The organism is Sporolactobacillus caesalpiniae (assembly GCF_040513385.1).
GTDB lineage: Bacteria > Bacillota > Bacilli > Bacillales > Sporolactobacillaceae > Sporolactobacillus.
The window spans coordinates 288358-403700 of record NZ_JBEVCB010000001.1 but is presented as its reverse complement, the minus strand read 5'-3'; the positions used below and the strand labels follow the sequence as shown (position 1 = coordinate 403700).

Below are 115343 nucleotides of genomic sequence, written 5' to 3'. Positions count from 1 at the left end.
CTTTTGAATGACTTGTCTGTACCTTTATAGCTTGCTTTGTTAATTATGATATCTCTTTATTGTCATTCTTCTGCACCAAAAATAAATGAGTGTAAGTATGATCATGGTTGAAACAATAGCAACTCGCATCCAATGCATGAATCGATTATTAACAAGGAAGCTGTCCACATGCATTGGTGATTTAACCTGATTTACATTGGGAATCTTATATGGAACTCCATCGCTTGCTTTCCTATGGGCAGTCCATGACTCATATAAATGAATCGCCTTTGATGATCGCGATCCATCAGGTGACAAAGCCAGAATTCGTATTGTTTGTGGTTTTATTGGTTTACTGATGCTTAGCGTGCCCCGTTTACTTATACTAACACCACTTAAATCGCTAGCCATTTTAAATACTGGCTTTGATTGTCCTTTATACGCAGAACGAATTGTATACTCTGCTATTGAACTTTGAGCAACCGGGATCTGCACAAAATCATCACCAATAATTAATTGATCAAGAATCTTATTTGCTTTAAGAGAAAATCTTTTATTCACTAAAGAAAAATTTCCAAAAATAACGCGTCGTTGTTGATTTGCATTAAGAGTAAAGCTGACTCCCCAAGATTTAATATTTGATAAATTTAACTTGTTTTTTTCTTTATTCAAACTCGAAAATGGAATATAGATTTGTCCGTCAAATCCCTTTGGTATTGAAATCGCACCATACTCAGCCTGAGAAGATTCCCAATATTTATCTTTTTTTTCTTTAAAAGCTACAAATTGTCGATTTCCCACTTTCCAAATCTTTTTACTCCCGTCATTTAATGAAAAATTAAATCGGATTGTACTTTTATTTGGGTTCGAAAAGTTTAAAATCATCCCTCCGAATGAAGTCATATTTCTAGTACGATTCTCATAAAACGATGCCGTATAATACTTTTTTTTATTTTTTTGTTCAGTAGTACCTAGATTAGCAACATAGTGCGTTGGCCCCCACTCTTTTTGATTAACATCCACTCCATTTGTGTAGACCTTTAATATTGTTGGAGAAAAAGCAGTTGATTTTATTGATAGAGCGTAAGTTGCATTAACAATCGCAAAAGAAACTATAGTAACTGCAACTAGTGAAATGACCACTTTCAAAAACGAATGAGAGCTGTTCATGATAAATAATTCCTTTCATAGAACTCATCAGCATGTTGCGTATCTTTTGATTGGCGTTTTTCTTCACGAATTTGTTCCATTTTTTTAGCTCTCGCTTCTTGAATCCAAGCCATCATTTCTTCTTTAAATTCCTTGCTACCAACAATATCCTCAACATTAGTGACTAGGAATAGATAAACAAATGGATTTCTTCGTCTTGATTTGCTCTTATCTTTCGTACGTTTAATAATATATTGTCTTTTTAATACAGCTTTTATTTTACAATTGTCAGATACATGTAATGTAAGCGTCTGATGATTATTGAGCTGATGCCTAGATGATACAAGCATGTATTCATAGTTAAAATCATTAATTATAACCGGACCTGACTGTTCGGAATTCAATGTTTTATCAAGAGGCACCCGGGCTAACTTACGATTATAACCCATCGGCTGCTTCATACGTCTAAAAAGGTTGATGGTTAGATCATCAAAAAAACTTATGCTGTTTCCAAGCTTAGTTGGTAACGATGGTTGTCGATCATAAACAAGACTGTAAAGATTGTCTTTTTCAGAATCATCAATTCTTGTAATAGCAAACGCATATTTCCAATTATCACCAAATTGCATAACATTAACAAGTTCACCGACACAAGTACACTGGTATAATTCAGAACATAATATGATATGAATCCCTGGGCGATCCGGAATATAATCAGGATAGTCTAATAGTAAAGAAAGACCATTTTCCGATATATCAAATGTTTTATAATTCACAACCTTTTCATCCCAAGACAGTGAGCAATCAATGTTTGCCCTAAACCGTTCAGCTTTTCTTACCATAGGTCGACCCATCATAAAAAAGATCGCCATTAGCAAGGCATAGAGATTCGTTACTAGCCAAAATAATAGGACTATAAAAGTAAATGATCCCGAAGAAAGTGACTTTTCGACACTGAAAATGATGCCTACAATACTCAAAATCGCCAGAACAACATGGGGAATTGCATGTAAGAATCCATAAAGTCGACCATTTTGTGTTCCATCTTTTCTCGTAACTGCAAAACTTTTTTTATTAACTCCTATAGCTTCAAAAATAACATGTAAAAATAAGCTTGGAAAAAGAATAGTGTCATAAACACTTGTCCATCGTGTATTGCGAATGCCTTTTGATAAAAAGCGAAGAGTAGCATTTTGAAACAAATACATAGGGAGCCAAAATAGCAAAACTTCTATTAAGGTACATCGCACAACAATAATACCGAATACTGTAAATAAAATTGGTGACATAATATAAACAAATCTCTTAATTGGATTAAACCAATAAAGTATTGAAGATAAATAGCTAAATCTTTGCTTTAAACTCAAACCATCAAGAAATAAAAAATTAAGCTTTCTACCAGTCTGTATACAGCCGCGCGCCCAACGGATACGTTGTTTAATCAAGCTTTTTAGATCGTATGGTGCTTGTCCAATTGCATGTGGATCATCAATAGCATAGCAAATAAATCCTTCATTTTGAATTAGCATACCAGTTGCAAAGTCCTCAGTAATGACTTCAGTGCAAAATCCACCAACACTGAACAATGCCTCACGTGAAATAACTGCATTTGTACCACCAAAAATTACAGAGTTTGTCTTGTTTCTAGAAATCTGCACGTCACGATAAAAATAATCTTGTTCGTCTGGAATACGATCTTCCGAAAATAAATTATGTTGAAAAAGATCGGGATTATAAAAAGCTTGTGGTGTCTGAATGAAACCAACTCTTCTCCAATCATTATTCTCATGATCGTTACACTCTTTGTCGTCATCTCGATAATAGAAAAATGGAACAGAAGACATCAAAAAATCATGCATTGGAATCATATCCGCATCGAAAGTAGCGATCAGTGGTGAAAAGGTTTTTTCCAAAGCATTGTTTAAGTTTCCAGCTTTTGCTCCTTCATGTTCTTCTCTCGTTAAATAACCAACACCCATTTTGCCAGCAAGAACTTTCATCGCTTGGCGATTGCCGTCATCACATATGTAAATATGCACTTTTGATTTATCTGGATAATCCATGCGGCAGCAACCATTTACCGTTTTTCGAAGCAATTCAATGGGTTCATTATATGTCGGTATAAAAACATCTACATCCGGGTACCATTTTTTAGGTGGTGTTGGTTTTTTTGGATGAACAATATTTGACATGCTATAAAAATGCTCGGCAGCTTCTAGCATTCCTGCCATCTCTACAATCAGTAAGATAATGCCGCTACATAAAGCGGTATAACCGTATCCAAATGGTACTGTAAAAAAGATTCTCCATACCATATAGACAATGGTACTGATAAACGTTCCAAGAAAGAGCGCTTTATTTCTTAGTGAGTTTAATCCCGTCCTAATGATCGTTTCCCCACTAGTTGATCTATTTGTTACTTGTATTTTTTCTAAATCCGTATTAAGTTGGGGCATTAGAACTCCCTACCTTTTTATTAAAAGGGATAAAAAACTAATTTTGTCATCTTATTAGAAAATAGATAAAAATATTTGCAAAATCATTCACCAAATAATAGGAACAAAAGAATAAGTAAATGATACTATAGTTAAAAAGATCAAACAACTAGAAAGAATCTCTACCAGAAAATATCACTTGAGAAGAATTTCCTTTTTAAAATTACTATTCAATCATTACAAATTGAAAAGCAGTGAGATATAACCTTATCTCACTGCTGATTATTATTAATTCATAAAAAAAATCCCAAACGTGCCGTTGCAAAGCCGCAGTTTTGAAACCCGCTCTTATAGGCAGGTGGGTGCCCCGTTCCACAGTTTGCGAGTCCCTAAACAGGGCATGCGCTCCGAGTGAAAACATCGGACTCCCGATCAAAATATGTTCGGTCAAAACATAACGACATTCGACTAACACTTCAGGATTTCTTCTTTAACTTATGTGTTTATCTTAACATATCTGAAAGCGCTTATCAAGGTCAGATCGCCTGGATAGTGCTGGAAGCTTACTTGAGTATAGTCGCTACATCAAGATGTAGCTCACTCAGTTGAGCAAGGCCGACTTCGCTCGGCGCCTTGGTGAGCAGGTCGGAAGCGCTCGCCGTCTTAGGGAAAGCGATCGTGTCACGCAGGCTGGAACGACCAGCGAGCAACATAACAATACGGTCGATACCAAGCGCCATGCCGCCATGCGGCGGAACGCCGTAATCGAATGCGTCGAGCAGGAAGCCGAACTGTTTTTCAGCGCGTTCCTTTGTGAAGCCGAGCACCTTAAACATCTTTTCCTGCAGATCGTGATTCGAGATACGTTCGGAACCACTGCCAAGTTCAAATCCATTAAGTACCATATCAAACGACTGAGCGCGTACGCTGCCCGGATCGCTTTCAATCCGTTCAAGATCCTCAAGCACAGGCATCGTGAATGGATGATGTTCCGCGACAAAGCGATGCTCTTCTTCGCTGTAGGACAGTAATGGGAAGTGTGTCACCCACAGGAAATTGAATGCTGATTTATCAATCAGACCAAGCAGCTTGCCGAGATGCAGACGCAGTGCGCCGAGGCTGTCGGCAACGACCTTCTTCTTGTCCGCGACAAAGAGCAGCAAGTCCCCGGGTTCGGCGTTTGTGCGTTCAATGATTCGCGCATTGAGCGCATCGTCAAAGAACTTGGCGATCGGTCCCTTCATGCCGCCTTCTTCAACTTTCAGCCATGCTAGGCCCTTCGCTCCATAAGGAGAGACGACCGCGCGTAAGTCTTCGTCAACCTGCTTACGTGAAAATTGGGACGCAACACCTTTTGCGTTGATCGCTTTAACCAATCCGCCTTTTTCTTGAACTTCTTTAAATACCTTCAGAGTGCTGTCGGCCGCGATGTCGGTCAGGTCGATCAATCTCATATCGAAACGTGTGTCCGGCTTGTCGCTGCCATAAAAATCAATGGCTTCTGCGTATGTAAGACGCTTGAACGGACGCGGAATATCAATACCTTTAACATCCTTCATGACGCGAACAATCATCTCTTCAACCATCGCTTGGAATTTGTCGACTTCAAAAAAGGACATTTCCATGTCGACCTGTGTGAATTCCGGCTGGCGGTCAGCGCGCAAATCTTCATCACGGAAGCAGCGAGCGATCTGATAATATTTTTCAATGCCGGAAGCCATCAGCAGTTGCTTGAACAGCTGAGGCGACTGAGGCAGCGCATAGAATTCACCAGGATGAACGCGGCTTGGCACAAGATAGTCACGTGCGCCTTCAGGCGTGCTCTTGGTAAGGATGGGTGTTTCAATATCCATAAAGTCCTTTTCGTCAAGAAAATCGCGTAACGTATGTGTAATTTTATTGCGCAGTTTAAACGTTTCCAGCATTTCCGGACGTCTGAGATCTAAGTAGCGGTATTTCAGACGAATATCTTCGGAAGCTTCAATGCCGTCTTCAATAGGAAACGGCGGCGTCTTTGATTTGTTCAGCAATGTGATTTCGCTGATCATGACTTCGATCGTTCCGGTTTTGATTTTTTCATTAACCGCTTCAGGATCGCGCTTAACAACTTCACCCGTGACCGTGACGCAATATTCGCTGCGCAGTTTATCGCCCTTTTTCCAGGCTTCTTGGTCTACCTGAGGATTGAACACAATCTGGACAAAGCCGGACCTGTCGCGCAGGTCAATAAAAATAACACCGCCGAGGTCTCTTCTTTTTTGCACCCAACCGGCTAATGTGACTTTCTTTCCGGCAGATGCTTCGGTTAATTCACCGCAATTTGCGTTGCGATACATTTCATTCACCCCATCAATATGAATCATATTTTTTCCTTAATGTAGTCAGTCAGCAGTGTAAAGGCTACTTCTTCCTGCACGCCGTCCGCCATGTTCTTGACAACGGCTTTCTGCGCGTCCAGTTCTTCATCGCCGATCACGACAACAAATTTGGCTTTGTCGCGGTCTGCTTGTTTGAACTGACCCTTGACCTTACGCTCCATGTAATCTTTATCTGCATGCAGCCCGGCGAGGCGCAATTGATTCAGCAATACCGGTGCTTTCTGTTCCGCCTTTTCTCCAATTGCGACTACGAAACAATCAAGCGAACGATCAGAATTCAGCGACAAGCCTTCAACTTCGAGAGCCAGAAGCAAACGCTCGATGCTCAAGGCGAAACCGATACCCGGCGTTTCCGGACCGCCAAGCTCGCTCACAAGCCCATTGTAACGGCCGCCGCCCATGAGTGTTGTGATCGCGCCTTGGCTCGCGCCCATAATTTCAAAGGTTGTGTGGTTATAATAATCGAGTCCGCGCACAAGCGTCGGATCGAGCTCATACTCAATGCCCATCTCATCCAGAATGGTCTTAACTCTGGCGAAGTAGTCGCGTGAGGCATCATTCAGATAATCAATGATTGACGGCGCGGTCGCCATCAGTGGATGATTGTGGTCGGCCTTGCAGTCAAGTATCCGCAATGGGTTCTTTTCCAACCGTTTCTGGCAATCCGCGCAAAATTCTCCGATCGACGGATTGAAATGAGCGATCAACGCTTCACGGTGCGCGGCGCGGCTCTCCGGATCACCTAGGCTGTTTAAGACGAGTTTCAGTTTTTTCAGGCCAAGCTTGCGATAGAACGTCATTGCAAGCGCGATTACTTCAGCATCTATGGACGGATCTGCCGAACCAAGCGCCTCCGCACCAAACTGAGTAAATTGGCGGTTTCGTCCTGCTTGAGGGCGTTCATAACGGAACATCGGCCCGATATAATACAGCTTCTGCGGCTGGCTCGGTAAACCGAACAGCTTGTGTTCCACATAGGCGCGCACAAACGATGCGGTTCCTTCCGGCCTCAGCGTTAAATCACGATCACCGCGATCTTTGAATGTGTACATTTCCTTCTGCACAATATCGGTTGTATCACCAACACCGCGCTGGAATAAATCGGTGGATTCAAAGATTGGGGTTCGCATTTCTTTGTAGTTGAACAGCGCGCACACTTCTCGTGCCGTTTCTTCGATTTTCTGCCATTTAAAAGCATCTTCCGGCAAAACATCATAAGTCCCGCGGGGGATCTGAATCGTCACAGTACGTTCCTCCTTCATTAATATCAAGATGATTACGGCTACTCAAATGGCGCATAGCAGCCGCAACATCCGTTTCATCCTTAGTTTCTCTCGCTCATCGTTGACTCAAATGAGTTAGGAATAGAAAAATAATAATATAAAAATAAAAGCCCTTGTCCATCGGCGAGCCGACAGACAAGGGACGAATAAACTTCGTGGTGCCACCCTCATTTAAAGCATCGATGCAGATGCTTCCTCGTGAAAACCGGTTAACGCCCGGTACGTCTTTTCCTACTGACCATATAGTTAGGCCGTTTAGAAAAGCGCCTCCGGAGTGTCGCTTTTCAGTAATCCATGCCGGCGCGCTTTCAGCCTAAGGCGCACCTTCTCTTTCGGCAGATCATCTGAAAACCTCTCCATCACAGGCTTTGTTCGTTCTTCTATACTACGTATCTTCAGTTAAATTGTCAAGGTTTGGCGAAAATTTACACCTTCGATACCAGCGTTAATCGTTCAGCCCATTAATTAATGATTTTTGCTCTCGATAATTAATGTCACCGGCCCGTCATTAACAAGAGAGACAGCCATATCAGCCCCGAAAACACCGGTTTCAACATGAAGGCCATGTGCTCTCAGCTTATCATTGAACGCCTCATAATACGGTTCTGCGATTTCCGGTCGCGCCGCTTCAATAAAGCTCGGGCGCCTGCCTTTGGAGGCATCTCCATACAGCGTGAACTGGGAAACAGATAGAATCGCTCCTTCAACGTCACGGACCGATCGATTCATTTTGCCGCCATCGTCTTCAAAAATACGCAAGCCGGATAATTTATCAGCGACATACTGAAGGTCTTCTTCCATGTCGCCGGTTTTGATGCCCACGAGCAAAAGAAGTCCATGTCCAATTTGTCCAACCGTTTTTCCATCAATCTCAACCTTTGCGTGCTTCACGCGCTGCAAGACTACTCTCATCCTAAATCCATCCTTTACTACGCCATCACTCGGCGAACCGAATAGATGTCTGGAATCCGTTTGATTTTCTCAACCACCCGGTAGAGATGATCGATGTTGGTGATCAAGATGGTCATATGAATTGTCGCTACTTTGTTTTTATCGGCGCGGCCGGAGATGCCGTTAATAGCCGTATGCGAGTCAGAGACGCATTGAAGCACTTCGTTGAGCAGGCCGTTCCGGTCATACGCCGTGATCTCAATATCCACATTGTATTCTTTGGCTTTGAATTCGTTATTTTCCCATGCGACATCCATCAACCGCTGATCCTCTTCATTTTTGATATTCGGGCAGTCCACGCGATGAATGGTGACACCTCTCCCACGTGTGATGTATCCGACAATGGCGTCACCGGGTACCGGGTTGCAACATCGTGCGAGACGAACAAGCAGATTGTCGACGCCCTTCACGCTTATGCCAAGCGAAGTTTTCCGATGCTGATTTGGTTTCGGCTCGGAAAGCTGTTTCATCCGTTCCTCTGCCTCAGTCGTCTCAGGAGCTTTGCGGTCATCCTCGACAAGGCGCGTAACCACCTGCTTTGCGGTTATCCCGCTATAGCCAATCGCAGCAAACAGTTCATTTTCATGAGAGAAGTTGAACTTCCTTGCTACTTCATTGATCTTTTCCTCACTTAGATTGTCCTTCAGACTTAAATTCTGACTGCGGCATTCCTTTTCAAGCATTTCACGGCCTTTCGCCACATTTTCCTGGCGCTGTTGGCGTTTGAACCACTGCTTGATTTTATTCTTTACCGCAGAGCTTTGCGCGATTTTCAGCCAGTCGCGGCTTGGCCCGTACGAGTGATTCGATGTTTTCACATCGACAATATCGCCGGTTTTGAGCTTATAATCGAGCGGCACCATTTTTCCGTTCACCTTTGCGCCGACTGTTTTATTGCCGATTTCCGTATGAATACGATAAGCGAAATCAATCGGAACAGATCCGACAGGGAGCTCAATCACGTCACCTTTTGGCGTAAACACAAACACAGTATCCGAGAAAAAGTCCATCTTGAGCGACTCCATGAATTGCTTGGCGTCGTCCGTTTCATTCTGATACTCAAGAATTTCACGGAACCAAGTGAGCTTGTCCTCAAACTTGTTGTTAATGTTCTTAACTTTACCCTCTTTATACGCCCAATGCGCCGCAATCCCGTATTCAGCGACGTCATGCATTTCCTCGGTGCGAATCTGAACTTCGAGCGGGTCGCCTTTAGGTCCAATGACCGTAGTATGGAGCGACTGATACATGTTGGGCTTCGGCATCGCGATGTAATCTTTAAATCGCCCAGGCATCGGCTTCCAATGCGTATGAATTATCCCAAGAATTGCGTAACAGTCCTTAATACTCTGTACGATGATCCGGACCGCAAACAGATCATAGATTTCATTAAATTGCTTATGTTGATTGACCATCTTGCGGTAGATGCTGTAAATATGCTTCGGCCGCCCAGACACCTCGGCTTCAATATGTACGGATTTAACATATTCTCTCAGATCTTCGACGACTTGGGCGATGTAAGCCTCGCGTTCGTCGCGCTTCTGCTTCATCAAATTGACAATCTTGTAGTATTGCTGCGGTTTAAGATAGCGGAGTGAAATATCTTCGAGTTCCCATTTGATCGCAGAAATACCCAAGCGGTTGGCTAAAGGTGCAAAGATTTCCAATGTTTCATTTGCTTTTTGAATTTGTTTCTCGTGGCTCATGTATTTCAATGTGCGCATGTTATGCAATCGATCCGCAAGCTTCACAATAACGCATCTTAAATCTCGCGCCATCGCCACAAACATTTTGCGGTGATTTTCTGCTTGCTGATCTTCCTTCGATGTGTACTCAAAATGTCTGAGTTTTGTCACACCGTCGACAAGTTCAGTGACACTGTCTCCGAATTCCTTGCGAATATCTTCAAGTGTGATCGGCGTGTCTTCCACAACATCATGGAGAAATCCGCTCACAATTGTAATGACATCCATATTCAATTGCACAAGAATTCCAGCAACTTCAATCGGGTGCATGATATAAGGCTCGCCGGATTTACGGACTTGTCCCTTATGCGCCTTATCCGCGAAACGATACGCTTTGCGAATTAATTCGATATCTGTTTCATCTAAGTAGGTTGATGCCTGCTGAATAAGTTCTTCCATCGTCATAGTATCATCACCTGTGTGTGGCCTCATTTCCAGATTCTGTGAACGAAAACGTTGAAACATTATAGTAAGTAATTTCAGACGAATAAGTCAATAAGCAAGTACAGTGACAGAAGGCGGGCGACCATCGTCCCCGACATTGATTACCTTTAACGAATATTATCGAAGAAGTGCGTGATAAAGTAAAGTAATTACTGTCCATTGTACCCATAGCGCGTTTTGACAAAACGGTGATGTGAAAAAGAGAGTGCCTGATTCCAGGCACTCCGGATCATCCAATCAATATTTAATTAAAGATAAGACGTCATAATCTTTGAGCAGCCTGGCACCGTCGAGATCGGTCAATTCAATCAGAAAAGCGACACCGGCGATAACACCGCCTAGTTGTTTCACCAAATTAATCGTAGCTTCAATCGTGCCGCCTGTCGCCAGCAAATCATCGGTAACAAGTACCCGCTGGCCAGGTTTGATTGAATCTTTATGCATGCATAAAGTATCCACACCATATTCCTTTTCGTAGGAAACAGTGGCGATCTCGCGCGGAAGTTTCCCCGGTTTGCGAACCGGAACAAAACCAATAGACAACGAATAAGCAAGCGGTCCGCCGATAACGAATCCACGTGCCTCAGGTCCAACAATAATTTCTGCCTGCTTGCTTTTAGCAAATTCTGCTAGTTCATCAATGGCGGAATGATAGACCGGGCCTTCCTCAAGGAGTGATGTAATGTCCCTAAAATTAATGCCTTTCGTTGGAAAATCCATGATTGACTTAATGTATTTTTTATAATCCATGCTTTGTTCCCTCTCCGTTTCCATAAATGATTCCATTCTCTATGTGCATCTTGTCAGCTATGTGTGTGACTCATTCGGTGACATGATTTTTCCCTTGCTTCATTTGCTTGATGAGCCATTGTTTCAGCTCGCCGATTGGCGAATAACATAGGCGCGCTTCCAGCTCACGCTGCGTCTTCTCCCTGTGGTAAGTCTCAGAGGAAGTCAGCGGCGCCTTAATCGGTGAAGGAGCCGCAGTCAAGACGCCCTTCTCTATTTTAACAAACCCAAGTTCAAAAAACACCTGTGTCATCAGAGAAATCGAGTGTTCACTCCAACCCTTATAGCCGGCAATTTGCCGAGTCATGGCGCGTAATTCAAAAGAATGTTTTTGGCGGATCAACGCATAATACCATACAAAATGGTCACGCTCGGGGAACACGGAAAAGTAATGATCACTTGTATGATAAAAGACGCAATAAAAGCGATTAAGTTGCGGGTTCTCAGCAATCAGCTGTGCCAACTGGTTTTCTTCGTCCGGAAGATCGAGAAGAGCAACCGTGTGATTCGGCAGCGTCATATCTGTCTCATAGCGACGAACGGCGTTGTTAAGCCGAAAATATGCTACTGTTTCTGGCTGAAACGCAAGCAGTGTAACTGAATCCTCAGCAAGGCGCTTCAATTTTTCGTGGATGTCACGTGCCGAGCGCCAATCATATACCTGGATTCCTTCAACGCGAAGATCCCGAATCAGGAGTTGCGCCTTTCTGAATCCATTCCATTCATTGACACTAAGCTCACCGACTGCCGCGAGACAATCGTTCGGGGCAATGCGCTCTGTCCACTCACCGAAGCCGAACCCAATGGCTTCAAGCGCCTTATCCGCGCCTTTGAATGTCACTTTAAGATGACTATTATTTCTTCCTACCGCACTGATTTTGGTCAGCGGCGCCTGTTCAATTTGGAACAGCGGGCGCGGATTATCCGTACCAAATGGCGCGAGTTTAGCCAACTCCTCAATTAGCTCTACTGAAATCTCGTCGACTGTTGACCTGCTATCGACGGTCAATTGCGGAACAAGATCCTCCGGCTGGAGTATATGTTCAGCAGCATAAGTAAAGGTTGAACGGAATGCGTCAATTTCAGCGGACGCAACCGTTAATCCGGCTGCCATCTGATGCCCGCCGAATTGGATCAGGTGGCCGGAACTTTTCTTTAATCCTTGGTAGAGGTTAAATCCCTCAATACTGCGGCCTGATCCTTTGGCGATACCCGTCTCTTCATCCACACTTAGAATAATCACCGGACGATAATATTTCGTAACAATTTTAGAAGCGGCAATTCCGATCACACCTTGATGCCAGTTTGTCCCGGCAAGAACAAGTGCTTTGTCGCCGCGGCTCACATAGGGTGCCGCCTGCTCATCCGCTTCTTTCGCGATCCGGTCAACGATCGCTCGTCGCTCCTGATTCAGTGAATCGAGTTGCTCTGCAAGCATCGCCGCCTCGTCCGAATCTTCGGTGAGGAGCAGTTCCAACGCGATTCCTGCGTCATCCATTCTGCCCGCGGCGTTCAGCCTTGGCGCCATCTGGAACCCAATCACATCACTATCGACACTGCCGGTCCCCGAAGCTTTCGTTTTCAGTGCGTCAATGCCAGGCAATGACCCCTCATTCATTTTCTTCAGGCCGCGCATTGCGATTAACCGGTTCTCATCAACGAGAGGAACAAGGTCGGCAATCGTTCCGATCGCTGCCAGCGCTACCCAATTGTCATCAAAATCTTCGGGGGAACAAATTTCCTGAGCGAGTTTTAGTGCAACCCCCGCGCCGGACAAGCCTTTGAACGGATAGGGGCAGTCACTCTGCTTCGGGTTGAGAATCATATCCGCATCCGGCAATAATTCCGGTGGTTCATGGTGATCCGTAATAATATAGTCAATGCCCATTCGTCTCGCACATTCCGCCGCGTCATTTGCGGCAATACCGGAGTCAACTGTAATAATTAATGTGACTCCGTCGCCCTTTGCCTGCTCTACTGCCTTCACATTGGGTCCATAACCATCTTTAAAACGATTGGGAATGTAGGTGGACACATGTGCTCCGATCGCTCTCAATGCCCGAACGATAATCGCCGTCGACGTAACCCCATCCGCGTCATAGTCACCGAATACGCGAATATGCTCGCCATTGGTCACGGCATTTCGAATACGTGCATCCGCTTTTTTCATGCCCTTCATTTTCATAGAATCATAGAATTGCGTGTCCTCACAATTGAGGAATTGCTGCGCGCTTGCTGCGTCATTGAACCCTCGAGCAACGAGCAGCCGCGCGGTAATCACAGAAATATGCAGCGACTCTGAGAGCCGCTGCACCTTTTCTTCATCAACTTTTTTTATTACCCAATGATTTTTTGATTCCAGCATCCGCCTTTGCGCCTCCCAAACCGGTTCCTCGCATAGGCCGGATTTTGTTATTTTCTCGAACGATGGCCGGCAGTTCGCGTTTCACGTGACGCCGCTGCTTCACCTGAACCTTCTACTTTCAACCGATCGGAATCCTCTGGGTGCAGTTCAACCATCCGGCGAAGTTCACGCTCCAACTTGTTGATTCTGTGCCGCTGCTTATAGATTGCGGAATAGGAAAATGAGCCAATCAGCATCGCGCCAATCAGCACTGAACCGACGATCACGAGAATAAGCGGCAGCCGAACCGTGCCAAACAGATAGCTGAACCCAACAGTCGCCACATTAGCGATTGAAAACAGAACAATGATTAATGTGAAAATGAGTACGAGCAGAATTCTCCACTGTTTTTTCATATCGGCACCTCTCATTTCAATACTTTTTAGGCCTGAGTCTGAACCGTTCTCTTCTTCTTTCGTTTACCGAGATAGCGAACCTTCATTACGGCCCATAGAGGGCACGCGATGCAAATGGACGAATACACACCACAAATCAGCCCGACAAAAAGTGCGATTGTGAAGGTACGGATTGATTCGCTTCCGAAGATGAGCAGCAGAACTACCGGAATTAATACCGTAAGAACTGTGTTCAATGATCGCGTCAGCGTTTCACGGATACTCAAGTTAACAATTGCACCAAATTCTTCAATTGTTGAAAGTCTCTTTCGGCTTAACTTGATGTTCTCACGCACACGGTCAAAGGTAACGATCGTATCATTAATCGAATAACCAATGATCGTCAATACCGCTGAGATGAATAGAATGTCTACCTCGATATGAAACAGGCTAAAGACGGTCACGATAAAGAACGCATCGTGAATCAGCGCGAGTACCGCTGTGAGACCCTGCAGGAATTCAAATCGAATCCATACGTAAATAATGATAAAGATCGACGCGAGAATCAGCGCATACAATCCGTTTTTCGCGAGGTCACGGCCGACTTGCGGGGATACTGTGCTGACATTCGGTTCAACACCGAACTGCGCTTTAATTTTACTCTTGATCGTCGCGATCTGATGTTGATTCAATTCTTCATTAATACGAACGGTCGCGATATTTTTATGGGTTCCTGAAACGACCGGGCGTTCAGGATCATAGTTCATTGCGCGAAACGCTTTATCAACCTTTTCAATCGAAATCGCGTCAGTGCTTTGAACATCGACACGCGTCCCGCTCGAAAAGTCAATGCCTAAATTAAGCTTAAAGACAAAGAGCGAAACGATACCGAGAATAATTAATACGGACGAAATGACAAAGAAGACGTTTCTGTGCTTCATAAAATCAAAGCGATCGTAAAATTTATTGTAATGTTTGTAATTCATTTTCTCATTTAGTTCCACGAATATCACTCCTCTTCACGCCGAACAGCCAGGGATGATCATTTAAGATGCGGCTGTGGACCAAAAGTCCGAGAAGCAGACGAGCGCCATATACAGAAGTTAAGAATGTCACAACGTTACTGATCAGCAGCATGACAGCGAAACCCTTGATGGCACTGACGCCAAGCACAAACAAAACAGCTGCGGCAATGATCGTTGTCAAGTTGGCGTCGACCACAGTCGGCAAGGCACGCTGATTTCCTGCCTTAAAGGCTGAGAGAACAGACTTTCCGCCTCTTAATTCATCTTTAATACGCTCAAGCGTGATAATATTGGCATCGACCGCCATCCCAATACCAAGGATCATCGCGGCGATACCCGGCAACGTAAGCACTGCTTGCAGACCAACAAAGACAGCCATAACAATAACCATGTAAATGACCAATGTCAGATTGGCAATCAAACCGCCTAAACGATAGAACGCCAGCATAAACAGCATAATAACCGCTACCGCAATCGCTCCCGCGTAAATGGTTTCATGCATCGAGTCTTGTCCGAATTGAGCGCCGACCGAGGTCGAATACTTTTCAACCATCCGAACCGGCAGAGATCCTGAGTTGAGCAGATCCTTCAGCGTGGTTGCTTCCTGCATCGTGAAACTGCCGGAAATCTGCACATCAGATGTGTTTAACTCTTGATCCACACCAGGATTGGAGATAAATTTATGATTATTTTTTCCGACTTCCTTCTGATAGGAGTCACCTTTCTGATAATCCATCCAGATGACCAATTGATTGTTACCTGCTGGAGCATAACTAGCAATTTTCTTTGTTACATTTGCGAATTTCTTCGGATCTTTAAGCTGCAAAGTAACCATCGGCTTGTTCATTTGGTCGAAAGCTACTTTTGCTTTGCCAGGTTTCAAATCCGAACCGTCAAGCATCAGTCTATCCTTGTAATCGCGGAATTCCAGCTTCGCTGTTGTTGACAGCAGCTGGCGCGCGCGTTTTTCGTTTTTCACTCCCGGCAGCTGAACACGAATACGATGTCCGTTCTCAATCGAGATGTTCGGTTCGCTGACACCAAGTACGTTAATACGTTTATTGATCGCCGCGACAGCGTTGCTCATCGCGTCCTTATCAATTTTTTGGCCTGCCTTTAGCGGTTCCACTTGATACAGAACTTCAAATCCGCCTTTAAGGTCAAGTCCCAAGTTCACCTTATGTATGATGGGATTTACTGCAAAACCAATGATGACTCCCAGCACAATTAAAAGCGCAAAAAAGGAAAAAATCGGTCCTTTTTTTACCATTGTCTAAGCCTGCTCCCTTCTCTTTAAACGAGCCCTCGCTGCACGCGAAAGCATCTCCCGCCCGCGAATCACATTTATCTGAATAGTGACGTGTCTATTTCATTTGAGCTGTCTTTGAATAGATCCACGCGTAACTTATTCATGTAATCATTCACCGTCAGCGCCATAACAGCCGCTACCACTTCATGGATTCGTTCGGGCTTGTCCTCTTTCTTTTTTTCCAGAGATTCTTTTACAAATTGCCAGAATTCATCCATTTTCAAGTGATTAAGACCGAGCAATTGAAACTCATTTAATTTACTTTGCAGAAACGGCTCAATGATCGTCCGCCACTTTTCCATATCATTCAATTCATCCGGCATTCTGATTCCTCCCATAGTGCCTATAATAGCATATTTGCGAGTGAATACGAAACACAAAAACAGATGCCGGGCTGCCTTTTCTTAAATATTTATGTCATTCGCTAAAAATAAACAGGGCTTGTCATGCTTGGCCCCTTTTGATGCATATACTCCACTATGGCCGCGAAATTCCCTTTCCCAAAGCGGTCTCTATTTAACCACATCATTTACTTATTTGTGAATTTGCAAACAAAGGCGGGCCAGATCATGACACGACAATCTTTTTTGAAAGGATCATTTATTTTAATGACAGCCGGCTTGATTACCCGTATTCTCGGTATGATCAACGGAATGGTTCTGGCACGGGTCATCGGCGATGAAGGTGTCGGCTTATTCATGATGGCCTTTCCGGCGATGCTTCTGGTCGTAACGCTTACCGAACTTGGTCTGCCGGTTGCCATTTCAAAGCTTGTCGCCGAGGCTCAAGCTTTTGGAAACTATCGTAAAATCAAATTGGTGCTTGTTTGGTCGCTAGCGATTGTCGGTGTGATCAGTGTGATTCTCACCACGGTCATGCTGCTTATTCTTCCAATCTTCGCAAAATACTTGTTTGCGGATACGCGCGTGATCTATCCGCTTCTCGCAATAACACCGGTTATTCCAATTGTCGCCGTCAGCTCCGTTTTGCGCGGCTATTTTCAAGGAATCCGCAACATGAAGCCTTACGCCTATTCGGGAATCGTGGAACAGGTCGTGCGTATTTCGCTTGTCGCCACGCTTGCTAACCTGTTAATGCCTTACGGAGTCGCCTTTGCCGCAGCCGGTGCGATGATCGCCGGATCTGCCGGAGAATGTGCGTCACTTCTCTATATGCTCTACGTATTCAAACACGGAGAAGGCATTAGGATCAAGCTCCCCAAGAGAAAAGCCTTGAAAGGTACGCGCGAAACGCTGCGCGATCTGCTGCGAATCGGGCTGCCGACCATGGGAAGCCGCCTAATCGCTTCGCTCGGCAACTTTTTTGAACCGATGATTGTCTCACACGCGCTCGTAATCGCCGGCTATTCAATTTCCACCTCCACTCAGCTCTACGGGCAGCTAACCGGTTACGCGATGACGCTATTGCTGCTTCCAAGCTTCATAACGCACGCGCTGCATGTCTCACTAGTCCCTGCGGTCAGCGAAGCTTACGCACGCAAATCGTTCAATTTGATTCATTATCGCTTGAATCAGGCGATGCGCATTGCCATGCTGACCGGCGGCCTTTCAGTTGTCGTCACCTATTCCTTTGCCAGACCGTTGATGGACATCATCTACGACTCACCGGAATCCGCACAATTTCTCTATATCATGACTCCGTTTTTCATGATCTTTTACTTTCAAGCGCCAATGCACGCCGTACTTCAAGCGCTTGATTTGGCAAAAGCGGCGATGTACAACACACTGATCGGGGCAGTTGTGAAAACGATTATGCTTTTTGTTCTCACATGCAGGCCAGAATTTGGCATCAAGGGAACAGCACTGGCTATCTGTACCAATGTTGTTCTCGTCACCGCATTACATGCCGCAATCATGTTCAAAGCGATTGGCTTCTCGCTTGTTATACGTGATTACATTCGAACTTTTCTGCTCATCGCTTTCTCTGCGTTCGTCGCGCGTATGCTGATCCAGCGCGCATTTATAGGCTGGACACTTCTGCCCAGAACACTTATCCTGCTGTCCATTGTTACCGTACTCTATTTAATACTTGCGTCTTTCCTTGGCTTGCTTCAAAAGGAACAGCTCAGCCAGCTTCCTATTATTGGAAAGTGGTTCAGTTAATCCTTGCGCATGTACTCATTCAAATCCATATAAAAATTGCCCAGAGTATCCATCGTCAAATAGTTCACTTGGCGAATGTTCCGATAGCCGAATTTTCTCAATTCCTGCCTAAGCCAGAGCTGCGTTTTCCCAATCTGTTTTAAATTATCGCAGCGCACCTTGCCATTTTCGATAAGCGAGAGACCGACACGAGGCGGTTCATAATTGGTATAGATTGGATTATCCGATTTCTTTTTTAGATATTGAATGAGGTGTTCATGAATGGACCAATTTGCGGTGAAGCGATAAAACCACAATCGTGACTGATAGACAAAAATAAGAATTAAGAGAGGCGCGAGTATGGGTATCAACGGTTTTTCCGGATGGATCACAGAGGCAATGGCCAATTCTGCAGCGGAAAAAACAAGCAATAGGTCAATTCCGGACTGTTCCGAGATCTTTATTGACAGCATCTTCCTAAAGCCGAAAATCACGAGCGCCGTCAGACAAAGCACGCGTATCACCGATGTTCCCATTCCGATCTGCCTCCCTGATAACTTGATCATGTACGTTTATTATGAGCAAAGCAGGCGATTTCATGAATGGGACATGTGTCATGAAACCGGATTTGTCCGAATAAAATGGACTATCAGGAACCTTGAGGTGACTTTAAAAACAAGCGCCTTCTCCGGACGCTCACATCATCGCTTGGTACATGTGTCCTTTTCATCCTGTAAATTCATTTACTTCGGAGGTGATAAAAATGTCTCGAAACTGGTTGAGTTCCATCACATACGGCATGATTGCCGCGATCATCATCGTTCTTGCTTCCGCATTTCTCCTTGCGTCACTGCTGCGTTTCACATCCTTTGCTGAAAGTAATGGATCGGTTCTTCCTATTGTGATCTCAATTGTCGCGCTCTTTGTTGGCGGTATGATCGCCGGATCGAAAAAGAAAGAAAAAGGATTGTTGATCGGAGCAATCACCGGACTCGCCTACTGCCTGTTCAGTCTCTTTTTCCAGTATCTCGGTCTTGATCAAACGCCAGGTTTGAACCAGTACCTCTTTTTCGTCGCCAACATCGCCTCATCATCCTTGGGAGGTGCCATCGGTGTCAATCTGTTCTCTTTAAAACATTAGATCTTTATGGATAGAAAAAGCGGCCAAATCGATGGCCGCTTTTTCTTAACTATTTATTTCTCAGTGCTTTTTTCTTCAATTGCTTCAGATTCAGGCGCATTCGCCTTTTTTAGGACGCCGCGAATCGCGTTGCGTTCAAAGGTCAGTTTGTTGCCGCCGCAACGAAGCACCGCCGTTTGATCGTCAATCGAATCAATCGTGCCTTGAAGACCGCCGACCGTAACCACCTTGTCGCCTCTAGAAAGCGCGGACTGCATCGCTCTTGTCTCTTTTGTCCTTTTTTGCTGCGGGCGAATCAGTAGGAAATAGAAAATCGCCACGAACACTAACAATGGTAAAAACTGCATCAGACTCAATGAAACTCTTCCCTTCTATACTCAAAAGTTTTTTGCACCCGGTTTGTTAAAACCATACGCCTCAAAGAATTCCTCTCTGAATTCGAGCAACCGGTCATCTTTAATCGCAGATCGGACACGCTCCATTAATTTTATCAGAAAATAAAGGTTATGGTAAGTGGTTAATCGAAATCCGAATGTTTCATTTGCTTTAACAAGATGACGGATATACGCGCGCGAGTAGTTTCGGCACACTTTGCAGTCACATGATTCATCGATTGGACCAAAGTCATGTGCATACTTTGCATTGCGAATCACGAGCCGGCCATGCTCCGTCATGCATGTGCCATTGCGCGCGATTCGGGTCGGCAGCACACAGTCAAACATATCGATCCCGCGAATCGCCCCGTCGATCAGCGAATCCGGCGAACCTACACCCATCAAATAACGCGGTTTATCAGATGGGAGCAGCGGCGTCGTATAGGTGAGCATCTCGTTCATCTTGTCCTTTGGCTCGCCAACCGACAAGCCACCGATTGCGTACCCGGGGAAATCGAGCGATGTGAGCGCGCGCGCCGAAAGCTCGCGCAGCTCCTTATAACCGCCTCCTTGAATGATGCCGAACAGCGCCTGGCGATCTGGATTGACATTCGCCGCAAGACAGCGCTCTGCCCAACGACTTGTCCGTTCTACAGACGCTTTCATATAATCAAAGGTTGAATCAAACGGAGGACACTCATCAAAGGCCATGATAATATCAGAGCCAAGCGCATTCTGAATCGCAATTGACTTCTCCGGGGACAAGAACAGCTTCTCACCGTTCAAATGGTTGCGAAAATGAACGCCCTCTTCTGAGATATCGCGTAATTTACTCAGGCTGAATACCTGATAGCCTCCCGAATCAGTGAGGATTCCCTGATCCCAGTTCATGAAGTGATGGAGTCCGCCGGCTTCTTGGACAATATCTTCCCCCGGTCTGAGCCAAAGATGGTAGGTATTGCTCAAGATCACACCGGCGCCCATCTCTTTCAATTCTTCCGGACTCATCGTCTTTACGGTCGCTTGCGTGCCGACCGGCATGAACATCGGTGTGTCAAACGTCCCGTGCGGCGTATGGAGTTTTCCAAGACGCGCACCTGTTTGTTTATCCGTCTTAATTAATTCATAGGTAACTGCAGCATGACTCATTAATGGTTAATTCCTTCCTCAATAAACATAGCGTCGCCAAAACTGAAGAAACGATACCTTTCCTTCACTGCCTCGCGATACGCTTTCAAGATAAAATCCTGACCTGCAAATGCGCTCACCAGCATGATCAATGTCGATTTTGGTAAATGAAAATTAGTAATCATCGCGTCAATTGCCCGGTAACGAAATCCCGGATAGATAAAAATATCCGTCCAACCTGAGGTTTCTTCAAACGTGCCGTCAAATTTCGCTGTAATGGTTTCTAAGGTACGGATGACCGTTGTGCCGCATGCAATGATACGTTTACCTTCTGCACGAGTCTTAGTCAGCTGTTTGGCAGCCTGGGCTGACATCTGATAAAACTCCGAGTGCATGGTGTGCTCCTCAATCTTGTCCACTTTAACCGGTCGGAACGTTCCCAGACCGACGTGCAAGGTAATAAAAACAAGATGCACACCCTTTTTCTCGATTTCAGCGAGCAACGCTTTGGTGAAATGCAGTCCGGCTGTCGGCGCTGCGGCTGAACCGCAATGCTTTGCGTAAACAGTCTGATACAAATCCGGGTCATCTAACTGCTCTTTAATATATGGCGGCAGCGGCATTTTCCCAAGCGCATCCAGAACTTCATAAAAAATGCCTTGATAATGGAAAGTCACGATTCGTCTGCCTTCATCAAGCTCTTTGATGCACTCGGCTTCCAACATGCCATCGCCGAAGGAAATGCGCGCGCCCTGATGCACACGTTTCGCTGGTTTTGCAAGACATTCCCAAGAATCACCTTCTGTTTGTTTTAAGAGCAGCAATTCGATTTTCGCACCTGTCTCTTCCTTATGACCGATCAGACGGGCCGGAAGCACCTTCGTGTCATTCAATACGAGGCAGTCACCAGGGTTTAGATAGTCAATAATCTCACTAAACGTATGATGGACAATCCGATCTTTGTTTGGATTGAGCACCATGAGTCGCGAAGCAGCACGGTCTTTCAGTGGTGTCTGCGCAATAAGTTCTTCGGGTAATTCATAGTCAAAATCTGATACGTCCATTTGAGCACTCTCTTTCGTTTTATGGGAACTTCAACTAATTGCAAGCGATCCTCGATTGCTAAGGATCCTGCGGGAGTATGTCCTGTGAGCAACGTTGAAGTCATCACATCCTGTGAAAGTAATGATTTATTAAATACATAATTAATGATAAGACCAAGCTGATAATAATGCATGTGACAATAGGAAAAACGAAGGTCACGTTTCCCTTTTTAAAAATAAAATCACCGGGAAGCCGCCCAATCAACGGCCAACAGAGCCCGATAAGAAAAAGCACTACGCCAACGATCATAAGCAGCTTGCCAAAATCGCCCATCAGCTCTGATCCCCTCGTTCAAGATGAAAATGGCTGTATGCGCTATCGGTGACCATACGTCCACGCGGCGTGCGCTGAATATAGCCGATCTGCAACAGGTAAGGTTCATGCACATCTTCGATCGTATGACGTTCCTCGCCAATTGCTGCGGCAAGGGTATCCAATCCGACCGGACCGCCGTGAAACTGGTTGATGATTCCCATTAATAACTGGTGATCGACGCGATCCAGACCCGCCTCATCAACATGGAGACGGCTCAAACCATTCCGTGCTGTTTCCCGATCAATGACTCCGTCGCTTTCCACCTGAGCAAAATCGCGAATGCGTTTCAGCAGACGGTTGGCGATACGCGGCGTTCCACGTGAACGACGAGCGATTTCAAAGCACGCGTCCTCTTCTATCTGCGTTTGCAGCACAGAAGCTGTCCGCTTTATAATCATAGACAATTCTTCCGGACTGTAGAACTGCAGACGGCTGATGACGCCGAAACGATCGCGAAGCGGCGGCGATAGATAACCCGCGCGCGTCGTCGCACCTACAAGTGTGAATGGCGGTAGATTGATACGCACCGAATGGGCTGTATCGTCCTTACCAATGACAATATCCATGCAAAAGTCTTCCATCGCCGGATATAGAATTTCCTCGACGTGCCGAGGCAGCCGGTGAATTTCGTCAATAAACAACACATCGCCCGGCTCTAGAGATGAGAGCACTGCCGCCAGATCGCCCGGACGTTCAAGTGCCGGACCGGACGTTGTACGGATACCGGCCCCCATTTCCGTGGCGATAATCATAGACAAGGTCGTTTTTCCCAGTCCCGGTGGTCCGTAGAGCAGAACATGGTCGAGCGGTTCATGCCGCGCTTTCGCCGCACGAATAAACACTTTTAAATTCTGTTTAATCTCTGTTTGACCAATATAATGATCTAAATCAGAAGGGCGAATGGATCGGTCCAGCCCTTGATCCTCAAGTGTCGGATCGCTTGAAAGCAAATGATCATCTTCCAATTCAGGCGCCCTCCTTTATAACTTGGATAATCGTTTCAAAGCTTCTTTAACATAATCTTCCGCGCTGAGATCTTGCTTTCTCAAGAGTGGAACAACCTTACGAACTTCCCGTTCAGAGTAACCAAGCATAAGCAGGACATCGGTTGCCTCAGCAAGTGCATTATCTAGCAGGCGATCTGCTTCGTTCACTTGATTTGCAGCTGGCCCTACGGCGAATTCCTGAAGTTTTCCTTTCAGATCCAAAACAATTTGTCCTGCTGTTTTGCGGCCGATTCCAGGGAAACGGGTCAGAAATTTCTCATCCTCCGCTTCAATTGCTTGAATAACTTCATCCGGATCGCCTGAAGCAAGAATGGCGAGCGCGTTCTTTGGTCCAATCCCTGAAACAGAGAGCAGCCGGACAAACAATTCCCGCTCCTCTCTTGTTTGAAAACCATATAAAATGTTCGCGTCCTCGCGCACATATTGGTAGAGATAAACCTTTGCTTCTTTATTCAGAAGCGGCTGATAGCTGAATGGGTTTGGGCAAATAATTCTATAGCCTAGACCTCCATGCTCGATCACAATACCGCTTCCAGAGAGATAGGTCAGAATCCCTTTAATATAATCAAACACAAAATTAACTCCTCACACGTTCGTCTCTACGTCACAAAATGGTTATCTTTGTCTATCATATCACATGGTGGGCCTTTGTCCCAAGTAAAGGAGCAGCGCACCATCTGCACGAATTTCACAGCCAATTCACTCGCAATTAAGCTTTATCGAGCGTTTTAATATTTTTATCGAGCGATTTCAAAAGTTTATCGAGCGTTTTAAGGTTTCACGATCAACCAACCATTGGTCCAAGCTCAAAGAACGCAAAAAAAGAAAAGGACATCCTCATCGAATGTCTCTTCAATCTGGTATCAAACCGAATCAATTAAGCTTATCCTTCATCAAGGTTGCTGTATATGTCCTGAACGTCGTCGTTATCTTCCAAGACTTCAATTAACGTCTCCATTTTTTCCAAATCCGTTCCGGTTAGCGCAGTTTTGGTTGTCGGGATCATCGCGACTTCTGCACGGTCAATTTCATAGCCCTTGTCTTCGCTTAACGCTTTTCGGACATCTTCAAAGGATTCCGGAGTTGTCACAATGACAAAGCGATCTTCTTCCGTCCTCATATCCTCAGCACCTGCTTCGACAGCGTCCATCATGACCGTATCCTCATCCAGACCGTCTTTTGTTTCAATTTCAATAATCCCCTGCTTATCGAATAGGAAGCCGACACTTCCGGATTCCCCTAAATTGCCGCCGCTTTTCGAAAATGCATGACGAATTTCAGATGCTGAACGGTTGCGATTATCTGTCAGCACATCGACCATAACCGCAACACCGCCGGGACCATAGCCTTCATAGGTTATTTCTTCATAGGTGACGCCGTCTAAATTGCCGGTCGCTTTTTTGATTGCCCGGGAAATATTGTCATTTGGCATATTAGCCGCTTTCGCTTTCTCAATGGCATGCCTTAACCCGGCATTCATGCTTGGATCGCCGCCCCCATGTCGCGCTTCAAGGAAGATATCCTTTGATAACCTCATAAAGATTTTCCCACGTACGGCATCAAGCGCATTCTTTTTATGCTGAATGTTATTCCATTTTGAATGTCCAGACATATTTTTTCTCCTCCCAAGAGAGTTGCGGTCAAATCAACAGTTAAAGCATCTGTTCTAAAATACATAAGCGCCAAAAAAGAGCCGGCAACATTGATGCACTGCCTACTTGCCAGACATTTCTTTATCGTTTATGTTCTTAATACTCACTCTAACGTACTCCGCAGATTTCATTCCGTACCTATTATACCTATTTTTAATACCGAAAAAAAGAGCAAAGGCATTTGCCCTTGCTCTTTTGACATAAAAGTGAATCTTTTATCGGCTGTTGTTCTCAAACGGACGTTGAACTGCATTAGAAAGATCTTTGACGATGCCGACAATGTCCGAGCGGACTTCTCGCGTTGCTTTGCCTGCATTAAAGTTTGTTTCTGTCGCAGTAATCCGTTTCACATAGCGATTATCAGTAGAAACTAATACTTCACGATCACCGGCGATAGGTAAAACTTCAAGACGAATCCTTTTTCGTAAATTTGCTCGATTTGTTTCACCTTTTTCCGGAACCGCACCAATTGCGACGGTATTTCCGGTTACAAGAACATGTGCTTCATCCACGCCTTGAACAGAGCTTGCTCGATCAGCGATTCGTTTTGCCAATCGTTTCTGATCACCGTAACTCATCTGGTTGACACGATTAGTTCCGGCACCATCATTTAAATTCGTGTAATCCGGTGCAGTCGGTGGAATCGCGTTTGAATTAGGATTGTTGTATCCCGTACGGTAGTTCACATCACGTGGCACGTTAGGACGATTATATGCCGCATTGTCCGCTTGACAGCCTGCCAAGAGGGCACTAAATGTCAGCACAGTCCCAAATTTCAATATTGCTTTTTTCAACTTTACTCCCCCTTTCGCACTTATCATGTGTGAAGGAGGAGATTTTTACGCTTAAGAATTATTTCCGTTAAATTAGCAAAAAATAGAAACAAGGTGGAAAAGCGATTAGCCTCTCTTCGCTTGCAACTTTGCTTCGTCATTTACTCTTTTTATTGTTTTGCTGTCCTGCTTTTTCATGTGACTGATATATTGGAGCTGAGACATTTGACATCGCCCAATAGGGCATCGGTTGCGGTCGTGGCGGTTGATTCCCTCCATAGTATCCGGCAACCGGCATTTGACCATACGCTGGAAATGGAGCCGGTCCCCCGCAATTACATGGCTTCCCGGTTTGCGCTTTCGTCGGCATATATGGATACGGATAGGCACCAGTTGATTCTGAACCCGCAGGTGATAGCTTGCCGATATTCGCTTTCGATGGAGCGCTTTGAATGGCTTTGGGTTTGGTTGACGCTCCCGCTACCTGTGGATTTGACCAAGGAAGCGGGCTTTTGCCTCCTGCTGATTTGCCTTTAAACGGCTGATCGAGTTGAACAGTTCCATGACTTATCGGATATTGAGGCTGCTTTCCATTCCAAGGCTGGAGTTGCGGATAATAAGGGCTCATCTGTCCCATTTGTTCTGACGGATGAAATGGGTACATTGGCTTCTTTTGTGATGATGCACCGCCAAATTTTGGATTTGGATAAAACGGTTTTATTCCCTGCCCTTCTGTAGCCGGGCTCATCACATTACCCATATTCGGGCCTTGCGCTGCAGGGCTTACCACGTTACCCATGTTCGGACCTTGCGCTGCAGGGCTTACCACGTTACCCATGTTCGGGCCTTGCGCTGCAGGGCTTACCACGTTACCCATGTTCGGACCTTGCGCTGCAGGACTTACCACGTTACCGCTGTTCGGTCCCTGCCACGCCGGACTTACCACGTTACCGCTGTTCGGTCCCTGCCATGCCGGACTTACCACGTTACCGCTGTTCGGTCCCTGCCATGCCGGGCTTACCACGTTACCGCTGTTCGGTCCCTGCCATGCCGGGCTTACCACGTTACCCATATTGCCCATTGGTGGATAGTACGGTATTGTGCCGCCTCCTTGCGTTGCAGGGCTCACCTGGGTTCCCACATTCCCCTGAGATTGCGGGAATGAAAAACTAGGGTCGATTCCTATTTCATTAGGATTCCAGCCTGCTGTTTCCGGTTGTTTCGGATACAGAATCTTTGGAAACTCAGCAGTTGATTCACCGGCCAGTTGCGTTCCCGCCGATGTATTCGGCTGTTTCTCTGTTACTGGTGCCGGAGCAGATGGAGTCGGTTGCTGCACAGGTTCAGGTGCCTGTTGAACTGGCGCTTGTTGCGTCGGTGCCTGTTGAATTGGCGCAGGTTGTGCCGGTGCCTGGTGATGCCCCTCCGAACGTTCGCTTACCGGAATCGCTCGTTTCAGCGGTTGTTTGCCGATTGCCACCTTCACTTTCATCCCCTGACTTAATGTCTCTTCAGTCAAATTTGTATTCATCTTCCTAAATTCGTCAATTGTCATACCATGTTTGCTTGCAATTTCTTCCAAAGTATCGCCTTTTTGGACAACATATAGTTTCACGGTATTCCATCCCTCCTGTGAAAGTCATTTTATATATATGGCTGCTATGGGCTTTTTGCCACTCTTTCCTCCCGAAATTTGTGAAACGGCGTTTCGATCCTAATCGAGTAAAAAAGCCAATGATGCACAGGAGCTTAATTTTGTTTTATACTAAAAAAAGAAGCTCAAGAAGATCCTGATTCATTTTGAAAATGAAAATTAAATAATGGAGTGTTCACCTATGAAGCAAATGAGAGAGAAACGACAGCCTGCGGATGGTCGCAGAAAATCCATTCTGAGTCAGCTGAAGGAAGCGGCAGACCCAATCAAAGGAAACGATCTTGCTGAAGAGATGCAGGTTAGCAGACAAATCATCGTTCAAGACATTTCATTACTTAAGGCTGAGGGGCAGCCCATTATCGCCACATCTCAAGGCTACTTACTGCTCAAGAAGGCTCAATCGCGCACAATCACCAAAATAGTTGCATGCAATCATACAGTCAGTCAAACAGCAGATGAATTAACTCGGATTGTCAACTGTGGTGTCACCGTTCTCAATGTGACTGTTGAACATCCATTATACGGAGAAATCACGCGATCATTGATGATCCGAAACCAGTCCGATGTCCGAAAATTTGTCAAGAATCTCGAAAAAACAGGTGCATCTTTATTATCATCGTTGACAGATGGCGTGCATCTGCATGAGCTAGAGGCAGATACAGCGGAGAATCTCGAACTTGCTGTGCAAGCGCTAAAACAGGCAGGTTATCTGCTGTAACCTGCCTGTTTCAATCCGAGTATTCAAATTCAAAATCCATGATCCGAACAGTGTCACCCTCGGTCACGCCTTTTTCACGCAACGCGTCATCGACACCCATACTGCGAAGCTGCAGCGCAAATCGCCGAATCGCTTCATCATGTTGAAAATTCGTCATTTTGAACAAAAGTTCAACTTTCGGGCCCGATACGTTAAAGGTTCCATCCGGGTCACGTGAGATAACAAATGGAGCTTCTTCTTTTTCAAATGTGTAGATGGCTTTTCCATCATCTTGTACCGGCTCTTCCATCGGAAATTCGGGAGTGGTCAGAATGAGCTCGTATACAGCCCCGACCATTTCCTTAATTCCGGACTTAGTCAGCGATGAAATCGGAAAGACAGGAATCTTTGAATCAATTTTCTTCCTGAATTCTTCAAGATTCTTTTCTGCGTTCGGCATATCCATCTTGGACGCGGCGATCACTTGCGGACGTTCAAGAAGGCGCAGCTGATAACTTTTCAATTCCTCATTAATTTTTGTGTAATCATCATATGGGTCTCTTCCCTCACTGCCGGACATATCCACGACATGAACGATCACGCGCGTACGCTCGATATGGCGCAGGAACTGATAACCTAGCCCAGCGCCGCTGCTCGCGCCCTCAATAAGTCCTGGAAGATCGGCCAGCACAAAGCTTCTTCCCTCATCCACCGCAACAACGCCCAAATTCGGAGCGAGTGTCGTAAAATGATAAGCGGCAATTTTGGGCTTGGCTGACGTTACAACTGAGAGGAGCGTCGATTTTCCTACACTCGGAAATCCCACTAAGCCCACATCCGCAAGCAGCTTTAACTCAAGCTGCACTTCGCGTTCAACGCCCGGCTCGCCATTTTCAGAAACATAAGGAGCGGGATTCGCTGGTGTTGAAAAGCGAGTGTTTCCGCGACCTCCTCGACCACCGGCCGCGATCACAGCTCTCTGACCATTTTCTGTTAAATCCGCGATGATTTGTTCACTGCCAACATCCCTTACTACTGTACCCGGCGGAACATGAACAACGAGCGGACTCGCACTTTTTCCATGTTGGTTCTTTGTTCGGCCGTTTTCACCTTTTTTACCCTTAAAATGACGTTTATAACGGAAATCCATTAACGTTCGCAAGCCTTCATCCACGACAAAGATCACATCTGATCCTTTTCCGCCGTCGCCGCCCGCCGGACCGCCGTCGGGCACATACTTTTCTCGCCTAAAGGCAACCATCCCGTTACCGCCGTCGCCGCCTTTGACGAACACCTTCACTTGATCGACAAACACATAATCCACCTCACATCATCATTGCTTTCGTTATTTATCAAATAGTGTTCAACCCATTGAAAAGAATGATTCATCTCTTGTTTGTTTAATTGTTCCTCTGCCGCTTTTGCATCTGTCACCACGCCATCAAAATAGATCTGAATTCGTAGTGGCGACTCCGTATTAAAGACAACCCGCACAGCGTTATCAGCAATTGGTGAGGCGTACTGCTCAATAATTCCAAACAGCTCCTGATAAACCGTTGTCAATTCTTCGTCATAAAAAGAAAGATCCCGCTCAGGTCCGACCACTTCATAACTGAGACTGAATTCATGCGACGACCATCCGTAGTCCATCAGATAGACCGCGCATTCCGGTATATGCAGCCGGGCAAGCCGGGCTTGATGATGGAGTTTCTCTGTCACACGTCCAATGATTTTTTCAGCTTTTTCCGGTTTCTTCAAAAAAAGGTAACCCTTGATCAGTTGCAAATCATTCAAATATTCGTGCCGCGCAGAGCTCAGTAACTCGATCTCTTTTTCCGTTTTGATCATGACTGCCATCCTTTCGCAATCTTCTTAGATAAAGTATAGCAGATATGGACAGGCTGATTCTGTACATTGGCTCACGGGATTGTATCCGGAACGTTAGATCTTCTGACTCGGAGCATGCCGTGATGTTTTCTAGAACGAGCAAGCATGCCGTTTTCACAGATTTTTAAAATAAAAAGAAACGGCAGATGGTATTCTTTGCTTGCGCAAAAAATCATCTGCCGCCTCAGTTCAATTAAAGAAGCATTAAGCTTCTTTCACTGCTTCTACCGGATAGACACTTACTCTTTTGCGGTTGTGTCCGAATTTTTCGAACTTAACAACGCCGTCAACTTTTGCGAACAGTGTGTCGTCACCGCCGCGGCCAACGTTCGTTCCCGGATAGATCTTTGTTCCGCGTTGACGGTACAAAATCGAGCCGCCTGACACCGTTTGCCCGTCCGCTCTCTTTGCGCCTAGACGTTTTGAGATCGAATCACGGCCGTTTTTTGTACTACCTACACCTTTTTTCGATGAGAAAAACTGAAGATCTAATTTCAGCATGCTCAGCACCTCCTTAATCGCTAACTCGGATATATTGCCCGTAGGACTTTTCAATCGTTCGCATTGAGATAAACATTGCTTCCAAGATCAATTGAGCTTTTTCCAGATTGGCGCCAACGGGACAATCGGAAATTCCACATTCAAGATAACCGCCGTTATCCTTTTGCCGCACATCCATTTTCAGTTTGGCAAGCGATTCGACAGCATTGACCGCACCAAATGCGACTGCAGATACCGCCGCACACACCAAGTCCTGCCCATGCGGAGCACTGTCCGCATGGCCGGTTAACTTAAACGCAGAAATCTTTCCATAATGGTCACGTTGAACTGTTAATACAACCACTGGAGATCACCCTTATGCATTGATCTTTTCAATCACAACTTTCGTGAATGGCTGTCTGTGTCCCTGTTTACGACGATAATTCTTTCTTTTCTTGAACTTGAAGACGATGATCTTCTTGTCGCGGCCCTGTTCAACTACCTTGGCAGTAACAGTAGCTCCTTCAACAGTCGGCGCGCCGACCTTAACGGATTCGCCGCCAACAAAAAGCACCTTGTCAAAAGTAACCGTGTCACCTGCTTCTGCAGCAAGCTTTTCAACAACGATCGACTTTCCTTCTTCTACCTTAAGCTGTTTGCCGCCGGTTTCGATAATTGCATACATTCTGATGCACCTCCTTTAGGATCATGTTCGGAAAAACAACGGTTTGTCCGAACATACTCTGTCATTCTCAGACTCGCCAGAGAGAGGCTGCCCAATAGGACATTGAAAGCCTGTTCTGAGCGGTTGGAGCGAGATGCTCCTAAGTCCTCTAACAACACAATAACAGTTGTATAGTAACACAGTAGCGATATTTATGTCAATGAAACTCCATATTTTCTTTGGCTGTTCGAACGACGCGATCACGCAATCCGCTGCGCTGCCTCTTACGGGTTAACTCGACAAGACCGAGACGTGTAAATCCGTACACGTGCACAGCATTCGGATCGGCTTTCGTATCGCATTCAAGCTGCCGCAGCAGCCGATCCTGATCCCTTTCATCTTCCATCCGCAGAAAATCGACCACAATCATGCCGCCGATTTGACGGAGCCTCAGTTGTTTGGCAATTTCCTTTGCGGCAACGGAATTAATTTGGAAAACAATTGCTTCACGATCCCCTTGAAAAGTCATTGAACCTGAATTGACATCAATCGTCGTCAGCGTTTCGGTATAGTCAATTTTTAGAGACCCGCCGGATTTAAGCGGCACAGATGACTGCAAAGCAGCCTTGTAATCGTGTTCAATGTTCTTCTTAAGAAAGAGCCGTGTACCCGGTTGGTATAAAAATTTGACACCATCAGGCAGCTGTTCTTCATTTATTGGGAAATTCGCTTCCACCACACATGAAGTTGGGAAGTGATTTTCGCTGAGCAGTGCGGAAACAAACGAAAATTGGCGGAAAATCAAAGCTGGTGAAGCTGCTTCTTTCCCACTCTTGATCACAGACTGCCATTTTTCCCTCAACTGGCAAAACTCCAAGTGAAGTTCGTCAAGATCACAATGTTCCGCTCGCGTGCGAATAATTGCGCCTTCTCCTGCAGCGCACCACTCAGAGATTTTGTTTTTTAAACGATCGCGATTTTCTTCAGGGATTCGCCTAGAGGCAGTGACAAATGAATTTAGAGGCAGGTAGATCAGCCCCTTGCCCTTCATTTGTATTTGCCCAGTAAGCTCCGCCACCTTGCCGTCCCGCTCTTCTTTATCCACCTGAACAATGACTTGCTCACCGACCTGCAGTGCACGATCCGTGCTGAATTTATGACTGGGCAAGAAACCATTTCGTCCATTTCCAAGATCGATGAACCACCCCACTTGACTCAGGCGGTTCTCAGACACCCGTCCAAAAAAGATATCACCGATCCGAACCTCACTTGAATCAGATTGAAAATAAAAAGATACCACCCGTTCATGCTCAAGAAAGGCGGCACGTATTCCGCCCGCTTCCTTCTCCAGCACCAACGTTACTTGTTCTTCAGGCATAGCATCACCCACCATCTGTGTTCCCCCAACATTATCGCAAATGCGCGCGTATGGTGCAATGCAGAGGTCGGAATCAACGCCAGTCACTAATCGTCTTACCTTCACAATGACCTTTAAAATACTCATTGGCGAGCACTTTCCCATCGATATCCGAATGATTTTCACCCACGATGCGGATCCGATGCTCGGCATTTTTATAATACATCGCAAACACATCGACGAGCGGTGTTTCTTCGGGCACCGCCAAACGCTTTAACCGCAAAAATTTCTGCTTACTGCCTGAGAATGCAAGCAAAAATCGAATAAAACGCAGGGGAAGCACACGCCATTCTTTGTAAATAGCAAGCATAATAAATGAAATAATAACCCAAAGATTTATGGAAAAAGGGTACCGCCATACCGCAAGCATACCAAAAAGAAATAAAGCACCAAGCGAGAAGCAGAGCGCTCTTTTGTATGCGTGTTTAAATGGATAAACGATTTCAAGCACCATATGGAGAAGCCGCCCGCCATCTAAAGGCCAAATCGGAAGTAAATTAAATAGGAGCAAGGCGCTGTTTTGCGCCAGAAAAATTTGATGCTGTTCAGTTCCCCAGAAGGGAAGAGCCATCATCGCATAAGAAAGCAGCGGCAGCCAAACATTTTGCAGCGGTCCGGCGATCAGCACGAGACATTCTTGGTAAAATGGATGTTCTTCTTGCTCGTCCAGTTTCGCAACACCGCCAAATGGCAATAGCTCAATCTCAATCACTTTCCATTCAAACCACCGCGCCATGACAGCATGGCCTAATTCGTGGATAAGGACAATGGTGAATGCAATAGTCGTATCCCACAAATGTCCGGTCAGTGTACCCGCTGCAATGATCAGCCAGAATACCGGGTGAATTCTTATTTTCGGGAATAATCTAGTCAAAGGACATCACCTGAATAGGGTCGATAAATTTTTCACCCTTTTTCAAAGCGAAATAGAAAGTTCCCTTTTTATCTTTTCCAGACGTAGTACCGATTTTCTGACCTTTTTTCACCTCCTGATACACTTTTACATTTGCCTGATCGAGTTTCCCATACCACGACTCATCGCTGTCTTTATGCTGAATAACAACGGTCTCGCCAATATTTTTTTTCTTGCCCACAAAGACGACAAGACCATCTTTCACCGACTTGACTTCTGAATGAGAAGTAGTCTCCACAGTCACACCTTTTGTCGCACGGCTATACGGCGATTTCACTTCTCCGACAACGGGTTCAGCAAAGGATGAAGACGGTGTCTCTTTTTTGGGGTCTACACTTCCCCCATCAGCTGTTTGGTGGGAATTATTGGTGAAACTTGGAAGAAAACTGATCGGATCACCTAGGTTTTTCTCATACCAGCTCGACACGGCGGTAAATTGAAACTCTTGAGTCATGGCTGTCTCAATCGAGTTCTTTGCCGCGTGAAAATGTGGATCATCATTTGTATTTACCCAATAAACGGCGCCGACAAGCAGGGTAGAAATGACACATTGAAACAAGAAGCGGCGCCCCGGATGGGCAGGTGAATGCTTTGGCTCATCCAACTCCCCCCAGTACGGCGTAGTATCCCGCCGAGAGCTTGCACTCTTGTAATTTGGATAAGCCTTTGGCTCTGCCTGCAGCATCATCATGTTTCTTCTCTTCCGTTGTTGATGTCTTTTTTTATAATCCATAAAATCTTTCATTGCCTGCTTCCTTTCCGCGCTTGTCCGTTTTATGTTGTTTCATTTATTGCATCGGATTGAACAACCACAAAGTAGTGAGCGAATCGCTGATCTTGTCCTATTGAAACAAGCCTCTACAACACTTTATGCGCACAAGCTGAGAAATATGAGCATACAAAAAGCGACTGTACGCGAGTCACCATTCACGCACAGTCGCTATATTTGAGTATTTTATCTCATACCTAACAATGATTTAAATCGACGAAAAAATCCGTTCTTTTCTTCCAGAACCATAAGCGGAACCGTTTCGCCAAGAATTCTCCTGCCAATATTCCGATAAGCTAACGACGCTTTTGATGATGGATTCAGTGCAATCGGCTCGCCTTTGTTTGAAGACGAGATTACGCCGTCGTCATCCAATACGATACCAAGCAGGTCAATCGCCAAGATGTTCATGATCTCATCAATCTCCAACATTTCACCGCTTTTCAATAAATGCTGGCGAATGCGATTAATAATCAAACGAGGCGGTGTAATCTGCTTCTCCTGCTCAAGCAAGCCAATAATTCGGTCGGCGTCACGTACTGATGAAATTTCAGGGGTCGTCACGACGATCGCATGATCAGCACCTGCAACCGCGTTCCGAAACCCGCGCTCGATTCCGGCCGGGCAATCAATGATGATGTAGTCAAAATCAGCTTTAAGCGCATCAACCATCTGCTTCATCTCATCCGGCTTAACAGCTGTCTTATCGGTTGTCTGCGCTGCCGGAAGCATGCTGAGGCATTCAAAACGCTTATCTTTCACTAATGCCTGGTTCAATTTGCATCGACCATGAGCCACGTCAACGAGGTCATAAATAATTCGGTTTTCGAGTCCCATGACAACATCTAAGTTGCGCAGCCCGATGTCCGTGTCTACAAGACAGACTTTTTTCCCCTGCAGAGCAAGAACAGTACCGATATTCGCGGATGTCGTCGTTTTTCCGACACCGCCCTTGCCTGAAGTCACAACGATTGCTTCCCCCATCGTTACACCCCTTTTCTTCAAATCTTACAACTTTTCAAGTGCTGATGATCGATTCCGCTTTTTTAACGCTGTATGTACCTGATCAATTACGATTTTCCCGATCTGTTCATCCAAATAGGCACATTCAACCAAAGATTTTTCCTTCATTTCTACATCAGAACCATTTTCATTACGGCTGATCACTTGTCCGATTTTCAGTTGCGTCGGCATCATGATCGAAGCAACGACCACTGCATCCTTTCCATCGTTTGCCGTTCCCGCCGATGCAACTCCGCGCAACGCTCCCAAGATATAGATGTTTCCCGTGGCCGAAACCACGCCCCCGGGATTGACATCACCAATAAGCAGCAAATTACCTTCAACTTCGAGCACTTGTCCTGAACGGATGATTCGAGCAATCGTTACAATTTTCTCCTGCTCTTTTTTCTTCGCAATCTCCTCAAGCGTCATCACATTCGACTGAATTTCTTCGACTTTTAAATGATCGAACGCATGAATAATCTCCTTGAGCTGATTCCGTTGATCCGAGCTAATGTAGCGATTTCCCGCCTCTACTTTGACCGATATAACCGGGCCATCCTTATATAGATTGGTGTTCGCTGCTAGTTTTATTTTAAGTTCACGCACCAAATCATGATAGGCGCAAGCTTCATCCATAACGAGTACAAGGCCGTCTTTTCTGCCTTTCATCGTCACAAGTGGCTGAGTGGCTGACATCGGGATTTTCACCTCAATATGTTTGATATTCAATACATGAAGGGAAAAATCCTTCAAAAAAAGTAAACTGTTACTAAACTAATTGCTAAAAAATGATCAATTATCTTATCGTCTAATGTATCGGCTCATACAGCTTTATTTTTCAATTTCATCTGAAATACTTTCCAAAAATCTCCTGAGCGGATAATAAATAAGCAACGTAAAAATACCATTTAAGAGAACAGTGGGCAGAAGCCGGGAACGAAAGAATAAGCCGGGTTCTTGATTGGTCACTCCAATCATCATGTAGATCACATAGGCTTGAATTTGCATGATACATACGCCGACCGCCACAAGAAGGACAGTCATTGCCACGTTCATATTCACCCATTTAGAAATTCCATGAATCAAGTACACGGTGAGTGTCACAGTGAACGCATAAACACCGAGAACTGAAGAATAGATGATATCCGCAAGGAATCCGAACAATACGGCATATTTCAAACCCCAGTTTAGCGAGCCGAAGAAGGCGATCATAAGCAACGTGACAAAGGTGAATTCGGGAACGATTTGCAACTTTCCCCAAGCATAACTAATGGGAACAAGTGGCATCACCGTTCCCTGAACGAGAAAGAGCAGGAAAAGAAGGATAAATACTTTGCTCTGCTTCAATCACCGTTCCCCCCTCCAACACTCACTTGAGCTTTTCTTTCGAGGACCAGCACGTAGTTCAAATCATTCAAATCAGCCGCAGGCTTAACCTGCGCCGCCTTCGTGAGTCCATACTGGTCAGTCGTCACTCGAGTAACCGTACCGATCACAAGGCCTTTTGAATACTTTCCGCTCAATCCGGATGTTGTGACAATCTGGCCTTTTTTTACTTTCGCTTTGATTGGTATTTTTTGAAAAAGCAGAACGCCTTTGTTTTGATTATAGCCTTCAATCATCCCATAGATCGGCGCTTTGTTTTTTTCTTGAATGACTGCAGATATCTGATTGATATTCTGTTCATCTGAGATCAGTGAGACTTTGCTGGTAAAGTTGCCGGCCTTAGTGATGCTGCCGATAAGGCGCCGGCCTGATGTAATCACAGCCATACCATTCTTAATCCCGTTTACTTTCCCTTTGTCGATCGTCAGCAACTGATTCCAATCATCGTACGCGCGTCCAATCAAAGTTGCCGAATACTTTTTATAGTTAGAGAGTGCAGGATCATTCTTCATGTTCAACTGCGCTTTCAGCTCTTTGTTTTGCGCGGTCAGATCCGCATTTTCTTGTTCGACACTAGCGTAGTTCGCCAAATTTTCTTTTAAATGTTTATTTTCTTTATAGGCGCTTTCAATGTCACTGACATTCTGAAAGAAACCCGCTACATAACGAGCGGGCACATTGACAACATATTGGAACCCTCCGACAACGTCCTGGGCAAATTGTTCTGTCCAAGTCGCACTTGTTCTCTCCTTAAGAGAGTAACTGATTAGCGTGATCAGTACAATCAGACTGGTCAAGAGGATAATTAATTTTTTATTTGAAAAAAATGAAGGCATACGGACACCTGCTTAATTATTAGAATCTGTTCAAAAGGAGGACAAAAGATAGGATTACAGGCAAAAACGCAACGTCCTGTTGCATCGCCTGCACTAGCCCATCCTGGGCGTCGCGATACTATCAAGGAAGCGCAGTTTTGAGCACCAAAATGTACTTCTACAGGAAGCAGCGGATTCGACTTTACGCACAGAATGTGGTGACTCCAACATTGCTCACAGGACATAAGCATCCATAGTTGAAGATCTCTTTTACTGGCAGAAGATCCTCATTACCCTTTTCCCCCGGACTATCTGAACATCCTCTATTAACATTCATTTGAGCTGAATTATTTTTTGTTAGCCATTGAAATCGAATTTGCCTTTGAACGAATCAATGGCAAGTTTTCTAGTGAACGGCCTGTACCAATCGCAACACAATCCAATGGATTTTCCGCAACAATCACGGGCATCTTTGTCTCATCGCTGAGCACATGATCGAGGTTGTTCAAAAGCGCGCCTCCACCGGTCAGAACGATCCCGCGGTCCATGATATCCGCTGCCAATTCCGGCGGTGTTTTCTCAAGGGTCACTTTAACCGCCTCAATAATTTGATTTACGGAATCATGCAGTGCAGAAGCGATTTCTTTTCCCGACACTTCAATCGTCTTCGGCAGTCCGGTCAGCAGATCACGTCCGCGCACTTCCATTTTAGCGCGTTCCATCTCTTCAGATCCGCCTGCCGAACCAATTTCAATTTTCAGTGCTTCCGATGAGCGTTCACCAATCATCAAATTGTAGTTTTTCTTTACATATTGAATAATAGCTTCGTCCATATCATCGCCTGCGATGCGTATCGATTGGCTTGTCACAATGCCGCCTAGCGAAATAATCGCGACTTCTGTTGTTCCTCCGCCAATATCAACAACCATGCTTCCGGTTGGTTCCCAGACCGGGAGATCGGCACCGACCGCAGCTGCAAAGGGTTCTTCAATGGTATAAGCTTCACGCGCGCCGGCTTGCTTTGTTGCATCTTCTACAGCGCGTTTTTCCACTGCTGTAATTCCTGAGGGCACACAAACCATTACATTCGGCTTGCGAGAAAAAACAGAGCGCTGCTTCTGCGCTTGATTTATAAAATACTTCATCATTGTCGCTGTTGTTTCAAAATCCGCGATTACGCCGTTCTTCATTGGACGAACCGCAACAATATTTCCCGGTGTTCGGCCAATCATTTTTTTGGCCGGGGTACCGACCGCTTCAATCAGGCCGGTGTCCGTGTGCAAGGCGACGACTGATGGTTCTCTGACGACAACGCCTTTGCCTTTCAAGTACACTAACGTGTTGGCCGTCCCAAGGTCAATGCCCATATCTTTAGAAAATCCGCCAAACATCTATGTAATCTCCCTTCAAGTTGCAAAACTCATGCACTTAATTATATCTTAATTGGTCCTGAATTTATAGGGTCTGAGTAAATTGTCCGGAAAAACTCCTCACTTTGCTAAGTGACGTCCTTTCCTTCATTGTCTGCTACATTAACCCTTTTTGCTTTAAACTGACAAACTGCCGATCGCCAATCACAATGTGATCCAAGACATCTACGCCAAGCATCTTACCACAGGAGGCCAGCCGCTTGGTCACATCAATATCTTCTCTGCTCGGTGTAGGGTCCCCGCTTGGATGATTGTGAAAACAAATAATTGAGGCGGCTGACTGCCTGACCGCTTCCTTGAACACTTCACGCGGGTGGACTATGGACGCGTTCAGGCTCCCCACAAAGATCGTCCTTTTATGAAGCACCTGATTCTTCGTGTTCAGAAATAGAGTGACAAAATGCTCCTGTTTTAAATTGCGCATTTCTTCCATTACGTACTCGGCGCCGTCTTCCGGTGAACGAATCGCATAACGAGAATCATGGACCATCCTCGCCATGCGCTGGCCGATTTCAAAACCGGCGAGCAATTGAACCGCTTTTGCTGTTCCGATCCCTTTGACTTGCTTCAATTCCTCAATACTCGCTTCCTTCAGCAAGTCCAGTCCATCAAAACGACTGACGAGACGTTCGGCGAGCTGCATGACTGATTCGTTTCTCGTCCCTGAATGCAGAAGAATGGCGAGTAATTCCTGGTTGGAAAGTGAAGAAGCTCCTTCACGAATGAGACGTTCTCTCGGGCGATCTTCATGCGGTACATCCTTCATCATAATATTCTTCTCCATTTTCAATTCCTCCATTCTGCGTACATCGGCCCCTGTTAAGATACAGCATATCTTGTTTTGGAACTGGCTGCAGAATGGAAAACGTGAAAAAAGCCAAGCTTTCTCGAACAGTCGCTCATTATTTTCGTTGTAAACCACTGGTTTATGTCACAAAAGCACAAAAACAGGGTAAATTTATTTTTTCTAAATTATGGATGAATCAGAGCGTTGTACTCAGAGATTGTCTCCAAGAGATCTTGCTGAAACGTAAAAAAATGTTCTTCTGAACTGTCGGATGCTAAATTTTGAGCACTTGTTTTCGTCTGTTTTACTTGCGCAAGTACATGATCCGTTTTCGTACCATGCGCCTGTTTGGCAACGGATGAATACAGCTTGTCCACCGTTTTTAAGTATTTTGCATCTGGCGCTGCTGATCCATTCTTTGATTTCTCTGATATAGAAAGAAGCGCACTAATGATTTTCTTATAGGTAAGCGTCTCATTCGCTGTCAATTTACTTTTTTCAGCTGCTGAGTCCGATTGAATCGTCATCTGTTTTTTGAAAACCGTCATACCTATCTTTTTAAAATGTGCAAGTAATTGATCGGCGCCAACCTCCGTTTGTGAAACACCAACGAAGATCGCACTTCCTCCTGAGACCTGCATCACAGCAGCAGGGCCTTGACTTTTCAATTGCTCCGCAATCTGCTTTGCCTTACTGTTCGATCCAAAAAGGCCGGCCTGGATCATATATACCGGAAGGTTCAAATTTACTGCTTTCACTGACTCTGAAGCACCATCACTTTGAGTTTTCTTTGGGTCATCCGCCCAAGTATCCTTGACTTTGGTATTCTGATCACTGAAAATCATCAGCATTGACAAACCGATGACAAGACCGACGACTATCGCAGCGACTGCCGGGAGCCAAAAATGATGAATGGTTTGCCATGTTCCGGATGGTATGCTTAACACAGAGCGCCGTTTCTTATTATGTCTAAACAAGGAATATTTTTGTTTAGCAAATGCGTCATCATCCGTAACCGGTTGTGCATGATGCTCCGTAGTGGTGTGTTCTTCTGAAAATGCGGCATTCCAATTCAATGATTTATCTTTGTCGGCCGCAGTCTCTTGTCTTGTCCACTCTTCCAGGCTATGTTTTTTTCCATTAAATGTGATCGTCACCCGGGGCGTCTTCTTTTTTAATTCAGACACATTAGTCCCCCTCACGCATAACGAAACTCTACTTCCGAATAGCTTAGCATAGCGCGTATAAAAAAGAACGAGACATTTGTCGTCTCGTCCGCAATTTTTTTCGCTGTTTTTCTCGATTTTACACGATATGGATAATTGAGCGTTGTTTGCCGTGTAATGATTAGATATACCGAGCGACTCGATTCTTACCTTGTTGCTTTGCACCTTTATACATCGCGTGATCCGCATTGTAGATCAATTCTGAGGGTTCCGTAGCATCGGCGGGAGCTGTCGATGTTCCCAAACTGATCGTCACATAGATCTTGTCATAGCGGTTATCCGCTTCGTTAAAGATCATAAAAGGTTCTGAGGCAACAGCGAGACGTACGGTTTCCGCAATTGCGAAACACATATTGCGATCTTTTCCGGGCAAGAGAATGGTAAATTCTTCGCCGCCGTATCGTGCCGCAATCCCGTTGTAGCCGATTGTTTTTCGCAAGCGATTGGCGACACCGATCAAGACTGCATTCCCATTTTGGTGTCCAAACGTATCATTAATGGACTTAAAATTATCAATATCCATCATGATGATCGAAAAAACATCCAAAGACGGATTATTATACATGTTATTAATGGCTTTCATCATATATCGATAATTATACAGATCGGTGAGCGGACAATGCTCGCTCTCTTTCTTTCGAATCTCAAAATTCTTGGCATTTTCGAGACCGATTGCTAGAAAATCACCGACAATCTCGATCCCTATTCTACTCGTCTTCGTATAGGCTTTGACCATATGTGAAGCAATCGTCAGCACACCGATGACCTGACCGCGGTGCACCATCGGAACGGATAAATAGGACTTTGCCCTTCCATTGGAAACTGCATCGAGAAAAGGATACATGCTGCCGACATTGCCTGAACTAATAACCGCCTTACCTTGACGATATACGCTCAGGCTGATATCTGCTTCCTGCTGAAAAGGGACAAAGGATTCGCCCTGATCCTTTCTGAACATACGAACGAGTTTTGGTCGTTCCGGCTGCGTATACAAAACAACATAGAGATAATCTACCGAAAGCATTTTGGGCAATTTATCAACGAGAAGATCAAATACGTAGTTAACAGAAAGTTCCTCTGTGAGCTGCTGTCCAAAATGATTGACGCTTTGCAGAAAACTAACTAACTCTTCGCTGTTGTTAATCTGCCTTATAATAATCGAAAGCGCGACCATAGGAATCGCAATAATCATCATACCTTGCCAGCCCATGGACGCGTACATGAGATAAAAAGCGATACCAAGCGGCATCATTAACACGCTGATCATGATTTCCCAAAAGGAATCGTTATCGAATAATTTAATTTTAACCGAGGGGGAATAAAGCCATCTATGAATAATGACGAGCGCAAAGGTGTTCGTCAAATAGGCTGATAAATAAAAGCCCACGATCGGCACAATATTCAAATCTAGGACGCTCTTCGTAATGGTCTCGACTTGACCACCCAACAGGTAATATGTAGCTCCTGAAACCATTGAAATGATAAAGAACATTGTTAAATTTATCGGTATGCGGTACGCATCGGCCTTGCTGATTTTTTGAGCCATCAGATAGACAACGATACAAAATTGAGTCAGCAAAATTTCGACAAACAGACCAAAAATTAAGAAAGCCGCTAGACCGATACCTTGAAGAACAATGATATCCGTCCCCTTCACCTTAAAACTGAAAAGGGCGGTAAGAATAAAGAGTATGATTACGGTTAAAAGTGAAAAAAAAGAAATATTTCTCGGCGGATCCAACGAATAGATGAGGGGCAGCAAAAATAAGGTTGATAAAATCCAGGTGGCCGTAACAGCACGTTGCTTTATTATGGTCAATCGCACTTCCTCCTTTTTGCTAGCTGTGCGATTAAAATCTATTATCTATTATCCTATTACTATTTTCCTAATTGTAATTGTAGCAAAACAAAAAGAAGTTGAAAAGGTTTTTCAAAACCTTCTCAACTTTTCACTAATTTTTCGTTTTAATTGTTCCTACTTTGCATTCTCAATTTACAATGAACCGCGCATGGTCTGCAATTCATGACGAACAACGGAAATAAAATAGAGCGAACCGCAAACAAGCAATACCTCATTCTCTCCAGTTTCATGGATCAAGTGATGGAGCGCGTTTCTCCAATCCGGATTTTTTGTTTTCCTTGCATGCTGCGCGGCGGTATAGAGCAAGTCGCTGCTTGCAGCCCGCGGATAATCAAAGGAAGTCAGCGTTATATCATGGGCCGCGCGTTCAATCAATCGCACCATTTTTTCAAATTCTTTATCTTGAAGTGCGGCGTATAATAAGTGAATGGTTCGTCCGGAATAATATCTTTTCACCGTACGAACCAATGCCTCGGTTCCCTGCACATTATGCGCACCGTCGATGATGACAAGCGGATGGTTGAGCATACGTTCAAAGCGGCCGGGCCATGCCGCTTTCTTAAGCCCTGACCGAATCGCGTTTTCACCCACTGCGAGATCGCAGTATGTCGCCAGATAGCTGACTGCCATTAACGCTGCAGATGCGTTCTTCAGCTGATGTTCACCTTTCATATGAATCGTGACGTCCTGATAATGAATCGTTCCCGCGGTGAAGTTGAAATGTTCACCCTCTTCATCATGCCCAATCACATCAACGTCAAAGTCCTTCCCAAGCACAAATAATTTTGCCTCTTTTTCCGCCGTCTTATCACGAATCACCGCAAGCGCGTCAGGATGTTCCGCCGTGGTGACAATACCTGTACCTTCCTTGATGATTCCCGCTTTTTCGAAGGCAATGCTCTTGATTGTATTGCCAAGCTGTTTCATATGATCCATGGCAACATTGGTAATTACGGACACCAGTGGATGGATCACATTGGTAGAGTCCAGACGTCCGCCGAGACCGACTTCATAAATAACAAGATCACATGGATTAAGCAGACCAAAATAAACGAAACTGATCATTGTAACGACTTCAAATTCAGTCGGAATACCTAATTCGGTCTCCTGATTAACCGCTAAGGTTAGTGGATAAACAATATTTGCGGCTTTTGTAAGATCTTCATCGCTAATTGGGTTGCCATTCACCATCATGCGTTCATTAAAAGTGGTAATATATGGTGAAATGTAGGTGCCAACCTTAAGTCCGGATTCCTGATAAATATGCCAGAGATAGCATACGGTGGAACCCTTCCCGTTTGTTCCGCCGACGTGAATAGCCTTAATGATCCGCTCCGGATTTCCTAACTTGTCCAGCATCCACTCCATTCGCTTGGTGCCGGGTTTGATGCCGTGTGGAATTAACCCGTGAATCCATGATAGTGTTTCATCAATTGTTTCAAACATTGCCGTGCCCTCCGAATATCAGTTTTCCTCATTAGAAAACTTGGCTTCGCCAAGTCTCTCTGACGAAGGCGAAAACTTAGTTGCACTTATACTATGATCCTTAAAATTATATACTTTCTTAATAGTATAAACAAAATTGAAATTGAATTAAAAAAACGGCAGCGGGTCAACCAATGCCCGCCACCGTCACATGTCTGTGATTGTATTCTCTATTCTATCGCAATCATGCCTGCAATTCAGCAATTCTCGCCTGCAATTTATCACGTTTCTGCAGATAATCCGCCTGCTTCTCACGTTCTTGATTAACAACTTGTTCCGGCGCTTTATCAACGAATCGCGGATTGCTCAACTTTTTCTCCACTCGATCGACTTCGGCGTTCATTTTGCCTAATTCCTTAGTCAGTCGGCTGACTTCATCCTCAATGTTAATCAGTCCGGACAAAGGCAGGAAAATATCTGCGCCGGAAATAACGGCGGAAACTGATTTTTCCGGAGTTTGGAGGTCCGTTCCAATCTGCAAGCTTGCCGGATTGCAGAAGCGCTCAATATAATTTTGGTTCGCTTCGAAAATTCTTGTTCCGTAATCCGATGCTGTCTTTATCAGCATATCGACCGGCTTTTTCGGTGCGACATTCATTTCCGCACGAATGTTGCGCACGGAACGAATAACATTTTGAAGCGCAAGCATTTCTTTTTCAGCTTCTGCATCATTCCATTCAGAGTTAACCGTCGGCCATTCACTATGCATGATCGTTTCACCTTCATGCGGAATATGCTGCCAGATTTCTTCGGTCACAAACGGCATGATTGGATGGAGCAGTTTAAGAATTTTATCAAGGACATAGGTGAGTACCGATTTTGTTGTTTGTTTGGCAACGTCATCTTCTCCATAGAGCGGCAGTTTCGCCATTTCAATATACCAATCACAGAAATCATCCCAAATGAACTGATACAGATAATGACCGGCCTCGCCGAAATCATAGCTTTCATAAAGCGCCGTTACTTTTTCTATTGTCGCGTTTAGGCGAGTCAGAATCCAGCGGTCGGCAACTGATTTTTCTCCGGAGAGATCCATATCTTTGAGTGAGAATCCTTCAAGGTTCATAATCACGAATCGTGATGCGTTCCAAATCTTGTTCGCAAAGTTCCAATTGGCTTCAACTTTTGACCATTGGAAGGTTAAGTCTTGGCCAGGAGTCGTGCCGGTCGCCAAAGTATAGCGAAGCGCGTCTGCACCATACTTTGCAATGACATCCATCGGATCAATCCCGTTGCCAAGCGATTTGCTCATCTTGCGGCCCTGCTCGTCACGCACCAAACCATGAATCAGCACGTCTTTAAATGGACTTTTTTCGGTAAATTCTGTGGATTGGAACATCATACGAGCTACCCAGAAAAAGATAATGTCATATCCGGTGACCAATGCATTGGTCGGAAAATAGTGTTTATAATCCGCCGCATCTTCATCCGGCCAGCCCATTGTTGAGAACGGCCATAGTGCCGAACTGAACCAAGTGTCCAGAACATCCTCATCTTGTTTCCAATTTTCAATATCCTTCGGCGCTTCCATACCGACGTAAACTTCTCCGGTTTGTTTGTGGTACCATGCCGGAACCCGGTGACCCCACCACAGCTGCCGTGAGATACACCAGTCGCGAATGTTTTCCATCCAGTGTCGATACGTACCTTCAAACCGTTCGGGTACAAAATTGACTTTATCGTCTGTTTCTTGCATCTTCAATGAGGCGTCCGCCAAAGGCTGCATTTTTACAAACCATTGCGTAGACAAAATAGGTTCAACGACGACACCGGTTCGTTCCGAATGGCCGACGGCATGCGTATGTTCTTCAACATAAGCAAGTGCGCCGGACGCTTCAAGGTCCTTAACGATTTGCTTGCGGCATTCATCTCGATCCAATCCTTGATAGTTACCTGCATTTTCGTTCATTTTTCCCGTTTCATCAATAACAAGAATGCGCGGCAGATCGTGGCGATTACCAACTTCAAAGTCGTTCGGATCATGCGCCGGGGTGATCTTCACAGCACCGGTTCCAAACGATTGATCGACATAGCTGTCGGCAACAATCGGAATCTCACGACCGATAAGCGGCAATACCGCTTTTTTGCCAATGATGTCTTTATAGCGCTCATCATCCGGGTGAACGGCAATCGCTGTATCTCCAAGCATCGTTTCCGGACGAGTCGTCGCGATTTGAATCGAACCTGAACCATCGGCAAGCGGATAGTTGACATGCCATAGAAAACCGGGTATCTCTTTGTAAATAACTTCAATATCCGACAATGCAGTACGCGCGGCCGGATCCCAGTTGATAATATAAGCGCCTCGGTAAATCAGTCCTTTTTCATAAAGTTGCACAAATACCTTGCGCACCGCTTTCGAAAGGCCGTCGTCCAGTGTGAACCGTTCTCTTGAGTAGTCGAGCGATAAGCCGAGTTTCGCCCATTGTTTCCTGATGAATGTCGAATATTCTTTTTTCCATTCCCAAGCGACATCAAGAAATTTCTCGCGTCCGAGGTCGTAGCGTGATTTACCTTCCTCGCGCAATTTCGCATCGACTTTTGCTTGCGTTGCGATTCCCGCGTGATCCATGCCCGGCAGATAAAGTGCGTCATAGCCTTGCATCCGTTTGAAGCGAATCAGCAAATCCTGCATCGTTGTGTCCCATGCGTGGCCAAGATGAAGCTTTCCGGTCACATTAGGTGGCGGAATAACAATCGAATACGGTTTCTTTTCCGGATTGCTTTCCGCTTTGAAGTAATCCTTTTCCAGCCAAGTCTTATACCATTTCTCTTCAGTTTGGCTTGGATCATATTTCGTTGCCAATTCTTTAGCCATCATTTACCGCTCCCTTGCAGCTATTTTATTTATGGTGAATGAGTTTGTCTGAACGCAAAAAAGAGCTTTCTCCGTCACAAGGACGAAGAAAACTCCGCGGTACCACCTATATTCACGCGCACTAAGCGCGCCTCATTCATTTAATAACGGAATTCCGGACTTTCCTAGTTGATCACAACCGATCGTTCAGAAAGACTGCTCGAGGGCTACTTCCACATTTGCCGCTAAAGAAGCTTCTCAGCGTACCGGCTTCTCTCTCTTACAGAGGATGTTCAAAAACTCCGGGAAAAATTGCTGTCGAATCTCTGTGTCAGCTTGTTTCTCCGCTCCTCACGTATTATTTCATACGCTCCGGTAGCTCAAAACTGCGCTTCCTTGATCTTCTTGGCCCTTTTTGTCCTCCTTTTTGAACTACTATTCACTGTTCAAAAAGATTGAACGCCTCTTCTAGCATAAAGATGTGTACTACTCCCTGTCTCAGCATTTTTATTCTGACACAGAACTTAATGTGTTTTGTAATCATTATATATAGTTACTGTTCTGCTCGTCAATGCCAATCAAAAAATTTTTTACTCACACGGGTCAAATAACGTTCATAGTCTATAGCATAACCAATCTAGGTTTATATAATCGAAGGGAGTGATCATTGTGTTCAAGAACAATCGCTTTCAGCCCTTTTTCAAAAAGTGTCGTGAAGGATTGAGTATCGTTGTCCTTCCGCTCGCTATCTTTCAACTTATTCGCACGATTTTCCTGCCGACAACGATGGACGTGATGCTTTGCGCACTGCTCTTCTTTATCTATGTCGGGTATCTGAAGAAATGGCTATAGTGTCTGGAAAATTAGGCTTCATCTGAAGTTTTCTGATCTTCGGATTCCTCTTTCGCTTTCCGTTCGTCTTTCTTTTTCTGTTCCTGTTCCATCTCTTTTTTAATAGATGTAAACATTTCCTGGTGAACCTGGCAGAGATTCGTCCATCGTTTGACAAACCACTGTTCATTTAACTCTTTCGTATGAACATATCGGCTCAGCAATTCTGCATGCGCACTTGGAAATAAAAGAAAATGAGTCAGAAATTCCTTCTCCTCATCGTTTAATGGACAAGCAGATGAATAAGATTGGAAAAAACTGCGCCAATCCACATACTCCGAACCAAGCGTCGCACTTGCCTGTTCAAAAAGGCTGGCGCTCTCCACAATAAAAAAACCGTCCTCGCTGTTTTCAAAATTCGTCAGACAGCTTCTCTCATTTTCAATCAGCAAATGCAGCGGGCTGAGTCGTCCATGGCAGAGCGCGCGCCGCATTGTCTTATTCTTTCCCTCATTATCCTTATCTTTGGTAAAAAAATCCCGGGCGACCTGCATATTGCCGAGATAAATAAATGCTGATTTAAGGACCGCTTGTTCAAATGGGGATGGATAGACATGATGCTCCGCCTTATATAGAAAATGTTCCCAAACCGTTTGCCGTTGATTCAGTACGCGTACCATACTTTGATAGAGCGTACTGCAATCTTCATCCTTTTCAATCGTTTTCCTGTGCAGTTGACCTGCTTTGACAAAAAGATGGCGATAGCGCTCGGTCAGATTCGATGCGTCAACCGTTTCGTTTATCCAAGGCATCAAATAGTAACTGGCATCTGATCCGCGGATGACCAGATCGCCATATTTGGATGGGAGCGGGTGTGCAGCATCAATGACCATGCGGCGCGCTAGCATGTAAACTGTCTGAAGGCTGTGAATTTGCCGGTCATTTAACGCTTTCTGCTTCAAAGCGAATGTGCCGGCATAGGTATCTACTCGAATAAGGTTGCCCCAAGCGGAAAGGTTTGTGGGCGCGAGGTCATAGTGAAAGAGTATTCGATTGATTTGATTATTGTCCGTCTGCTCCAATTTCCGCACCCCCACCCGCTTCTCCGGATTGCGAAAAAACAGATTTGAATAAGTTAATCAGTTGAACTTTTCGATCCCATAGTTGTTTGAATGCGTTGAGTGTCGTCTCAGCGTCCTGTTCCTGCCCCATACGATCGCAAGATTCCACCAAACTCAGCCACTCGTCCGGCTCCAACCACTCAGCTTGCATCAGATCACTCGTTTCCCGATCAAAGAAATCTCTTACCATCAACTCTTGAAACAGCTTGCGAACCGTCTGCTCACGTTGGCCCATGCACTCGCTTAAACAGAAACGGGCCAATGATCTGCACCCGTCAGATGGCCCGGATTGACCAAGTTCGAAAAAAAGTGTGTCGAAGAGCGCCGTACATGAACCCTGGGAAAAATCATCAGGAAGAAGAAAAGCTGAATTTCGATGCTGATAGGATTCGCGTAAACGGTCAGCCTCATTTGCTCGCGCAGATGCAGATGAAAAACAAGCGGACACCATCTTCCATGTGCCGCTCTTTTCATAGCCCATCTGTTTCGCCTGTTCATACATGGTATGAACTCGGGTAGAAGCTGAGACGGTTATATCTCCAACTGGAACATCACGGCTGTATCGATGTAAATAGGCTAACAAATCTGCCCATAGCACCTCATTTCCCGCCAAGTTCGCAGAATTCGATGGAGCATCGTGGCAGGTTACAGAATAATGACCGATGCGGATTGACGGCAATCCTGAGCGCGTGACATACATTCGATCAATGAAAAATCGGTCGTTGACTAATCGCTCGCGCCATTTTAAATGAAGCTTTAATAAAGCTTCATTCTCCCAAATCCGAATTCGTTTCAAGCCCCTCTCAGTTTCTATAATGAGCGGGTCTTCTTTAGCGACACTCATTTGTCCAAAAAAATAATTGGCTTGCAAGGCAGACAATAGCCTCGCCAGCTCAGGATTCATCCTTTGCCGCCTTTGTGCTTTTCGGAATGTAAAGAAGTTCGCCGGCTTCAATTTCTCCAGACGTCAAAGCGTTTTTTCTCAAGAGAGATGTCACCGGCACATGATAGCGCTCTGAGATGCTTTCCAATGATTCTCCAGACTGGACAATGCAGATTTTGACACGTGTTTTTTGTTCTTTTTCATCACCGGAAAGTACCTTCGTCAAGTAAAGGCTAGTCATGTCAGAATCCTTCTTCCCACTGTCCGGAACTTGTTCCTGCGCACTTTCCTCAGATGATGGAGTCGCTTCTCCCTGAGGGGCTGCCACAGGAGAGGGAGCCGACTGTGAAGCCGCCGGCGTTATTGTTTCCGAACGACCGGTAGTCTGTGAACCGTCTTGAGCCATCCCTTTAAAAGCAACTAATGGCGAGCCATCTGCATTGGTCTCATCATCTGGTTTGCGGAACGCCTCGTAATGGAAATCGACATCTTCTTCATCATTCAAACGGTCCGTAGGCATCTCCTCAAACTCCCCAGAGACCGGCTGCTTCTCGCCAAGTATTCGTTTGCCTTTTGATGCAGGCTTCTGCGCTTTCTTCGCAGGCTCTTTTTTGGCAGGTTCTTCTGCCGCTTTAGACTTTGGCGCAGGTTCGGCAATTTTTTTCGCCACCGGTTTTTCCGGCTTATCTCCCTTTTGCGCCTTAACCGGTTTTTCCGGTTTATCTTCCTTTTGCGCCTTAACCGACTTTTCTGGTTTAAGCGGTTTTTCCTCTTTTTTCGCAGGTGCTTTCGCTGCGGGCTTCTGCGCAGGTGCAGTTTCTTTTGCTTTTTCCGGTTTCGCGGGCGTTGCCGCCGGTTGTTCAACAGGCGGCTTAGCCTTAAGCTTTTCCGTACGATCCGCCGGATTGTTATTGGTCAATCCCGTGATAGCGATGTCAGCTTGAAGCTGAATATGCCGATGCTCGGACAGCTCGTAATCAAACGAATCAATCACAACAAATAAATCTTCCAAGCTAGGCACACGATCTGCCGGGATTGTGATGTCAATCGGAAAATGGTGTTCCAAAGTGTCCGTGCCATTGCCCGTCTCCATAATCTCATCAATTGTACGGAAGGGAGCTGCATTATGCTCCGAGTCAACAGCCGCATCCGGAACGTCCGCCGGTTTGTACTCTCCGGTGAGTCGAAGATAGCCCTTGATTGTCACGTCGTTCCAATTCTCTTCGACAGTGATGTCCGGCTCCAGTGCCATGGATAGTATTTCTTCGGCGGGTGCGTCATTTCTGAGCCACACCGATTCATTTATTGAAAACTGCAAGCGATCATTCGAAGTTTGAGACATTCCTTCCACCCTCTCATCCGTTCTTAATACTGTTCTATGCGTGAAGTAAGGAATTATGCTCAATCGTTTCCTAATCGTAAATGCTTGCGTCATTATTAGTGGACAGTACGGTGAATCACCAGGTACGGAATAAGAAAAATCTGCGGACGAAATTCCGGAGTAATAGTGTAATCGTTTTCTTTGAGTTGCTTTTAAAAACCGCCGATCCATGTGATCTGCGGCGGCTTGAATATCGTTATTCATTGCATTTTCTCAATAAAAATGCCCTCGTCCTTCTTCCATTCGCAATAAAAAACATCCGAGTAGCTGGGAATATGGTGTGCGTGAAGGTTCTTCATCAGCCATTCTTCATTAAGACCTGCCTCTTTCAAATTTTCCCAATCCACTTCACCATCATCAATGATCGTTACCGGTAAACAAACCGGTTTTCTCCTCTGCTGCAAATCTTCCATTGTCGGTGTCTCGTATTGCGATTTTTTCAGCACACTGACAGACCCATCAGTTTCGAGAATGGCGAATTCAACTTCGCGAATGGAGAATACGCTTTTCTGCCTCAATAAATTCTGAAGCATATCGATATCAAGCTTTTCTTTCTTCATCGCATTTCGATCCAAATGGCCATGGCGAATAACAATCGTCGGTTTGCCTTCCAAAAAATCTCTCGACGCACGATATTTCTGTGTACACCATTCCACAACATAAATCATCAGGCCCCACAAAGCGACCGCGAACAGAATGGATCCGATTCCAATCTTTTTGTCATACAATGCATTACCCACTAATTCGCCAAGCACGATTGCGGAGATAAAATCAAAGGCTGTGACTTGAGCCAGTGTCGCTTTTCCCAGAATTTTTGTCATTAAGAAAAGGGCCGCAAAACCGACGATCAGTTCAACTGCGATTTGTATAAAATGCATGTCTCGACCACCTTCAGACAAATCTTTAGTACACGATTAGTCTCTCTCAATCAGTGAAAAATTATTTGACCAAACATGAAATCTGACGATTATGGAATCTTTGTTGACACTAAACTTTTCTACAATGGTCGCCGCCAATCCACCGCTTCTGCTCACATAATTGGGTAAAGAGATCTGTGATTAGTGCTGCAACGCAAATAATCCAGAATAAATCATGACTCATGACTCATTCTGGATTACTATTTTTAATCTGTGCGACAACAAAGGCTTTTTCGTTTTATATCCTTCAGATGTTTCGCTTTACCGCTTTGATTCCGCGATCACCTGAAACGCGTGCTCTGCGGCGTGAATTGTTTTCTCAATGTCTTCCATCGAATGCTTTGTTGACAAAAAGACCCCTTCAAATTGGGATGGCGGCAGCGACACGCCTTGTTCAATCATCTGGGCGAAATAAGTCTTGAAATGCTCCAAATTCGATGATTTCGAGCACTGATAGTTAATGACTTCCCGATCAGTGAAGAAAATACCCATCATCGCGCCTGCTTGATTTACAGTAAGCGGTATTTCGTATTTTTCCGCTGCCGCCTTATAGCCTTTAGCGAGCCGATCCGCTTTCTTGCGAAATTCCGAGTAGTCCTCCGGTGTAAGCTCGCTGAGCGTCATATACCCGGCTGCCATCGCAAGCGGATTTCCCGACAAGGTACCCGCCTGATAGATCGGTCCTTCCGGCGCGATCTGACTCATGATGTCCAATCGGCCGCCGTACGCGCCGACCGGCAGACCACCGCCAATGACTTTCCCAAGTGTCGTCAAATCCGGTTTGATGCCGTAATAGCCTTGCGCGCAGTTATAAGCGACACGAAAACCGGTCATGACTTCATCGAAGATTAACAATGAACCATATGCCTGAGTGATTTCTCTTAAAGCCTGTAAGAAACCGTCCACAGGAGGCACGACGCCCATATTGCCGGCAACAGGTTCGACAATCACACAGGCGATGTCATGTCCGTATTGTTTGAATACGTCAACGACACGTTCCACATTATTATATGGAACGGTCAAAGTGTCTTTGGCGAGCTGCGCGGGGACGCCTGGACTGTCGGGAAGACCAAGCGTTGCGACTCCGGACCCCGCCTTGATTAGCAGTGAATCCGCGCTTCCATGGTAACTGCCCTCAAATTTCAAAATTTTATCTCTGCCCGTGTAACCGCGCGCGAGCCTGATCGCGCTCATTGTCGCTTCAGTTCCTGAATTAACAAAACGTACTTTCTCGACTGAGGGCACGCGTCCCACAACAAGCTCTGCCAATTTCGTCTCAAGCTGTGTCGGCGAACCAAAACTCGTGCCCTTTTCTACGGTTTCTTTGATAAAATCGACGACTTTCTTATCCGCATGGCCGAGAATAAGCGGCCCCCAGCTTAGTACATAGTCAATGTATTCATTTCCATCTATGTCGTAAACCTTTGAGCCTTTCCCGTGATCCATAAAAATCGGGCTCAAATCAACGGACGGAAAAGAGCGGACAGGGCTGCTGACACCGCCCGGCATTAGCGGCTTCGCTTTCTCATACGCCGCGATCGATTTACTAAAATTCATCTTTATCTTCTCCCTCAAAGCTTTTCTCCTGTGAAAAAATATGTATCTCTAAAGATGACCTCCAGAAATCCGATCAATCGCATCGTGATTTGCTTCTTATTTTCTTCTTTGGAACATCTGATGCCTGATCAACAAGCATTTCGTTTGGTTGGACATGATCTAAATTAAATAGTTCTGTCAAAAGATGCGCAGCCTCAACCGCACGGTCATGTGCCGCCAGTTGCCTAACCTGCTTGATTGGCTCGCGCAAAAATTGATTCAACATACTGCGCACGTGCGTACTGATGATTTCGCGTTCCTGTTCCGAGATTGACGGGAGTTTATTTTCCATGCTCCTCATTGTTTGTTCATGAATCATGATTACTTTGCGGCGCAGCGCCGAAATTGCGGGAATGACGGGCAGTGTCTGAAGCCATTCTAAGAAATTGCGCAACTCATCATCAATCATCGGTTCGATCTGAGCCGCAGCACCTTTTCGTGCTTCCAAATGATCGCCAAGCACAATTTTCAAGTCATCGAGATCAAACAAACGCAGTCCATCAACCTCGTCCAAAGTCGGGTCCATACTGCGCGGCATCGCAAGGTCAACAAACATGCGCCGGCGCTTTTCTTGACAAAACAAATCATCTTTTGAAATCAGATAATGCGATGCTGATGCTGTGCTAATGACGATATCCGCTGTCGCCGCAGCTTGAGGCAAACGATCTAAGGGAATAGCGGTCGAACCGTATCCAACGGAATTTGCCAGACGCTGTCCATTCGCTAAGGTGCGATTGGCAATTGTGATATGTGACGCACCATTGCTGATCAAATGTTTCAGCGTTAAACTACCCGTCTCACCGGCACCAACAAGGACAATGGACTTTTGATCAAGGTCATGCATCTGATTTTTCATTAATTCTACTGCTGCATAGCTAACAGAGACAGAATGATCATTAATTTGTGTTTCTGTGTGTGCTCGTTTGGCCACGTTTAGCGCGTCTCTGAATAATTCATTCAGAATCCTTCCCGTACTCCCAGCTTCCTGAGCAGTAAGAAAAGCCGCACGAACTTGCCCAAGGATTTGTGTCTCACCCAAAATCATTGAGTCCAGCCCGCATGCAACATGAAACAAGTGGGCGGCAGCTTCCTTGTCTTCTAGTGTAAACAGATAATCCGACAACTCACTCGTATCCATAGTAAACCAGCGAGCGAGAAAATAAGAGGCTTGCTCAACTCCAGCCTTCACGTGATTCGTCACCAAATACAATTCTGTCCGATTGCATGTTGAGAGAATTACTGCTTCGCAAATATTTTTCTGCTTCAATTGACTCAACGCTCGATTAAGATCTCGAGATGTAAACGCTAAGCGCTCCCGAATGGCGACCGGCGCGCTGCGATGGTTCACTCCTATTGCTCGTAAATACATTAAATCCCTCCGGTACTGCAAAACCACGCGCACCGGAAACGCGGTGCACCCAGATGTCGTTCAAATTGACAACAGTCATTGGCAGCAAACATGCGAGTTGAAGGTTCATGTCTCCGTCTGTGCCTTTTGTCACATCTATTTTAGTGCAAAAAGGGATCGAGTGCACGCCATGCATCTTCTTTTCCCGTTCCGTTTAGTGATGAGAAAAGAATCAGAGCGTCATCCGCTTTCAAACCAAGATCACGGATAATGATCTGTTTGTGCTTTTGGTATTTGCTTTTCGAAATCTTGTCTGCCTTCGTCGCTACAGTGATGACCGGGTGTCCATAGTAAGTGAGAAATTCATGCATTTGAATATCTTCCTTGGACGGCGGATGGCGCAAATCCACTAAGTGGACCACGGCGCTAAGCGCATCTCGCTCAGCAAAATAGGCTTCGAGCATCTTTCCCCATGCTTCTTTATCCTTCTTAGACACTTTAGCGTATCCGTAGCCTGGCACATCAACAAAATAAAATGCTCCATTGATCATAAAATAGTTCAGTTTTTGGGTCTTTCCCGGTTTTTCAGACGTTCGAACCAGATTTTTTCTGTTCAGCATTTTATTAATAAATGATGATTTTCCAACATTTGAACGACCTGCAAGTGCTATTTCCGGCATGCCGTCCGTTGGGTACTGCGCCGGACCCACGGCACTGATCACGTAATCTGCTTGTGTAATTTTCATATCATCTCTCCTCAGATCGCGGCGGTACATTAGTTCGCGGTGATCTGCTTGTGTATACACATTCTATCTTAATTTAATCATTGCTGTCCAATTCATGGGACAATAGGTTTTTCTGTTAAAACAAAAAAACTCGGTTAGTGACTGGGGCTGTCACTGACCGAGAGTTCGTTGATTCGATCAATCATCCTTGTTTTTCAATACCGGCATCAGCCGAGCGCGCAGACAGCGCATGGTTTGCCAGCAAATCAGCAAAGGAGACGCGTGGTTCGTTTCCGCTCTGCGCTTCTTCTGGGCACAGACAGAGTTCAAGAACTTCATTTAATGATTCAACCGAAATGATTTCCGCCTTGTCATAGTGCTTCAGCGTTTCCTGCATATTCTCCGCCGGAATAATCACACGCTTTGCGCCGGCTTCCACTGCCGCAGCAATTTTCGCCATCACACCGCCAATTGGTTTGACCTGCCCATGCAGACCGAGTTCGCCCGTCATCGCGATGTCTGGATGAACCTTGCGACGTAAAATTGCCGAACTGATCGCGACCGCCATGGAAATGCCTGCTGATGGACCATCGACAAGCGATCCTCCTGGAAAATTGACATGAATATGATATCTATATGCTCCGAAACCCATCCGATTCAGAACGGTCAGCACATTTTCCACCGACGCACGAGCCATACTTTTACGCGTAATGGTCCGCGATGAGGAGCCCATTGATTCTTCTTCCGCGATTCCGGTGATGGTCAGACTCCCTTCATGCCGACTTTTCACTGCCGAAGCCTCCACCTCAAGCAATATGCCAAGCCCGGGGCCGTAGACCGCTAGACCATTGACAAGACCTATTTCAGGACTGGTGGGTACTTTTCGATTTGGTTTCGGACTCAAACGACTCGAACGGACGACCCACTCGATTTCATCCAGACCGATAACAGATTTGCCCTCTCTGGATGAGGACACACCTGCTGCAATCTGCATGATATTTACAGCTTCACGGCCACTCTTTGCATAATCGGATATTTTCTCCAAACACTCTTCTGATACGCCAAGATCCAATTTCACTGCCGCTCGTTTTGCGATCTTCCGGATATCCGAGCGACTCAGTTCTGAGAAAAAGATTTCCAGGCATCGTGATCGAATAGCAGGCGGTATTTCTTCCGGACGCCGGGTCGTCGCACCGATTAATCGAAAATCAGCCGGTAATCCATTTTTGAAAATGTCATGTATATAAGCCGGAATTTGATGATTTTCTTCATTGTAGTACGCACTATCAAGAAATACTTTGCGGTCCTCCAACACTTTTAACAGTTTGTTCAATTGAATTGGATGCAGTTCGCCGATTTCATCGATGAATAGAACGCCACCATGCGCATGGGTGACAGCTCCCTCCTTTGGTTGAGGAATTCCCGCCTGCCCCATAGCTCCCGCACCTTGATAAATCGGATCATGAACAGAACCAATTAGAGGGTCCGCGATTCCTCGCTCATCAAATCGTGCCGTTGCTCCATCCAACTCGACAAAGGGTGCCGATGGTTTAAAAGGAGAATCCATATTCTTCTTTGCTTCTTCAAGAACAAGTCGCGCGGCCGCCGTCTTGCCGATCCCAGGTGGGCCATAAATGATGACATGCTGCGGATTCTTGCCGCACAACGCAGCACGCAAGGCAACGATCCCATCATGCTGACCGACCACATCCTCAAGCGTCTTAGGACGAATCCGTTCAGAGAGCGGTTCAGAAAGTGATTGATGCCGCATCCGATTTAGCGCATCCATTTCTTTCTTAGATTCCTTGTCTATGGATATTTTCTGCACATGTTGGTTGCGGAGTAAACTCCAAAAATAAAGCCCAATAATCGCACCAAATAATATCTGCGTAAAAATCAGCAATACCATCCAACTCATAAATTTCTGCCTCCCACTTCAGCTGCGCTTTAACGCCTGCTTGCCGTATCATCATACTTATAAGGCATTATTTCCAAGGCAGAAGCGAGTTAAACCGAAGGCGATGAGAAAAAATGAAGAAATAGTGATTCGTTCCTTATAGATACAAAAAGTGATTGCGACTTTGGATGATTTCGTTACGATTCTGGGGAAGAGAGCCCCGCAGAAGTATTGCCTATAATCAGAACCAGGCAAAAAGCGCCCGGTCCTTACTTCCGTAGGATGCGGTAACTTTCGCGTTGCTTGCAGAGGACGTACTTTCACAGGATGTGATGGCTTTCGCGTTGCATACAGGACGTATGCGTACTTAGCGAAAGATCCTTACATACGAAAGCTCCTTCACTTAGCGAAAGCTCCATTTCCCTTACATTTAGCGAAAGCTCCTCTTTATAGCGAAAGATCCTTACATACGAAAGCTCCTTTGCTCCAAATGCGGTTTTGAATCATCAACCTTGTCTTGAACAGACAGTTCCTTTTCATGAATCATTTTGGTCCTTGATTAAGTAACGCGGCCGGAATAAAATAAGCGGAGATTTTCTGGTTATATGCATCCTGGCGCTTGGTTCACAGGTACATAAGGGTAATTATTCCGCTTATGCACAGAAAAACCCTCCATTTTCACGTTTTTCGGTTCGATAAGCGGAATTTCTCCGTCTATTTAAGCAATTTTTTCATTAATTTTGTAATTAAGCGGAATTTTTCCGTTTATTTCTCAGATTGGGCGCTTACCTGATCGCCCAACTGAATCTTATGACCTTATCATCGTACCGGCAAGGCAAAACGCAATACTTTCTTCACTTGTTAGAAAACTTGGCTTTGCCAAGCCGCGGGCGCACCGCGAGCCTCCTCAGACAAGTAGGAATCTGCGGGATCTCTCCTCCACCTGATCCCACAGGCGCCTGCGCACCTCCGCCTTGATTCCCAGCCAAGACACTGGTTTATTGGTTTGATACAGGGCAGAATCATATACTTTCTTACCAGTGCGAAAAAGCGTTCCCTTCAACAAAAGTAAAGGGAACGCTTTTTATTTTAATTAGTTAAATCAGGCGCTTTCTTTCGGTGTTTCAACATTGGCCTCAGTTCCATCCGTTAAAATCAAGGTTGGCTGCGCTTTGCTGTCAACTGTCTCTTTAGTGATCACACATTTATCTATGTCATCACGAGATGGCAACTCATACATTACATCGAGCATCATGCCTTCAATAATGGAACGCAATCCGCGTGCACCTGTTTTGCGCTCAATTGCCAACTTGGCGATTGATTCAAGCGCGTCCTCGGTAAATTCCAAATCAACGTCATCAAGCTCAAGCAATTTTTTATATTGCTTTACAAGTGCATTCTTTGGCTTAGTCAAAATGTCGATGAGTGCACTCTCGTCAAGCTGCTTCAGGGTACTGATTACCGGAAGACGACCGATGAATTCCGGAATCAAGCCGAATTTCAATAAATCTTCCGGCAACACATTTTTCAATGCATCATCACGATGCATGTCCTGAGCCTTTGATCCCGCACCAAAGCCGATGACTTTCTTGCCAAGACGGCGTTTAATAATTTGTTCGATGCCATCGAAAGCACCGCCGCAAATAAACAAGATATTCGTTGTATCAATTTGAATAAATTCCTGATGCGGGTGCTTGCGGCCACCTTGAGGCGGCACACTGGCAACTGTTCCTTCAAGAATTTTCAACAAGGCTTGCTGTACGCCTTCACCGGAAACATCACGCGTGATTGACGGGTTTTCGGATTTGCGAGCAATTTTATCAATTTCGTCAATGTAGATAATGCCTTTTTCAGCCTTTTCCACATCATAGTCCGCGGATTGAATTAATTTCAGCAGGATGTTTTCAACATCTTCACCTACATAGCCTGCTTCAGTCAGAGATGTCGCGTCGGCAATTGCAAAAGGGACATTCAAGATCCGCGCAAGTGTCTGTGCGAGCAGTGTCTTACCGCTACCGGTAGGCCCGATCATCATGATGTTGCTTTTGGAAAGCTCGACATCATCCGGCTTTTGCTTGCTGTTAATACGTTTGTAGTGATTATATACAGCCACAGACAAGCTCTTTTTCGCGTCATTTTGGCCGATTACATAATCTTCCAAGATGGAGCAAATTTCCTGCGGCTTCGGAATATCTTTGAATTCAACTTCTTCATCCGTGCCCAATTCTTCTTCCACAATTTCTGTGCATAATTCAATACATTCATCACAAATGTAGACACCCGGTCCGGCAACTAGCTTGCGCACCTGATCCTGGGTTTTACCACAAAAAGAGCATTTTAATTGCCCTTTTTCTTCATTAAATTTAAACATTCTTTCACCCCTATTCATGCTTTCCTTATCGAGTTTCAGACAAGAGCGAAACCTTGGCCAATTTTTACGAATCGGTCGATCTTCGTGTGATGCGAAAGCCGCATTTTAGTATCTTTCCCTTTTTCTCATAAATCGCGCTGCACCGAAAAGCATAATAAGCTGAAACAATTACCATTCGGGTCGTTATTCCTTATCTATTAAAGGATAAGCAACCGATACAGCAAAAATGATCACGATCATGGTAACTTTTCTCAAGCTGATGGAAGTGCCTAACAGCTCTGGCTTTCCTCAACCTCGCCAAGCTATCTATGTAGGCATTGTAACACAAAAAAATGCTTCCGATAAGCCATATGCCTTTTCGTATAAAATATGTATGGCAAAGAAAAATATTCCATTTTCTTTGCCTAAAATATAAAACAAATAATTGGCAGACAGTCTGTCCACCAACTATCTTTTATGTGTCAAATTATTTTTCTTCTGCTGCCTTTGGCTTACTGTTTTCAACAAGGAAATCAACTGCTTTGCGCAATTGAATGTCGCCCTTGAGCAGTTCTCCGTCACCCATTGCAGATTTGATCTGATCAACGCTGACTTTATACTGTTCAGCCATCTTCTTCAGTTCTTCTTCAACCTCTTCGTCAGAAGCTTCAATTGATTCCGCTTTGGCAATCGCTTCAAGCGTCAGATTCGCACGCACGCGTTTTTCAGCGTCATCCTTCATCTGTTCACGAAGCGCGTCTTTGTCGGTTCCGGAAAATGATGTATACATGTCCAGTGTCATGCCCTGAGCTTTAAGACGTTGTTCGAATTCCTTCAGAATATTGTCCTGCTCATTAGAAATCATTACTTCCGGAACATCAATTTCAGCATTGGCTGCCGCTTGCTGTACGGCACTGTCGCGTTTGCTGCTTGTCGCGTCCGCTTCTTTGTGTTCTTTCTGATGTTTCTTAAGTTTTTCCTTCAATTCAGCAAGCGTTTCAACGTCTTCGTCAACATCCTTCGCAAATTCATCATCGAGCTCAGGAAGCTGTTTTTGCTTGATTTCATGAATGGTTACTTTAAAAGTTGCTTCCTTGCCTTTTAATTCTTCAGCATGATAATCTTCTGGGAAAGTGACAACAACGTCTTTTTCTGCGCCTACTTTAACACCAACCAACTGATCTTCAAAGCCCGGAATAAATGAACCGGAGCCGATTTCCAGCGAATAGTTTTCTGCTTTTCCGCCTTCAAACTGCTTTCCGTCAACATAGCCGTCAAAATCGATGACTGCTGTATCGCCTTTCTCCACTTCACCGTCTTCCTTGACAACCAATTCTGCGTAACGTTCCTGCAGATGCTTGATTTCATGATCAACATCTTCATCGGTTACTTCAGTGCTTTTGTCTTCAATTTCAAGACCTTTGTAGTCGCCGAGCTTTACTTCAGGCTTTACAGTGACATCTGCCTTAAGCACCAATTTCTTCCCTTTGCCGATTTCGTCGACATCAACCTGAGGCTTGTCCACAGGTTCAATACCCGTTTGATCGATCGCTTCGGAATATGCGTTTGGAAGAACAAAATCAATTGCATCTTCATAAAGAGCTTCCACACCGAAACGTTGTTCAAAAAGAACACGCGGTACTCTGCCCTTGCGGAATCCCGGAACATTAACTTTCTTAACTACCTTTTTGAAGGCCTTGTCAAGTGCCTGATCAAAGCTAGCGGCGTCAATTTCAAAAGTCAGTGTGCCGACATTGCCTTCTTTTTTTTCCCATTTTGCTTCTACAGTCATTTATTCTTTACCTCCACCATCTATCTTCATGCTTTTTCAGCATATTGGCTTTCTGCCTGAATTGCGCACAAACATCCGCCATTTGTTATGCCGACTTGAGCGCGTCACATGTGACACCCCACAGCAAAGCAATGACAACCCAATCATTATAACATAAGAGTTTCCTGTGAAAAACTTATTTGTATCAAATTATCGACATTAGTACTCGTTTCGATACCTTTATAACCATATATCATGTTTTTCCACTTCTCGCAGCATGTTGTCGGCCAACTGATAATCCTCATCGTTGACGCCAAAGCGTTCAAGAACCTTGCTTGTTTCATGCTTCAAACTGCCGGACATCGCACGTATACAGAATAGCGCGGCCCATACTTTAGATGAGTGCGGGGCAATCGGCTTCGGATATACATTCATCGTAAACATCCGTTCCATTTCAACGGCCAAATCCGCTAAGGTCGGATTATCCGATTCAAGTTCCGACCGAATCTCTTCTTCTATCTGATCCGCAAATTTCTTATTCAGAAATTCGTCGCTTTCTATCTGAGCGTTATAAATTCGTCCGAATTTCCGCACGGCTATTTCCTTCGTGAGCTTGCCTTCCTTGATCGCACAAAGCAACATGGTCTTAATTTCCGAATGCTGACGTTCGTCCAACAGGAACCGTTTAATTTCAGGTAGATGGGACGTTCTCAGTTGATTGGCTAAATTATGTAGGAGCATCATCTGGTTTTTCGAATCCGCTTTTTCAAGTGCGAGCCAATCAACCATCTTGGAATCATCCCGCTCTTTATGTTCCCGCTGTAAAGGTTCCTCCATCAGATCATCTAAACCATCGTCACTCCATGACGGCTCATGAAGACGGATTTGGCAGAATTTCTTCATTTGTCGAAGAAAATCCTTGAGTTCGGGCGGAAGTCCCTTCTTTTTGCTCACCGTCATGATCTGATGAATCGCAGTAGTATAATCCTTACGCTCTATGAGGATGGTCAAATAAAGACGAAACACATCATAATAATAAGGAGTATCCTCTTCAAGCAACATAACGACCGCTTCCTCAGCCTCACCATATTCGCCAAGTTCAACGGAACAAACCGCCCATCCGTATAGTGCACGGATATCCCGCAAGTCTAACTCAAGCAATTTGCCGAATAGTTCACGAGCACTCCTATAATTTTTTTCTTCAACGAGCGACATCGCTTTGCTAAGCAGACGTCCTTCCAAATCAGGAATCAAGACCAGCTTATCGTTGTCGCGGATTCGTTTGTTTTTACTTTTCATCCTGCCCGTCCCGCTTCCATTACCTTTACTTTTAGAATATCAGTTTCCTCCCGGTTGCGCAATGAGCGGACAGGCAGTCAGTCACAGAATTTTAATCAAAGGAGAAAGCCCACGCTCCTTTGCGAAATACGGGAATACATTCTCCATTTTCTGTAATTCCATCAATGTCAAGTTCACCTGAACCAACCATGAAATCTTCATGAATTAAGCTGTCATTGACACCTGCCTTGTCCAGACCTGTTTCATCCAGATCATTGCCGCCTTCAATGCAAGTCGGGTATGCCTTTCCAAGCGCGAGATGACAAGAAGCATTTTCATCAAATAAAGTATTATAAAAAATGAGTCCCGATTCGGCTACAGGAGAGTGATGCGGCACGAGTGCCACTTCACCAAGGCGCCGGGACCCGGGATCTGAATCCAAAAGATGCTTCAGCGTTTCTTCGCCTTTTTCGGCTTTAAAATCCACAACTTCCCCATCCTTAAAAGTTAACGAGAAGTGATCAACAACACGACCATCTGCGTTTAGCGGCATTGTACTGGAAACCGTGCCATTTACGCCACGCTTATGAGGCAAGGTAAAGACTTCTTCGGTTGGGATATTTGCGTTAAAGGGAATCCCCGCTGTCGATGGTCCTGATCCGCCGCTCCAAATATGCCCTGCCGGCAGATCAATGGTCAGATTCGTTCCAGGCGCGCGGTAAATCAATTGTTTGAATTTCTTGCGGTTCATAAAATCGCTTGCTTTATGCATTGTCTCATTATGAACAGCCCATGCAGCGACCGGATCCTCATTTTCCTTGATTCTGCTGATACGCAGAATTTCTTTCATGAGCAGCTCCCGAGCTTTGTTTACCGGTTGATCGGGAAACACCTTGCTCGCCCATGCCTGTGTTGGGTAAGCGATGATCGACCATTGCGTCTCATCCTTCATAATACAAGCCATATATGGTTTCAATCCGTTACTCGTCGCTTTCATAAATGCGCCGACGCGCGCGCCGTCAATTTGATCGAGCAAATCCGGATTCGGTCCGTAAATATGCAGAACTGCATAATTATCTTTTACTGCTTCGTTCTGAGCGACAAATTTCCACTCCGGAATCTGCTTCAGCGCTTCGTCGGGCGCATAGAGCATACGGAGACGATCGGTTTCATCGTCTCCCCACCTCATGGTCACATCTTTTGCGCCTGCTTTGTAGGCTTCTTCAGCCACGAGATGGGCAAACGGTGCAGCTTCAATCGGACACGTGAGAAAAAGACCTTGTCCCGGTTGCAAATTAACTCCTGTTTTTATCGCTAATCGTGCAAATTTCTGTAATGATTCCTTAAATTGATCCATGTCATGACCTCCACATCTATTGTATTATTATAGCCGACTTGCCGTTCATGGAAAACATTAGGCGATCAAAAGTGCATGTTGTGTTATTTGTATTTTTCAGGAACATACATTCACATATAATTTCATTAGATTAAAAAAACTGTATCAAAAGGGAGGCTAACTTCCATGTACAAGCGCTTCGGAAATTTGCATGTGAAAATATGAAAATCTGCAAAACACATTTAGATGAGCAAACGTGTTAAGAGATAGGACGAATGATTCAGGATTCGGCGCGGACTGATGTATCCATTGATATCGTACGGTTCAGTAACTAAAAGAACCCGGCGTTTCCTCCAACCGGGTTCCGAACATGCTCATCGATTGTTGCGATCAATGTGACGCATGATTCGCAGATGCAACGGAACAATCAGCCAATAGGCAATAATAAAGATAACGAGTGAAACGATACTGTTCCATCCTTTACTCTTAAAATACCCACTCCATTGGATGCCCCAATGGATGAATAAAGAAATCGCTGTGAATAAAGTAACCATAAACCATTTGTTTCTCTCCGTTCTGAAATTCAAATAAATAGCCGCTAAAGAAGAGGGAATAAACGAAAAACCCATGAAATCGCCAAGGCCAGTGATACTCGGATTGCCGACATCATAGAAATCGAACACATTTCCGGTTATGGTGTCAAACATCCACGCGATGAATCCGAACACACCGTAAGTCAAATAGATTTCTCTCCACGTTAATTGCTTTTTTTTCATAAAAAGTGTAAACAAAAGGAGTAAAATCGATAGCGTGATTGGGAACCAAACGCCTTTAGAAGTTAAATCTAGATTTTTCACAATCGAATTCATTGTATTTTCTCCTTAAGATTGGGTCAATTTTTTTTTGCATGTTTCAGTGCTACCTATTACTATTTCCTCTGTTGGTCATTTCGATTCAATTAAAACTGATTTGTTATACTAAGAAGCAAAAATGGGGGGGATTCTATGTGCGGTCGATTTACCATCATTGCGCCATATGACTATATTGTTTACCGTTTCCGAGTTCAACACACTTCTGGAGAAGAACACTATGAGACAAGCTACAATGTTGCACCCGGTCAAAATATTCTCACCGTGATTAGAGGGGCCAATGGAAATCGTATGGGGTATCTTCGATGGGGGTTGATCCCATCTTGGGCGAAGGATGAAAAAATCGGCTATAAACTGATTAATGCTCGAGCTGAGAGCATCACGGAGAAGCCCAGCTTTCGTGATTCCTTCCGCAGGCGGCGTTGTGTAATCGTCGCTGATTCCTTCTATGAATGGAGCCACCACGTGCCGAAAGAAAAAATTCCGTATCGATTCATGATGAAATCAGGCGACCTGTTTGCGATGGCGGGTTTATGGGATTCATGGACAACGAAAGACCACCGTGTGATTTACAGCTGTACCATCATTACAACTGAAGCGAACGAGTTGATGAAACCAATTCATGATCGTATGCCGGTGATCTTGTCTAAAGAAGACGAGGCTGAATGGCTAGATCCTTTATCCGAAACACAAGCTCTTAAGCTCATGCTTCGCCCTTACGATTCAAATCAAATGCAAAGGTACGAAGTAAGCAAAGATGTCAATTCCACGCGCAACAACGCACCTTACCTGATTGAGAAACTGTAAGTTGCTATCTCTATAAATAGGCATCCGCTCAGACACGACAACCCAACTCTTCATATAATACAGTATCTCGTGATGAGGAGGTGTCTGCTCATGGGATGCGAAACTAGCGGATGGGGCAGTGGAAACGGCTTTGCGCTACTCATCGTTCTGTTCATCTTGCTTGTCATCATCGGTGCTGCATATTGCTACTGATCGTGTTCACCGTGCTTACCCCTACATGTTAGCCGCCTTTTATGGGCTTCCAATCGGACCTTTATTAAAAACGGTGAACGCCCACAAAGCAAAAAAATCCGCCACTCCCTTGAGGAGGCGGATTTTTCATCGTTGCGCTTTTTATAAAGATGCTTGGTAAATGGCAAAAGCATCCTCACGATCCAATTTTCTGAACTGACCGAACTCGCCGCGGGCCATTGCCCGATCAGCGAGAAGATTCAGCTTGCTGTCGTCAATTCCGTAGTCTGCAAGCCTGCTTGGAGCGCCAATACTCGTCCAAAATTGACGCAAGGCCTCAATACCCTCGAGCGCCACGTCACGATCGGATTTCGCTTCCGATTCAATATGAAAAACGCGTTCCGCCATTTGTTTGAAGCGATCAACATTCACATCTAGATTATACTTCATCCAATTTGGGAAGATTATTGCCAGTCCTCCACCATGTGGGATGTCATAAACCGCCGAAACGGCATGTTCCAAATTATGTGATGCCCAGTCACCATTGAATCCCATCGAGACCATGCCATTGAGCGCCATTGTGCCGCAATACAGAATAGTTTCGCGCAGATCATAATTATCAAGATCGCGGACAAGTTTCGGAGCAGCGTCGATGACGGTTTGCAAAATTGACTCGCAGAGACGATCCTGCAAAGGCGTGTGTTCTGTCGGATGAAAATAATGCTCAAAAACATGTGCCATCATGTCCACCATTCCGTAAATGGTCTGGTTTTTAGGCACGGAGAATGTGAAGGATGGGTCCAGAATGGAAAAGGCGGGATATGAATAAGGGCAGCTCCACCCATATTTTTCATGCGTCTCCCAGTTAGTAATTACGGAGTTCGGGTTCATTTCTGAGCCGGTAGCCGCAAGCGTCAGTACCGTGCCGAACGGGAGCGCATCCGAGACGGACTTCTTTCGCGTAATGAACAACCATGGATCTCCATCAAATTTTGCACCGACCGCGATTGCTTTGGTACAATCAATAACACTTCCGCCGCCAACAGCAAGCAGAAAATCAATTGCGTTGTCTTCGCAAAGAGCAATACCCTTTTTCACGGTTGACAATCGTGGATTGGGTTCCACACCCTGCAGCTCGTACACCTCTGCGTCAATCTCATTCAAGATGCGCTTCACTTGATCATAGAGACCTGAGCGTTTGATGCTTCCACCGCCATAGACGAGCAAAATACGTTTGCCGTATTTCGGAACTTCAATCTTTAATTTTTCCAGCTGGTTTTTTCCAAAAATCAGTTTCGTCGGATTATGAAAAACAAAGTTATCCATGAATCAATCGCCTCGTTTTCTAGATAAGTATACAGATTAACTCCTATTATAAACTTATCCATCACAAGATCCTATGCAGACCATCCTCCCTATTTAAATCCTCATTCATCGCGTCACATCAACTGAACCAATCATTGATTTTAAAAGTAAGCCTTTTCAAGACAATATCATCCGAAATATACTTAGTGGAAATTCATTACATTCTCATAGATACTCATCTGATTTTTGAATTTCACCTCATAATAGTGGATAATAACTTTATAGTTACGGAGTTAGTCAAAACATAAGATTAAGGATGTGTCTTTGATTGCCATTCTCTACATACCGGCTTTTCCAATTAGGGCTGGCGCTTTGTGTCGCCATTTTCACGATCTGTTTTGCAATACTCGCCACGTTAAGCTTTACACCGCTCTACTATTTTGATGTACAGCACTTGGCTATTCCCGAGCAATCAGGTATTAGCCTCTCACGCATCGTTGACAATTACAATTATACAATTCACTATTTATTGAACCCGCTTCCGCAAACGTTTGATCTTCCCTCACTCGCTTATTCAACTGCCGGACGTATTCATTTTCAGGATGTTAAGAGACTCTTCATTGCCGTTGACTTCATGTTTGTTGTGACCGGCGTCATCAGCATAATTGGAATCTGGAAACATGTGAAACTCCGCGACTTTCACTTTTTGAGAGCAGCCGCCATTGCCCTCACGTTTTTTACTGTCATTCCGCTCATCATGTTTGCCATTGATTTCAACGGCACGTTCATCTTGTTCCATGAACTGTTCTTCCGGAACAATTACTGGATTTTCGATCCGCATACGGACCCGATCATCACGATACTCCCTGAAGCATTCTTCCTGCATGCAGCCTTGTTCATTCTCGGAATCATCATCACAGGGATTATTGTAATGACTGCTATTTATCGAAAAAAATGCTGCAAAAAATAGCTTCACTTGATCCGTTCCGCAGATCAGGTGAAGCTATTTTTAGGTTCAACTATTCTTATATCGGTACTGTAGCAATTCATGCAACACCGCAATCTGTTCCAATATATTCTCGCCGATATTCGTCTCACGTACTTTTTTTCGTCTCAATTTGCGATCAACCAGCCGTCTTACCGAAAGCACATCGGTACCATTTAGAAGAACATCTTCCTTGGAAGTAAATCGTTGATGCGCAACGAGCTGCATCCCATACGAATTGTATAATAGTGTATAGCCGGCGATACCGGTTTTCGACTGATACGCCTTTGAAAATCCGCCATCGATCACAATCATCTTGCCGTTCGCTTTAATCGGATTTTCACCGTTCAATTCTTCAACAGGTGTGTGGCCGTTGATGATATGTCCATCTGTAGGATCAAGATCAAATTCTTTGAATAGTCGACAGCATGTCGACTCGTGTTCACGCAGTTTATAATAAGGATTTTTCCGTTCCACATGCGTTTCTTTTTCTTCAATGAAATAGCGTTCAAAGGTCGTCATATCCTTCTTTCCAAACAGCGATGAATTTTCTCCGGTCCATAAATACCAAACCATATCGGTAGCAAAATCATCTGTTTGTTGCGGATGCGCGCAGCTTGAGCGCAAATAGTTTTCAAAGACGTCCAATAAACATTTTCCTGAATAATCAGTTCCTTTGATCGTCATGTGCTTCATGCTTCCGTCCTCATTGAGCGGAATACACCCATGAATTAACAAGTTCCCATTATACTTCAGATAAAGGCTCCCTTTTCCAATCAGATAATTCATATGTCTGGCTAACTTTTCAGAGTGTTGAATAGAAAACATCAGTTTTTCCATCACTTGCGCTTCTTCTGCTAATAGCTCTTCCGGACGATCAGGGTTAATTGTCGCAAAACATGTATTTCTTAATCTATAGGTTTTGCCGCCTACAGAAAGGGTGAGACGTTCATAATTAATTTGATCAAGGAGCAGCCGATGTTCCATATGAAAATCTGGGCAACGTTTAATAATCGGCGCTTCCAATTTGAATTGAATCATGGAAATCGCCTGATGAATCTTCGTAATTTGCAGGCGTTCATTTTCGGAACTATGATCTTCGGCACTTATCTTCGGACGGAACGCGGGGTTATCGTCATAATATTTATCTGCAAGATTGAGAAGCGGGATCAAGTTGATACCATAAACATCCTCAATAATATCGAGGTTGTTGTAGCGTGCGCAAATACGGATAATATTCGCGAGACATACCTTTGATCCGGCATAGGCGCCAATCCAAAGCACATCGTGATTGCCCCATTGAATATCGACAGAATGATAGCTCATCAATGTATCCATAATTCGCTCCGGATGCGGCCCGCGGTCATAAATATCGCCAACAACATGAAGATGATCCACGACCAGCCTTTGAATCGTGTAGGCGAGACCGATGATAAGCTTACTCGCCTGACCAAGCGCGATGATACGATTGATAATTTTGGAGTAGTATTCTTTTTTGTTTGTAAACTCATCGGTTTTATATAAAAGCTCTTCAATAATGTAAACAAACTGTTCGGGAAGTGCCTTACGTACTTTTGACCGCGTATATTTTGATGAAGAAAACGCGGTCAGCTTAATCAAGCGACCAATCGTTGACACATACCAGCCGCTCAATTCTTTCTGGTCGAGTGATTTTTTCACTAATTGAAGCTTTTCCTCAGGATAATAAACTAAGGTAGCAAATTCATTCACATCCCGTGGTGAAAGCTCACCTTTAAACAGATCCTTTATTTTCTCTTTCACATTTCCTGATCCGTTCCGCAAGACATGCTGAAACGCGTAGTATTCCCCATGCAAATCGCTGACAAAATGTTCCGTGCCCTTTGGCAAATTCACGATTGCTTCCAAGTTAATAATTTCGGTCGCAACCTTCTCCTCACAGTCATATTTCTCAGCAAGCAAATCCAGATACTTAGTGTCCATCGGCATCCCCTTAACCCATGACTCGTTCATCACTATGGTTCTTGTAATCGATTGCATTATTAAACATTCTATTCATTAAGGAAGCGCTCATCACAGTTTCAGAAATGATAAATCAATAATTTAAGTATAGCACATATAATACGCATACATCATATATAACTCACTTTTAATTATATATGTCACACTAATTTTACTTATACTCCTTGAAACCCAAGAATATCGATTTAACCCAAAAAAGCCGAAAAAATGAACATTCATCTTTTCGGCATACACTAGTTACAATCCTCCACGAACCAAGCAAAATCAGCACTTTTTAGCCAAGATAGGTGAATACATCTTTATTTTTGTACAGCTTTACGATTTTTTCAAAAAAGAATTTGACAATCAGTCCAATTACTACGGGAATGATGATCCAGATGACTAGAGCCAGCAATGGTGCGAGTCCCCCGTCAATCGAAGCAAGCGGCCCTACCAACCCGACAAGTCCGAACCCGGCGGATGTCGGTACTCCGGAAACACTGAACAGAGCTACAGGAATTGCGGAAAGAATAGTTGTAGTTAAAATCGGAACGAGGATAATGGGATGACGGAACAGGTTTGGCATCATCATCTTCATTGCGCCTAAAGCAATAGCGATTGTCACACCGGATTTGTTCACCTTCCACGAATGAATGACGAGCACGACTGTGGTTACGGCGACGCCCATTGCCGCCGCACCTGCGGACACACCGTTCAGCTGGATTGCCATGCCGATTGCGACCGTTGAAATCGGTGAAATGATCAGGATGGCGAACGAGCAAGCAATAAGAACGCTCATAATGACCGGCTGCAGAGTAGTAAAGGAATTAATTAAATTCCCAAGCGATGTCGTAATATAGGAAACGTATGGGAGCAGAAGCAAGCCAATGATTCCGGCACCTCCACCGATGACAATTGGGGAGAGCACGATACTGACCGAACCAAATTTATTGCCAATCCAGAGAACCAATAACACTGCGATGGACGCGGTGATCATCGTATTGATGAGATCTCCTGTACCGGCACTTAAATAACCACCTACAGCATGCGTCGCAGCATTTGTAACTGTCGGAGTAAATTGCGTGACTCCTGAACCGACATACGCTGCGCCGGCGACTACAGCCATATTCATCGGATTAAAACCAAATTGCAGTGCGATCAGGGCACCGATCAGCAACGGGGTCGCTACTTGAAAGACAACGACCGCATGAGAAATAAATAGTGCACTACTGTTATCACCAAATAATTTGAGCACCGCGCAGAGAACAGCATTTGGAATCAAGCCGACAATGATTCCCAAAGCGGTTCCCGACAATACTTTATTTATAAACGCTTTAGATGTAAGTCGTTCTTCTGTTTCAGACATTGTCATTTCCCCCTTGCTTTAAATTGCATTTTATCGTCGTAAACCTACTGCGCCTTAAGAATCTGTTCCTTGGCATGCACCAATTCTGTTAAAAAAGCACAATAAGGCGTGGGCACATCGTATTTTTTTCCTTTTCGAGCAACTGCTCCATTGATGTAATCAATTTCTGTTAAGCGGTTATTCTTGATCAAATCCTGATGCATTGATGGATAATGCTTGCCGATGCCGTCCGGATCAAACGTCTCAATAACATGCTGCAAAATCTCTTCTTGATCAAGGATCACGGATTCCTTTTCTGCGACTGCCGCAAATTCACTGATAATCGATTTAAGAATTGGTACAGCAACAGTAGTGGCTCCAAATTCACTGATGTTCGCATCTAAAAGTGTGCATGTGCCATTCAATGTGCCGTTGACACAGGCCTTGCGCCAAACCGAGTACATCACGTTACCGCTGTACGTGCCATTGAGCCCCGCTTTTTTTAGAACATCAACAATCCGCCGCGCATTTTCTTCGCCATTCGGATCAATGTTTTGCAATTCGACTTCCCCATCACCAAACAGCTTCGCTTTCCCTGGTCCTTCAAGACCTGCCGTCCACATAGTAATCCCAAGCAAAATATTTTTCTTGGGCACATAGTTCTGCAACGTATCGTCATGTCCAAGTCCGTTTAGGAGACAAAGAACCATTGTATGCGGGCCAATAAGCGGTTTTATCGATTGAAGCATTCGTTTAAGCTGCATCGCTTTCGTGAACATCACGATTAAGTCCACTTGTTTATGGCTATCCGATAATTCTTTCGGATAAAAAATAGGGATTGGTTCAACTATTTCGTTACCGTTGTAATTTGCCCTCAATCCATTCTTTTTAATGGCTTCCACATGTTCGCGCCATGTGTCGATCAATACGACATCATTTCCCGCCTTGTGAAGCATAAGACCAAATCGACTCCCCATTGCCCCCGCGCCGGCTATCACTATTTTCATGACCATGCCTCCCAAAAAGCTTTTTTGTATCCGCTTACATAGTATTGATTGAACGGATATATTGTGAATAAATTCTCAATTAATGCATTTGGATTACACTATCAAGAAAGGAGCATCATAACGAGGCAGATTCGTTTGATGTCGTGAAAATATTTTTCATGTATTAGTGAGAAAATTGTGTGTCCTTGACAAACAAAATAGTTATTGAAACAATAAATAGAGAGTTATTTTTCGAAATTTAATTTTTTAACTATGTTTTCACAAATTTATGTGATTGTTTATAAGTAACACTATACCGCACTTGTCGTCGGTGATGGCTTTATCGGACAACTATTCACTGCTCTTCTGGCAACCCGTGTTAAAAAGGTCGATGTCAGCGGGCGAAATGAAAAGAAGATCCCGATATTGAAAAAAATCGGGGCGACTGATGTCTTCAATCCCGAAGTCGAAAGGCGTGATGAGAAATACGATATCGTCATCGAATGTGTCGGCCTTCAAATCACGCAGGAACGTGCCATTTCAAGTGCGCAGCGCGGCGGCCAGGTGCTCATGTTTGGCGTTTCAGGACCTGGGGATCAGATTAAGGTCAACTCCTACGACATTTTCTTTAAGGAGCTGACAATTAAAGGCGCGTTTATCAACCCGTTTGCTATGCAAGACGCCATCCAGCTCATGGCTGATGGCAGGATTGATATTGAAGCGCTAATCACACATGAATTGCGGCTTGAAGATGTACCCGATGTATTGTCAGGACGTTTCAAAGAAAAAATCACTAAAGCCGTCGTTACTATAGGATAAATAGCTGACAGAGATCATTGCCTATGACAACTGAAATTCATACAAAAAAGAAGTCATGGATCAGTTTGAACTGATGCACGGCTTCTTTTGATTGATCTCTATTTAGTTATTTACTGCTTCTTTTTCCTGATCCATTGCTTTCATCGATTGCGCAACCTTAATCATCATGGCGCATTCAATCCGCTTGCGGAAAATATCACAGCTGAACTCGAAGTTGCCGGTGAGTGAGCCGGTCGCATGCAATGAGTTGGCCGGGCAGCCGCCGCTGCAGTAGAGCTTCGCCCAACAGTCCTGGCATTCCGGTTTGGAATAGCAATTCGTTTCCTTGAACGCATCTTGTATCTCCGGAGTTTTTACCCCATCCCAGATGTTCCCCATACTGTAGGACTCATCACCTACGAATTGATGGCAAGGAAATAGTTCACCTGACGGCGTCACAGCCATATACTCAGTACCTGATCCGCAACCGGAAATCCGCTTATGAATACAAGGTCCCTCAGACAAATCAAGCATATAATGATAGAAAATGAATCCTCTTCCCTCATCTTCGCGCTTGAGCATTTCTTTGGCGAGCAGTTCATATTGATCATAGATAATCGGAAGATCTTCTTCCTTCAGCGCATAGGGTTCCTTCGGATCACAGATCACCGGCTCCATCGAAAGGCGATCGAAACCAAGATCCGCCATATGGAACAGATCATTGGTAAAATCGATATTGTTGTGTGTGAAGGTGCCGCGCACATAGTATTCCTTGTCTCCGCGCTTTTTGACGAAGTTCTGGAATTTCGGCACGATATAATCATAGCTTCCTTTACCGGTAATCGTCTTACGCAAACGGTCATGCACTTCTTTGCGTCCATCAAGGCTGAGTACAACGTTATGCATTTCCTTATTTAGAAAATCGATGACCTCATCCTTAAGCAGCAAGCCATTAGTCGTCAGCGTGAAACGGAAATGCTTCTTGTATTCCTCTTCTTTACTGCGCGCGTATGCGACAATCTGCTTCACGACTTTCCAGTTCATGAGCGGTTCGCCGCCGAAGAAGTCCACGTCCAGATTGCGGTGAAAGCCGCAATTTTCAAGTAAGAAGTCAATCGCCCGTTTACCGACTTCATAGCTCATAATCGCCCGTGCGCCGTGATATTTGCCTTGGCTCGCGAAACAATACTCACAGGTCAAGTTGCATGTATGCGCGACATTCAGACACAGTGCCTTCACATACGTTTTCCTCTTTTTTAAATTAAAGGACAGGTCCTTAAATTCATCTTCAGAGAAGAGCTGTCCACTCTGCTTCAGCTCGGTAACATCTTTAATCGTCTCACGAATGCTCTCCTCAGTTACATCCTCATGCTCGTCATATTTATTCAGCATCTGAGCAACAATTTTTTCCGGAGCATGCTCTTCATAAAGCGCAATCACATCGTATGCGAGATCGTCGACGACATGCACTGCTCCGCTATACGTGTCGAGCACAATGTTGTACCCGTTCAATTTATATTGATGAATCATGCAATCAGACTCCTTTAACCAAAAAAATTGCCGCCCAGCTGCACGGGACAGCTGGGCGGTACAGTCCTGTTTCTTATCGATTCGCCGGATCAGCACATTGTTGGTTTGCAACACCGCAAGATGTTTTGCACGCAGATTGGCAAGACGTTTGGCATTCGCCATGTCCGCCATGATTTGCTGATTCTCTCAAGTTCATCGTGTTCAACGTTACGATTCTTTTCATCATTCATGACCCCTTTTCGTTGTCTTTTAAAAAATAGTCCGGATCCATGAGTCTTAAGGTTACATCATTACCCGATCTTATTCACAATGGCACGGTTTTCACATCGTTGATTTCCACCAAGAGAACAATGAGGAAACCCTACTTTGCTCAGTATACAAAAAGAAAAGAATCTTTACTGTGATGTTTGGCATTGATATAGAAAAATAGAGAAACTTTTTCTTGTTACATGCATCTTATTTGACGAACCTTGTAATGTTGGCGATGTTCAAGCTGGTCACAGACTTCATTAATAATAACTAAGTCCCGTTCCACTCGATCCAGTCGATCATGTGCATCCTTCAGCAATTCAACAAATGAATGATACTCCTTGCTCATCATTCAACCACTCCTTCACTACGTAGTTTTTCCGTCCGCAGTCTGCACTAGGAAGTTGTTATCTCATGATCAGATCGTACCATTCACCCGACTAAATAATTTAATATGTACACTATATTCACCTATTTGGTTGTTTGTCCTGCTCCCGATTTTACGAGTGAGCACGATTTGCAGAAAACATTTATGTATCGTATTGTTTACCTTTTTTCATGTTGATGGAACTTATTGGTATAATATATCCCATAATATAGTCTCACTACGCCACGTATCTTAGGAGGATGAATAGTGATTCGTAACATGTACGTTATTAAATATGTAGATCACTCAACAGCATGGCACTTAAATCAAACGATGCAAATCGAAACAACTAATCCAAGCTATAAAAAGGGTGACGTTATTCGCGTTGATAATCAAAAATACGTTGTAATCGAGGATTATAATTGTCTGAGAGTAAAGCATCTCCTTCGAGAGATAAATCCATTAAAATCTCTAATCCTTCAAATACCAAACAAGTAAGAACCCCCCGCTATTTAAAGCTTAAACACTGCCAAATTTCTTTCTGAGTGATTATACATCCACATGAAGGCACCTCAAAACAGGTGCCTTTTTTCGTTGTAGCTAAGACTGCTTAGGTTAAATGAAATGCTTGTTGTAGACAGCTTTCGTCTTACATAAAAATTATACTTTTTATATTCACGTCAAGTTAATGTGCCGCCACAATGGACCTCTTCATTTTTCATCGGTTCAACTCCCTGATTCCAATCAAAATCATTTTGTTAGTTATTCCTATTACATCAACAGTCGGCTTTAATTTGGACGAATCTATATCTATCTTCATTTCTTTTGAGCGCACGGTAATTCCGCTGATATGGTAAAATAAGGTGTTGGATGATTGGAGGACTATTGATTTTTTTTATAAGGAGCGATTTAATGAGCAAAACTTCAAGAAACGCGCTGCTTATCTTTTTGTTCTTTATAACCGTAAAAATAGTCGCTCATTTTTTTCCACTGTTTGATGATATTGTTATCTGGTTTTGCTTTGCTATAATTGCTATTTACACAGTTGCTGCAATAATATTTGATCACTCATGGAAAAACGTTCTGTCCTATTTAATTTTCCTTATCGTAATCACAGGATTATCTTTTATTTAAATGGTGAAGGTTGCACCAATAATCCACTTTTTTGTTTCTTTTTTGAAATGCTTTTTGATGGTGCGTACTTCTAAAGGAAAGGGGCTATCTGCATGATTTATATCTTGGTCTCTATTGCCATGCTTGTCTTCTTCGTTTGGTACCTGCCTAAGTTTCTTGATATTGAGCAAAAAAGAAACGAAATACTTAAAGAAATTTCTGCCAAACTAGATAAAAAGGATGAATGACAAGGGAAAACCTGTCTTTTTTTACGTTCAAAACACTGATTCTTGATACACTAATTGCCAAAATCGTTTAATTTATAACACAAAAGGAGCTCACGTATTCGCAGGCTCCCTTTTTGAAGTCCACCCTTCCGAAGAAGAACGGCCTATTTTAATTATTCCTTACTTAGATTCTAACAACTAGCTGCTTATGCTCCACGCTGACCATCGACAACATCGTACTCAACCTTTTTGCCTTCTTCCAATGCTTTAAAACCGTCGCACTGACATGATGCTAAGCCAAATTTTCGCTCTGAAAAATAAAAATTCACATAAAATAAAGTGTCACCAAAATGCCAATGCTTGATGATTATCATCGATTGAGTACACAAATACAGGTTCTTTTTATATCAGCTGATATTTTCATATTTTTTATGGATCCCGGAATAGCTGAGTATAAATTATTTTGAATTCTTAATACGTCGATCCTCAATCTTCAGTTCAATTATTTTGAGCTGATCACGATCATTTAAAATCTCGGCTTTATTTTTCTTAACCAATTGACTAAATGTTAAAACTTTTTTCATCGTATTTATCCCTCTCTTTATTCATTTACACCAGTAATAGTATACCGTATTTAAATACGTTTTGATAGCGTTTTCAATAAATATGCATAATCTGGTCACCCGGGCGGTGATAACTCCTTTGGCTTTGGCATCGGCTACCAAGCTGTTTAAAGTCTGCTACGACTTTTGAGCAATGCAACCTAAGCCTATCCTGACTTTGTTGGCAATGTCTGCCTGTGATATGCCAAGATGTTTGTCCATTCCACTGCATCTTTAATCTTTGGCACGAATGCTGTGATCACTATTCCAACTCCGGCTACCAATATAGATAAAACTGCAGGCACTAATGCGCCGGATGAATACTGCCAAATATACAGATAGCTGGACACCGCCCCGAGAAATGCCAGCTGCAGCTTAATGGATAAATTCATATTTGTTCATTTCTTCACCTCAATATTCGAGTATTAGAAAACTTGGCTTCGCCCAACCTCTGACGAAGGCGAAGACTTAGTTGCGACGGCCATGGACGGCCTAGTGTCCGGTGAGCCGCAGGACGCGGCGTTTTTTCGGACCGCTTACTCGTTTCCTATAATTATTTATCTTTTTATACTTTCTTACCAGTGTAAAAAAGGGACCCACATAGTGGATCCGTCAAGGGGATTAAGTTCTTTGATCACTTTATTTATCGACTATTCTACAAATTTTTTAAGTAGTACAAAATACCTTATTTCTGGCATCACCTCCCTCTTTTAGGTAAAAAAAAGACCAATTTGGTCAGTTCAACATATGATTATTGATTAATTTCAGCCAAAACAAAAAAGCCTTGTTCACCAAGGCTTTTCGCTATGTCCCAGAAGGGATTCGAACCCATGACCCACGGCTTAGAAGGCCGTTGCTCTATCCAGCTGAGCTACTGGGACAAGATTTATAAAGTTTTTCATGACGACCTTTATTATTTTAGAGAATGTGACAAGATCTGTCAATGGCTGAATGGTAAATACTTTGGTCTGCAGGGTTATTTTTTCGTTCGTCAGCATGAATTATTCTAAGAAGCAGCACTTTTTACGGTTGTATTCATCACCATTCGCTGATTAATGTTGGCAAGTTTGATGAAAAGCTAGTCGTAACCGCTACCTCTGCTTTCAGTGCAATAAGTAAGCTATGTTAATGGCGATGTTTCTCAAAAAGCACTTCAAGATATTCCTGCAAGAACTTGCTAAGTAGAGGGAGTTCAACATATCATTTGCAACTATGGGTTGACTCTGTATCTATTGGTATTATAATGGGCAGTACAAAAAAGATAGAGATACAAAAAAAACAGAGAAGAAGGCGTTTTAGGATGGTGTTTACACAAGATAATTTGTCAGAAAAGTTGTACAAGTCTTTGAGTAAAGGTGAACCGCTTGCTTGGAAGGGTGTTGATCATTCCGAGCTGACGCCTGCACTCGCTTATGATGTTCAGCACACGTTTAACGCGAAGAAAGGTGAATCGGTTAAAGGTTACAAAATCAGTCTGACCAGTAAAACGACTCAGGATATGTTCCACTCAGACTCTCCTCTTTATGGGCAGATCGTTGCTTCAAGCGTTTTGAAGGACGGCGCAACTGTTGATCTGAGTACATTGAACGAACCGCTGCTCGAACTCGAATTGGAATTCACCGCTCTGGAAGATTTGTCTTCTGAAGATGATGAACAAGCCTTGCTCGATAAAACCGACGTTGCGCCAGGTATTGAGGTTCCTGATTCACGTTTCAAGGATTGGTTTCCTGTGCTGCCTCTTGAGCTTGTCATCTCAGACAGCGCCGTCTGCGGTCGCATAGTGGTCGGCAATGCTGCTCCAAAACCGTCTTTGGAAGAATTGGCTGATGTCACTTCCAAGGTCACCTTGAATGGCGAACCACTCACATCAGGTATTTCCTCAGAGGTGCTGGGTAATCCGTTGCACGCATTAAAATGGCTGGTACAGAAATTAGATCAAGAAGGCAAGAAGGTAACTAAGGGTACAACCGTTTCAACAGGCACCTTCTGCTTGCCAAAGAAATTGGAGAAAGGGACTTATGTCGCGACGTTTGACCATAACCTTGGCAGTGTCACGTTGCATGTAAAATAAATTAATTGGTTATTGTTGAAATACGGCCGGATCCCATACCTAGGGATTCGGCCGTTTTATTTTTTGCTGCGCAGTTAAGACGGAGCGCGCGGTAAAAATGCATGAGTAAAAGAGACCAATTTTGCATTGTTCGAGCAAAAATATCAGCGTTCAGGCGAAAGAATCAGCGCTCAGAGAAAAGAATCAGCGATCAGGCAAAATTATCAGCGTTCAACTTTTCCTCTCTTCGGTTGAACTTCCCACGTGTTCGGTTTAACTTTTCACTCGTTAGGTTGAACTTCTGGTCTTCGGTTGAACTTTCCAGAGGTTCGGTCTAACTTTTCGAGCGTTCGTTCTACCTCGACTCTTACGCGCTTGCTGCGCATCTCGCGTCAACTGTGAAGCAATTCACTCCAATGACTGGTGCCAGCATGATGCAGTCCATGTCGATTAGTTTTTCCCAATTATTGTTTGATGGGCTAAACCACTGACTGCTTGACTATTGCATAGTTATCTTTACGAGTTTGTATCCTGGAAAAATATAATCGAAAAGATTGTTCTTTTTTTCTGGTTCAACGGACAAATCAAAATCCCGATTATTGATTTCAGTTCCATAATAGTGCCAACCATTAGGTTCTTCGCCTTGAAAACCGGACGTACTTTTACATTTGGTGCCTTTTCTTATAGTCAAAAAAAACTTCCTTGTCGTTTCATTTGCAGCAATGGCATTGATTTCTTTTTTATTTTTGGATGCAAGGACTCGATTCACATCTTTAATAGCCGTCACGTTTTCCCAATTTTCTGAACCACCAAATCCAACAACATAATACCCCGCACCAAAAATGATCAAGATAACAATGATGCCTATGAATTTACTCTTATATTTTTTCAATTTGTTACCTGCCCCGGCATGATCAACCGTCATTTCAGAAGTTCACTCAGGAGCATGTCGCTGCCGGGCAATAATAAGACCACGGAACCGGCCACTAATAAGAGATCAAAACCAAAGAGCAGAATCACGATTTTTATCGACCTTGGGACGTCGTGCCGCAGTGCGCCAATAACGAGAAGCAACACACCGATTAAGAAAGTTAACAGATACCAGAAACCCAATAAGATCACTTCCCATGTGCTTGCTTTTTCTGAATCATTCCTTCGCTTTAGTCATTTGACAGATCCGGTGTGGTAACATCATAGGCGTTATTATGGTGCAGTTCAAAAGTTGCAAGCACTTTTTTCGCATGCAAACGTGACAAATTGAACGATTGCCATGATTGGTCCTCATTCAACTGCTTTTTGCGCTCGAACAAATAATTTTCTGTCTTAGCGCGTACCGCCTCATCTTTCGTCTGAAGCAATCCGGTGAGCTGCGGAATGGCGCCGTCAGAAAGCGAAGACAGGTAACCCACATCAATTTTTCCCGTCTGCTCATAACGTTCCATATTCCATTTAGTGATCAGTACGTCACTGTTGAAATAGTTAACCAGTACAAATGCGGTAATCGCAGTAAGTAAATAATACTTAAACAGCTTGATGCGCACATTCCAGATTCTGCATAGCGTAAAAATGAACAGGACAAAGAGTAAAATCATAAACGCGTGAGTCAGTACACGAAGATAGGTAAATCCATACATCTGCTCATATAAATACATGCGAATGAATGCAGAGCCGAGCATGATCAAGGTGCAACCGACGAGCAGTGATTCAAGCACTTGAACCGCCCGATCCATAACCTTGCCGACCTTTTTCGTCCAATAGATCAACGCGAGCAGGATGCTGAAATTAATTAATGTTACAAGCACAAGTTCAAAAAATCCGCGGCGCGCGTATTCCGCATAGGTAAATTGCTGCGGAAGGTCGAGTGAAAAACCGCCGAATAGGTACGAAAATTGAATCAGTGTAAAGAATACATAAATCGCGTTAATGATACTCAAAATTGTGGCAGCAACAACGTGATCAATACTATTTGCTAAATTTACATAATCCTCGGGTTCCCGAAACGTGGTTAGCGGCCTTCGTTTTGCAATCAGACTCCATATATAGCTGAACGAACACAATGCGATAACTGCCGCAAAAATAAATCGAGGTACAAATTCATCGAAATTAATCGCCTCAAGCAGCTCTGGAATCGCCCCTAGAAAGTGGCTGAATACCTCATCTGCAGAAGCGAGCAGAGAGACGACGATGACTACAAGTGGGACCGCAATCAGCACTCCTAGCAATACTCTGGTCAGCGTACTGCTTTTGCCCATGGACAATCCTTTACTCAACCGTTTCGCAATCAAACGGAATGGCAGGAAAAGAAAAGCAAACGGCCGATAAAAAAATCCGAGAAACACATCGCCGATGAATTTAACAGAATGCCATGCGGATTTGGAACGTCCTGCGGCAAGCGTGGTCTGCATCACGATCAATATCGGTATCGCCATAAGGTTTAATGCATAGAAAACCATGTTCGAGAAAATCAAGTAAGTTAGTGACAGCAAGCTGATCGGTATCAGTAAGAACCCGGAAAAGTCCCTGCGTACCGTTACAATGCTGCGCGTATTCCAAAGAAATACGCTGTAAAATGCAAAGACGAACAATGGAATTGAAATACCAGGCAATTGATCAAAAAAGAACCAATTGGCCAAAACACCGAGCAGTACGGTGCAAAGCAAAAGTCTGCTGCTCCTATTATGTAGAATCAGATGATCACTCTGTTCTCCTAGCATTTTTGTCGTTGAAAATTCGTCCATTCCCTAACACCTCTTTTATTTTTCATCCTCTTCATAAACCAACAGATCGCCTGGCTGACAGTCGAGTGCTTTACAGATCGCCTCAAGCGTGGAAAACCGGATCGCCTTCGCTTTGTTGTTCTTTAAAATTGAAAGATTTGCAGGTGTGATCTGTACCTTTGCTGCAAGTTCGGTCGCGCTCATTTTCTTTTTCGCCATAACGACATCAAGATTTACAACTATAGCCATCTTTCGCACCTCTATACTGTTAAGTCATTTTCTTCTTTGACAGCCACTGCCTGCTTGAAAACTTCAGCAAGAATAATGGAGAAGAATCCCGCGATAATAAAAATCATTGCAATGATAATTGTGAAAAAAGAATTAAAGCACACAACCTTTACCGCATAGCAGAATGAAATAATAAAAGAAGCAATTGCGATTCGTTTCAGGCTGTGCACGTTATCCATCATGAACGGATTATGTCTGTTCAATGTCTTAAAGATCCGTCTGACCTCGTAAACAATCTGCAAGGCAAAAACGCCTGTGACATAAAGAAAAATAAGTAAAAACCAATAGTTGCGGTTTGTTTCATAGCTCAATTGATCCATATACCAATTAACCGACCAAGGAAGGCTCAAGAGTATGCCGATACCGCCAAGAAAAATCAGATCAAGCATGCGCTTGACATACCCCGAAAGCCCTTTTTCATCAAGAATGACCATTCTTGCTCACCTCTCATTTAATTTCCAAAGTGATTATAGCATATATTTTATTGAAAAACAGCATTTATTTATCGTTTTTCGATAATTAATTTCTGTTTAAAGATAACTAAAACAATAAAAAAACGGCGCAGTCAAAACCCGCACCGATTGAACTTCATCGTTATTTTATTGACGTGAAAACATAAACCATGGCATTAAATGAGGTAGTGTCTGATGCTCCCTCAATGGTGAAACTTTGAAAAACCACCTTGATTTTTGCCTTATCGTTCTCCTTTTCGAAGGACATCTGATCAACGGCTACCGTATCACTTCCTTCAGTTTTTTTACTTCTTTCTACGTGATGAATCATTGGAGCAAGTGGTGCGGATAAAAGGACGCGTTCCCTCGAATCAGTAATCTGAATGGCTCCGTATCTCCCATCAGGGTCAAAGGACACTTGATAAACAGTTCCATCCTTCGACATTCTGCTTATCGAAAAATCGCTCTTTCCACCCGATTTGCTGATTGAGAGCCTCGCTAAATGATCATAACCGGAAATACGCACCGCATGATCCGTGCCGATGTCAAAGCTTTGGTAGTCACTTTTTGCATAAGGCGAGAATCCAAAGGTTGTCTCAAAATCCGTTGGGACCTCAAAGGACTTCGGTAAGTAGGAGAGGCGTTGAAGCGCGTCGATCCGCTCCAGATAGCTTATCGAACGAGCGATCGTCTCCTGATCTTCTCGATCGATACTTGGATTGGGTTGGACTTGATGATTGCGAATCATTTGATTGCGTTCAAGCACCGTTTGAAGCTGGGCAGTCTGACTGATCCGACTTGTCGTAAACGCATCGATCGGCGGTGTCATTGCGATCACAGAGCAAACCATTGCGAGGATGGCAATATATCCTTTGTTTTTCAGTGATGAGATGCTTAAAATGACGCCGCTTGCCGCCGCATAAAGACAGAAAAGTAAAACGAGATAATGGGTATGCGTCATTCCTTGATCTAAGACAACGAGCAAAGTTGATGCAAATTGGAACAGAGCAACAGGAATCAGTAATTTAGGTGCTAAATGGCGAAAAAGCACTGCAAACCGATTCATTAGCTGATTCGATAAACTATAGATCATCAGTACCGCGATACAGTAGGACAGGATGAGCGGCTCGAGCAAGTTCTCATTCCAATCGCTTAGTACGATCGTTTTAATCATATAGATGAGCAGGACAAGACTGTATACTGCCGCAGTTGGGATCAGGACATATGAAATCAGTACATCTACGAATTTCGGGATCTTTGCCGCACGTTCGATCTCTGCTGAGTTCGCACGGAATACAGGAATCAGGGATAGAAAGAGTGTCGGTGCCCACACTGTCCACAGGATGATTCCCGTATATGAATACGGTCGTGATCCGATTTGAATGAGCAGCGTATCCACTGCAACAAGAATCAGCATGATCCCGCCATAAATGATTGCCGAGAAGAAAAGTGAAGTAAACACCGATTTAACTATAATCATTACATTCGCATAGAAAGAATGCCCTCCTCTGAGCGAGGGAAGCCAAGCAAAGGCAATAGAAAGTCCAAAAATAGCGATACTCGTCCGCGTCATCACGATTGTGCTGTAAGCTGGATCATGGCGAATTAAAAGAAAATAAAGAATAGTAAGCAGGGATGCTCCGATCATTGGGAGTGCGCGCTTCCACCACGAAAGCGCATACCGCTCGGCGTATACCTGAGCCGCGCTGAACGCCAGCGCAGCAAAAATCAGCGTAACAACCGCGTTACCGTATTCATGACCGGTCTCAATGGCCATGCATTGCATCGCGGCAAGGATAACGAGCAGAATAACGGTTATCGGAAATCGCATAATCGTTGTATTCAGATTCGTCAATCGACTTGACAACATAGCAAGCAGTTTCATAGTGATCACCTCTTTGAGATGTTCTTATCCTAACGATCTATTTACGAAAAAAAACACTCGACGGCTTCATTTTAACCATTCTTATCAAAGATCGAAAAAAATAAGCTTCTTTTGCTTGCATCGGACAAAATTAAAGGAGTAAACTACAGTTGTGTAAGCGCTTAACATTTTAACTTGAGGAGCGTGACGGAGAGATGATTACTTTAGGTGTATTTGGATCAGTTTGCGTTATCATTCCGGTCGTTGCAGCAGTTATTTGGGATCGCTATCATACCCGGGTTCAGTAACTCCCGGATTTATCCCAAACTATAGAGACATTATCCCCTATTAAAAAGCAATCGCTCATGCCCGATAACTCAGGCATGAGCTTTTATCTGTTGACCTATACGGTTTCATTCAATTAATTGCGATAAACCTTAATCTTAATTTTTTTCCTTCCCCAATTGATCGCTTGTTTTCTTGTTTTATAGTGAACATCAATGACTTTTCCCTTAATTCGGCCGCCAACATCTCTTGCGATCGCGTATCCATAGCCCGGCACATATACTTTTGAACCAAGCGGAATGACACGCGGATCAACTGCAATCGCCTTTGCCTTCGGGTGCTTTTTATAATTAAATCCTGTTGCTGTACGTCCAAGCTCACAGTAAGAGGTCGCGCTGACTGTAATTTTCTTATACTTTGATTTCGCTGTCGCAGCATTCTCCGGCATTCCCGCAAATAGAACAGCGATGATGGCGATTAACAAAATGATCTTTTTCATTTTCAACATCCTTTGTTTTCCGTCTGTCTACAACTTACCAATTCTATATAACAGCCATGTATCATAACTGTTCTCGTTTCATTACAACGGCATAACAAGTTGATTGCACTTTGTTTAGCTGCATACATATAAAGTGCAAAATGGTGCCAATTCATCATTTTTCGCTGTCAGAAAACCAGGCGTCCGCCCATATACTAAGTTTGAATGGATTACACGGGAGGACTTCATATGTTGGATGAATTAAAGAACCTTGTTGGAAAAACGTTTAAACCCCATGAACTTGATGAGCTTTGCGCGCGAATTACCGGTGGGAAGGAAGAATTCAAACGGTTATATTGGAAGGACATTGTCGGTCTGGAGAATATGTCTTATCAGACAAAATCAGGAATTACCTATGTGATTGAATTTAATTTGTACAAAGATGATGGCGAATTCGACAGCATTATCGAGGTCAGCGATGTCGACGAACTTGATCGCACACTCCGACCAACAAATGATTATAAATTGTACATTATTCTTCTCATCATTATTATCTTCGCGATTGCTGTCTATTATCTATTTTCATTTTTCCACTAAGTTCATCATTCAGTAGTCGTATTCTACAAAATTTAGGTACATAACAGGAATAATAAGTAAAAAAAATGGCAGATTCTTGCGCACAGTCCTCACTTGGTTCATAATAATTAACGACTTATTCATTACTGGTATAATGGATCCATGATGAAACCGATAAATAATAAAAGGCAAGGTTGTTGCTTACTTGTAATGCGAATGACTGTTTGGAGGTTTTTAAAATTCAACTTGAACCAACTCGTATCGTAAAGCTTCCCATTATCACTGATTTGAAATTCGATCAACTGATCCAATCGGAGGCCGTCAACGATCACGATGACTATTACCCGTATACCATCCGTGAAGGAGAGCATATCTTTCCAAAAACCTTTGCACTCGATAGTCTTAATGTTGCGATCTGCGACTATATTGGCATCAAAAGTTATCCTATATGGGTCGTTGAGCCGCGCCAAATGTTTATTGAAGGAGACCGCGTGATCCTTCAGACTACCGATCGTCGTCTGTTTGCAGGGAAGTCAAAGCTGCTCACCAACCATTCCCTGATCCTCAGAAATAACAAGGACGTTAATTGTGAAGTCGTTGACTTCGCAGATATTCATTTTATTGGGCGCTTCGCTCGCGGCATCAGTATTACTTGAATTAAAATGAAAAAATATTTTTTCATAATTGAGCCGAATATCACTTACCAATTATACAGGTAAGCGAAAAAGCCCATATTCAGGGCTTTTTTGGCTATTTATGAAGGTATTTAATCGGCATGTTTCGTTTATTAATTTTCAAAATGAAAAGCCTGTTCCCGGATAAACGGATAAGTTCTAATCTCAGCGGCATCCAAATCTTCACGAAAGAGATTCACCACTGTAATCTGCCGATTGTCATAACCATGATAGTAAAAGTTACCCGATTCGACACACATGGCCGATGTGTAAAGGGTCACATCTTCCATGTTGTCCGGCGTCACAACCGCCCCTTTTGGAAGATCACATGTGGATAGAATATGAAATAATCCTGTAATACCGTCACGTTCTGTATCAATGCCAGTAATGTTGTTCTTCCAGTATGCCGCTCGCACAAACCGAGACGGCGGGGTAAAATCACCGGGCAATCCAACTGAACCCGAACCTTGGCTAAATGCTGACAACTCAAGATCTTCCCAGCGTGTCGCTTCAAATTGCTTCGGGCGCAAGCCGATAAACTGTCTCAGATTGGTCAAATGCCATTGAAAATCAGGACTATTGGTCATGACGCCAACAGGATTATCGACAATCTTAATATCTTTCTCCAAGGGTTCGACAACAATACTTCTCCCTGTTTTGTCCGACAAAATCCAATGCAGAGGAGGCGTGATTCCCATCGCTGCTAATGGAAAATCCACAAGGGAAACTTTTGCGAGTGCTTCCTTCACTTCCGCAATACTGCCAAATTGAGATAAGCTCCAAAACACAAAATCATGTGGAGCGACGGCTTCCTTCCCTTTACTCGGCTGATCGTTAAAATCCGCGAACCCCGGCAAATAGAGCGTCGCGCAGGCCAGACCCGCTTCATTCATACCATCAGCATACACAATAACATCCTCTGCGACCGAAGCCATTCCGATCATCCCGTACCTGGTTATAATGGATTCGCCGGAAGCGGCAGATATCCAGGAATAGTTTCGCGGCACAACCGTAACCGTCTGACCAAGGTCAGTTGCGAAATCCATCGTCCTTCCAAAAAGATGATGTCCATCTGTAGTTTCGAGTGTCACGCTTGTACACATAGCAGGTTCCTCCTCATGATGAATCAGATTTACAAAATAGTCCGATTTTTTCCAGTATAGCATACTGTCATCAAATTAAAGGAGGAAACGTTCCCTAGTCATAAAGTACATTAGCTTGCCGAGTTCACTCGTTTTAACTGATTAACGATTGGAATCAATGACTCATTTTTCTGTTCAAAATAATTATGCATTGGATTCACCCCTTGAGAAATGCGTTCGAGGACCGTCGCAATAGTAAACGATTCGATTCGTAATGATTCGTTAACCTCATGCCACAATAACGGAGCAGCGACTGTCGCTCCCTCCCTTCCTCTAGGAGAATAAGGACAAATAATTGTTTTCCCCTCTGCATGTTGTACATAGTCAATGTAAAGCCGGTTGCCTCGGTTCTTTTTTAACCGTTCAACCGTATAGAGCTCCGGTGATTGACGTATGAGGAGATCTGCGATTAGTACAGTAAACAGTCGTGTGTCTGCATAGCTCAATCCAAGATCAGCGATCGGTATATGAATCTGCAGTCCACGACTCCCTGACAATTTTGGGAAACTAACGATGGAAAGCCGCTCAAATAGAAGCCTCATCTCACTAGCTGCCTTTATTGCGAGTGGAAATGCCGACCGATCAGGCGGGTCAAGATCGAAGACAATCTCCGTCGGCCGAATGGAGTCTATTTTCTGAAAAGGGATATGATATTCAATTGCGAGTTGATTGCCGAGCCACAATAAGGTTGTTTTACTGTCGCAAACAATGTAGCGTGTTCCCTCTTTTTCATAGGTATCTACCGATTTAGGCGCGTATTCCGGGCAGTTTTTCTGAAAAAAGGATGTTCCGGGAACGCCATGAGGAAAACGAATGACGGTTAATGCTCTTCTCGATAAAAACGGAAGCATGAATGGTGCCGCCAAATCTAAATAAGCGATAAACTGTTCTTTATTAATCGGCGGTTGCTGCCATACCGGCTTTTCCGGATGAGTAACCTGCAGCCCGTTTATTAAGCGATTCGTTTCTTCGCTTTTCATTCATCCATCTCCTCGATCGTGCATCGTTTGGGATCAACCTGCACGAATGCCTGAATACTTGGCTGTCTGAGCACACGGCCGGCTGTCCACTCTTGAAAAGCCACTTTGACCGTTAACTTAGGCTCAATCCATTTCGCATTCGTGTTCCGATCCGGTTGATTAAGAAATGGTCTTTTTTCGATTTTCATTTTTTCTACACTATTGGTAATTGATAACCAATCGGCTCTTGTCAGCTTCCCTGTACCTGCATGTCCGATATAGACAAGCTGACCTCCAGACGCATAGAGACCGAGCAGCAACGCGTTTACAACAGTACCTCTGTACGTCACACCACCGACCACCGCAATCAAGTCGTGCGTTACCTTTATTTTTATCCAATGATCGCTTTTGCGATTAATAGCATAGGTACTATCCAGCCTTTTCGAAACGATTCCTTCCATATGCCGCTCTTTAATTTTTTCAAGAAGCGCTTCGCCATCTTCATAGGTCGGAACGATATGGATCCGTTCATTAGTGGGCAGCCATTGCTTCAGCAGTTCCGTACGTTCACTGAACGGACGATCATTCACCCATTGACCATTACAATAAATCAGATCGAAAACCATGTAATCGATTGGGACAGCAGCCATTAACAGATGAACACGTGCCGAATTGCGTATGCTGTCCCGCTTCATGATTTCATGAAATGACGGTCGTCCATGCGCATCAAGCGCGATCACTTCTCCATCGAGAATCAACGAACTCGCCTTCGCAGTCTGGTTGATCTTCGTCAGTTCCGGATAGTTATCGGTACGTTCATTTTGTCTTCTGTTGAACAGACGCACTTCTTGTCCATCATAATAAGTCAAAATACGCACACCATCCCACTTTACCTGATGCACCCATCCTGCGCCTGTGGGAACGGCCGTCTTGCGAATCGGTTCAAATGGCACGATCGGTTGGAGATTCATCGTTTACACCGTTTTCTTCCGGCGCGCGGCTGTCTTTCGTTTCGGCTTGGTTTCTTTTACGCTCGCTTCCAGCGCAGAAAGCAGATCAACAACATTCGGCTGCGGCGTTCTTCCCTTTTTCCGTTCTGCTGGCAGGCCAGCGACTTTGTCGTCTATCAACTTTTCCAGTTTTAACCGATAATCGTCCTTATACTGATCGGGGTTAAATTCAGTTGTAAGCTGATTTACTAATTGATTGGCAATAGTCATTTCTTTTGGAGCGTTATCCGTAGTGAGCTCTCCGAGGCCCGGTACTTCACTTACCGAGCGCACCTCATCCGGATAGTACAAGGTTTCCAGGAGCATGCCATTCTCAAAGCTGCGAATTGCGGCCAGATGCTGCTTCGATCGAATAATGATATTTGCGATTCCAATCCGATCAGAATCCTGAATCGCTTGTTTCAGCAAAGAAAAGGCACGAATACCATTTCCACTGTCCGGGCCAATAAAATAGGATTTTTCATAATAAATAGGATCAATTTCACTCAGCTTCACGAAATTTATAATTTCGATATGCTTGTCACCATTATCTTGAAGATCATTTAATTCCTGCTCGCTAATAGGCACAAACTGACCCGGTGCATACTCATAACCCTTGACGATTGATTCATTCTCAATCGCTTTTCCGCATTTCGAGCACGTACGCGTATAATTAATCGGCGCCATACACTCTTTATGGAGCATTCTTAACCGGATGTCTTTGTTTTCTGTGGCTGTATACAGTTTTATCGGAATATAAACAAGTCCGAATTGAATTGAGCCCTTCCACATTGTTCGCATCATGTTCACCTCACGGATAGTATGCGCGCGTCACATAAAGTTTAATGATCAAAGCAAAGAAAATATAATTTTCCGATAATTGCTCATTAAAAAAAGCCTCTCAAATTATTGAGAAGCGAAAGAAAAGGATGTTACTTATCAGAAACAGAAGGCGATTCCTATTATATAACTTGAATTTAAGCATACACAAGTTTTTTGTATGGTTATCAACAGTTTAAATGATTTAAGCGAAAAAAAAGACCTTTTTCAAGGTCCTAAAAAGGGGGGTTATTGCTTTACCGAGTTACAAGTTTAGCATAACAGAGAATTTATAAATATTCTACATTTTTCACAAATTTTTTATTATAATAATGTTTTTTCTTTATTATTTTTTTGTTACCTCAAATTTTTCATCATTTTCATGTAAGCCATCAGCGCGATTCGCTTCTTTGAGTGCCTCTTTTGCTTCACGAACGGCCTGTACCAAATCGACTCCTTGCTGCAATGCCGCAAACACACAGCCGCAATAGCATTGTCTGTAGACATCATACGCATTGCACAGTTCTATTGACCGCTGATAGCCGCCTCTTTTCTTAAAATCAGCAGGAAGATAAGGAAAATTATCAGTCTTCTGAACCATAAGTCCGATCCGGTTCACTACTTGACTATTTTTATGCGGACTGATTGTCAGAACTGTTGAGAAATAATCAAAACCTAATTTCTTCGCTTTCTTTGCGGCCAGATCCAGCCGCATCTCAAAGCACGCGCTGCACCGTTTGCCGCACTCCGGCTCTTTCTCCAATCCCTTTACCATTGCAAAATAGTCGAGTGGCCGATACGGCGCGGCAATAAACGCGACATGATTACCGGTGCGTTCATTAAAGTCTAGGATAAATTTCTCTTGGACATACTTTCTCCGCTCGTATTCCGCCTTGGGATGAATATTGGAGTTGGTATAATAAATCGTGATGTCGGCGCTTTGCGACAGAAATTCAAGTACGTAGGTACTGCATGGCGCGCAGCAACTATGAATCAGCAGCTTTGGCCGTGTGCCTTGCCTTTTCCATGACTCAATCATTTTCCTTAATACATCGTCATAATTAATCTTTTGATTTGGTTGTAATTTATTTAGAATTTCTTCAGCATTAATCAGCATAATCAGGCATCTTTAATTGCACATCAATTCATTCAATTGTATCAAGGTTAAATCATCCGATCAATGAGTAAATGATCACAAAAGTACGATAGCAAGGCCAATGACAACCAACCAAAACGGGATACAGAGCACCATCGCCCATAACGCACCTTTAAAAAAGTTTCCCTCCACGTCAACACCCCATGACCTCTGAATGAGCGGATTTTACGTCGCGCATCTGTCAGAATTTACTTATTGGCAGTATGTCCATCTCTCCGCAAAGTGATACTTTTTATACTTTTGGACGCAAAACAGGCTTTTCTGCTCGTTCATCTCCCCACTCAAAACACCTGAACCAACATAATATGTATTATCAGGCAAAAGGTTAACGATGTCTGATAGCCGCCATATGAGTGCCCCTCCTCATCACTCCTAAGCGTAGCGGTTTGTTCCGCAAACAAAGAGAGCCGGACTGGATATCCGGCTCTCTTTGTCGTTCTATTCGTTATTCATTCAGATTGAGTGCGAACGTTTTGGAAAACATGTCTACAGATTGTCCCGCAAAGTTGTAATAGGCAACCTGAGCTTGCTGTTTTTCTTCATCGTACTCAAAAATGACGTAGGTTCCTTCTTGATAATTACGTGGCAGACGCAGACTGCCGGGATTGATGACAATCATGCCTTCTTCTTGAAAGCAACCGGCGAAATGCGTGTGGCCATAACAGACAACATTCGCCTTCTCCTCAAGTCCGCGGTAGCAAAGACGCGCCGGTGATTGACGCGCGCCAAGCAAATGTCCATGAGCAACAAAAAAATTCAAATCACCAAACCGTTTCGTGCATTCATTTGGATACGCACCCATGTAGTCGCAATTTCCCTCAACAGCCACAAATCCGTCCATTTCCGGTCGATCCGGTTGCAGTTCCGAATCCCCGCAATGAATCATGAAATCCAGTTGGCCTGCATAACGCTGTTTCAATGTCGCCAATTCATGAGTAAAGCCATGCGTGTCGCTGACAATTAATCCCTTCATTGGTTTTCACCAACCCAGCTTGTCCAATTGTCAACTAACTGAAGCAGCGCACGTGCGCGATGGCTGATCTCGTTCTTGTCTTCTTCACCCATTTGAGCGAACGTCTGCTGCCGATCCGGAATCAGGAATAGCGGATCATAGCCGAATCCATCTTTACCGCGCCTTTCCATCGTGATTAATCCGTCACAACGTCCTTCAGCGAAATGAGTTGGCTGATTTGGTTTGCTGATCGCAAGCACGCAAACAAAGTGTGCGGTTCGCGCGTCCACAGGCACGCCGTCAAGCTTGCGCAGCAAAAGATCAATGTTATCTTCACTATTCTTATCCGGTCCCGCGTAACGCGCCGAATAAATTCCCGGTTCGCCATTTAGCGCATCCACACATAATCCGGAATCATCAGCTAGCGTGATCATTCCGGTCTCTTTTGCCAACGCTTCCGCTTTCAACGCCGCGTTCTCACGAAATGTTGTCCCGGTTTCCGGAATGTCCGTATGAATATCCATATCTTTCAATGAGAAAACCTCAGCACCAAATCCGTTAAGCAAGGTTTTAAATTCTTTAATTTTCCCTGGGTTGTTCGAAGCAATCAATACCTTGGTCACTTGTTCGTCCCCACCTTTTGTTCGATAACTAAATCGCCGAGAATCGCTTTTTCAATTTCAATGAGCTCATGGATTCCTTTTTTCGCAAGAGAAAGCAGCGTTGCCAATTCCTTCTCATTGAACGTCGCTTCCTCACCGGTTCCTTGAATCTCAATATATTCATCTTGTCCGTTCATCACAATGTTCATATCGACATTGGTCGTCGAATCCTCTTTATAGCAAAGGTCGAGGATCGGTCCGTGAACAGGATGAACCCCAACCGAGGTCGCGGCTAAATAGGACTTAATCGGAAGCTTCGCAATTTGTTTGCGTTCAAGTGCTTTTTTAAATGCGAGCGCCATTGCCACAAACGCACCGGTAATGGAAGCAGTACGTGTGCCTCCATCCGCCTGAATGACGTCACAATCAATCCATAAGGTACGCTCGCCTAATCGGTCCAGATCAACCACAGACCGAAGCGCGCGCCCGATCAAGCGTTGAATTTCCATTGTTCTTCCGGTCACTTTTCCCCGTGACGATTCTCGTATATTCCGATCAGGAGTCGCTCGCGGCAGCATCGCGTACTCCGCGGTAATCCATCCCTTTTTTTGCCCACGCAAAAAGGGCGGCACTCGATCCTCAATACTTGCGTTGCAAATCACCTTTGTTTTACCCACAGTGATCAGGACCGATCCCTCAGGATGAATAATAAAATCCGGCTGTATTTGAACAGACCTAAGTTCATCACTTGCTCTGCCATCTGGTCTCATTGTTCCGTTTAGCCCCCGTGTCTAGTAGTAATAGCCCGCTCTCATAAAAAAATAAGAGAAGCTGATTTCGCTCCTCTTACTATACCATATTTTTTACCCTATAAAATTACAAGCCCGTTGCATCAACAAAATCACGAGAAACAGGTCCCGACAATGTTTTTCCCGATTCCAGTGTCATCTTCGTTGCATTCCCGACTTGGATCGATACCTTCTGAATATTTGACTCCCCCGTAAGCGTGAGCACGAGACTGCGCAGTACCTGATCATTAATAGTCTTCGCTTTTTTATTATCATAAATCGCATTATTAAAATGAAGACTAACCGTTCCATTCTTAATTTGCGGCTTACGGGTCAGCTGCACGTCGGGATTCATCGGCGAAATGAGCACACCTGTGGCAGGCTCATTGATCAGCGCGTTGATGAGACTCGTCACACGATCTGAATCCACCACACCGCGAACGGTAACCGGTACATCGTACGTTTTACCTTTATTGGCAGCCATATAATAGACCGTAAGCGGCTCGCTTCCCGTCACATCCGCAACATCACTGACACCTTGATTAATGCCGTCTGCTCGCGTGAGCCCTCGTCCTACATCCATCTTGCTTGAAGGCCACACATCAAGCGCCTTGCCATCCACCGTGATCGTAACCGATTTAACCGCTTGAAATTGGGTCAACGTCCAGACAATGGATTGAACGGCTTGTTTCTGGCTGGTCGCAGGCGTATCCAAAAGTTCTTTAGAAAAGTCTGCGATCACATTACCTCGCTGATCGGTGGTCACATTTTTAACCTCTGTCCCTGAAGGCAGCACCGCCTGAAATCCGTTTGGGAGCAAGTTAGAAACAGGCCCATCATTAACTAAATAGCTTAATACCTGTTTCATCGCGGCACTGCTCTTAGGCAATCCAACCATCTGCGGTGCAACAAAACCATTCGCATCCGTTAAATACAACACCCTTTCCGTGAATTGTTGATGTGTCGCGGTTTTCGTCAAATCAGCTTTGCTGTCGACATACTTTACACTGCTTGGTTCTTGATCTGCCATACTTCCGCAACCGGCAAGCAGCGTCATCGAGACGACAAGCAAAGTCGTCGTAATAAGAATCGATGCTCGACGATACATAGTCGTACCCTCCCTTAATCCCTATGGGGTTGTACTACCATGTATACGGGCTATCGGGGCGAATAGACCTTTTCAATACGAACAATGTGTTTTTTATGGCATAGAGATCATCAATGAATCATTATGGCGTGAACCTCCCACGACTAAAGTCGCGGGCTTCTGATCTCTCAATCAAAAGTTCCTGCGAACAATAAGCTTGCCCAACACGACTTATCATTGGGTAGCGGCTCATTTCTTTGAGCAGGCGAACCCCGTCGTTCCGACGGTTCTTAGCTTTTATTCAGCCCCCAATTGAGGGCTTTTTTAGCCCTTCATGCAAGATGTTGAGAGCTGCATTGACATCTCGATCGTGGTGAGCCCCGCATTGCGGGCAGTCCCATTTCCGGATGTGGAGCGCTTTCGTTCCATCCTGGTGCCCGCAAGTGGCACACCTCTGGCTAGAGGGAAAGAAGCGATCTATTTTTATCAGTGTTTTGCCATACCATTGGGCTTTATACGTGAGTTGACGCACAAATTCTGCCCAACTGACCTCACTAATGGTTTTGGCTAAATGATGGTTTTTTAGTAACCCTTTGACGTTGAGGTCTTCGACCACCAACTGGTCGTGATTTTTGACCAGTTTCGTGGACCATTGATGTAAAAAATCTGTCTTACGGTTACTGATTTTTTCTTTAAGACGAGCAACCTTAATCTTTTGTTTCTGATAGTTGCGCGCATCCATTAAGGTTAGATTCTTTTGTTTTAGGATTTGCTTTTTCGCTCCCTCGTAGCGATGAGACAGCTTTCGCTGCTCACGGCGAAGCTTTTGTTCCATGGAACGCCCAAACTTGGGATTGGTGATTTTTTCTCCGGTAGACAAAGTCATGAAGTCCAGCAACCCTAAGTCAATGCCGACTGCTTTGCCGGTTTTCGGATGTTCTTTTACTTCCGTTTCCGCAACGAGCGAAATAAAATACTTGCCGCTCGGCACATGCCTGATAAAGGCAGATAAAAGGCGTCCTTTCACCTGACGAGAGCGGGCGTAACGCACCCAGCCCAGTTTAGGAAGTTTGATTGTTTGATCCGTCACCTCAATATTGTGATTGGTGAAGCAGGTCTTATACGCCTGATTCGGATTCTTTTTACTCTTAAAGCGAGGATGCTTGGCTTGTTTTTTAAAGAACCGGTCATAAGCCTTGGAAAGGTTCTTTAAGCTATTCTGTAAGGCAAACTTATCCGGCTCTTTGAGCCAAGGCAGCTCGGCTTTGAGCTGCGTCAGGGCTTTACTGCAGGTGTTATAGGTTAAGCCCTTCCCGGTTTGTTTATAGGTCTTTTCCCAACAGTCTAAAAAATGATTGTAGACAAACCGGCTGCATCCAATGGACTTATTGATTTGAACGGCTTGTTCTTCCGTAGGGAAAAGCCGAAACTTAAACGCCTTTTGGATGAGCACAGCCGTTCCTCCTCGTCTGCAAAAATAGTATCTTTATTATAGCGTGTATGTTCGCTTTTTGTAAAAAAAGAGCGTCCTTACTCATGACTGAAGTCACGAGTGTGCGGACGCAGGAAATCAATCGAGGAAACAGTAAGAAAATTTTGTTAAGTCATGGTATACTTTGCTTAACCTATTATTTCGTGTATCCGCACTATTCACTGCCTGAACGAGGAGGGATTTTCATTGATACGTTTAAAAAAGCGGTCGCCGCACCAAGCTGCCGATTTCGAAAAGACATCGAGTGACAGCACATCAATAGGGAGAATTCAGGTTGCATCCGACCAGCTCAAAGGCATTGTCGAACAGCTCAAACACGCGGCAGAGGCTTTGAGTAAGTCCTCCATTTCGAGCCAGTCAAGCGTCTCGGAATTTAAATTACATACAACACGAACCGCTGAGGATACCGCACAGGTCAATGAGCAAGTACAGGTCATTCAACAATCCGCAAAAAAAATTCTCTCAATCGTCACCAGCGTACAGAACGATAGTCAGGAGTCCTATCACGATTTGATTTCTTCGTTAGAAGCGATTCATGACTTAGAAAAGACGATGAATACGATCCTAAATGGGCACCGTCAGTTAATAAATCAGATGAATGAACTTGTCGCGCATTCGAAAAAAATTGATCAAGTTTTCCAATTCATCGGTTCAATTTCTGAGGAGACCAATATACTCTCATTAAACGCAGCCATTGAAGCTGCACGAGCAGGTGAAGCGGGCAAAGGTTTTTCCGTGGTCGCCACCGAAATCCGCAAGTTGTCGGGTGAAACGCAGCAGGCGGTTTCCGAAACGAAACAAACCACTCAATTAATCCAATCGGAAATTAAAAAATCAACAGAACGAGTGAATCTGGAAACTGCCGAAATAGACAATGGATCAGAGCGACTGAAGAATATCATTACACATCTCGATGCCTTTAAGAAAAAATTAGAAACAATCACACTTGGAAGTAAGGAATCCGCGGCTTCAGTTGGCGCGCAGACAAACAGTATATCTGCCGTCTCTGATTTGCTCAATCAAATCTCGGCAATGACACAATCGAATCAAGCACTTGCTGAAACCGTTGATCGGGACGTCGCCAACCAGTTCCAGAGCATTGATCAAATGTTAGCTTTAAACAAACGATTAATCGACACATCGAATGAATTGCAGGATTCCATACAGCAGGATCAACGCATGGCGATTCATGTTAACATGGAGCTGGTGGATCATATCAAAAGAGAAATCCATCAATTCTGTGAGAATCATCCGCTCGTTCCACTTGAGCTAATTCGGCATAAGACAATTTTAAGCGCCCTTCGTCAGAAGTATCATGAGCTTGAGGCGGTTTGGTCAAATACTCCGGATGGCGCCTTTGTCTATTCGGATCCGGAAGCGGCTTTAGCGAATGCGGGGGCTCGCCCGTGGTTCATGGAGGCTATGAAAGGAACGACTTATGTGTCCGAACCCTATTATTCTGCAATTACGAAACAACCATGCGTGACTTTATCCTTTCCGATTATTCAAGACGGATCTGTGATTGGCGTCTTCGGCGCAGACTTAACAGTCACTTAACGAATTCAAAAAATAGGCCGAGCAGATCATTACGATCTGTTCAGCCTATTTTTGTTATATTAACCGTGCTTAACACTGGAAAAGGTGCGCACCTTATTCACAGCGCCAAAACCTTTGGCCTCTTTAATGATGTACAAGGGACGATCTTTGGTTTCATCGTAGATTCGACCGATATACTCGCCCATCACGCCTAGGATGAATAGTGTAAAACCACTGAACAAGAGCTGAATCACAATCAACGACGTCCATCCGGGAACGGTGTTCGATGTGAAAAGCTTTAATGCGAGCGCGACGATCATGTACACGAACCCGGCAATCGAGAGTAATGCGCCGCCATAAGTCGCCAACTTTAACGGCTTATAGGAAAACGAGGTGAGCCCATCTACCGATAGCTTCAGCATTTTTTTCAATGGGTACTTCGTTTCTCCGGCAAGCCGTTCGTCACGTACATACTCAATTGCCGTCTGCTTAAAGCCGACCCAGCTCACGAGTCCGCGTATAAAACGGTTCTTCTCAGGAATACGTTTCATTTCATCACATACATGACGATCGATCAAACGAAAGTCACCTGTATCCAGCGGAATATCAATATCTGTGGACATGCGCAGGGTTCGATAAAAGAGAGCTGCGGTAATCTTTTTAAAAAACGTTTCTCCTTTGCGTTCCACGCGCTTCCCATAGACAACATCAAAGCCTTCTTTCCACTTCTCAATCATTTTCAAAATCAGTTCCGGCGGGTCTTGAAGATCCGCATCAATGACGACAACCGCCTGGCCGGTCGCATAGTCCATGCCCGCCGTTATCGCAATTTGATGTCCGAAATTACGAGAGAACTCGATGACTTTCACGTTCGGGTCTCCTTCAGTAATATAATTGAGTATCTCGGACGTGCGATCACGGCTGCCGTCATTGACGAAGAGTAATTCATAACGTTCGTAAGTGCGATCCATGACCGTTTTTAGTCGTTTGTACGATTCATAAATCACCTTTTCTTCATTAAATACCGGAACAACAATTGAGAATTTTACCGTCATGGCAATACCTCCTCGTATAATAAGTTTTGAAGTTAATAGTCATCCCTGTTCAGCTCGGGTACTGCGTGATATCCTCTAGTTGTTCATTGGAATGGATCCAACTGGACTAGGCTTATTCCTCCTGTAGTTCGACTACGTTTAAAGTCTGCCGCCCAGGCAACTGCCAGATATGCTGACGCACAAGATGTAGCGGCTGCGGTTCAACTCATCAGAAGCAGGATGAGGCAGCTTTGAACGCGTAGTCAGGGTCTACTGATCGCGAGGTCGCGTTCATGCAGTTGTAATTAGGGGACATCACAGAGTATCCGAGCTTATTCCAAAATTGATCAGGAAAGGAGGTCCTTCCCAATGAAATTGTTTGTTGGTATTGATGTGAGTTCACAGAAACTAGACGTTTGCTTTTTGGACAGTGATCAAAATAAGCTGATCCAAAAATCTTTAGCGAATAATCTGATCGGTGCTGGTGCCATTAAGGAACTGGTGTTAAAGTTCCACTCAGCCGCTCACTATCAACGGGTGGTGATCGGCATGGAGTCTACATCCATCTACAGCTTTCATCCGGCCGTGTTCTTTCATGAAGATGCGGACTTGAAGAAGCTGCCTCTGGATGTCGTAACCCTCAACCCAACGATGATTCATCGTTATAAAGGGCTGTTTGACGAGGACAAGACCGATACGATTGACGCCTTCCGGATTGCCGATTTTCTACGTATTGAACGCTATCAAGTGCCGGTGATCAAGGAAGAAAAATATGTTGCTCTCCAGCGTCTGACACGAACCCGTTACCAACTGATTCATCAAATGACCGAATGTAAACAGCACTTCTTAGAAAATCTATACTACACGTGCAACACCTTGACTCAGGAAATTCCGACTTCTGTGTTCAGCGCGTCCATCATGGACATCCTAAGCGATTCCCTGTCTCTTGATGAGATCTCCCAGATGAAGATGGAGGATCTTGCGGAACACCTAAACAAGGCCGGGAAAGGACGTTTCAGTGATCCGGAAAAGCTGGCCAAAGCGATTCAGAAAGCGATTCGGGATTCCTACCGCATTGGCAAAGTCCTTCAGGATTCCGTTGATGTCGTGCTTGCCACCTATGCCCGTATCATCACCGGGTTGAAGAAACAAATTCAGACACTGGACAAGAGCATTGAGTCCCTATGCGTCATCATCTCGGAGGCGCAGAGTCTCATGAGTGTTCCGGGAATCGGTCCGGTCTACACGGCCGGTCTGATTGCCGAGATTGGTCAGATTGACCGCTTTGACAATGAGGCTCAGCTCGCTAAATATGCCGGCCTCTACTGGAAAGTCTCTCAGTCTGGAACTTTTCGGGCAGAACGCACGCCACGAACACACACGGGTAATGAATACCTTCGCTACTACTTAATTGAAGCTGCCAATTCAGTAAAGCGATGTGACCCGGTTTATCGGGCCTATTACCAGAAAAAATTCAACGAAGTTCCTAAGTTTCGCCATAAACGTGCACTCGTACTAACAGCAAGAAAACTAGTTCGGCTGGTGGACGTGCTGCTTCGCGACCACCTGATTTACACGCCGAAGGGAGGTGGAATCGCCGATAATCAGTAAAGATCCGCCTCCTTATCGCCTTCAAAATTTTGGTAATTAGTGAAGGCTTAGGTTTGTGTACTCTCATTTTTGAAACATCGGTGAAGAGCACAGAAATAAATCTTATTTAGGTCTTGACTTAATACCACAAGACTTTTCAATTTCCATGCCGCATTATTTTTTATAAACATATAGTGTTCCTTGTCCATCAGGTCCGTTTTGGCTTGAGCTAGAACTTCCACTCGACCATGCACTTGAAGAGACTTTCGTGCAATTCTTTTTAATCCAATTCGTTACGCTTGAATTCTGAGCACCACCTTGACTACCGGAAATCATGAAATACTTGATTTCTCCTGCTGTAGCCATTTTTTCCAATTTGCTTACAGTTAATGCAGGATCGCTTCCTCCGAAACCGCCCATTGCCATGACCGCATAATTTGTTTTCATCATAATGGAATAAGCGGATTGTGCGCGTTCAACGGCAAGAATGTATTTTTCACCGCTGTAATGTTTCCTAAGGTAGGTGAGCAATTTTGTATTGACCTGCTCACCCATACCGCCTCGGTTGGTCATTCTCCGATTCACCGTGCCGCTTGGCATCTGTTTTGATTCATTAGCGGAGCCTTTTTGACTCGTCGGCTGGCCGGGAGCACCGGATTCACCGTTCATTGATGGCGGTGCTTGACCTTCCGAGTTGCTAGGAGCGCCCTGCCCTCCTCCGCCTGGGCCACCGAAACCATTTGTTTTTCCTGTTGACTTGCTGTTTTGGCCGCCCATTTGACCACCGCCCATGCCGCCCATACCTGATTGGGTCGCGCTTGGTCCGGCAATCGGTGTTGCACTATTGGTCTGATTGAATGTAGATGGCAGTGTCCAATACAGCGGCGCAAGCAGCATTAGGAGAAGGCTTGTTCCGGCGATCGTACCCTGAATTTTTCTTTCAGCAGTCCGCCAAACGATCCCGAATCCCATCGTTAAAACGCCGGCAATGATGAGCAGCACAATCCAAATCGTCGCAATGCTGTTTTGATTGAAGATAAGCGCTTCAAAGAATAGGGTCGTACCAAATGCGATTGGTAACAGATAACCTCGCCATGAGCTCTTCGGATCACTGAAGTCTCTCCATAGATAGGAAAAACCAAGTCCAACAAGTGCTGCGATTGGCGGTGCCAATAAACTTAAATAGTATTGATGAAAGAATCCAGCGATACTAAAGAAGACCATTGCCGGAATAAGCCATGCAATCCAGAAAATTGCGAAACTGTGCTTCTCATCCATTTTTCTACGACGAAGCCAATCAGCGACAATCGCAATAATGCTGAAGAGCACGAATGGGAGAAGCCAGCTTGCTTGCCCTGATAACGATTTAGAGAACAAACGGAGCGGCCCGGCAGTTCCCGTACCAAACATATTGCCCTGTTGTCCGCCTCCTCTTCCTGTTCTGCCGTTTGGAGGCGTGCCGCCCATTTGGTTTTCAGAGGCGTGCTGCCCTGATGTGTTTTTCATGAAAGTCGTTCTTTTCTGAGTCGTCGATTGGTTACCGGACTGTTTTCTTATGGATGTCGGCGCTTTATGTCCGCCTCCACTATTCTGCTGACCAGTAAGCCGAGAAACACCGTTATAGCCGAAAGCAAGTTCCAAAACCGAATTTGTCTGACTGCTGCCGATATATGGCCGTTTGCTTGCCGGAATCGAATCGACAACGACAGCCCAGGAAAGCGAGATGCCTGCCAAAACCACAGTCGCAGCCAAGAGATGCAGTATTTTTTTCTTCCAATTTACGTTCATGGCGATCCAGTAAAAAAGATAAATAGCAGGAAGAATCATAAATGCTTCAAGCATTTTCACATTAAAACCGATGCCGATCATCGCCGCACTAAGAATTAGCCAACGTATTTGTGTTTTTTGAACAGCTTTCATCACTGCCCATGCGGCGATAACTAAGGTCAGGATTAGAATACTGTCAACGTTATTTGTGCGGGTCACAGCAATAAAGATTGGTGTAACCGACATCGTGATCCCGGATAGAAATGCGGCAAGCCTGCCCGCTTTGTGTTTCACCATTTGATAGACAATGATCGTCGACACAATTGCAGCAAGGGCTTCGGGAAGCAATACACTAAAATTACTTAAGCCAAAAAGCTTTGCGCTGAGCGTCTGGATCCAGAGCGCGACCGGCGGCTTATCAACAGTGATAAATCCTGCGGGGTCAAATGACGCATAGAAAAAGTTATGAAAATTCTTCATCATGCTTTTTACTGCTACGGTATAATACTCATTCGTGCTCGCTTGATTAAGCAGAAAGACATTCATAAATGCGGATAAGAGAATAACCCCTATCAAATAAAAATCAATGCGTTTGTGTTTTAATAAGTTCATCTTAATTCCTCCTCGTGTAACCAAAAACGTCTTAATCAATGTCCATGCTCGTCAGTACGGGTTCCTTGTATAGCGTCATTATGCCAACTCATTCTTAAAGAATCCTTAACAGCCAACCATTGTGTTGTTTCTTTACCAAATGCTGTCCAAATCAGAACTATGAAAAGCAGTATATTCATTATCGACGTGACAACAAGAGGCCAACTATAGGGTGCCATCAAATTTCCGGATAAATAGTAAACGCAAACTATATTCATAAAGATCGTGAGACTGTAGCCGGCGGCAAGTATACCGAATCGCCGATCTTCAGTAAGCAACCATGAAAGGAGAGCTAGAGCAATGGCTGGATAAAGGTAGCGTTCATGCATCCCGGAAGCAAATGTAAACACCCCGGCGATCTGCATCAAACTTGCAATTGCTGCCGAACGAATACTACGCGCGTGCAGCATCAGCCAGAGTGAAGCGAGCGAAACAAGAGTGATCGCGATCAGTCCCCATGTGTGGTAACTGAAGAGAAAGAGCGATGCGCTGTCCGATTGATAATTGCCGCCAAGCAAGCTGTAGACATTAAACGCGTTGACCGATGCATAGGGATATTCACTGATTGTCCGCTTCATCAACTGGACAAGCCACAGCGCGCCTCCGTTTGCATAAAAGGAAAATGGCAGCGCGATGAGTGCCGTAACTAATGCGTACCAACCAAGTGCAAGGAATCCTTTACCTATCTTTCGATCCATAATAAACACATAAGCAAGCACCGGAAGAAAAATAATTCCTTGCGGTTTCATCATGACTGCTGCTGCGAACAACGCTGTAGACAGGAAATATCTCCGATCAATCAAGCATGTAAGCGCCAGGACAATAATCAATGTGAAAAATGAATCAACTTGTCCCCAAATGACCGAATCCATCCAAACTGCAGGATTAAACACATAAAAGGCAGCTGCGAGCAGACCAGGCGATTCATGACCTTTTTTCTTGGCTAACCGATAGATGAGCCATGCCGTGAGTACATCTGCAATGATTGACGGAAGTTTGAGCAACAATGTATATCCGCTGCTCAATCCAGGCAGAGTGACCGCTTTTCCAATCACATAGAGCACATAAACATACAGCGGTGGATAATCAGCAGAACTATTTTGATAAAAGTGCAAGAATCCAGAAGACGCCGACTGGGCCCAGTTTTGAAAAAGCGTTAAATCCATATGTCCTGACACCCAAGGAGCAATTGCCAATCGAGTACATAGTCCAATCACCGAAAGGGTCAGCATAAGGAGCTTCATCGTTTTTTTCCTAACTCTGATTTTTCTTTTCCGAAGAAAAAGTGTCAGTACGAGGAATCCAACGAAAAATAAGATTGAAAACCCAATAACGAGATTTTTAATTAACCCGCTTGATTGTGACCCGCTTTGCTGGCCCATCATGGGAGCGCCAGTGCCTGATACGCCTGGCCCCATTTGACTTTTTGTTCCATTTTTAGCGGAATGACCGGCTTTTGCATTTTGAATCGGCGGTGCGTGACTCGAATTTGCTCCTTTTTGCTGTTGCGACATTGGCGGAGCATTCGTTGCACGCGTTGACGTACCTTTGTTTTGATTCGTATTTGTATGATTGGACGAATCCTTTTTCTGCTGTGCGCCGATTACATGTGCTGAAGCTTGATTCGATCCAGGCACTGCTTTCTGCTGCACCACTCCCTGCCCATTTTGTGAAACCTGACTCGACGTCAAACTGCTCGCTATAGAAACTAACGCAACAGCAATCGCGATGATCATTACAAGAAAAAGACTCGCAATGAGTCTTTTGTTTAATCCTTTGATCACTCATCCCACATCCTTTCTGTTTCGATGTGATGATCGTAACCTCAATATATTAAAAAACGCTTAACCGCTCTTTATCAAGCACTGCATGACATTCTCAATACTGAGGTTTAATACTCATTCGAATCCTCAACGACGTACTTTAGCTACCCGTTTGACCATGTGGAAAGGCACCATTTTTGTATGACCAAAGTCATGTATGCGAGCAATTGCAGAAAAAAAGAGATGCAGACGAAACCCGCATCTCTTTCTTATTGATTAATCTCACAAGGAACTTATTTATACAGATCACCCACTGGCTTGGGACGAGCCTTAGTAAACGAGTTGTGACCTCTATCCATTTTGGGGGGGCAAGGTGCGCCGTTCTTAGAAGCTCGGCATTTTAATGCCGATGTAGTTCACGGAATCATCCATTGCAGTACATAGGCTTGAAGTAGCGTGATCACTCCGGTTATCGCGACGAAAAACAAACTATGCTTAATCGTAAATCGGAATAGACTGCCTTCTTTACCTACCAGCCCGGTCGCCGCTGTCGCGACAGCAATGGATTGCGGTGAGATCATTTTTGCAGCGACACCACCAGTTGAATTGGCAGCGACAAGCAAAGTCGGATCGACACCAATTTGCTGTGCAGATACCTTCTGCAGATTTGAGAACAAGGCATTCGACGAAGTATCCGACCCGGTAAGAAATACACCGATCCATCCAATGAGCGGCGCCAGAAGCGGAAAAACGGTACCCGTCGATGCGAGCCCAAGCCCCAAAGTCGCGCTCATGCCCGAATAGTTTTCGATGTAAGCAAAACCGAGAACGGATACGATCATCAACAATGGAAGAGCTAACTTTTTTAACGTAAGACCAAAGGTAAGTGCCCATGTCTTCCAACTGATGCCAATTAAAAATTTGCTTAGAATACAGGTCACTAAAATAGCCGTTCCGGTAGCCGCAATCACATCAAACTTATAAACAGCGCCATAAGCTGTCGTCTGAGCAACAATCGGTTTCACTTGTTCGATCATCCGATCCAGTCCGGGTATAGGAATCATGAACGTTGCTTTGCTGAGAAACGCCTTAATGCTTGCAGACCCGCCCCACACACAAATGACAACTACGAGCAAAACGAATGGTGACCATGCTTGCGCGATTTTGCCGAAAGAAAAGCTGTTATTATTTTGCAAATGTGCTGGAACAGGTTGCTCTTTTTCATCCTTGAATCGGAAAATAGATTTCGGCTGCCAGAACTTAAGCAGAATGATGAGACATACCATACTGACGATCGATGAGGTCACATCCGGTAATTCCGGTCCTAAGAAGTTAGACGTTACGTATTGCGTACCGGCAAAAGAAATTCCGCATACAAGAATCGCCGGAAGTACTTCGATCGTTCGTTTCCAACCCGCCATAATAAATACAAGCCAGAATGGAACAAAAAGAGAAAGAAAAGGAACCTGGCGGCCAACCATTTGACTGATTGAAAGCACATCAATGCCGGTAACTTGAGCAGAGGTTAGAATGGGAATACCGACACCGCCGAATGCGACCGGTGCCGTGTTCGCAATTAGGCAAAGCCCGGCTGCGTAAAATGGATTGAAGCCAAGTCCGGCAAGCAATCCACCGGCAATGGCAACCGGCGTGCCGTAGCCTGCCGTTCCTTCGAGAAATGCCCCGAAAGAAAAAGCAATAAGCAGCGCCTGCAGACGCCGGTCTTGAGTGATGGATGCAATCGAATCACTAATGATTTGAAACTTGCCTGAGGCGACCGTTAATTCATACAAAAACACTGCAGTGACAATGATCCACCCAATAGGCCATAAACCCTGCAATCCGCCTAATGCGGTCGCTTCAAGCGCTAAATGAATCGGCATCTTGTAGACGACAATCGCTTCGATCACAGCAATTGCAACCGTTAATAAGCCCGCCTTATACCCCTTCATCTTCTTGATTGCCAAACACCAGAAAAAAAAGACAAGCGGAATACAAGCCACAACAAATGACAAAAACATGTTATTCATTGGATCATAGTTCTGGGCCCATTGCATCGATTCATTCCCCTTCCGCACATAAAATAGATTGATCAGCAAATAAAGTAAAGCGCTTACATTGTTTGATTTTACATGTGCGGAAACAAATTTGCAATTACAGTGACATTTTTTTGAACATTTCGTGAACATCATAACAAGGAAGGGATCGCCAGTTCGTGCCAATTGTCGAATAAATAATACTTTAGTCACATATCAGTTTTTATAAAAATCAACGATAATAAGAGATGATAAAATTGCTAAAGGAATGACTATTTTGAACATTGAACACCGGTTGATATTATTTTATAAAAGACTGTCCGTTTGGAATCTCGTACTTCGGCACATGAAAAAAAATCTCGTAATCTTTATGGTACTCAACCTTGTCTCCACAATCTGCGTATCGCTAATTTTAGCTTATTTAGTCCCACTTTTTGTGCGGCTATCGTGGCTTGCTGACACTCTTTTTTGTCTCGTCACTTTTGAAATCGCTTTTTTAATTAATCTCAAGTACTTTTTATTCCCTCAAGCCGTAAAAAAAAGCAAACAGTTATACCATGTTTCTTTTTTTTTAGAGGAATGGCGCGTATTTATTTATGCAATCCTCAGAGATTTTTTGAAGAAGAACACTACTGCTATAGATATATTTTTTTTGATCAAAGGTCTCAAAGAAAAGAAAAAGGAACGAGCAAAATCGTTTAAGAAAAAAGCTTTTTATAATCTATCACTATATCCGTTTGTCCTTTTCGTTTGCATCTGGATTTCGTTCAATCTTTGGCTTTTTGATCATATTGTCGGCAATCACATTGAGGACGCTTTTCTCTACCTTATTCTTTCTTTCATCTGCCTTCTTCTCTTGGTTATTATCGCTTACTGCATTCACCATAATTTTGACCCTTTATTCCCTCATCACTTGACAGCCTTATCCAATCTCATTCGAATTCTGGAAAATATAGAACTTGCACAAAATAATGAGCGATTCGGTAGAATTATTGATGAAGCAACAGCTCGTGTTGATCCGGCGATAGTCAGACATCTCATAACTGAAAATACATGCGAGTAAAGGCTCAGGCATTGAGCAGTATATCGTTAATCTCTTTTATGGTAAAAGGGAGTTAAGATCGAAAAATTAAGGGTTTATTAATAATTAAACTTTACTATGGGGGAGGTATATACCTGTTCAAATTATGAAGGGAAGCGGTTCGTTATGAACATTCAATCCATTGGATCTTCAAGCAGTACATATCCATCCGGAAGCAGCTCCGACTCTAGTCAAAAAATTGAAACACTTGAAAAGCAAGAAGAAACATTAGAATCTCAATTAAAACAATTAGAATCACAAAAATCGGATCAAGAAGATCAGCAAAAACAAAGCCAAGTAATTCAAGCACAAATTCAACAAATTGAAGCGCAAATTGAGCAGTTAAAATCCCGATCACAAAGCGGTAATACGACCGGAACACAGGCGCAGCGCACTTCGAATCAGATTGACACCGGCATTGCTGTTTCCGAACAGTCGCAAGATGGCGATCAGCTAACGATTAGCCAAAACAGTTTAGAGCAAAGTGAATAATTTAAAATTATTGAAACAACGAGCATCTTTTACGGACGCTCGTTTATTTCTGTTTTCAAAGTCAACTAGGCACCATTGATATGCTGCTCTGTTACGTCCGCACCAGACTTAGTCACTGCATTCATTAAACATACCTCTTTTTTTAATACCACCATGGATCAAATATCTTTTCGATAACAACGGCACTCATGAACTCGGCTGAATTTGTTCTTGATCATATTCTCTTCTTCTCCTGTATAGTGTGCAAAACAGCTAAGCGGTCTCAATTTTTTTAGTGACGATTCAATAATTCCATTCAATTCATTGTCTTCCATAATGACATGCAGATAATGATTCACTTGGTGAAAACCGTTTTTCTGATACCAGCGATTCACCCATTCATCATCGCGCGTATAGGCTTCCAGCTGATCAATAGTCTGTGCTTTGAGTCTCTTTTCCGCTTCAAGAAGCAATTGCTGCCCAATCCCCTGACACTGAAAATCAGGATGGACAGCTAAGTGCCAAATCATTCCGCCGAGTGACGAGCATTCTGCGCAAACTGTCTTGATTTCTCTTTCACATTCAATATCAATCAAGCCGACAATCTTCCCACCTTCAACCGCGACAAGCTCAATCGAGGGATGATCATAAGTTTCCTTTGCCTGTAAAACATTATCATAATAGGCTGTATGTAAAAAAGAAAGAACACGGCAGCGCAGCCAGCCTTCCTCGTCATCTGTCCGGTATTCTCTGATTAACAATTGAAAAACTCCTTTTTTTGATGTTCCTTTTAAATCCGGATACAGTTAGGTCATGACCAATAGAATACCTTAATTTTAACGTATTAAGGTGCACGATTCACTTTTTTATTAAAAAAAAGTGAGCCTCAATAAGGAATCCTTCTACCATGAATGAGTGGTCTCATCATCCACTTGATTGTTAGCCGCAAAAAAGGGCGTGTTCATGCGTGATCACGCATCGTTGGGTTCGGTACCCCGCAAAAGAAATGCGTTGTAACAAGTTTCCGTTAATCATTATACTTGACCGTGTAGTGACCAAAGGAGCATCGATTAAATGTCAAAGAAGCGTCTCATCCAAACACTAGCCATGTGCTGCCTTGTGATTCTAATACTCTTTGCCTGTTACTTAATTTACCTTTACCAACATCCAATCTGGGAGGGAAAGTCTAAAAACTGGTCGGGTCGTTATTACTATACTCTGCCCATGAAACGATACACAGGAAGACTCTATTGGAGGGGTTCCAAAAAGATAACGGTCACGCAAACTACCTTTTATAAAAATAATAAAAGGGCTACCAATGCTAACGATACTATCGCTGTAAGGAAAAGTGTTGGATTTGTAGAGCAAGATGCACAACCATCACCAGACACAAGCATTTTAATCGTTTTTGTCAAATGGAAAAAAGATGGAAAAAAGTACAGTGAATTGATTAATCTGCACAGGAAAAGAATTTATAAGCCCTACTATATCTTCAGCGTTAACTAATCATTTGCATTTGAAAAATCAAATCAGACAAAAACAACAGCCGGCCCTTTTTCAGGTGCCGGCTGTTGCTATAGTTTTAGTTCTCCGAGCCTAAGCAGACAAATGCTGTGACCATTCTTCGCACCTCTGATCGAGTAACTACGCCCTGATTTAAGTCAACTAAGTCAACAGAAGCACTCGTGGTCATAATCAACAAGTTCTATTGTTATTAATTGAAACTATCCGCGAAAAGTAACGTATTTAGAGGTGACATTAATATCTAAAAATTTATGTTATTAATTCCTCTCCATTTGGCAAAAGGGATGCCGTACGAATCACAATGAGCAGATTTGTATTTTTTCAAAACCCACGAGTTTCACTGTGCTCTAGAATAAACCAGTTGCGCAATTGGCTGAACAATTGGCTGAGACAAATTGCTGAATAATCATAAATGACGAACAGGCGAAGGAGCAATACTTTGAGAACAAAACAGTTGAACAAAGCCACACGGTATACTGATTTTCGGGAAATGATTTATGCGAGTGCAAAGAAATTCAGAAAAAAAACTGCCTTCCAAATAAAGATTGGAAGCGGGAGTTACCGATATGTGAGTTATTCTCAATTTAAAGAGGGGTATAGGGCGGTAGGCACACATTTTCTAGATATCGGCTTGCACGGTAAGCGAATCGCAGTCATCGGTAAAAACAGCTACGCATGGGTGCTGCACTATGCGTGCGCCGCTACAGTCGGTGTGGCTGTTCCAATCGATCGCGAACTGTCGCCGGAAGATATGCATCAATTCATTGTCAGTGCCGACTGTGCCGCAATATGTGCGGACAAGGAAATACTCGAACAATTAAGACCGCTAATCAGCAGTCAACGATTGCTTTTGCCTTTGCAGGATACCCTGGCACCGATACCTGCGGATGATACGCGCATTGACACGATTCCGATTGCTGAAGATGAATTGAGTGTGCTTATTTTCACTTCAGGCACTTCCGGAAATCCAAAAGGTGTATGCCTCTCACAAAAAAACATTTGCGCGAATATTTATTCTACTTCGCAAATCGTAAAGATCACATCACGTGACAAAACGCTTTCAATTCTGCCGCTTTGTCATACGTACGAATGCACATTAAATTGCTTGCTTCTTCTGTCGCGCGGAGCCTGCATTGCTTACGCCGACAGCCTGAATGCGATACGCCGCAATATCCTTGAATACAGGCCAACGATTCTGGTCGTCGTTCCCGCACTGCTTCAGCTTTTAGACAAGCGGATTCAAGCGGCTATTGTAAAGAATAGTCCGGTAAAATATCAAACAAAACTCAAATCATCGTCAATCTCAACAGCACTTCGAGAATTGCCTGCGTTTGTAAGAATTGCTATACGTCGAAAAGTGAAGAAATCACTTGGCGGAAAAATTCATACATGTATTGTCGGCGGGGCAGATCTTTCCTCTGCTGTAGTCGAAGATTTTCTGGCGTTTGGCATTCGGGCTTTGCAAGGCTACGGGCTTACTGAAACGGCTCCTCTTTTGGCGGGAAACAACGATTTTTATTTCAATGCCAAATCAACCGGTGTTGCTGTTCCCGGCGTCGAATTGATGATTGACAGCCCCAATGAATCCGGTGTCGGCGAAATCCTCGCCAAAGGCGATAATATCATGCTTGGTTACTATAACGATCCGGTGGCTACGGCAAAAACATTTAGCAACGGCTATTTTCGGACAGGTGATCTGGGATACATCGATGGGGACGGGGCTTTGTATATCAAGGGCCGCATGAAAAATGTGATTGTCACAGCTAATGGCAAAAACATTTATCCCGAGGAATTAGAAGCGCGACTGTTGGAAAAAGAAACGATCAGTGAAGCGCTTATTCTTACTGGAAATGATCGTAATGGAAGTGTCTGTGTAAAGGCCAAAATATTCCCGAATTTAGACTGTCTGACCGAAATTATCGGCCATCTGCCTGCAAAAGAAGAATTACAAGCCACGATAAAATCAATTATCGATGACGTGAACAACAAAATGCCGAATTATAAACACATCCGCGTGTTTGAAATTTTGGAAAAAGAATTTGAAAAAACAACAACAAGGAAAATCAGACGATGCGGTATGAATCTCGTTTGATAGATAAGCAATTCCATTTTTTTTCAGAGAATTTTTTAGCGCTGTTTCCCGTATTATGCGCATGAAAAATTCTCTATTTTTTTGACTTTCCTCGATTTACGATAAAAAAACAACAGCCGGCCCTTTATCAGGGACCGGCTAATGCTATAGTTTGAGTTCTCCGAGCCTAAGCAGTTCAACAACCGCCTGGGAACGACCTTTCACACCTAATTTTTGCATGGTGTTTGAAATATGGTTACGAACTGTTTTTTCACTTATGAAGAGTTCTTTAGCTATGTCTCGAGTCGTCTTGTCTTGGACAAGCAATTCGAAAACTTCTCTTTCCCTCTTCGTAAGTAAAGGTTTTGGACGGTGATAATCTTCCTTCAAAAATTCCCCCTCCTTGCTCAGCAGAAGAGCGGGCGGGAAAGGCTTTTAGTCCTTAACATTTTATGAAAGCAGTGTCGATGCGTGCGCAGATTGATCATTTTACGCAAGTGCCCGCAACATGGAGAGAACACGAACACAGTGACGCGTGAACACCCCAAGAAGTTAGTTATGAACTATGCAAATTCTGACGAATTTCACCACAAAGTGATTGTCGGACTACCAAGTATTGCGAGTGGACAATCTCTTATGAATCAAAGAAAATTATTGATGCGGATGAACCATTTCCTCAGGCTTTACAAGGGCATCGAATTCTTCGCCACTGAGAATGCCAAGTTTTACGGCGGAATCCTTAAGACTAATACCTTCTTTATGAGCGAGTTTCGAGATTTTTGCTGACTTCTCATAACCGATCTTCGGGTTCAGTGCTGTAACCAGCATTAACGAATGGTGTAGGAAATAGTCCACTTTTTCCTGGTTGACTTTAATACCGGTCGCACAATGGACATTGAACGAACGCATTACGTCAGAAAGAAGCTTCGTCGATTGGAGAAAGTTGTACCCAATCACTGGTTTGAATACGTTTAATTCAAAATTACCCTGACTTGCCGCAAATCCGATCGCCGCGTCATTACCCATAACCTGAACCGCAACCATTGTGACTGCCTCAGCCTGAGTTGGATTTATCTTGCCGGGCATAATGGAGCTGCCCGGTTCATTAGCGGGAATCTCTAATTCACCAAGTCCGCAGCGTGGACCGCTCGCCAGCCAACGCACGTCGTTCGCTATTTTCATCAGATCTGCAGCTAACGCCTTCAAAGCGCCATGTGCCGTGACGATCGCGTCATGACTGGTTAAAGCGTGAAATTTATTTTCCGAAGCATAGAAGGCCTTGCCGGTCATCATGCTGATTTCCTGTGCAGTCAAATCACCAAACTGCTTCGGTGCATTTAGGCCCGTACCAACCGCAGTTCCGCCGATTGCCAAACTCTTTAAGTGGTTTAGGCTGCTTTCGATGAGTTCTTTAGACTCCTTTAACATATACGCCCATCCGCTGATTTCCTGGCCCACGGTGAGCGGAACCGCATCTTGAAGATGGGTGCGGCCGATTTTGACAACGTCGCTGAATTCCTGTGCCTTTTTGTCAAGTGTCGTCTTCAATTGATCCAGGGCAGGGAATACATTTTCTTCAATGGCTTGAACGGCCGCAATATGTAACGCCGTCGGAAAGGTGTCATTTGAGCTTTGCGCTTTATTGACATCATCGTTCGGATGGATGCGCGCCTCGCTACCTCTTGCTTCCAGCAATTGATTGGCGCGATTTGCAAGCACCTCATTTATGTTCATATTCGATTGTGTACCGCTGCCGGTTTGCCAAACAACAAGCGGAAATTCATCGTTCCATTTTCCTTCGATTACCTCATCCGCTGCGTTTGCGATCGCCTTCGCTTTATCTGCATCCAATGCATTTAATTTGTGATTGGCAAGAGCCGCGCCTTTTTTTAAGATAGCGAATGCGTGAACAATTTCAAGCGGTACCTTCTCCCATCCGATTTTGAAGTTGTCTTTACTCCGTTGCGTTTGTGCGGCCCACAGACGTTCAGCCGGTACCTTGACTTCTCCAAGTGTATCATGTTCAATCCTGAATTCCATTGATCGATCATCCCTTTCGTTATTTCTCTATCAAATTGCTCCGTAGTTCTCATTTTGTAAAAAATTAGTTACTAATGGTTTCATAACTCTTTATGATAAATAATTTATATCGACTCAATTCATTTTACCGAAGAAATGTGACATTGCCAATCAGCGAAAAAACTGGAGCAACCGTTTGGAAAATAAAACGCGCTCAATCCATCTCATTATAGTGAAACGAGGAAAAGAAAGTTATAATAGTCAGTGGAGGGATAGAAGATGACGAGAAACGCAACCTGTCCGCAGCCGGAACACTACGGAGACGCGACCGTACCGGCTTTCGGTTATGAATTAATAAGAAATTTACTGATTCCTGAGCTTCTTGGCAAGGAAACAGCATCGATCCTTTATTGGTCGGGACGAAAATTGGCGCGCCAATATCCTCTCGATAACGAACAACAGATTATCGATTTTTTCAATCGGGCAGGATGGGGAACTTTGGAACTAGTTAATAAGGCAAAAAATAAAACGATTTTTGAATGCAGTTCTCCGCTTGTTGAAGCACGG

General features: G+C 44.3%; 103 protein-coding genes, 1 tRNA gene, 1 other RNA gene, 2 pseudogenes and 1 other annotated feature (1 of these 108 running past the window's edge). Of the genes and pseudogenes, 20 read left to right on the top strand and 87 right to left on the bottom strand.

Features of this window, described 5'->3' with window-relative positions; genetic code table 11:
• Positions 1–39: 39 nt before the first annotated feature.
• The 12 genes and pseudogenes from ABWW58_RS01840 to ABWW58_RS01785 form a co-directional block, all read right to left on the bottom strand.
• Entirely contained in the window at positions 40–1149 is a 1110-nt protein-coding gene (locus ABWW58_RS01840; protein WP_353867569.1) for a hypothetical protein, read from the bottom strand.
• Complete coding sequence (locus ABWW58_RS01835) at positions 1146–3584, bottom strand: glycosyltransferase family 2 protein (protein ID WP_353867568.1); 2439 nt, start codon at positions 3582–3584, stop codon at positions 1146–1148. The genes ABWW58_RS01840 and ABWW58_RS01835 overlap by 4 nt, the downstream gene beginning before the upstream one ends.
• Before the next feature lie 279 nt (positions 3585–3863).
• Positions 3864–4049, bottom strand: a non-coding RNA gene (ssrS, locus tag ABWW58_RS01830) — 6S RNA.
• Positions 4050–4126: 77 nt separating this feature from the next.
• Positions 4127–5899: an aspartate--tRNA ligase gene (aspS, locus tag ABWW58_RS01825; RefSeq protein WP_353867567.1), complete on the bottom strand. Its 1773-nt coding sequence runs from the start codon at positions 5897–5899 to the stop codon at positions 4127–4129.
• A 23-nt stretch (positions 5900–5922) separates the two neighbouring features.
• Positions 5923–7185 carry a histidine--tRNA ligase gene (gene hisS, locus ABWW58_RS01820; RefSeq protein WP_353867566.1) on the bottom strand — a complete coding sequence of 421 codons (1263 nt, stop codon included), beginning with the start codon at positions 7183–7185 and terminating at the stop codon, positions 5923–5925.
• 504 nt (positions 7186–7689) lie between these two features.
• The gene (gene dtd, locus ABWW58_RS01815) at positions 7690–8136 is read right to left on the bottom strand and encodes a D-aminoacyl-tRNA deacylase (protein WP_353867565.1); all 447 of its coding nucleotides are present in this window, start codon (positions 8134–8136) and stop codon (positions 7690–7692) included.
• 17 nt (positions 8137–8153) lie between these two features.
• Positions 8154–10325, bottom strand: coding sequence for a RelA/SpoT family protein (locus ABWW58_RS01810; protein ID WP_353867564.1), 2172 nt, complete (start codon positions 10323–10325; stop codon positions 8154–8156).
• 276 nt (positions 10326–10601) lie between these two features.
• Positions 10602–11114: an adenine phosphoribosyltransferase gene (locus tag ABWW58_RS01805; protein ID WP_353867563.1), complete on the bottom strand. Its 513-nt coding sequence runs from the start codon at positions 11112–11114 to the stop codon at positions 10602–10604.
• 70 nt (positions 11115–11184) lie between these two features.
• Positions 11185–13518 carry a single-stranded-DNA-specific exonuclease RecJ gene (gene recJ, locus ABWW58_RS01800; RefSeq protein ID WP_353867562.1) on the bottom strand — a complete coding sequence of 778 codons (2334 nt, stop codon included), beginning with the start codon at positions 13516–13518 and terminating at the stop codon, positions 11185–11187.
• Positions 13519–13565: 47 nt separating this feature from the next.
• A complete protein-coding gene (locus ABWW58_RS01795; protein WP_353867561.1) occupies positions 13566–13913 on the bottom strand; it encodes a LapA family protein in 348 nt (115 codons plus the stop codon).
• 26 nt (positions 13914–13939) lie between these two features.
• Positions 13940–16187: pseudogene (secD, locus tag ABWW58_RS01790) on the bottom strand (protein translocase subunit SecD).
• A gap of 74 nt (positions 16188–16261) precedes the next feature.
• Positions 16262–16549: a post-transcriptional regulator gene (locus tag ABWW58_RS01785; RefSeq protein WP_093669823.1), complete on the bottom strand. Its 288-nt coding sequence runs from the start codon at positions 16547–16549 to the stop codon at positions 16262–16264.
• A gap of 246 nt (positions 16550–16795) precedes the next feature.
• On the opposite strand from ABWW58_RS01785, the gene spoVB reads away from it, so the two are divergent.
• Positions 16796–18349, top strand: coding sequence for a stage V sporulation protein B (gene spoVB / locus ABWW58_RS01780; RefSeq protein WP_353867560.1), 1554 nt, complete (start codon positions 16796–16798; stop codon positions 18347–18349).
• On the opposite strand, the gene ABWW58_RS01775 is transcribed toward spoVB, so the two are convergent.
• Positions 18346–18864: a YetF domain-containing protein gene (locus ABWW58_RS01775; protein WP_353867559.1), complete on the bottom strand. Its 519-nt coding sequence runs from the start codon at positions 18862–18864 to the stop codon at positions 18346–18348. The two genes, spoVB and ABWW58_RS01775, sit on opposite strands and share 4 nt — an antisense overlap.
• A gap of 227 nt (positions 18865–19091) precedes the next feature.
• On the opposite strand from ABWW58_RS01775, the gene ABWW58_RS01770 reads away from it, so the two are divergent.
• Complete coding sequence (locus ABWW58_RS01770; RefSeq protein WP_353867558.1) at positions 19092–19469, top strand: TIGR04086 family membrane protein; 378 nt, start codon at positions 19092–19094, stop codon at positions 19467–19469.
• 53 nt (positions 19470–19522) lie between these two features.
• Here the strand turns inward: ABWW58_RS01770 and yajC are convergent, their stop codons facing one another.
• From yajC to ABWW58_RS01725, 9 genes are all read right to left on the bottom strand, one after another.
• Positions 19523–19816, bottom strand: coding sequence for a preprotein translocase subunit YajC (gene yajC / locus ABWW58_RS01765; RefSeq protein WP_353867852.1), 294 nt, complete (start codon positions 19814–19816; stop codon positions 19523–19525).
• 30 nt (positions 19817–19846) lie between these two features.
• Positions 19847–20992 (bottom strand): tRNA guanosine(34) transglycosylase Tgt, encoded by a 1146-nt coding sequence (tgt, locus tag ABWW58_RS01760; RefSeq protein WP_353867557.1) that lies wholly within the window; start codon positions 20990–20992, stop codon positions 19847–19849.
• The gene (gene queA, locus ABWW58_RS01755; RefSeq protein ID WP_353867556.1) at positions 20992–22035 is read right to left on the bottom strand and encodes a tRNA preQ1(34) S-adenosylmethionine ribosyltransferase-isomerase QueA; all 1044 of its coding nucleotides are present in this window, start codon (positions 22033–22035) and stop codon (positions 20992–20994) included. Before queA ends, tgt begins: the two co-directional genes overlap by 1 nt.
• Positions 22036–22138: 103 nt before the next feature.
• Positions 22139–22348: a DUF2905 domain-containing protein gene (locus tag ABWW58_RS01750; RefSeq protein ID WP_353867555.1), complete on the bottom strand. Its 210-nt coding sequence runs from the start codon at positions 22346–22348 to the stop codon at positions 22139–22141.
• Positions 22348–23355: a Holliday junction branch migration DNA helicase RuvB gene (gene ruvB / locus ABWW58_RS01745; protein ID WP_353867554.1), complete on the bottom strand. Its 1008-nt coding sequence runs from the start codon at positions 23353–23355 to the stop codon at positions 22348–22350. The genes ABWW58_RS01750 and ruvB overlap by 1 nt, the downstream gene beginning before the upstream one ends.
• Positions 23356–23370: 15 nt before the next feature.
• Entirely contained in the window at positions 23371–23970 is a 600-nt protein-coding gene (ruvA, locus tag ABWW58_RS01740; RefSeq protein ID WP_353867553.1) for a Holliday junction branch migration protein RuvA, read from the bottom strand.
• A 310-nt stretch (positions 23971–24280) separates the two neighbouring features.
• A complete protein-coding gene (locus ABWW58_RS01735; protein WP_353867552.1) occupies positions 24281–25009 on the bottom strand; it encodes a YebC/PmpR family DNA-binding transcriptional regulator in 729 nt (242 codons plus the stop codon).
• A gap of 255 nt (positions 25010–25264) precedes the next feature.
• Positions 25265–25843 (bottom strand): YhcN/YlaJ family sporulation lipoprotein, encoded by a 579-nt coding sequence (locus ABWW58_RS01730; RefSeq protein ID WP_353867551.1) that lies wholly within the window; start codon positions 25841–25843, stop codon positions 25265–25267.
• A gap of 136 nt (positions 25844–25979) precedes the next feature.
• Positions 25980–27437 carry a LysM peptidoglycan-binding domain-containing protein gene (locus ABWW58_RS01725; protein WP_353867550.1) on the bottom strand — a complete coding sequence of 486 codons (1458 nt, stop codon included), beginning with the start codon at positions 27435–27437 and terminating at the stop codon, positions 25980–25982.
• Positions 27438–27657: 220 nt separating this feature from the next.
• Here ABWW58_RS01725 and ABWW58_RS01720 point away from each other — a divergent pair, with 220 nt between their 5' ends.
• The gene (locus ABWW58_RS01720; protein WP_353867549.1) at positions 27658–28194 is read left to right on the top strand and encodes a transcription repressor NadR; all 537 of its coding nucleotides are present in this window, start codon (positions 27658–27660) and stop codon (positions 28192–28194) included.
• Positions 28195–28204: 10 nt separating this feature from the next.
• On the opposite strand, the gene obgE is transcribed toward ABWW58_RS01720, so the two are convergent.
• The 18 genes from obgE to ABWW58_RS01630 form a co-directional block, all read right to left on the bottom strand.
• Positions 28205–29488 carry a GTPase ObgE gene (gene obgE, locus ABWW58_RS01715; protein ID WP_353867548.1) on the bottom strand — a complete coding sequence of 428 codons (1284 nt, stop codon included), beginning with the start codon at positions 29486–29488 and terminating at the stop codon, positions 28205–28207.
• Positions 29470–30021, bottom strand: coding sequence for a Spo0B C-terminal domain-containing protein (locus tag ABWW58_RS01710; RefSeq protein ID WP_353867547.1), 552 nt, complete (start codon positions 30019–30021; stop codon positions 29470–29472). The genes obgE and ABWW58_RS01710 overlap by 19 nt, the downstream gene beginning before the upstream one ends.
• A gap of 243 nt (positions 30022–30264) precedes the next feature.
• The gene (gene rpmA / locus ABWW58_RS01705; RefSeq protein ID WP_093669794.1) at positions 30265–30561 is read right to left on the bottom strand and encodes a 50S ribosomal protein L27; all 297 of its coding nucleotides are present in this window, start codon (positions 30559–30561) and stop codon (positions 30265–30267) included.
• Positions 30562–30574: 13 nt separating this feature from the next.
• A complete protein-coding gene (locus ABWW58_RS01700; RefSeq protein WP_353867546.1) occupies positions 30575–30904 on the bottom strand; it encodes a ribosomal-processing cysteine protease Prp in 330 nt (109 codons plus the stop codon).
• 12 nt (positions 30905–30916) lie between these two features.
• Positions 30917–31225, bottom strand: coding sequence for a 50S ribosomal protein L21 (rplU, locus tag ABWW58_RS01695; RefSeq protein ID WP_093669790.1), 309 nt, complete (start codon positions 31223–31225; stop codon positions 30917–30919).
• Positions 31226–31284: 59 nt separating this feature from the next.
• Positions 31285–31360, bottom strand: a sequence feature (ribosomal protein L21 leader region).
• A 61-nt stretch (positions 31361–31421) separates the two neighbouring features.
• Positions 31422–32708, bottom strand: a complete 1287-nt coding sequence (locus tag ABWW58_RS01690; protein ID WP_353867545.1) for a ribonuclease E/G — start codon at positions 32706–32708, stop codon at positions 31422–31424.
• On the bottom strand, positions 32656–33495 hold the full coding sequence (locus ABWW58_RS01685; RefSeq protein WP_353867544.1) for a site-2 protease family protein: 840 nt from the start codon (positions 33493–33495) through the stop codon (positions 32656–32658). The genes ABWW58_RS01690 and ABWW58_RS01685 overlap by 53 nt, the downstream gene beginning before the upstream one ends.
• On the bottom strand, positions 33488–34279 hold the full coding sequence (locus tag ABWW58_RS01680; RefSeq protein WP_353867543.1) for a peptidoglycan DD-metalloendopeptidase family protein: 792 nt from the start codon (positions 34277–34279) through the stop codon (positions 33488–33490). The genes ABWW58_RS01685 and ABWW58_RS01680 overlap by 8 nt, the downstream gene beginning before the upstream one ends.
• A 210-nt stretch (positions 34280–34489) precedes the next feature.
• On the bottom strand, positions 34490–35287 hold the full coding sequence (gene minD / locus ABWW58_RS01675; protein ID WP_093669782.1) for a septum site-determining protein MinD: 798 nt from the start codon (positions 35285–35287) through the stop codon (positions 34490–34492).
• A 24-nt stretch (positions 35288–35311) separates the two neighbouring features.
• Positions 35312–36004: a septum site-determining protein MinC gene (locus tag ABWW58_RS01670; protein ID WP_353867542.1), complete on the bottom strand. Its 693-nt coding sequence runs from the start codon at positions 36002–36004 to the stop codon at positions 35312–35314.
• Between the two features lie 135 nt (positions 36005–36139).
• Complete coding sequence (mreD, locus tag ABWW58_RS01665) at positions 36140–36655, bottom strand: rod shape-determining protein MreD (protein ID WP_353867541.1); 516 nt, start codon at positions 36653–36655, stop codon at positions 36140–36142.
• On the bottom strand, positions 36652–37530 hold the full coding sequence (gene mreC, locus ABWW58_RS01660; RefSeq protein ID WP_353867540.1) for a rod shape-determining protein MreC: 879 nt from the start codon (positions 37528–37530) through the stop codon (positions 36652–36654). Before mreC ends, mreD begins: the two co-directional genes overlap by 4 nt.
• Positions 37531–37856: 326 nt before the next feature.
• The gene (locus ABWW58_RS01655) at positions 37857–38900 is read right to left on the bottom strand and encodes a rod shape-determining protein (RefSeq protein ID WP_353867539.1); all 1044 of its coding nucleotides are present in this window, start codon (positions 38898–38900) and stop codon (positions 37857–37859) included.
• 136 nt (positions 38901–39036) lie between these two features.
• Positions 39037–39723, bottom strand: a complete 687-nt coding sequence (gene radC / locus ABWW58_RS01650; protein WP_353867538.1) for a RadC family protein — start codon at positions 39721–39723, stop codon at positions 39037–39039.
• 188 nt (positions 39724–39911) lie between these two features.
• Positions 39912–40913, bottom strand: coding sequence for an SPOR domain-containing protein (locus ABWW58_RS01645; RefSeq protein ID WP_353867537.1), 1002 nt, complete (start codon positions 40911–40913; stop codon positions 39912–39914).
• A 160-nt stretch (positions 40914–41073) separates the two neighbouring features.
• A complete protein-coding gene (locus ABWW58_RS01640) occupies positions 41074–42777 on the bottom strand; it encodes a sensor domain-containing diguanylate cyclase (RefSeq protein ID WP_353867536.1) in 1704 nt (567 codons plus the stop codon).
• Positions 42778–42945: 168 nt separating this feature from the next.
• Complete coding sequence (locus tag ABWW58_RS01635) at positions 42946–44259, bottom strand: bifunctional folylpolyglutamate synthase/dihydrofolate synthase (protein WP_353867535.1); 1314 nt, start codon at positions 44257–44259, stop codon at positions 42946–42948.
• A 223-nt stretch (positions 44260–44482) separates the two neighbouring features.
• Entirely contained in the window at positions 44483–47119 is a 2637-nt protein-coding gene (locus ABWW58_RS01630; protein WP_353867534.1) for a valine--tRNA ligase, read from the bottom strand.
• Positions 47120–47764: 645 nt separating this feature from the next.
• Between ABWW58_RS01630 and ABWW58_RS01625 the strand changes: the two genes are divergently transcribed.
• Positions 47765–47947, top strand: coding sequence for a YszA family small membrane protein (locus ABWW58_RS01625; protein ID WP_353867533.1), 183 nt, complete (start codon positions 47765–47767; stop codon positions 47945–47947).
• Between the two features lie 11 nt (positions 47948–47958).
• Here the strand turns inward: ABWW58_RS01625 and ABWW58_RS01620 are convergent, their stop codons facing one another.
• The 13 genes from ABWW58_RS01620 to ABWW58_RS01560 all read right to left on the bottom strand — a co-directional run bounded on the left by ABWW58_RS01620 (position 47959) and on the right by ABWW58_RS01560 (position 65398).
• Positions 47959–49008, bottom strand: a complete 1050-nt coding sequence (locus ABWW58_RS01620; RefSeq protein WP_353867532.1) for a spore coat protein YsxE — start codon at positions 49006–49008, stop codon at positions 47959–47961.
• Entirely contained in the window at positions 48989–49951 is a 963-nt protein-coding gene (locus tag ABWW58_RS01615) for a hypothetical protein (protein WP_353867531.1), read from the bottom strand. The genes ABWW58_RS01620 and ABWW58_RS01615 overlap by 20 nt, the downstream gene beginning before the upstream one ends.
• Positions 49941–51272, bottom strand: a complete 1332-nt coding sequence (locus ABWW58_RS01610; protein ID WP_353867530.1) for a LysM peptidoglycan-binding domain-containing protein — start codon at positions 51270–51272, stop codon at positions 49941–49943. The genes ABWW58_RS01615 and ABWW58_RS01610 overlap by 11 nt, the downstream gene beginning before the upstream one ends.
• A gap of 239 nt (positions 51273–51511) precedes the next feature.
• Positions 51512–52189: a YetF domain-containing protein gene (locus ABWW58_RS01605; RefSeq protein ID WP_353867529.1), complete on the bottom strand. Its 678-nt coding sequence runs from the start codon at positions 52187–52189 to the stop codon at positions 51512–51514.
• A gap of 300 nt (positions 52190–52489) precedes the next feature.
• Positions 52490–53785 carry a glutamate-1-semialdehyde 2,1-aminomutase gene (hemL, locus tag ABWW58_RS01600; protein WP_353867528.1) on the bottom strand — a complete coding sequence of 432 codons (1296 nt, stop codon included), beginning with the start codon at positions 53783–53785 and terminating at the stop codon, positions 52490–52492.
• 73 nt (positions 53786–53858) lie between these two features.
• Positions 53859–55193, bottom strand: a complete 1335-nt coding sequence (gene hemA / locus ABWW58_RS01595) for a glutamyl-tRNA reductase (protein ID WP_353867527.1) — start codon at positions 55191–55193, stop codon at positions 53859–53861.
• Positions 55194–55333: 140 nt separating this feature from the next.
• A complete protein-coding gene (gene yihA / locus ABWW58_RS01590) occupies positions 55334–55918 on the bottom strand; it encodes a ribosome biogenesis GTP-binding protein YihA/YsxC (protein ID WP_353867526.1) in 585 nt (194 codons plus the stop codon).
• 181 nt (positions 55919–56099) lie between these two features.
• Positions 56100–57815 (bottom strand): ATP-dependent protease LonB, encoded by a 1716-nt coding sequence (gene lonB / locus ABWW58_RS01585; protein WP_353867525.1) that lies wholly within the window; start codon positions 57813–57815, stop codon positions 56100–56102.
• Positions 57816–58896: 1081 nt separating this feature from the next.
• Positions 58897–60165, bottom strand: coding sequence for an ATP-dependent protease ATP-binding subunit ClpX (clpX, locus tag ABWW58_RS01580; RefSeq protein WP_353867524.1), 1269 nt, complete (start codon positions 60163–60165; stop codon positions 58897–58899).
• A 466-nt stretch (positions 60166–60631) separates the two neighbouring features.
• Positions 60632–61936 carry a trigger factor gene (gene tig / locus ABWW58_RS01575; RefSeq protein WP_353867523.1) on the bottom strand — a complete coding sequence of 435 codons (1305 nt, stop codon included), beginning with the start codon at positions 61934–61936 and terminating at the stop codon, positions 60632–60634.
• A gap of 219 nt (positions 61937–62155) precedes the next feature.
• Positions 62156–63214, bottom strand: coding sequence for a tetratricopeptide repeat protein (locus ABWW58_RS01570; protein WP_353867522.1), 1059 nt, complete (start codon positions 63212–63214; stop codon positions 62156–62158).
• Positions 63215–63305: 91 nt separating this feature from the next.
• A complete protein-coding gene (locus ABWW58_RS01565; RefSeq protein WP_353867521.1) occupies positions 63306–64550 on the bottom strand; it encodes an aminopeptidase in 1245 nt (414 codons plus the stop codon).
• A gap of 353 nt (positions 64551–64903) precedes the next feature.
• Entirely contained in the window at positions 64904–65398 is a 495-nt protein-coding gene (locus ABWW58_RS01560; protein WP_353867520.1) for a hypothetical protein, read from the bottom strand.
• 135 nt (positions 65399–65533) lie between these two features.
• Between ABWW58_RS01560 and ABWW58_RS01555 the strand changes: the two genes are divergently transcribed.
• Both ABWW58_RS01555 and ABWW58_RS01550 read left to right on the top strand, forming a co-directional pair.
• On the top strand, positions 65534–66205 hold the full coding sequence (locus tag ABWW58_RS01555; RefSeq protein ID WP_353867519.1) for an SOS response-associated peptidase: 672 nt from the start codon (positions 65534–65536) through the stop codon (positions 66203–66205).
• 90 nt (positions 66206–66295) lie between these two features.
• On the top strand, positions 66296–66397 hold the full coding sequence (locus ABWW58_RS01550) for a YjcZ family sporulation protein (RefSeq protein ID WP_353867518.1): 102 nt from the start codon (positions 66296–66298) through the stop codon (positions 66395–66397).
• A 141-nt stretch (positions 66398–66538) separates the two neighbouring features.
• Here ABWW58_RS01550 and ABWW58_RS01545 read toward each other — a convergent pair whose 3' ends face one another.
• Positions 66539–67702 carry an iron-containing alcohol dehydrogenase gene (locus ABWW58_RS01545; protein WP_353867517.1) on the bottom strand — a complete coding sequence of 388 codons (1164 nt, stop codon included), beginning with the start codon at positions 67700–67702 and terminating at the stop codon, positions 66539–66541.
• Positions 67703–68009: 307 nt separating this feature from the next.
• Between ABWW58_RS01545 and ABWW58_RS01540 the strand changes: the two genes are divergently transcribed.
• Positions 68010–68651, top strand: coding sequence for a TIGR01906 family membrane protein (locus tag ABWW58_RS01540; RefSeq protein WP_353867516.1), 642 nt, complete (start codon positions 68010–68012; stop codon positions 68649–68651).
• Positions 68652–68696: 45 nt separating this feature from the next.
• On the opposite strand, the gene ABWW58_RS01535 is transcribed toward ABWW58_RS01540, so the two are convergent.
• The 3 genes from ABWW58_RS01535 to ABWW58_RS01525 all read right to left on the bottom strand — a co-directional run bounded on the left by ABWW58_RS01535 (position 68697) and on the right by ABWW58_RS01525 (position 72998).
• Entirely contained in the window at positions 68697–70628 is a 1932-nt protein-coding gene (locus tag ABWW58_RS01535) for a fructose-1,6-bisphosphatase (RefSeq protein ID WP_353867851.1), read from the bottom strand.
• Between the two features lie 313 nt (positions 70629–70941).
• On the bottom strand, positions 70942–72012 hold the full coding sequence (locus ABWW58_RS01530) for a PTS sugar transporter subunit IIC (RefSeq protein WP_353867515.1): 1071 nt from the start codon (positions 72010–72012) through the stop codon (positions 70942–70944).
• A 44-nt stretch (positions 72013–72056) separates the two neighbouring features.
• Positions 72057–72998, bottom strand: a complete 942-nt coding sequence (locus ABWW58_RS01525) for a 2-dehydropantoate 2-reductase (RefSeq protein ID WP_353867514.1) — start codon at positions 72996–72998, stop codon at positions 72057–72059.
• A gap of 306 nt (positions 72999–73304) precedes the next feature.
• Between ABWW58_RS01525 and ABWW58_RS01520 the strand changes: the two are divergent.
• Positions 73305–73796 (top strand): annotated as a pseudogene (locus ABWW58_RS01520) (zinc-binding dehydrogenase); the annotation flags it as partial.
• A 102-nt stretch (positions 73797–73898) separates the two neighbouring features.
• Here ABWW58_RS01520 and scfB read toward each other — a convergent pair.
• From scfB to ABWW58_RS01505, 3 genes are all read right to left on the bottom strand, one after another.
• Complete coding sequence (gene scfB / locus ABWW58_RS01515; protein ID WP_510770840.1) at positions 73899–75401, bottom strand: thioether cross-link-forming SCIFF peptide maturase; 1503 nt, start codon at positions 75399–75401, stop codon at positions 73899–73901.
• Positions 75379–75531: a six-cysteine ranthipeptide SCIFF gene (gene scfA, locus ABWW58_RS01510; protein WP_510770838.1), complete on the bottom strand. Its 153-nt coding sequence runs from the start codon at positions 75529–75531 to the stop codon at positions 75379–75381. Before scfA ends, scfB begins: the two co-directional genes overlap by 23 nt.
• 219 nt (positions 75532–75750) lie before the next feature.
• On the bottom strand, positions 75751–75903 hold the full coding sequence (locus ABWW58_RS01505) for a hypothetical protein (protein WP_353867512.1): 153 nt from the start codon (positions 75901–75903) through the stop codon (positions 75751–75753).
• A 1244-nt stretch (positions 75904–77147) separates the two neighbouring features.
• On the opposite strand from ABWW58_RS01505, the gene ABWW58_RS01500 reads away from it, so the two are divergent.
• Positions 77148–77282, top strand: a complete 135-nt coding sequence (locus ABWW58_RS01500) for a hypothetical protein (RefSeq protein WP_353867511.1) — start codon at positions 77148–77150, stop codon at positions 77280–77282.
• Between the two features lie 437 nt (positions 77283–77719).
• On the opposite strand, the gene ABWW58_RS01495 is transcribed toward ABWW58_RS01500, so the two are convergent.
• From ABWW58_RS01495 to ABWW58_RS01485, 3 genes are all read right to left on the bottom strand, one after another.
• Complete coding sequence (locus ABWW58_RS01495; protein ID WP_353867510.1) at positions 77720–77845, bottom strand: FbpB family small basic protein; 126 nt, start codon at positions 77843–77845, stop codon at positions 77720–77722.
• 185 nt (positions 77846–78030) lie between these two features.
• Complete coding sequence (locus tag ABWW58_RS01490; protein WP_353867509.1) at positions 78031–78255, bottom strand: hypothetical protein; 225 nt, start codon at positions 78253–78255, stop codon at positions 78031–78033.
• A 415-nt stretch (positions 78256–78670) separates the two neighbouring features.
• Positions 78671–78744 (bottom strand) — tRNA-Arg (locus tag ABWW58_RS01485).
• Between the two features lie 419 nt (positions 78745–79163).
• Between ABWW58_RS01485 and ABWW58_RS01480 the strand changes: the two genes are divergently transcribed.
• Positions 79164–79934, top strand: a complete 771-nt coding sequence (locus ABWW58_RS01480; RefSeq protein ID WP_353867508.1) for a 2-keto-4-pentenoate hydratase — start codon at positions 79164–79166, stop codon at positions 79932–79934.
• A 478-nt stretch (positions 79935–80412) separates the two neighbouring features.
• Here the strand turns inward: ABWW58_RS01480 and ABWW58_RS01475 are convergent, their stop codons facing one another.
• The 7 genes from ABWW58_RS01475 to ABWW58_RS01445 all read right to left on the bottom strand — a co-directional run bounded on the left by ABWW58_RS01475 (position 80413) and on the right by ABWW58_RS01445 (position 86018).
• Positions 80413–80838: a hypothetical protein gene (locus ABWW58_RS01475; protein WP_353867507.1), complete on the bottom strand. Its 426-nt coding sequence runs from the start codon at positions 80836–80838 to the stop codon at positions 80413–80415.
• On the bottom strand, positions 80835–81026 hold the full coding sequence (locus tag ABWW58_RS01470; RefSeq protein ID WP_445783403.1) for a hypothetical protein: 192 nt from the start codon (positions 81024–81026) through the stop codon (positions 80835–80837). The genes ABWW58_RS01475 and ABWW58_RS01470 overlap by 4 nt, the downstream gene beginning before the upstream one ends.
• Before the next feature lie 47 nt (positions 81027–81073).
• Positions 81074–82651 (bottom strand): DUF4153 domain-containing protein, encoded by a 1578-nt coding sequence (locus tag ABWW58_RS01465; RefSeq protein ID WP_353867505.1) that lies wholly within the window; start codon positions 82649–82651, stop codon positions 81074–81076.
• Between the two features lie 15 nt (positions 82652–82666).
• Positions 82667–82879, bottom strand: coding sequence for a helix-turn-helix domain-containing protein (locus tag ABWW58_RS01460; protein ID WP_353867504.1), 213 nt, complete (start codon positions 82877–82879; stop codon positions 82667–82669).
• Positions 82880–82890: 11 nt separating this feature from the next.
• Positions 82891–83352: a DUF2975 domain-containing protein gene (locus ABWW58_RS01455; RefSeq protein ID WP_353867503.1), complete on the bottom strand. Its 462-nt coding sequence runs from the start codon at positions 83350–83352 to the stop codon at positions 82891–82893.
• Positions 83353–83512: 160 nt separating this feature from the next.
• Entirely contained in the window at positions 83513–85255 is a 1743-nt protein-coding gene (locus tag ABWW58_RS01450) for a DUF4153 domain-containing protein (protein WP_353867502.1), read from the bottom strand.
• Between the two features lie 400 nt (positions 85256–85655).
• On the bottom strand, positions 85656–86018 hold the full coding sequence (locus ABWW58_RS01445; RefSeq protein ID WP_245734163.1) for a 3D domain-containing protein: 363 nt from the start codon (positions 86016–86018) through the stop codon (positions 85656–85658).
• A 228-nt stretch (positions 86019–86246) separates the two neighbouring features.
• On the opposite strand from ABWW58_RS01445, the gene ABWW58_RS01440 reads away from it, so the two are divergent.
• Together ABWW58_RS01440 and ABWW58_RS01435 are read left to right on the top strand one after the other, a co-directional pair.
• Entirely contained in the window at positions 86247–86594 is a 348-nt protein-coding gene (locus ABWW58_RS01440; protein WP_353867501.1) for a hypothetical protein, read from the top strand.
• 203 nt (positions 86595–86797) lie between these two features.
• Positions 86798–87229 (top strand): hypothetical protein, encoded by a 432-nt coding sequence (locus ABWW58_RS01435; RefSeq protein WP_353867500.1) that lies wholly within the window; start codon positions 86798–86800, stop codon positions 87227–87229.
• 131 nt (positions 87230–87360) lie between these two features.
• Here ABWW58_RS01435 and ABWW58_RS01430 read toward each other — a convergent pair whose 3' ends face one another.
• The 10 genes from ABWW58_RS01430 to tnpB all read right to left on the bottom strand — a co-directional run bounded on the left by ABWW58_RS01430 (position 87361) and on the right by tnpB (position 97194).
• Positions 87361–88350, bottom strand: a complete 990-nt coding sequence (locus ABWW58_RS01430) for a choloylglycine hydrolase family protein (RefSeq protein WP_353867499.1) — start codon at positions 88348–88350, stop codon at positions 87361–87363.
• Positions 88351–88460: 110 nt separating this feature from the next.
• Positions 88461–89369, bottom strand: a complete 909-nt coding sequence (gene ligD, locus ABWW58_RS01425; protein WP_353867498.1) for a non-homologous end-joining DNA ligase — start codon at positions 89367–89369, stop codon at positions 88461–88463.
• Positions 89366–90319 (bottom strand): non-homologous end-joining DNA ligase, encoded by a 954-nt coding sequence (gene ligD, locus ABWW58_RS01420; RefSeq protein ID WP_353867497.1) that lies wholly within the window; start codon positions 90317–90319, stop codon positions 89366–89368. The genes ligD (ABWW58_RS01425) and ligD (ABWW58_RS01420) overlap by 4 nt, the downstream gene beginning before the upstream one ends.
• A 3-nt stretch (positions 90320–90322) precedes the next feature.
• Positions 90323–91138, bottom strand: coding sequence for a non-homologous end joining protein Ku (ku, locus tag ABWW58_RS01415; protein ID WP_353867496.1), 816 nt, complete (start codon positions 91136–91138; stop codon positions 90323–90325).
• Between the two features lie 364 nt (positions 91139–91502).
• Positions 91503–92270 carry an epoxyqueuosine reductase QueH gene (locus ABWW58_RS01410; protein WP_353867850.1) on the bottom strand — a complete coding sequence of 256 codons (768 nt, stop codon included), beginning with the start codon at positions 92268–92270 and terminating at the stop codon, positions 91503–91505.
• A gap of 487 nt (positions 92271–92757) precedes the next feature.
• On the bottom strand, positions 92758–93285 hold the full coding sequence (locus tag ABWW58_RS01405) for a metallophosphoesterase family protein (protein ID WP_353867495.1): 528 nt from the start codon (positions 93283–93285) through the stop codon (positions 92758–92760).
• The gene (locus tag ABWW58_RS01400; protein ID WP_353867494.1) at positions 93282–93887 is read right to left on the bottom strand and encodes an XTP/dITP diphosphatase; all 606 of its coding nucleotides are present in this window, start codon (positions 93885–93887) and stop codon (positions 93282–93284) included. The genes ABWW58_RS01405 and ABWW58_RS01400 overlap by 4 nt, the downstream gene beginning before the upstream one ends.
• Positions 93884–94636, bottom strand: a complete 753-nt coding sequence (gene rph, locus ABWW58_RS01395; protein WP_353867493.1) for a ribonuclease PH — start codon at positions 94634–94636, stop codon at positions 93884–93886. The genes ABWW58_RS01400 and rph overlap by 4 nt, the downstream gene beginning before the upstream one ends.
• A 106-nt stretch (positions 94637–94742) precedes the next feature.
• Entirely contained in the window at positions 94743–95762 is a 1020-nt protein-coding gene (locus ABWW58_RS01390; protein WP_353867492.1) for a GerMN domain-containing protein, read from the bottom strand.
• Between the two features lie 280 nt (positions 95763–96042).
• Positions 96043–97194, bottom strand: coding sequence for an IS200/IS605 family element RNA-guided endonuclease TnpB (tnpB, locus tag ABWW58_RS01385; protein ID WP_353867491.1), 1152 nt, complete (start codon positions 97192–97194; stop codon positions 96043–96045).
• Positions 97195–97277: 83 nt separating this feature from the next.
• Between tnpB and ABWW58_RS01380 the strand changes: the two genes are divergently transcribed.
• Together ABWW58_RS01380 and ABWW58_RS01375 are read left to right on the top strand one after the other, a co-directional pair.
• Entirely contained in the window at positions 97278–97481 is a 204-nt protein-coding gene (locus ABWW58_RS01380) for a hypothetical protein (RefSeq protein WP_353867490.1), read from the top strand.
• Complete coding sequence (locus tag ABWW58_RS01375; RefSeq protein ID WP_353867489.1) at positions 97420–98790, top strand: methyl-accepting chemotaxis protein; 1371 nt, start codon at positions 97420–97422, stop codon at positions 98788–98790. Before ABWW58_RS01380 ends, ABWW58_RS01375 begins: the two co-directional genes overlap by 62 nt.
• Positions 98791–98849: 59 nt before the next feature.
• Here the strand turns inward: ABWW58_RS01375 and ABWW58_RS01370 are convergent, their stop codons facing one another.
• Complete coding sequence (locus tag ABWW58_RS01370; protein ID WP_445783402.1) at positions 98850–99824, bottom strand: glycosyltransferase family 2 protein; 975 nt, start codon at positions 99822–99824, stop codon at positions 98850–98852.
• Positions 99825–100172: 348 nt separating this feature from the next.
• Here ABWW58_RS01370 and ABWW58_RS01365 point away from each other — a divergent pair, with 348 nt between their 5' ends.
• The gene (locus tag ABWW58_RS01365) at positions 100173–101414 is read left to right on the top strand and encodes an IS110 family RNA-guided transposase (RefSeq protein WP_353867488.1); all 1242 of its coding nucleotides are present in this window, start codon (positions 100173–100175) and stop codon (positions 101412–101414) included.
• Between the two features lie 153 nt (positions 101415–101567).
• Here ABWW58_RS01365 and ABWW58_RS01360 read toward each other — a convergent pair whose 3' ends face one another.
• The 3 genes from ABWW58_RS01360 to ABWW58_RS01350 form a co-directional block, all read right to left on the bottom strand.
• Positions 101568–103772, bottom strand: coding sequence for a glycosyltransferase family 39 protein (locus ABWW58_RS01360; protein ID WP_353867487.1), 2205 nt, complete (start codon positions 103770–103772; stop codon positions 101568–101570).
• Positions 103773–103807: 35 nt separating this feature from the next.
• A complete protein-coding gene (locus ABWW58_RS01355) occupies positions 103808–105595 on the bottom strand; it encodes an MptA/MptB family glycosyltransferase (RefSeq protein ID WP_353867486.1) in 1788 nt (595 codons plus the stop codon).
• 395 nt (positions 105596–105990) lie between these two features.
• Positions 105991–107631 carry an L-lactate permease gene (locus tag ABWW58_RS01350; protein WP_353867485.1) on the bottom strand — a complete coding sequence of 547 codons (1641 nt, stop codon included), beginning with the start codon at positions 107629–107631 and terminating at the stop codon, positions 105991–105993.
• A gap of 631 nt (positions 107632–108262) precedes the next feature.
• On the opposite strand from ABWW58_RS01350, the gene ABWW58_RS01345 reads away from it, so the two are divergent.
• Both ABWW58_RS01345 and ABWW58_RS01340 read left to right on the top strand, forming a co-directional pair.
• A complete protein-coding gene (locus ABWW58_RS01345) occupies positions 108263–108673 on the top strand; it encodes a hypothetical protein (protein WP_353867484.1) in 411 nt (136 codons plus the stop codon).
• Between the two features lie 144 nt (positions 108674–108817).
• The gene (locus tag ABWW58_RS01340) at positions 108818–109183 is read left to right on the top strand and encodes a FlxA-like family protein (RefSeq protein WP_353867483.1); all 366 of its coding nucleotides are present in this window, start codon (positions 108818–108820) and stop codon (positions 109181–109183) included.
• Positions 109184–109341: 158 nt separating this feature from the next.
• On the opposite strand, the gene ABWW58_RS01335 is transcribed toward ABWW58_RS01340, so the two are convergent.
• Positions 109342–109923: a GNAT family N-acetyltransferase gene (locus ABWW58_RS01335; protein WP_353867482.1), complete on the bottom strand. Its 582-nt coding sequence runs from the start codon at positions 109921–109923 to the stop codon at positions 109342–109344.
• Between the two features lie 313 nt (positions 109924–110236).
• Here ABWW58_RS01335 and ABWW58_RS01330 point away from each other — a divergent pair, with 313 nt between their 5' ends.
• Entirely contained in the window at positions 110237–110668 is a 432-nt protein-coding gene (locus ABWW58_RS01330; protein WP_353867481.1) for a hypothetical protein, read from the top strand.
• 457 nt (positions 110669–111125) lie between these two features.
• The gene (locus tag ABWW58_RS01325; RefSeq protein WP_353867480.1) at positions 111126–112778 is read left to right on the top strand and encodes an AMP-dependent synthetase/ligase; all 1653 of its coding nucleotides are present in this window, start codon (positions 111126–111128) and stop codon (positions 112776–112778) included.
• A gap of 144 nt (positions 112779–112922) precedes the next feature.
• On the opposite strand, the gene ABWW58_RS01320 is transcribed toward ABWW58_RS01325, so the two are convergent.
• Together ABWW58_RS01320 and fumC are read right to left on the bottom strand one after the other, a co-directional pair.
• On the bottom strand, positions 112923–113147 hold the full coding sequence (locus ABWW58_RS01320) for a helix-turn-helix domain-containing protein (RefSeq protein ID WP_093672060.1): 225 nt from the start codon (positions 113145–113147) through the stop codon (positions 112923–112925).
• A 261-nt stretch (positions 113148–113408) separates the two neighbouring features.
• The gene (fumC, locus tag ABWW58_RS01315) at positions 113409–114797 is read right to left on the bottom strand and encodes a class II fumarate hydratase (protein ID WP_353867479.1); all 1389 of its coding nucleotides are present in this window, start codon (positions 114795–114797) and stop codon (positions 113409–113411) included.
• A 258-nt stretch (positions 114798–115055) separates the two neighbouring features.
• Here fumC and ABWW58_RS01310 point away from each other — a divergent pair, with 258 nt between their 5' ends.
• Positions 115056–115343, top strand: partial view of a YslB family protein gene (locus ABWW58_RS01310; protein ID WP_353867478.1) — the 5' portion only. The gene runs 180 nt beyond the window's last position; 288 of the gene's 468 nt are visible here — the first part of the coding sequence; the start codon lies at positions 115056–115058; the stop codon falls past the right edge of the window.

What these genes read in the sequence shown, in the direction of transcription:
- mreC (WP_353867540.1), bottom strand. Translation starts at nt 37,530, where the DNA reads ATGCCTTCATTTTTTTCAAATAAAAAATTAATTATCCTCTTGACCAGT.
- ABWW58_RS01605 (WP_353867529.1), bottom strand. Translation starts at nt 52,189, where the DNA reads ATGCATTTTATACAAATCGCAGTTGAACTGATCGTCGGTTTTGCGGCC.
- ABWW58_RS01655 (WP_353867539.1), bottom strand. Translation starts at nt 38,900, where the DNA reads ATGTTTGGCGGATTTTCTAAAGATATGGGCATTGACCTTGGGACGGCC.
- ABWW58_RS01720 (WP_353867549.1), top strand. Translation starts at nt 27,658, where the DNA reads ATGAAGCAAATGAGAGAGAAACGACAGCCTGCGGATGGTCGCAGAAAA.
- ABWW58_RS01460 (WP_353867504.1), bottom strand. Translation starts at nt 82,879, where the DNA reads ATGGCTATAGTTGTAAATCTTGATGTCGTTATGGCGAAAAAGAAAATG.
- minD (WP_093669782.1), bottom strand. Translation starts at nt 35,287, where the DNA reads ATGGGGGAAGCAATCGTTGTGACTTCAGGCAAGGGCGGTGTCGGAAAA.
- rph (WP_353867493.1), bottom strand. Translation starts at nt 94,636, where the DNA reads ATGAGACCAGATGGCAGAGCAAGTGATGAACTTAGGTCTGTTCAAATA.
- ABWW58_RS01560 (WP_353867520.1), bottom strand. Translation starts at nt 65,398, where the DNA reads ATGAATTCGATTGTGAAAAATCTAGATTTAACTTCTAAAGGCGTTTGG.
- ABWW58_RS01840 (WP_353867569.1), bottom strand. Translation starts at nt 1,149, where the DNA reads ATGAACAGCTCTCATTCGTTTTTGAAAGTGGTCATTTCACTAGTTGCA.
- tig (WP_353867523.1), bottom strand. Translation starts at nt 61,936, where the DNA reads ATGACTGTAGAAGCAAAATGGGAAAAAAAAGAAGGCAATGTCGGCACA.
- ABWW58_RS01630 (WP_353867534.1), bottom strand. Translation starts at nt 47,119, where the DNA reads ATGATGGCTAAAGAATTGGCAACGAAATATGATCCAAGCCAAACTGAA.
- recJ (WP_353867562.1), bottom strand. Translation starts at nt 13,518, where the DNA reads ATGCTGGAATCAAAAAATCATTGGGTAATAAAAAAAGTTGATGAAGAA.
- ABWW58_RS01810 (WP_353867564.1), bottom strand. Translation starts at nt 10,325, where the DNA reads ATGACGATGGAAGAACTTATTCAGCAGGCATCAACCTACTTAGATGAA.
- fumC (WP_353867479.1), bottom strand. Translation starts at nt 114,797, where the DNA reads ATGGAATTCAGGATTGAACATGATACACTTGGAGAAGTCAAGGTACCG.
- ABWW58_RS01735 (WP_353867552.1), bottom strand. Translation starts at nt 25,009, where the DNA reads ATGTCTGGACATTCAAAATGGAATAACATTCAGCATAAAAAGAATGCG.
- ABWW58_RS01570 (WP_353867522.1), bottom strand. Translation starts at nt 63,214, where the DNA reads ATGAAAAGTAAAAACAAACGAATCCGCGACAACGATAAGCTGGTCTTG.
- ABWW58_RS01505 (WP_353867512.1), bottom strand. Translation starts at nt 75,903, where the DNA reads ATGAGCAAGGAGTATCATTCATTTGTTGAATTGCTGAAGGATGCACAT.
- ABWW58_RS01535 (WP_353867851.1), bottom strand. Translation starts at nt 70,628, where the DNA reads ATGGACACTAAGTATCTGGATTTGCTTGCTGAGAAATATGACTGTGAG.
- lonB (WP_353867525.1), bottom strand. Translation starts at nt 57,815, where the DNA reads ATGAGTTGGATGGTATTGCTGATTTTTACGCAGATATTATTTGGTGCG.
- tgt (WP_353867557.1), bottom strand. Translation starts at nt 20,992, where the DNA reads ATGAGTCATGCTGCAGTTACCTATGAATTAATTAAGACGGATAAACAA.
- ABWW58_RS01530 (WP_353867515.1), bottom strand. Translation starts at nt 72,012, where the DNA reads ATGTCTGAAACAGAAGAACGACTTACATCTAAAGCGTTTATAAATAAA.
- ABWW58_RS01615 (WP_353867531.1), bottom strand. Translation starts at nt 49,951, where the DNA reads ATGAATCCTGAGCTGGCGAGGCTATTGTCTGCCTTGCAAGCCAATTAT.
- radC (WP_353867538.1), bottom strand. Translation starts at nt 39,723, where the DNA reads ATGGAGAAGAATATTATGATGAAGGATGTACCGCATGAAGATCGCCCG.
- ABWW58_RS01750 (WP_353867555.1), bottom strand. Translation starts at nt 22,348, where the DNA reads ATGGGCGATTTTGGCAAGCTGCTTATGATCGTTGGCGTAGTGCTTTTT.
- ABWW58_RS01635 (WP_353867535.1), bottom strand. Translation starts at nt 44,259, where the DNA reads ATGTTTGAAACAATTGATGAAACACTATCATGGATTCACGGGTTAATT.
- clpX (WP_353867524.1), bottom strand. Translation starts at nt 60,165, where the DNA reads ATGTTTAAATTTAATGAAGAAAAAGGGCAATTAAAATGCTCTTTTTGT.
- ABWW58_RS01565 (WP_353867521.1), bottom strand. Translation starts at nt 64,550, where the DNA reads ATGGATCAATTTAAGGAATCATTACAGAAATTTGCACGATTAGCGATA.
- ABWW58_RS01785 (WP_093669823.1), bottom strand. Translation starts at nt 16,549, where the DNA reads ATGCCGGATGAATTGAATGATATGGAAAAGTGGCGGACGATCATTGAG.
- ABWW58_RS01710 (WP_353867547.1), bottom strand. Translation starts at nt 30,021, where the DNA reads ATGATCAAAACGGAAAAAGAGATCGAGTTACTGAGCTCTGCGCGGCAC.
- ABWW58_RS01795 (WP_353867561.1), bottom strand. Translation starts at nt 13,913, where the DNA reads ATGAAAAAACAGTGGAGAATTCTGCTCGTACTCATTTTCACATTAATC.
- ABWW58_RS01365 (WP_353867488.1), top strand. Translation starts at nt 100,173, where the DNA reads ATGAAATTGTTTGTTGGTATTGATGTGAGTTCACAGAAACTAGACGTT.
- ABWW58_RS01775 (WP_353867559.1), bottom strand. Translation starts at nt 18,864, where the DNA reads ATGGGAACATCGGTGATACGCGTGCTTTGTCTGACGGCGCTCGTGATT.
- ABWW58_RS01555 (WP_353867519.1), top strand. Translation starts at nt 65,534, where the DNA reads ATGTGCGGTCGATTTACCATCATTGCGCCATATGACTATATTGTTTAC.
- scfA (WP_510770838.1), bottom strand. Translation starts at nt 75,531, where the DNA reads ATGATGAAAAGAATCGTAACGTTGAACACGATGAACTTGAGAGAATCA.
- ABWW58_RS01360 (WP_353867487.1), bottom strand. Translation starts at nt 103,772, where the DNA reads ATGAACTTATTAAAACACAAACGCATTGATTTTTATTTGATAGGGGTT.
- hemA (WP_353867527.1), bottom strand. Translation starts at nt 55,193, where the DNA reads ATGTATTTACGAGCAATAGGAGTGAACCATCGCAGCGCGCCGGTCGCC.
- ABWW58_RS01350 (WP_353867485.1), bottom strand. Translation starts at nt 107,631, where the DNA reads ATGCAATGGGCCCAGAACTATGATCCAATGAATAACATGTTTTTGTCA.
- hemL (WP_353867528.1), bottom strand. Translation starts at nt 53,785, where the DNA reads ATGAATTTTAGTAAATCGATCGCGGCGTATGAGAAAGCGAAGCCGCTA.
- ABWW58_RS01405 (WP_353867495.1), bottom strand. Translation starts at nt 93,285, where the DNA reads ATGAAGGGATTAATTGTCAGCGACACGCATGGCTTTACTCATGAATTG.
- ku (WP_353867496.1), bottom strand. Translation starts at nt 91,138, where the DNA reads ATGCGAACAATGTGGAAGGGCTCAATTCAATTCGGACTTGTTTATATT.
- ABWW58_RS01490 (WP_353867509.1), bottom strand. Translation starts at nt 78,255, where the DNA reads ATGAATTTATCCATTAAGCTGCAGCTGGCATTTCTCGGGGCGGTGTCC.
- yajC (WP_353867852.1), bottom strand. Translation starts at nt 19,816, where the DNA reads ATGCAGTTTTTACCATTGTTAGTGTTCGTGGCGATTTTCTATTTCCTA.
- ABWW58_RS01770 (WP_353867558.1), top strand. Translation starts at nt 19,092, where the DNA reads ATGTCTCGAAACTGGTTGAGTTCCATCACATACGGCATGATTGCCGCG.
- ABWW58_RS01445 (WP_245734163.1), bottom strand. Translation starts at nt 86,018, where the DNA reads ATGAAAAAGATCATTTTGTTAATCGCCATCATCGCTGTTCTATTTGCG.
- ABWW58_RS01495 (WP_353867510.1), bottom strand. Translation starts at nt 77,845, where the DNA reads ATGAAAAAAGTTTTAACATTTAGTCAATTGGTTAAGAAAAATAAAGCC.
- rplU (WP_093669790.1), bottom strand. Translation starts at nt 31,225, where the DNA reads ATGTATGCAATTATCGAAACCGGCGGCAAACAGCTTAAGGTAGAAGAA.
- ABWW58_RS01370 (WP_445783402.1), bottom strand. Translation starts at nt 99,824, where the DNA reads ATGACGGTAAAATTCTCAATTGTTGTTCCGGTATTTAATGAAGAAAAG.
- ABWW58_RS01670 (WP_353867542.1), bottom strand. Translation starts at nt 36,004, where the DNA reads ATGTCAGCCACTCAGCCACTTGTGACGATGAAAGGCAGAAAAGACGGC.
- ABWW58_RS01690 (WP_353867545.1), bottom strand. Translation starts at nt 32,708, where the DNA reads ATGAGTATTTTAAAGGTCATTGTGAAGGTAAGACGATTAGTGACTGGC.
- ABWW58_RS01390 (WP_353867492.1), bottom strand. Translation starts at nt 95,762, where the DNA reads ATGTATCGTCGAGCATCGATTCTTATTACGACGACTTTGCTTGTCGTC.
- ABWW58_RS01550 (WP_353867518.1), top strand. Translation starts at nt 66,296, where the DNA reads ATGGGATGCGAAACTAGCGGATGGGGCAGTGGAAACGGCTTTGCGCTA.
- ABWW58_RS01610 (WP_353867530.1), bottom strand. Translation starts at nt 51,272, where the DNA reads ATGTCTCAAACTTCGAATGATCGCTTGCAGTTTTCAATAAATGAATCG.
- queA (WP_353867556.1), bottom strand. Translation starts at nt 22,035, where the DNA reads ATGGACGTATCAGATTTTGACTATGAATTACCCGAAGAACTTATTGCG.
- ABWW58_RS01465 (WP_353867505.1), bottom strand. Translation starts at nt 82,651, where the DNA reads ATGGACGAATTTTCAACGACAAAAATGCTAGGAGAACAGAGTGATCAT.
- ABWW58_RS01330 (WP_353867481.1), top strand. Translation starts at nt 110,237, where the DNA reads ATGTCAAAGAAGCGTCTCATCCAAACACTAGCCATGTGCTGCCTTGTG.
- yihA (WP_353867526.1), bottom strand. Translation starts at nt 55,918, where the DNA reads ATGAAAATTACACAAGCAGATTACGTGATCAGTGCCGTGGGTCCGGCG.
- rpmA (WP_093669794.1), bottom strand. Translation starts at nt 30,561, where the DNA reads ATGCTGAAATTAGATCTTCAGTTTTTCTCATCGAAAAAAGGTGTAGGT.
- ABWW58_RS01805 (WP_353867563.1), bottom strand. Translation starts at nt 11,114, where the DNA reads ATGGATTATAAAAAATACATTAAGTCAATCATGGATTTTCCAACGAAA.
- ABWW58_RS01480 (WP_353867508.1), top strand. Translation starts at nt 79,164, where the DNA reads ATGGTGTTTACACAAGATAATTTGTCAGAAAAGTTGTACAAGTCTTTG.
- ABWW58_RS01430 (WP_353867499.1), bottom strand. Translation starts at nt 88,350, where the DNA reads ATGTGTACAAGCGTGACACTCGAAACTACAGATGGACATCATCTTTTT.
- ABWW58_RS01500 (WP_353867511.1), top strand. Translation starts at nt 77,148, where the DNA reads ATGATTTATATCTTGGTCTCTATTGCCATGCTTGTCTTCTTCGTTTGG.
- ABWW58_RS01380 (WP_353867490.1), top strand. Translation starts at nt 97,278, where the DNA reads ATGACTGAAGTCACGAGTGTGCGGACGCAGGAAATCAATCGAGGAAAC.
- ABWW58_RS01450 (WP_353867502.1), bottom strand. Translation starts at nt 85,255, where the DNA reads ATGAAACTGCTTGCTATGTTGTCAAGTCGATTGACGAATCTGAATACA.
- ABWW58_RS01475 (WP_353867507.1), bottom strand. Translation starts at nt 80,838, where the DNA reads ATGACGGTTGATCATGCCGGGGCAGGTAACAAATTGAAAAAATATAAG.
- ABWW58_RS01545 (WP_353867517.1), bottom strand. Translation starts at nt 67,702, where the DNA reads ATGGATAACTTTGTTTTTCATAATCCGACGAAACTGATTTTTGGAAAA.
- spoVB (WP_353867560.1), top strand. Translation starts at nt 16,796, where the DNA reads ATGACACGACAATCTTTTTTGAAAGGATCATTTATTTTAATGACAGCC.
- ABWW58_RS01340 (WP_353867483.1), top strand. Translation starts at nt 108,818, where the DNA reads ATGAACATTCAATCCATTGGATCTTCAAGCAGTACATATCCATCCGGA.
- dtd (WP_353867565.1), bottom strand. Translation starts at nt 8,136, where the DNA reads ATGAGAGTAGTCTTGCAGCGCGTGAAGCACGCAAAGGTTGAGATTGAT.
- ABWW58_RS01525 (WP_353867514.1), bottom strand. Translation starts at nt 72,998, where the DNA reads ATGAAAATAGTGATAGCCGGCGCGGGGGCAATGGGGAGTCGATTTGGT.
- ABWW58_RS01455 (WP_353867503.1), bottom strand. Translation starts at nt 83,352, where the DNA reads ATGGTCATTCTTGATGAAAAAGGGCTTTCGGGGTATGTCAAGCGCATG.
- ABWW58_RS01440 (WP_353867501.1), top strand. Translation starts at nt 86,247, where the DNA reads ATGTTGGATGAATTAAAGAACCTTGTTGGAAAAACGTTTAAACCCCAT.
- ABWW58_RS01835 (WP_353867568.1), bottom strand. Translation starts at nt 3,584, where the DNA reads ATGCCCCAACTTAATACGGATTTAGAAAAAATACAAGTAACAAATAGA.
- ligD (WP_353867498.1), bottom strand. Translation starts at nt 89,369, where the DNA reads ATGAAAAGCGAAGAAACGAATCGCTTAATAAACGGGCTGCAGGTTACT.
- ABWW58_RS01680 (WP_353867543.1), bottom strand. Translation starts at nt 34,279, where the DNA reads ATGAAAGATTTTATGGATTATAAAAAAAGACATCAACAACGGAAGAGA.
- ligD (WP_353867497.1), bottom strand. Translation starts at nt 90,319, where the DNA reads ATGAATCTCCAACCGATCGTGCCATTTGAACCGATTCGCAAGACGGCC.
- aspS (WP_353867567.1), bottom strand. Translation starts at nt 5,899, where the DNA reads ATGTATCGCAACGCAAATTGCGGTGAATTAACCGAAGCATCTGCCGGA.